Raw genomic sequence first — 106,554 nt, forward strand, 5'->3', positions numbered from 1 at the left:
GTATGGCCGCAAAGGATAAGCGAAGCGTTCTGATCCCCCACATATGCCTGCACTCTGGCGTGAGGAGATGCCCTGACGCCGGATGTTGTCACCTCTTCTAAAAGATAAATCCTGTCGTCACCGGGCACGCCATGAACCATCAGGATTTCATCATCAAGCATAAGCTCAGCAGGCAAACTGCGTAGCCAATCCCGGTGTTCCGGTCTCAGGTGCCTGTCAGCATGGCTGTCCGACAACCCCATCTTGTCGGGAGGGGTTTCAAGTAATTGCCGCTCATGGTTGCCTTTTATCGTGGGAAAATTGAGTGGTAACAGCCTTTCCGCTGTTTCTGCCGGGCAAAGTGCGCCGGAAACGATATCACCAAGATTGACAATCAAGTCGACACCCTGAGTGTTGATATCCTGCAACACGGCATCAAGAGCAAACACGTTCCCATGGATGTCCGCTATCGCGGCTAACTTCATCAGCTCACTCCTGATTTCATGAATAAGATGCTTAGATAACCGACTAATAAGCCAAATTTTATAACCGCAGTCAAAAAATGGTTGTCCGTTTTTCGGTTGTGAGGGGATCCTGGGATGCTCTAGATTCGCCCTGTACTTATTACAGGAGAGAGTTATGCACTTCACTGCGCTTCACCATCAAAAGAAACCGTTACTTATCGCTAATGTCTGGGACGCTGCCAGTGCAATCACGGCACATCAGGCGGGCTATCAGGCTCTTGGTACGTCCAGCGCCGCGATTGCCGCGATGTTAGGTTATGAAGACGGGCAGGCAATGTCTTTTGATGAATTGCTCTATATCGTCACCCGTATTAAAGCCGTCAGTAACCTGCCATTAACTGTTGATGTTGAGGCGGGATTTGGTGGCACAGCCGATGAAATAGCGCAGCATCTTACACGGCTCGCCCAGCTTGGCGTGGTAGGGATAAACCTCGAGGACAGCAACGTTATTAACGGGATCAGGCAACTTGAGGACGCGACCGTCTTTAGTCGCAGATTAGCCGATATTCGCCATGCGTTGAGCACCGAGAGGGTTCAACTCTTTCTCAATATCCGTACCGATACCTGGTTGCTTAACCATGCGCATGCGTTGCAGGAAACGTTGTCGCGCGCGCGACTTTATGCCGCTGCGGGCGCTGACGGGCTGTTCGTTCCCTGTCTGACGGCAGAAAAGGCTATCGAGACCTTGGTCAAAGAGATTACTCTGCCATTAAACGTCATGTGCATGCCTGGTCTTCCTGATTTCGCGTGGCTGGAAAAAACAGGTGTAAGTCGCATTTCTATGGGAAACTTCGTTCATTCAGCCATGCAAGCCAGGCTCAAGGATTTGATGATGATTATCCAGACACAACAGGGATTTGCAGGAATTTTCGTTGATGAAAGTTCTCGATGATGAGCAGTGTAATGTCTGGTATCAGGCATTACTTGCGCGTGCGCCGGAGTATACCGGTGTGTTTTATGTCGGTGTCAAAACCACAGGGATATTTTGTCTTGCGGTGTGCCGCGCACGAAAACCGAAACGTGAAAATGTCGAGTTTTACAGTGACATGCAATCGGCGCTGGCGGCCGGATTTCGTCCCTGTAAAGTGTGTCGACCCACTGAAAATGCGCACAGCGCGCCCTTATTAATCGAACAGGCACTTGAGTTGCTGCGCACCCATCCGAAAATGCGCATCAGCGATGCAGAGTTGCGTCAGCACGACATCAGCCCCGAGCGGGTGCGGCGCTGGTTTCTCCAGCATCACGGTATTACCTTCCAGGCATTTCAACGGATGCAGCGCGTGAATATCGCCCTACAGGAACTGAAAGGGGGGCGAGGGGCCACCGAGGTGGCGTTTGATAATGGCTATGAATCATTAAGCGGTTTTGGCTATACCTATAAACGGCTTACGGGCGTTGCACCTACTGAACAGAGCCAGGTGATTATCATTCACCGTTTCACTACGCCACTGGGTCCCATGTTGGTCTGTGCCACGGAGCGAGGCGTGTGCCTGCTGGAATTTATTGATCGTCCAATGCTGGAGACGGCATTGCGGGATCTCCAGCGCATGCTTCAAGCACGTATTATTGCAGGGGAAAATTGTCATACCCGACAAGCGGAAAAAGAGATCGGTGAGTATTTTGGCGGCACGCGTCAACAGTTTGATCTGATGCTTGATGCGCCAGGCGGTGATTTTCAACGTTCCGTTTGGCAGGGGCTTTGTGCCGTTCCCTATGGGCAAACATCTCATCATCAAGCGCTGGCAGTGCAGATTGGCAAACCTGATGCGGTACGTGCGGTCGCCGCAGCAAAAAGGGCTAACCGTATAGCCATCGTCATTCCATGTCATCGCATTATCGGTAAAGAGGGGACGATGACTGCCTACGGCGGCGGGCTGGCGCGCAAAAAATGGCTGATTGAACATGAGCGTAAACCGCGCTAAATAGACGGCTGTCCGACGATAAATCCGGTAATCACGTAATAAGGAGTTTCTATGCAGGTATCAGCACGTAATCAACTGATTGGCACGGTCAGCGCCGTTACCACTGGCGCGGTCAATGACGAAGTCGAATTGACACTCGCGGGTGGCGTCAAACTGGTGGCGATTGTCACCCACAGCAGCAAAGAAGCTTTAGGTCTGGCCGTGGGTAAAGAGGCCATCGCGCTCATTAAAGCGCCATGGGTCACCCTTGCCACGGAAGAGTGTGGTCTGAAGTTCTCCGCCCGTAACCAGTATGCCGGGAGCGTCACCCGCGTTACTGAAGGTGCCGTTAACGCGACAGTGCATATTGCCACTGACGCCGGGTTTGAAATCATTGCCGTCGTCACCAACGAAAGCCAGGAAGAGATGGAGCTGAATCAGGGCAGCCGCGTGTTGGCGCTTATCAAGGCATCCGCCATTCTGATTGCAACCCGTGCCTGACGCGCCAGGTCATCAGCGCTCTGCCGCAACTTGCGTTCATCAACATTAGCATGACGATGAACGCAAGTTGCTATCAACAGCCTTACCGGGCGTGATATCAGGGACCTATACCTATCGTCCTGCCAATCGTTACTGCCGCAGCGAACAGGCTAAGCGCGATAATACTGATGCAGGTGCCGCAGGTAATGAGCTTAGCAGAACGACCTGTGCCCAGATAATGTGTCTCCAGAACGATGATATTGGCTGCCGGAGGAAGGAGGCAAAACAGATAAAGTGTCGCAGGGTTTTCTGCTATCAGCCGGAAGTCGCAAGTTCTGGCGAGCATCAAAAGCAGCGAGATCAGGATAAACATCACACCCGATTTTATCAGATACGGGCGGATTTCCTGACGGAGATCCTGCCATGTCAGCGCAATTTTGGACAGCCATATTCCAAGTACCGCCATGCCGAGAAAACTCATCAGAAATTTTGCGACATCATAAAGACCTGAAAACCACAGAGTGATTTGCTGGTTGAAGGGAATGAGCACCGCCCCGAAGATCAGCGCCAGCACCGGCGGAGTCTGAACCAATTTAACCAGATTGAAACGATGCCCTGAAAGCATCCCCGCACCAACAGAGTTGCCTACAATTGAACTGCCGACATAGGCGGCAATGATGATGGTGGCGGCTTCATTGCCAAACATGGCAGTAGCCACAGGCAGCCCAAGCCAGCCAATATTAAGGTAACTGAAGCACAGGCTTTTAATGGGATCACGAATAATGTAGCGCGACGCCATCAGCATAAGCAGCATACAGATGGCGGTGGCAATAATGATGGTACTCATACTGCTAAAGCGCGTCGATATGTTAAAAATGATAACGATTGGAATGGTTACACGCGTTAATAGCCATGACGCCGCCGTTTTGACATCCCAGGCCGTTTTTCCCATCAGCCAGCCAGCAAAAAGATAAATCAGCGGAACAAAAATCGTCACAATGCTTCCTTAACCGCGTTTTCGTGAAACTCAACGGTCCATCTGTACATGATCAACCCTTCCCTTTAATCATTTGATGGGCTTATATAACCGTATGAAAGCAGAAAGGTAAAGAAAACTCATTAAATGTAAATTAAACTCGAGACTTACACTGTGTGGTAACGTAATTAAAAGGACATAGGGAATGACTGGCTCAGTAGAAGAGATAAGCCTTGAGGTCTGCGAACACTTCGATGCAGAAAAGTTGTTGCCTATTGAAGAGGGACTTAATCAATTCAATGATTTAATGACGGGAATGAGCGATCGTAAGCCACTGTCAGTATTCATAAAATCAACACAAACCGGAGAAGTGCTTGGCGGGATGCAAGGACGTTCCTCACTGGGCCTGCTGTTTATCGATCTCTTCTACCTTCCCCCCGAGTTGCGAAAAATGGGCCTCGGAACAGACATCCTTCGTCGTTTCGAAGAGGAAGGACGCAAAAGGGGCTGTACTGCGGCATTTTTGTATACCATCAGCTTTCAAGCCCCTGATTTTTACAAAAAGCACGGCTGGGAAGAGTTTGGGCGTATCGACTGTAAGCCGGAAGGCACCAGCCGAATTTTCATGAAGAAATCATTATAAAAGCCAGTTTACTCATGCAATCACCGCCAGGGAATGCGCGCTCGTCGACACATTTAGCGACCTGAATTCTGCGGCATGCCCCCGGTGAACAACATTCGGATGCCCAACCCTATCATCACCACACCGGTGAATCTTTCCTGCCATTTTAAGAAACCGCTATGGCGACTCAACCAGTTACCAAAAGTTCCGGACGCCAGTGCCACTGAACCCAGTGAGATGATTCCTGCCAGCTTTTGAATGCAGCCGAAAATAAGCAGTTGTAGCCAGATTGGCCCGACGGCAGGGTCCACAAACTGTGGTAGAAAGGCGAACATGAAAAGTAGCGATTTGGGGTTGGTCAGGCTATTTATCGCGCCTTCTCTAATGGCCCTCCGTCCTGATATTTTAACGGTTTTCTTGAGCCGGGTGTCCGTACCTGAGGTGGCAATCATTTTTATACCAAGCCAGACCAGATAAGCTGCGCCAGCCCATCTGAGCACATCCAGCGCCACCGGCCACGCATGAACGGCGGCCACCAGACCGAGCACCAAAAACGCGACCTGAATAAAACCTGCGACAAACACGTTTCCCAGCACCGTCAGCAGCGCAATGCGTCTTCCCTGGCCAATCCCGCGGGCAAGGGTCAGCATCATGTCCGGGCCTGGAGAAATTTCAAGCAGGGACAGGGCGATCAGGAACGTCAGAAATGTTTCAATGGTTGGCATATTGGATAGATGGATAACAGAAAAAACCAAATAAGAATGATATCATCCCGCCCGGATGATGCCAGTCGTGGCGGCATAGACTTTAACCCTGGGGATAACTGATGAACAACGACGTACCGCTAAAATTTTATGACATCGTGGATGAGTACGAGGCGGAAGCGGCAAAGCCGGTAAGCGAGTCGGAACGTGATGCGTTGGCGCGTTATTTTCAGCTATTGATCACGCGTTTAATGAATAACGAAGAGATCAGTGAGCAGGCACAGCAAGAGATGGCCAGTGAAGCGGGTATCGAGGCGTTGCGTATTGATGAGATCGCCACGTTTCTCAATCAATGGGGCAATGAATAGCCGTAAGCGTTGGGGCTGCCCCTAAAATGTTGAAGATGGTTTAGAAGCGAAGATGACAAAACTTACCTTACAAGAGCAAATGCTGAAAGCTGGATTAGTGACCAGCAAAAAAATGGCCAAAGTCCAAAAGACGGCTAAAAAATCCCGCGTTCAGGCTCGTGAGGCCAGAGAGGCGGTGGAAGAGAATAAAAAAGCGCAACTTGAGCGAGATAAGCAGCTAAGCGACCAACAAAAACAAGCGACGTTAGCAAAAGAATATAAAGCTCAGGTGAAGCAACTGATCGAGATGAACAGAATCGTCGTGGCCAAAGGCGATATTGCGTTTAATTTCACCGACAACAACTTAATTAAAAAAATCAGTGTTGATAAGTTGACGCAAACGCAACTGGTGAATGGGCGTCTTGCTATCGCCCGACTGGCGGTTGATAGCGATGGTAAGAGTGAATACGCAATTATCCCCGCCGTGGTCGCTGACAAAATTGCCCAGCGCGATGCGAGCAGTATTGTATTAAACAGCACCCTAAGTCAGGAACAGCAGGATGAAGATGATCCCTATGCTGATTTTAAAGTGCCTGATGATTTGATGTGGTAGCCCACGCAATGCCCGTTCAAAACGGGCTGTTGTGACGCGCATTGATTGACTCTCCGCTGATGGGATGCACAAAATTCAGCGCACTGGCGTGCAGCATCAGTCGAGGGGCTTTTTCACTGCCAGGTAGCAGGCGACCGCCATACAGGTCGCAGCCTAAAATAGGGTGGCCCAGCAGCTGACAATGAATGCGGAGTTGGTGGGTGCGCCCGGTCTCAGGAATGAGCTGTACCCGCGTTAACGGCAGTAACGTTCCCTCTTCCAACTCATGATTGAAACGTTCAACCACCTGATACCGGGAACGGGCGGGTTTACCGTGGGTGGCACAAATCGACATCAGCGGAAAGCGCGCTGGATCTTTGGCAATCGCCGCGTCTATCACCCCTTCATGGTTTTCCAGATGCCCGCACAGCAGTGCACTGTAAACCTTGGTCACGCTACGTTGACTGAATTGCTGGCACAGGGCAGCGTTGATCGCCTTGTTGCGCGCAATCACCATCAAGCCGGAAGTACCGAAATCAAGGCGATGTACCAAGGTACAGCCCGGAAAAATCTTTACCAGCCGGTGATGTACAGAATCGAGATTTTGCGGATTTTTGCCCGAGAGACTAAGCAGTCCGGCAGGTTTATTGATCAGCACCAGGTGTTCGTCCTGATAGAGCGTTTCTATCTGCTCATGGCACGGTGGGGCAATAAAGGTATCAAGAATAACAGCCATCAGGTCGCCAGGGGGGGAATGTGGGAGCGGATAATAACCAATTTTTAGTCAACAGGCGAACCGATTAAAGCGGCAGGACATAAGTTTAAAGATGTGCCGCGCACGGCCGATAACCATTTACTGCCTGTGAGTATGTTATGGCCCGGCTACGACAAGTAATTTAACGAAAAGTGAAGTCAGGAGGACTTTATGATTGCTCTGATTGTTTTTGTTATCTGTGTTGCTATTGCGGTGTTTTGTTATAAAAGGGTTGCTAAGCGCTGCCGTGACCAACAAAAAGGCAAATTGAAAACCGTATTGACGGCATCATTAGCGAGCGTTGTGGTTTTTATCGTCACGCTGGTGGTTGGTGTTGTCGCGTTCTTTCCATCCAATAAAGCCGATGGCAACACCAGCACGACAAAACAGGCGTCATCTGAACAGACCACGGCTGAAAAAACACGCGCCGAAAAATATACTTGTGATAAATTTCATTCGGTTATGCAGACGCAGCAAGGGACAAAAATCCGCGACGGCTATTATTCCGATGGTGATGTTAAAACCACGCTCACCTATACTATTACGGATGATCTGTTAGTTAATGCATTGTTTATTCCCAATATTACAGACAGCACGGATAGTGCGAAATTTAATAATATTGCTGCTGATGGTTCCCGTAAATATGGCAGTTCATCAACTAATTATTTCGTATCTAAAATGAATGACAGCACGATAAAAGTGGTTGCGGTTAATTTCGATTTCAATTCGACAATCACTCAAACCTGCACAAAATAAACAACGGAGTTCAATTTAATCTTCGGAGTTGGAACCTGTGCGCGATAAAAGGTTTGATAGCCAGTATGCCACGCACACCAAAACCTTAATGTGCCTGAAGTCAAACCCCAGGCATGGTAGGGTAGTGTCAGCGACTTATGCGTACCTCTATCATCACAGGAACCTGTATGCTGACCGGCCTGAATCATCTTACCCTTGCAGTCAGTGATCTGACGGTAAGTTTCTCCTTTTATCGCGACGTTCTGTCATTCACGCCGCGTGCCAGGTGGGACCGGGGAGCCTATCTCTCTTTAGGTGATCTCTGGTTATGTTTATCCCTGGATAAAGCCTCTCCTGCTCAGGACTATACCCACTTTGCTTTCACCCTTGCGGAAGCCGATAGGGTGAGTTTTAGAAACCGTCTGCAATGCGCTGGGGTGATCGAGTGGAAAGAAAACCGCAGCGAAGGAGAATCAATCTACTTCCTCGATCCGGACGGACATCAGTTAGAGGCCCACTGCGGTGATTTGGCAAGCCGGCTGCGGGCGTGCCGGGAAAAACCTTATCGCGGGATGGAATTCTTTTAATCGACGCTGAAACGGGCCAAAGGAAAGCGTGAAGAATGCAAAACAACAGTCTGCTTGCGGTATCGGATCTGGATTGTCGCACCATTGAAAACCTGGCGCGACGGGCGATCGCATTGTCTGAATTGTGGCAGAGCAGGGCAATGCCCCAGACCCTTGCCGGGGCCAGAATTGGCATGATTGAAGAACTCCCGGGGTGGCGTAACCCCGCGGCATTGGCATTAGGCGCGGCGGCAATGGGCGCGCAGGTTGTGACGGTGAATGCGAAGCTGGAGGGGCAGGAGTCTGTCGAAGATATTGCGGGCTATCTGGCTAACTGGTTTGACATCGTTGCCATTCGTACTCCTTGCTTTGCAAAGCTCGCAACCTTCGCTGCGGCAGCCGCTATCCCGGTGATGAATCTGCGCACCCACCGTAACCATCCGTGTGAAATCCTCGGCGACCTGGCTTATGTCCGGCAACAACGCGGTTCATGGGATGGCCTGCATGTCGCGGTTGTTGCTCCGTATGCAAATATCCTGCGTTCATGGATTGAGGCGGCCGCTGTGCTGCCCATCAGTATTACTCAGGTCGCACCCACGGAGCTGCTGGTTGAGACCGATCATGTGACGGCCAGCGACGATCCCCGATCCGTACAGGATGCTGACGTGATCATCACCGATTGCTGGCCCGGCACGGCGGATGCGGCACTCAAGCAAAAACTCGCCCGCTATCGTATCGATGGCGAGCGGCTGTCCCTTTGTCGGCCAGAGGCAATGTTTATTCCTTGCCCACCGGTAACGCGTGGCGAAGAAGTCGCGGCGGAGGCAATGTCAGATCCACGTTGTCAGGCTACGCAAGCCAAAGCCTTCCTGCTGCATCTGCAAAATGCGGTGTTGGAAATGATGTTTGCCAAAGCATAAGCCTCATCATCGTTAATTCCATGACCGTTAACAGCGAGCACGTTAGCGTGCTCCGATGCTTAATACCTCCACGCTTAACGCCTGGAGGAAAATATGGCTTATACCATTCGCGGTTTGGACAGCAGAGAGTTTACCCATTTGTTTGGTCAGGATGAGCGCTATCTGGCGTTGCATCTGGCGGTACGTAAGCGGGCCGATAAAAACGCCGGTTTTCCGGACCGCATTGCATTGCGTGATGTGCCGGAAGGGGAATATGCGATTCTGGTCAATCACGCCTACCAACCAGCGGCAACGCCTTATTCAGGCAGACATGCCATCTATATCCATGAGGGATGCACTACACAAGGCGTTTATCAGGATGAAGTCCCGGCGTATCTGACAACCCGGCTACTCTCGCTGCGCGCTTTTAATGCAGCACATATGATTATTACGGCGGAAGTCACGCCGGGCAGTGAAGCGGAGCCGTTAATTTTGCAGATGTTGCGTCAACCTGAAACGGCCTATATCCACGTGCATAGCGCACGGTTTGGCTGTTATCTGTGTGTCATTGAACGCAGTTGAGAGGAAGAAAAACCCCGCACCATCAGGTCCTAATGCTGGTCAGTTAAGCAATCGGTGATGACGCAGTCTGGTACTGCTCAGGTGCTGGCGGTCCTCGCGCCGCTGACGCGGTGCCTTCACGTCATTCGTCTGCCTGACGGACCGGCGGGGATGGCACATCCCTGTTCCACCCCGCCTTTCGCGCGCATCCATGCGCGCTCTCCTGGCAGACTCACTCTGTTCAGCGCTGCGGATTGCCTGCCCCTGAGCGGCCCCAGCCTGCTCCGAAGCGTCGGTGTGTGTTGTCAGAAAGGGCACAATCGTGAAGGCCATCGCCCCTCTGCTGCTGCAAAGGGCTATCCGCAGCGCTGAGGCTTTGACGTTGTGCCAGGAGACTCACGCAGGGATGCGTGAGTCAGTTCGGGGTGGACAGGGATGGACTTCCCCGAACGGTCCGTCGGCACGACGTTGAAGCCGAAGGCACCGCGTCAGCGGCGCGAGGACTGCCCGGCAGCAGCAGAGGGGCGATGGCCCACAGCAGAGTACGCATGAAAAAAGCTGCCATTCCTTAAAAAATGGCAGCCTTACCCGAATATGGCCTTAACTGACCAGCATTAGCACCATCAGGTCCGGGGTGTTTGAGGATTACAGCGCCATGTCGTGTTGTGGAGACGGTGCTGCTTTAGCCGGTGCGGCTGCCTGCGGTTGAGCGTCAGCGGCTGGCATATTGATCACCGGTGGTTTGGTGAGTTGCAGCGTCGCAGCGGTGTCATCCCACACCTGTTGCGCCAGTGCTGGATTGTCGTTCAGCTTCTGGCCGTAGGCCGGGACGATCTGATGAATCTTCTGCTGCCATTCCGGGCTGGCGAACTCGGTCGGGAACAGTTGCTTGATCACGTTGATAGCGATCGGTGCAGCGGTAGAGGCACCCGGTGACGCACCCAGCAGCGCAGCCACGGTTTTCTGCTGATCGGTCACGATTTCCGTACCCAGCTTCAGCACACCCCCTTTCTCGGCATCTTTCTTAATGATCTGCACACGCTGACCAGCCTGAATCAGTTTCCAGTCTTCTTTCTTCGCTTCCGGGAAGTACTCTTTCAGCGCAGCAAAGCGGGTTTCAATGGTTGGCATATTGGATAGATGGATAACAGAAAAAACCAAATAAGAATGATATCATCCCGCCCGGATGATGCCAGTCGTGGCGGCATAGACTTTAACCCTGGGGATAACTGATGAACAACGACGTACCCCTAAAATTTTATGACATCGTGGATGAGTACGAGGCGGAAGCGGCAAAGCCGGTAAGCGAGTCGGAACGTGATGCGCTGGCGCGTTATTTTCAGCTATTGATCACGCGTTTAATGAATAACGAAGAGATCAGTGAGCAGGCACAGCAAGAGATGGCCAGTGAAGCGGGTATCGAGGCGTTGCGTATTGATGAGATCGCCACGTTTCTCAATCAATGGGGCAATGAATAGCCGTAAGCGTTGGGGCTGCCCCTAAAATGTTGAAGATGGTTTAGAAGCGAAGATGACAAAACTTACCTTACAAGAGCAAATGCTGAAAGCTGGATTAGTGACCAGCAAAAAAATGGCCAAAGTCCAAAAGACGGCTAAAAAATCCCGCGTTCAGGCTCGTGAGGCCAGAGAGGCGGTGGAAGAGAATAAAAAAGCGCAACTTGAGCGAGATAAGCAGCTAAGCGACCAACAAAAACAAGCGACGTTAGCAAAAGAATATAAAGCTCAGGTGAAGCAACTGATCGAGATGAACAGAATCGTCGTGGCCAAAGGCGATATTGCGTTTAATTTCACCGACAACAACTTAATTAAAAAAATCAGTGTTGATAAGTTGACGCAAACGCAACTGGTGAATGGGCGTCTTGCTATCGCCCGACTGGCGGTTGATAGCGATGGTAAGAGTGAATACGCAATTATCCCCGCCGTGGTCGCTGACAAAATTGCCCAGCGCGATGCGAGCAGTATTGTATTAAACAGCACCCTAAGTCAGGAACAGCAGGATGAAGATGATCCCTATGCTGATTTTAAAGTGCCTGATGATTTGATGTGGTAACCCACGCAATGCCCGTTCAAAACGGGCTGTTGTGACGCGCATTGATTGACTCTCCGCTGATGGGATGCACAAAATTCAGCGCACTGGCGTGCAGCATCAGTCGAGGGGCTTTTTCACTGCCATGACGGTGAATGCGAGGCTGGAGGGGCAGGAGTCTGTCGAAGATATTGCGGGCTATCTGGCAAACTGGTTCGACATCGTTGCCATCCGTACTCCTTGCTTTGCTAAACTCGCAACCTTCGCTGCGGCCGCCGCTATCCCGGTGATGAATCTGCGTACCCACCGTAACCATCCGTGTGAAATCCTCGGCGACCTGGCTTATATCCGGCAACAACGCGGTTCATGGGATGGCCTGCATGTCGCGGTTGTTGCGCCGTATGCAAATATCCTGCGTTCATGGATTGAGGCGGCCGCTGTGCTACCCATCAGTATTACTCAGGTCGCACCCACGGAGCTGCTGGTTGAGACCGATCATGTGACGGCCAGCGACGATCCCCGATCCGTACAGGATGCTGACGTGATCATCACCGATTGCTGGCCGGGCACGGCGGATGCGGCACTCAAGCAAAAACTCGCCCGTTATCGTATCGATGGCGAGCGGCTGTCCCTTTGTCGGCCAGAGGCAATGTTTATTCCTTGCCCACCGGTAACGCGTGGCGAAGAAGTCGCGGCGGAGGCAATGTCAGATCCACGTTGTCAGGCTACGCAAGCCAAAGCCTTTCTGCTGCATGTGCAAAATGCGGTGTTGGAAATGATGTTTGCCAGCCGATAGATATCCGTCACAGAGGATACAATTTTTTATAGCATCATAATATTCATGATTTTTTACGGTACTCTGAATAATACTGCATCAATAATCTAATCCTTCAGGTTCTGGAATTCCTTGCATTTCAGGAAGTTTTCCTGGTTGATTCGTAAATGTTGCTCGATAGATTGTACGGGCAGCGCCGCTTATAAAAAGATCAAGTTCGCTAAATGCGGTGCGCAGATTGATATTTGTTGCCCATTCTTCCTGGTCAATAAGTCGTATTGTAAAATACACATTAGTTTCTCCCCGGTGTGTTGGCTCGATCTTTTGAATATTGTTAATTCGTACACGTCCGTAGCAAAGATCACCATAGCGGTCAAAGTTTTTTTGTCCCACCGTAGTAAGTTTGAAATAGCGCTTTTCCCCGTTGACGATAATCTCTACCAGTCCTGCATCAACCAAAGCCAGAAGTCTTGCATTCTCCCAAGTGGAATGGTGGATTGTTGCAGAAACAGGCCATTCATTTACACCGAGGCAGCATGGCGGCTCCAGTTGATAGAAGGCTTTTAGTTGCTTTGAATAAACTGATAAGTTTTCACTATCAGAGGCAGTAACCATCATGCTGATTAAGAAAAAAACGATTGGGAGAAAACGCGTTATTTTAATCATCCAATAATCCAACATCAATATCCTGATAGGCTTCAGTGGCGGATAAATATTCCTTTTTAGTCAAAGCTTTCTTATGTAATGTCCAGTCATAAAGAGGCACTCCAGGGTCATCACGGGATTCTGAAAATTTATAAATCTTTATTTCAATTTTTCCGGATTCAAATACATCATCCCCCACTTTCTGGACAGAGATAAGATAGAAACGATTTTTATATTGAAAAAGGCGATTGTCCTGCACAAGGAACTCAGCATCAGCTGACAATCTATAATCAAACCAGGTGAACAAATTGCTATTTGCTACAGGCATGATGCAATATCCTCCCCCAGTACAACGGATAAAAAAAGTCAGGCCTATGTTGGGATGAGAAGTGTTATTGTCAAACTGCGCCATAACAACCAAGTCTTTTGTACCATCATGGTTGAGATCCAGATAATTAGGTCCGGGTTTTAATGTGACAGGGGAAATAGCTGCTGTTCCACTTATTACCCATAATAATAAAAGGAAAAAAATGCTATAGTTCATGTATTCTCCGAACCAGTCTAAAGCCGGTATCTGATGTCAGGAAACCAGGTGTATGAACATCGCATGCAGCCAGAGTGGTTGTCCGATCAAGATAACTACCCCCACAGAAGTAGTACATTCTCTTTCCTTCTTGAATTTCTAGCGATTCATCCAGCCACTCAGAGACATTACCGCTCATATCGTAAAGGCCGGCGGCATTAGCCTTTAATGAACCCACTGGAGACGTTGAAAAAATTCGGGAATCTCTTTGAGGAAAAATTGCCACTTCACCGGAAGATAAGCTGCCAGAAAAAGGGTTACCATATGTACCATCAACTAATCCTCTAATACCACCTCGGGCAGCAATTTGCCATTCTGCCAAGTCAGGAAGTCTGTAACCTGTCGAAGCATAATTAACATGAATGTCAATATTTTCAATGCGTTCAGATAGGGTTCGCAATGGCTGCTGTGCAGCGGTTAAGTAAACTGGTTCGAGGTTATACATTTCGCTTAGGGCATTGGCGAAAATAATCGCGTCGAACCAGGTTACATTTGTGACAGGATGCATGCCTCCATCTTTTTCTGGTGGTAAGCACTCTTCATATTCAGCACCATTACACCCTTCACTCAAATTATAACCGTGTTTATTAGCCCACAATACAACTGATTGGTAGAAATGATAAGTCACTTCTGTTGACATTATTGCGAAGGTTTCACGGCGGGTATTTGCATGTGCTGTGTAGTTCTGCTGTCCAAAGACAGAACCGACATAATAGTACCCACCAGGGATCACTACTTCTTGTACATTATGGGGAGTGGGAGAAGCTGAAATTTCTGGTAATGGAATCAGCGTAGTAAGAAATATCGAAAGAATACTATATGGATGGGGTGAATAATTACTCATTCGTTTCAATTTCAATGTCTCCAAATGGTATGGTGCAGCATGGTAAAATGAACCCATTCTCTGTGTCCTTGCGAGAAATTCCGCCCGAATGTTCCATTTTAACCTTTCCCGATTTAAGTTTGACTTTGCAAAGGCCACAATAACCCATACTACATCGGTATGAGATAGCTACACCTGAAATCAGTGCTGATTCAAGAAGTGTTCTGTCAGAAAAGCAAGCGAATGCTTTGTTACGATTGACGATTTTACATTTAAAACTAGTCATTTCGCCTCCATAATAAACGATTACATAACTCTCTGAATAACAATTTGGATTCTTTCTTGAAGGTTTGTGTTGCAATGGCATTCTCTTCAATTCTGCGGAGAAGATAAGGCAATGATTTTTTTTGGGGTCCGTAGGGTAAGTATTTGCACACGCGGAACCCCATGGTTTTTATAGAATAAGTTAAGTGATCCCCTAAACCATAAAGTTGCCCAATCCAAACTCTTGCATCAGAGAGATTTTGATTAGAGATGATACGTTGGATGCTTTCATCATTATGTGTTGCAAAAAAAGGATGTATTCTTTCAAGCCTTTGCGAAACATAATCTATACACGCATTATAGCTATCATCAGTGTCTTTTTTGCACTCAAAGAATAGGTTCTCTCTATCTAGTTTTTTTTCCTCTTCAAGATAAGCACCTCGGACTACTTTAATGCCCAAGATGAAGTCGTTATTACATGCCAAATGGTAGTATTCTTTAAGTGTATTAAACTTTCCCTTAAGATAGAACTGCATGGTGAGAATAATGGCTGGGTAGTGATGGTTATATTTCTTCATCATAAGTAACATCAATTCATCCACTGCGGGTTGTACAGTAGTTTGTTCAGCATCAACCATCACGCTGACCCCGCGAGAAGATGCACAATCAAAAATTGTGTAAAATCTGTTTATTATCTTTTGCCAGTCTTCTTTTTCCTCATCGCTATTAATTAAATTTTTACTAACTTTTTCATACACGCCTGAACTACCCAAAGCAGTGGGCTTAACAACAACGAAAGGCATGTTTTCTGATCGATGAGCAAGATCGATTAATTGCAAGGTATGGTTGATAGCAGTTTCGAAATGAAATTCATCACTTTCACCTTCGACAGCATAATCAAGGATTCCGTAAACTCCTGTTCTTGCGAGATTTTCGCATGCCGTTGTTGCTTCGTGGATAGTTTCACCTGAGAAATATATATTATTAGTTGCACGGAAGACGCTCCCTTTTTTTTGAGAAAGGCATTTTTTTACCAAATATATTGATGGTATGCGAGTGAATTTGTTACTCAACAATGTGGTTGCCATAAGTTTGAATGATAACTCTTTTGTAGAGTAGCGTTTATATATGTTCAGTAAGTCATATTTCATTTTTCCCTTCTCCATGGATGCCGGGAGCTAGCCCGGCATTATTTTGGTTATACGCCCACGGTCTGACCTCGATATAAGCGGCGTACAATACGATCTTCATTAAATTCTTCACGTTCATGAATAACGCGTCGGTTATCCATTATGAGTAAATCACCATCCTCCCAGTAATGTTTGTAAAAATAACGTGGCTGCTTTATAAATTGAGAAAGCTCTTTGAAGAAATCTTGTGTTTCACGCGCAGTGAAACCTATAATTCGTGATTCCCAGCTAGCGGGTTGGTCCTTATCAAAAGGAAAATAAATCAACATTTTTCTTATCCAGCCAAGGTCTGTAAACACGGGTACTTTAAACCAACCGGCAGGGGAAACGTCTACATAATAGCCATGTTCTAAAACTCGAACTTCAAACGTTTCTTCTTCGAGTACACGAAGAAGATGCTGGGGCATTTCATCACATGCTAACTTATGGTCACATAGAGTTGTGGCACCACGAAATTTCAAATTTTTAATTTCTACAGCATAAAGAAAAACCAGGTCGACTTGAGAAAGTAATAGGCCGCCATCAGCATGTAATGGTAATTGACCTCTGCCAGTTACTATCTTACCTTTTTCACCTTCCAATTTTAGCGTGTCACGATATCCGAAGCCTACACTGATTTTTTCATCTGCATATTCAACAACATTGCCATAAGAAGAGTAAATGTCACGAAAATCGTTTGCATCAATATTGAGGTTTTTTATTATTGCGAAACCTTGCCTCATTAATATTTTTTTAATTGATTCTGGTGACGCAGTAATAAAATCCTCTTTAGCGATTTTTGCTCCAAAACCTGATGGCATTGCAGGTAAAAATTTCACACCTTTAATATGTTGCATAATTTATTCTCCTTGATACTTTACTTTAAGTACTTTACAGAAATGTTTCTGAGCATCTCTTGCCTGGAATGAGGCTGTATGTACTGATTTAGATGTCTCCTTTATGGCATCCAATAATTCAATGAAATTCCTGTTAATGGATGTCTTCGTGTTAATGAAAGCAGTTCTTGGGAATTTTGCCATGGCTCGAGCTTCCTGAATTGCTTCATGAAGCAAAGTATCTTTGTCGACAACTTTATTGACGAGATGATAATTAGAACAAGTTTGAGCATCCAGACTTTTACACTGATAAATAATTTCTTGCATCAGAGCGAAACCATGTGTAAATCTCAGAATGGCAGCACCCACAGAACAACCTATTCCATGTTGTAGTTCAGGCATTATTAAAGAGGCGTCTGCTGACATTAACCGTTGATCAAACATCATTGCAAACTGGAAGCCCATTCCAATTGCATAACCATCGATGGCTGCAACTGTAGGCTTTGTAACTTTCAGAACAGATTGATATAATTCTATGACACGATCAATCCAGTTCTCAATCTCGACTGTCCGAGAAAGAAATTTAACTTCATTAAAATCTCCTCCTGCAGAAAATGATCGCCCCTCACCTCCATATAAAATAACTGCACCAATCATGGGATCGGAATTTGCACGACTCAGCGCTTCCTTTATCTGCTCCTCAAGTTCAAAACTGAATGGATTGTGTTTGTTTTCTGCGTTAAGTGTTATAACTCTTATTTCATCATGATCTGTCTCTAGTATCATTTCAACCTCACTTCATCAATTTTAAAATTTGTGTTTTTGTCAAGTCTTCAATATTAGTATTTCCACCTATTAATGCTTTATAAATTCTGTATGTGAAACGTGATTTGAACTGATAGTTATCGATGTCCGTACCAACAATGTCAGCAAATACTCTATTAACTGAGGAACCTTCATGGATTCCAATTTTTTTCTCCAAATAATTTCAGGCGGCAGTAATGCTAATGAGTCAGTATATTCACGTAGAATATTTTTCACTTCGTTATTTTTAATTTTAAATTCAGGAGCGAGGCTCTTGCAAAGGGTAATAAGCTTCTGGTTCCAGAAAGGGTGTCTAACTTCAATGCCGAAATGTTTAGCGCCGTTAGTTGAAAACTCACCAGTCCATCTTGTTCGATAAATTTGCGAATCCAGTAGGCTATTAGGATTGTTATATTTCTCATCAGGATTAAGTATTCCGCCGAAAAGAAGATCTGAACCATAGCCTGTTATCATACTTTTCACTTTTCCACTGGAAAGTTTATAGATATTAAATAGTCCTGACTGGATTTCAGCTGAAAGTCCATCGAAAATTTCATTGTGAAATATTGCATTAACGATACCCTCAACAACCTCTGAGTCTGAAAGGATATGAACGTGATGGTTCGTATTCAGAGAATCGGAGACAATTTTTGAGAACTCAAATTCATTGCTAAACTCTGTTCCTATCGAGTAAGTGAAGATCTGATCAAAGTATCGGCTCGCGAGTGCAGTAATTAAACTTGAGTCCAAGCCGCCAGATAAAGGTATTCCAATGCTGGAATATTTTTGAGAGAGATCGTTTAAGGGAGTATTTAATTTCTTATCAATAATTTCAATGGCGTCTTGTTTTTTGAGGATTAATTCTTTGCTATTTGATATTACGTTTAGGGTGTTAATGTCGCTCTGAATATAATGCTCTCTATCCCTGGATAAGATAACATATGAACCGGGTTTGAACCGTGTGGCATTCGTTACAGGGCTATAATTATCTGGACGTAGTTCGCTTTGACAAACCAGAGATTCACATGCAAATTGTAGAGCATCTTCACCTTCTGCAAATGAAACAACTTTTAGAGTATTAGTAAGCCAGGTGAATTTCGATTCAACGAGATATGCTGTGGATAAGCCTTGAGAATCGGAAAATAAATGCAGTCTCTCATTTTTCTCCTCAATGATGAAGTTGAAATCCCCTTCGGCGAGCGTTAGAGCAGATTGGCCAAGCCGAGAATATAAAGTGATTAACAACTCAGAGTCATTAAATACGTAAGCATGAGACTCCCACATTGAGGCAATTTCAACTAAAAAGTTTCTGTTATAAATAGACCCAATTAAATACGCAGAGTGTTTTGAATCAGTTGATACCTGAAAATTAGCTTCTGTTGAAATATAGAGCTCGCCTAAACTTAAATTTATTATATGACCACCGGGAAAAGGATGGCGTTTAAACTTGTGATTTTTTTTAGATTTAAATAGAAAGCAGAATCCATTTTTGTTCATCATGTTATGTCCATATATGATTTCAGTTTTTACAACAGTGGGTGCCGTCGTCAGATGCGCGACTAAATCAGGCGATTGAAAACTTATTTCCTAAGAGCTTATGACGTCTTTGTCATATATTCAATAAAAAAGTAAAAATAATCACGCTCACTTAAAAACTCTTTATAATTAATATGTTGCTTCGCCTGGTTGCTTTGTTTTTCATTGTTTTTTATTTTAAATAAATAGGCATTACTATTGTTTTAATACTTTTCCATGTGCTTTTATCCTAAGATTTTCTCTTGTTGTAAATGTTGCTACGGCAGATTCATACCTAATATTGAGTATGTGAGGTAGATGGACTTCTCTAACCGGAAGGATGGCGGTATTGAGGATGGTTCAGAAGGTTTTATTGACAACGTGATGCATGAAAAATAACATGGTTGTTGTTTATGAGGCTAATTATACATAGATGGGTTTTATAATTTTTTCTTTTGAATTAAATGCTTTTTTGATATGTGTAATTATGATGTGTTAATGTAACCAGGTTAGGGGTGTGATAAATGGAAATTAAAGAGATGGAGTGTCTCTCACATGTACAAAATGGGAAGTATTATGATTTTCTTAAAATAATGATACCAATCTGGAATAGGTGTGATGAACCGTGGGGTGTTAAGGACGAAAGTTCAAGGTTTGTGTATGTAAATGACTCATTTCTAAAACTACTAAATCTCCCCCTCAACTACAAGATAGCAGGTATGCTACATGAAAATATGCCATCGGAAACCGCTAAATTTGCAAGGCAATTTCAAGAAAATGATAAATTAGTGGCAAGCACGTTGAAAAGAGTCACTTCTATCGAAACACACCCTTTTGGTGAAAGCCAAAAAATTTCAAGTTATCTTTTTGATAAAATACCATTATTTAATAAAGATAATGAATATATAGGGAATATGTTTCATGGCCGAAAATTTGAAATATTAGATATTAATTTGTTTTATACTAATAAACTATCAGGTGCAGTGACATTTTATTCACCATCCGCGTTACTTACGGATAGAGAATGGGATGTGGTTTTTTTAAAATTGAGGGGAGAAAATAATAAGGAGATTTCACGGATACTAAAAATATCACGGAGAACTGTTGAAAAAATAATCTCCTCAATTTATGACAAATGTGAAGTAAGTTCCTGGTCAGCATTAAGGGGTTTTTTGATTAGAAATGGATACGATAATTTTATTCCAGGTAAGTTTATAAAATCACCTCGGTCATTAACTTTGTAAATCATTCCCAATAGGCCGCTTGCATTATTATTTTATAGTCTTTTTTAAATTCAAATTTTTGTCAGTACATACTGCATTACGCATAAAACAACTTTTAAGTAAATACGTAATAAATACGTATTCCAATTATATACAGAGTCATTATTATTTTTTACTTTCAATTAACATGGAGGTTCATTGTATGAGAAAAGATAAAGATGATGACTATCGGGCAGTGGCATTGTTAGTAACTTTATCACCAGAAATGAATCGTGAGCTTTCAAAGGCGGCAGAACGAAGTGGTCGTTCCAAATCAGGCGAGGCGCGGTTGCGTTTGATGGATCATTTGACATTCTTTTCAGAGATAGCCTGTTCAGGTAAACGTTTCAGTCATAACGATAAATGAAATAAGAATTTTGTTTTTTGCCCAATCTAGTGCTTATTCGTGTGCTGCCGCATGGTAATTTAGAGGCTATACCAGTTCATCCGTCTAGGCACGAAATCATGCGGGCGTATTAATAGTTAAATTAATCATTGTGTTAACAAATAATGGATGACTGTGCCGAGGAGTCGCTATCTCTGATATGATTTTCCTTTTTTGAAATTTAAAAATCATGTGGTATTCATTAAAGGTTGTGTAATTCATACAATTACGCAGGTTGTATGGACGGATAATAGCCACAAGGCGTTGAGGATTGCCTAATCCGGCCACTACTGAGGAAGGGTATTGAACAAAGTCGAGTCAAAGAAAAACCCCGCACCATCAGGTCCGGGGTTTTTGAGGATTACAGCGCCATGTCGTGTTGTGGAGACGGTGCTGTTTTAGCCGGTGCGGCTGCCTGCGGTTGAGCGTCAGCGGCTGGCATATTGATCACCGGTGGTTTGGTGAGTTGCAGCGTCGCAGCGGTGTCATCCCACACCTGTTGCGCCAGTGCTGGATTGTCGTTCAGCTTCTGGCCGTAGGCCGGGACGATCTGATGAATCTTCTGCTGCCATTCCGGGCTGGCGAACTCGGTCGGGAACAGTTGTTTGATCACGTTGATAGCGATCGGTGCAGCGGTAGAGGCACCCGGTGAGGCACCCAGCAGCGCAGCCACGGTTTTCTGCTGATCGGTCACGATTTCCGTACCCAGCTTCAGCACACCCCCTTTCTCGGCATCTTTCTTAATGATCTGCACACGCTGACCAGCCTGAATCAGTTTCCAGTCTTCTTTCTTCGCTTCCGGGAAGTACTCTTTCAGCGCAGCAAAGCGGTCATCGTCATTCAACATCACCTGACCAATCAGGTATTTCACCAGGTCAAAGTTATCAATGCCCACGTGGGTCATCGGCATAAAGTTACTGGTGGTGGTGGTGCCCAACAGATCAAACAGCGAACCGTTTTTCAGGAACTTGGTAGAGAAAGTCGCGAACGGTCCAAACAGCACCACACGTTTGCCGTCGAGGAAACGCGCATCGAGGTGCGGTACCGACATCGGCGGTGCGCCGACAGAAGCCTGGCCGTAAACTTTTTCCAGATGACGACTGGTGATGGCCGGGTTTTCGGTCACGAGGAACGAACCACCCACCGGGAAGCCTGCGTAGTTTTCGCCTTCAGGAATACCGGTTTTCTGCAACAGCTTAAGCGCGCCACCACCGGCACCGATAAACACGTAACGTGCGTCGATGGTGCGGTTTGCGCCACTTTTCACATCTTTGATGGTGACGTGCCAGCTGTTATCGCTGTTACGTTTGAAATCGGTCACTTCTGACGAGGTTTCCAGCGAGAAGTTGTCGTTCTTCTTCAGGCTGCCAATCAGCTGACGGGTGATCTCACCGTAGTTCACGTCCGTACCAACCGGGGTCCAGGTTGCAGCAACTTTCTGCTGCGGATCGCGGCCTTCCATAATCAGCGGTGCCCACTGCTGAATTTGCGCGTGATCGGTAGAGAATTTCATGCCCTGGAACAGCACGGTTTTCTGCAACGCTTCATAACGCTTCGTCAGATACTCAACGTTTTTATCGCCCCAGACAAAACTCATGTGCGGCGTCGAGTTAATAAAGTTGTGCGGATTATTTAATACGCCGCGTTTAACCTGAGAGGTCCAGAACTGACGCGAAATCATAAAGGCTTCGTTAATTTCCAGCGCTTTGCTGACGTCAATACTGCCGTCCGGACGTTCTGGCGTGTAGTTCAGTTCCATATTGGCGGAGTGACCGGTACCGGCGTTGTTCCAGCCGTTGGAGGACTCCAGCGCTACGCCGTCCAGTTTTTCGACCATTACCTGTTTCCAGCTGGGTTGCAATTCTTCCAGCCAGGTCCCCAGAGAAGCACTCATGATGCCCCCGCCAATCAGCAGCACGTCAGTCTTTTCCGGCGTGTCAGCGGCATGGACAGCAGAGCTAACGAGTAATGCGGTGAGTGAAAGCGAGGTGATTAATTTAGTTGATTTTTTCATTGCGATAACAACGTTTCTTGGCGATGAGTAAAAAGTTCGCAACAAATTTAAAACATTGTTATTGAAATTTTAAAATTTATTTAGTTTAAAAACTATTAAAGTAACAGGGCGGATTTATTTGGTTACAAATGTATTTTGCTATTTCCGTGCAGAATGAGCGGTTATTTTGTGTTGCGACTCACTATTTATAACCGCTATTTCAGCGTGGTCAATGGCCGGTGGCAAAATTAATTTAGCTTAAGGAAGTGGTGCAGCGGCTGTATTTGTTGCCCTCCACTGTCCATATTTTCTTCGCCAAGCCAGCGTGTCATTGCCTGCTGGATGGCTGGCCATTCGCTATCAATAATCGATAGCCAGTCGGTGTCACGATTACGTTGTTTGCGCGTCATGGCCTGGCGAAAACGGCCCTCAAAGCTAAAGCCCAGACGCTCCGCAGCACGTCGCGAGGCGTGATTGGTCGAATCACAGCGCCACGCCACCCGACGATAGCCCAGCGCAAAGGCCTGACTCAGCAGTAGATAGATGGCTTCGCTGCCCAACACGTTGCGTTGCATCAGGGGTGACCAAGTGACATGACCAATCTCCAGGGCACCGTTTTGTTGATCAATATTGGCAAAGCACACCAGACCGACAGCCTGTTGGCTGGCATGGTTAACCACCGCATAAGAAACCAGCCCGACATCGGCCATTTTATCCCCGACCCAACGTGCCATCTCTGGCAGAGAACGGGGTTGATCTGCGCCCAGCCATGTCCAGTCACGATCGTCTTCTGCCTGTGAAAAGGCTGACAGCAGCGGTGCACAGTGCCCGGCCTGTAAAGGTTCCAGAGTACAAAAGCGGCCGGTTAAGGGGGCGATGGCTGGACGTGCAACGGGTTGCCAATGCGGCAGGGCAAAACCAACAGGTTGACCGTATTGATTGAACTGAGACACACAACTTTCCTTATGTGAATGACAGATAACAGCTGCGGGTGGTTAGCGTACCAGATAATCGTTCACGGCTGCGGCCATCAGTTTCCCCAACAGTTGTTGCGCGGCATCAGCGCTATTCTTCTGCAACAACGCAATGCCCATATTACCGACGGCGGGCAGCGGTGCGTGAATAACCTTCAATCCCGCGGGCAGGCCGATCTGGCTGCGTAGCGTCACTCCCAGCCCGGCATGGACTGCCGCCCAGATACCACTCAGACTATGGCTGGTAAATACCACGCGCCATGCCAGCCCGGCCTGCTCCAGTGCCGCGAGGGCACGGGTGCGCATCAGGCACGGGGCTTCGAACATCAACAGTGGTAACGGTTCACCGCGTGCCAGCAGAGCGGCCACATCGAGTTCGGGCGCGGCGATCCACGCCAGCGCGCATTGGCCGAGCAGTTGACTGGAGGCGGGCAGATTATCCCCCTGCCACAGCAAGGCCATATCCAGGCTATCCCCGGCTATCGCCTGTAACAACGGCTGGTTGCGGTCAACGCGTGCGCTAATCCGTACACCGGGATGCTGACGGCTGAAAGGACCGAGAATGCCCGGCATCAGTGACTCGCCAAAATCCTCCTGCATGCCAATGCGCACGTCACCCTGTAATAACTCACCGCGTACTGCCCGCCAGGCTTCATCGTTCAGGCTAAGCAGACGGCGCGCGTAACTCATCAGAATCTCACCGCCGGGTGTCAGCGCCAGATGGCGGCCACGCTTTTCGACCAGCGGCGTGCCGCACTGCTGCTCCAGTTTTTTTAACTGGGCGCTGACAGCGGAAGTCGAGCGGCAAAGTTGTTGCGCCGCCAGCGCGAAGCTGCCTGTCTCAATACCTAACACGAAGCTACGCAGTGCGTCACTGTCGAGCGCGATCGGAACCTTTGCCATACCATCCTTAAAATCAGGATCATGCGTCCTGAATAATATGATTTTCAGGATTGTAGCAGCGCGCGACACTCACTGCATATTCAATCAAGGAGAAAAGTGATGACGAAATCGCTCGATCGTGACTCGCTACAACGTGTCGCGCCCAAACTGGCCGAACTGACACAAGACGTGTTATTTGGCGATATCTGGCGACGGCCAGAACTCACTGCGCGCGAACGCAGTTTGATCACGCTGGCTACACTGACGGCGCTGGGACGGGTGCAACAGCTTCCCTGGCATCTACGATTTGCGGCGGAAAATGGCCTGACACGCGACGAAATAGCAGAACTCTTTACCCACCTGGCATTTTACGCAGGCTGGCCCGCCGCCGTGGCCGCCTTAACCTGTCTTAACGAGGAGAACATCTGATGCCTTTTACCCGAATTCTGGTACGCGAAGGTTGGCGTGATGACGATTTGCAAACCTTATCCGACACGTTGCATGAGGTGTTGGTGGCGGAATTCAGCGTACCGCCAACCGATCGTTTTCAACTTATTGAGAGCCTGCCAGCGGCACGATTTATCTATGATCGCCACTATCTGAGCGGCGGGCGCAGCGACCGCTACGTGTTGTTCAGTCTGGTCGCGGGTAAATCGCGTTCGACTGAACAGAAACGGTCCTTTTACCGTGTGTTAAGTGAACGTCTGCAACAGCGGCTGGACCTCGATCCCAATGATGTGATGGTGGTGATTCAGCAAACCAGCGCCGAGGAGTGGAGCTTTAGCGGTGGAGAGATGTTTGATTTATCAATGATACAATAATCTTCATGCACAGGGCGCGATGCATCGCGCCCGCCAAACCAAGGGTAAGGAAAGGAATCATCATGGCTGCCAATCTGCGCGAAACCGGGGTTAACAATGTCATCACCGGTGACAACGTCACTCTCTATCAACCGGTTAACCTTTACGGCTGTACCTTGCAGGACGATGTCTTTATTGGCCCGTTTGTCGAAATTCAGGCAAACACGGTTATTGGGCGCGGCAGTAAAGTGCAGTCGCACAGTTTTATCTGTGAATATGTGACTATCGGAGAGAACTGTTTTATCGGCCACGGCGTGATGTTTGCCAACGATATGTTTCGTGATGGCAAACCCGATCCGCAACGCGCCAATTGGGGGCGCATTACCCTCGGCAATGAGGTGTCGGTTGGCAGCGGTGCCACCATTCTGGCCGTCACCATCTGCGATGGCGCAGTGATTGGCGCGGGCAGTGTGGTGACGAAAGATATTACCCGCAAAGGGGTTTACGCCGGGAACCCGGCGCGATTGTTGCGTCTGCTGTAATGCATCACTCCATCACCCAATGTCCGGCGCTCACTTCGCGATAACGCCGCGTTTCCGGGACATAACCCAGCGGCCGCACCGGGCTTTTCAGCTCGCTGACCTCCATTTTTCGCTTCAGTTGCCGTCTGGCCGGATCGGGCACTGGCACCGATGCCAGCAGCTTACGGGTGTAGTCATGCTGCGGATTTTCAAAAATCGCCGCGCGCGGGCCAATTTCGACAATCTCGCCCAATAACATCACCGCGACGCGGTGACTGATGCGCTCTACCACCGCCATATCGTGGGAAATAAACAAATACGACAGTCCCAGGCTTTGTTGTAAATCCAGCAGCAGGTTGATGATTTGCGCTTTCACCGTCACATCCAGTGCGGAAACTGACTCGTCAGCAATGATCATCTTTGGATCAAGCATCAGCGCCCGGGCGATGCAAATGCGTTGCCGTTGGCCGCCGGAGAACTCATGCGGATAGCGCTTCATCATTGACGCCGCCAGTCCGACACGCTCCATCAAGGCTGCGGCCTTCTGCACTGCCTGCGCCTTGCTACCCAATTGATGCTGCAAATACGGTTCGGTCAACGCTTCCTGCACTGACATGCGCGGATTCAGGCTGGCAAACGGGTCCTGGAAGATCATCTGCATGGCGCAGCGTAGCTTACGTAACTCGCTGGCAGAGAGACTCAGCACATCGTAACCATCAAATTCAACCTGTCCGGAGGTTGCTGCGGTCAGGCGGGTGAGGGAGCGCCCGGTGGTTGATTTGCCACAGCCGGATTCGCCGACCAGCGACAACGTCTCTCCCGGCAACAACTCGAAGGAGATATTTTCTACCGCGTGCACCGCCCCGGTTTTACGGCTCAACAACCCCTCGTGAATATTAAAACGTGTGCTGAGATTTTTGACCGCCAGCAGCGGTTGGCTGCCAGGTGAAGGCAGGGTATAGGCGACGGTTGCCTCGTCAGCAAACTTACGCGGCCCGTCGAGACCACGCATCGCCCCAAGCTGCGGCACGGTAGCGATCAGGGTGCGGGTGTAGGCCTTTGCCGGGGCAGAAAAAATTTCGGCGGTGGTGCCGCTTTCCACCTTCTCCCCCTGATACATCACCAGTGTTCGGTCAGCCACCTCGGCCACCACCCCCATATCGTGGGTGATAAACAACACGGCGGTGCCTTCTTCTTCCTGCAAGGTTTTGATCAGGTCGAGAATTTGCCCCTGGATGGTGACATCCAACGCGGTGGTGGGTTCATCCGCAATCAACAGCCTGGGACGTAACGCCAGCGCCATGGCGATCATCACTCGCTGACGCATACCGCCGGAAAAATGGTGTGGGTAGTCATCAAAACGTTTAGCCGCGTTAGGGATACGCACCTTTTCCAGCAAACGGACGGTTTCTTCGCGTGCGGCGCGTTTCGAGATTTTACGATGGGTGATCAGCGCTTCAGCGATCTGGTGGCCGATGGTAAATGACGGATTCAGGCTGGTCATCGGCTCCTGAAAAATCATCGCGACGGCGTTGCCACGCACGTCGCGCATCGCGGCTTCGCTTAAACCGAGTAAGTCCACCCCATTGAGCAGCACTTTGCCGCTAATTCGTGTGTGGCGAGCATTTAACAGCCGCATGATCGCCATCGAGGTGACACTTTTCCCGGAACCCGATTCACCGACGATAGCCAGCGTTTCACCGGCCTGAATGTCAAAGGAGACGTCTTTAACCACTTCGCGCCACTGCTGGTCACTGCGGAACGCCACCGTCAGGTTCTCAACGCGCAACACGCTCATTGGTGGGTCTCGGGCACAAAACGGGCGGACAGGGTGCTCACCGGCAGGAAGTCGAAGTCGGTGTCGAACGGGTAAGCCGGTTGGGTTTTACGCTTGCGCACCAGTCGCTCCACATATTGATCCACCACGCCTTCCGACAGCGCCATCAGGTTAGGATTGGCCAGCGGTGCCAGCTCCGGTGACAGGTAACCGGATTTCACCACCACAATTTCAGCCGTTGCCGGGTCAAGCCCCAACAGGGCGAAATCCGCCAGGTTATGATAAGGGCGGCGTCTGTCGGCCACGACCAGGGTGATGCCGCCCGTTTGCAGCACCGCCTGTTTCGCAATCGAACGCGCATCGTCCACCAACCTGATGACCGTGAATTCGGCACTGGCTTTGCCGCCTGCGGGATCAAGCGTGGCACCTACCGTCAGCGACAATGTGGCTCCCTCACCGGCAATGAAGGCCGCGTCAGTGGCGGGTTTATCGGTAATCCCGGCGACAATCACCCCCTGCGCCTGTTGACGGATCAGTTCGGCCAGCATATCGGCGCGATCGCCAACGCCGCCGCCCGTCGGGTTGTCACCAGAATCGGCAAGGATCACCGGATGGGTGGGGCTGGCAATCGCCATACGCACACACTCTTCAGTGCTGCCGGTGACACATCCAAAGACAAATTCGTCCCGCGCCTGCCAGTATGCCAGGGCGAGTTTTGCCGCCTGTTCTGCCAGCACATCGGCATCGGTGCCGGTCATAATCGCTGCCGCAGTGGCGCGTGGTTCATCGGCCCAGACGTAACCCACCATCAGGGAAGCGTCCCAGACGGTGTCGAGGGCGTTAATGCCGGGCAGACGGGCATACAGGCTTTTCGCCGGTTCATCTTCGGTGCTGGTACGTTCACCCGGCAATACCACCGGAATCGGTGCCCACACCACACCCGGTCTGATCCCGCTGTGCAGGCTTTTCACCAACATCGATACCGAGCGGCGCATGGTTTCCTCTACGTCGATATGCGGCGCGGTGCGGTAGGTGGAGAACATATCAATGGCATCGATAATGCGTTGGGTGACGTTACCGTGCAGATCATAACTGACGGTGATCGGGCAGTCGTCGCCGACCAGCTCGCGGGTGGCGGTGATCCAGTCACCTTCGGCATCCTCCATCCCTTCAACATAGACCGCGCCGTGCATCGCCAGATACACGCCATCTACGGGCAACAGGGCTTTAATGCGGGTAAGGAAATCCTGCTTAAAATCGTCGTAAGTCACACGTGCGACCGGACCACCGGCAATGGCGCGAGCGTGGAACGTGGGGAGAAACGTGGCATCGTAATCAGCCAGAAAGGCAAAGTAGGGGCTGGCCGTCAATTCATCACCGCGCAGAATGCGGAAGTCATCAGCATAATTCAGCACCGGGTTATAAGTACTGCACTCCGTATGAATACCACCAAAAGCAATGCGCATAGCAGCCTCCGCTACTCGGGTAAATGAATGAGGAATCGATAAGCCGCCACGCTGGCAGCGGCTCTGGCCCAGCTTTCATCGTTCAGTACGATGGTCGAGATTGGGGTTTTGCCCATGATGGAGGGCAGGACATTGGCATCAATCGCCTGCATCACCACGGTTTTCAGCAGCCCATCAAACGCCCCCGGGTGATGGGCAATAACGATCAATTCCGGGTCGTTCATCTGCACGATATTGGCGATAGCGAGACCAAGGGCATTCCCCGCCTGATGCAGAATGGCAATGGCGGCGCTGCTACCTTTTATCGCCTGGGTTTCCAGCTCTGGCAGCGTTTGGGCGGCAATCGCTTTATCGCGCATGTGCTCGCGGATGGCAGTTAACGAGGCCAGCGTATCGAGGCAGCCGCGCTTGCCGCAACGACAGGGTCGGCCACCCGGTTCGATGGTGCAGTGGGCAATTTCACCGGCACCACCATGCGCGCCACGGTGCAGTTGTCCCTGAAAGAAATGCGCAGAACCGATGCCGTCGCTGTGCGAGATCAGGGTGAAGTTACGGACCTTTTTTGCCAGACCGAAAATTTTCTCGCTGACCGCCAGCGCTTTGGCGTCATTTTCCAACGACACCTCCAACCCGGTTTGGGCTTTCAGCATGTCGGCCAGCGGGACGTCTTTCCAGCCCAACAGCGCGGATTGCACACACACCGCCTGATGTTCATCGACGAAACCGGAGAGGGTGACGCCGAGACCGATCAACTGATCGGGTGAAATCCCCTGTTGCGTTACCAGTGAGGGGATGGCGTCAGCGATGGCGCGGGTCAGTTGGTGTGGATCGAGATTCAGTGGCAAAACACGGGTCGCCAGAGTCCGGCCATGCATATCAATCAGCACCAGAGTAATGGCTTCACCCAGTAACGAGGCACCGAGAAAATAGGCGCTGTCAGCGCGCATTTTTAATAACACCGAAGGTCGGCCCTGGCCGGTGGCTTCCGGGATACTTTCTTCCACTAAACCGGCATTCAGCATCTCTTTAATCAGGGTGCTGATTGCCGCCTTGCTCAGTTTCATTTTCTGCGCGATAGCGGTACGGCTCATGCCATGTGACGCGATAAGCAGACGGATAATTTGTTGCTGATGGGCATTGAGCATGCAGAACCTCAAAACACGGCAGTGGTGAACTGACAATAATAAGCGATGAGAACAAAGACAAGATTATTTAGTTAAATTTCTAAACCGAGATCGAGATATAAGTAAAATATATGAACTAACGTATTGGCTTTTGTTTATGAACTGTGCCTTATATAACGCGGTTAATTCACCGATCGTATCTGAGGGCCTTCATGGAAAGCACACTTAAGCGTTTCAGAGTCATTACTCTCGCGGGCTGCATGATGTCGTTATTTGCCAGCGCCTCCGCGTTTGCCAGCCAACTGGTTATTATGCAGAACGAACCTCCGCGCAGTATGGACCCGGGTAACCAGACCGCGACCTTTACCGGCACGGTGCTGGACCCAATGTACGAAGGCCTGACGCGTCTCGGTGATGACGGCAAGGCTATCCCGGCGCTGGCGTTGTCCTGGAGCACGGATGCCAGCGGTCTTAACTGGACGTTTAAGCTGCGGCCCAATGTGAAGTTCCACGATGGCACGCCGTTTAATGCCGATGCAGTGGTGGAAAACTTCCAGCGCCATCTCGATACCCAACGTGGCCTGGCGGCCAGCGGTAAAATTCGCACCTTTGTTCAGGATGTGAAAAAAATCGATGATCTGACGGTGGCCTTCCAGCTGAAGAAAATTAACCCGGCATTTTTAACTATTCTGGCATCAGGGCCGGGTTTAATGGTCAGTCCGCAAGCGGATAAAGCCGGCAGTATTAACAATCAGGCCGATGGCACAGGCCCGTATAAATTAGTGCAATACAAATCGGGCGAATTTGTGCTGGAGAAAAAGAATCCCGACTACTGGGGTAAATCCTCCGGCCCGGACGAAATAAAATGGACATGGAGCAGCGAACCGTCGGTGATGAATATGGCGCTGCAATCCGGCCAGGTCGATATTATTAACCCGGTGCCGCCACAGTTCGCGGGCATGTTAAAAAACAATCCGAACGTTAACCTGCAACAGTCGCCTGGTGCGGCGGTGTTCTGGGTGGATCTGAATACCCAAAGCAAAGCGCTGAGCGATGTACGTGTGCGTCAGGCGCTGAACTTTGCCACCGACCAACCAGCGCTGAGCAAAGCGGTGATGTTTGGTTACGCGCAACCTGCTAATTCGGCGCTGGCCCCGGTGGACGCCAACTACGATAAAGCGTTGCATGATTACCCGTATGACCTGCAAAAAGCCAAAGATCTGCTGAAAGCAGCGGGCTATGCCGACGGTTTTGCCATGTCGATTGCGGTGCAGGCACCGGATGCCCGCACCGCCCAGGTTTTGCAAGGTATGTGGGCTAAGGTGGGCGTGAAGCTCAACGTGCGCCAGATGGAAAGCGGCGTCTGGACCAAAGCCGCGTTTGCCGACAGTAAAGAGAAAGCCGCACAGGGCACCGATGCGGTGCTGGCGTCCTGGTCCTCCGGTCTCTACGGCTCCGATCTGCAATTACGTCCGTTGTATCACACCAGCAGCTTTGCACCTGGCGGTGCCAACTTAGGCTTCTTCACGGATAAGCAAACCGATGATCTGATCGATACTGCGGCTTCGACCATGGATGACGCTAAACGCAAAGCGTTGTACTTCGAGGCACAGAAGCGTATCAGCGGCCTGGCTCCGCAGGTATTGCTGTTTTATCAGGATGACCTTTATGCCGCACGTAAAAATATCAGTGGCGTCACCATGCAACCCGGCGGTCAGCTGGTGGTGCGCGATGCGGTAAAAAATTAATCCAGGGCAAGCCGTTATGAAAGCCTATGTCGCGAAAAAGGTGCTGTCACTGCCGCTGATTATTTTTGGCGTGTCGATCATCGTGTTTATCGCCATCCGCGCGCTGCCGGGCGATCCGGCGCGTCTGATGGCCGGACCGGAAGCGCCGCAGGAAGCGGTAGATAATATGCGTATCCGGCTCGGCCTCGACCAGCCGCTACCGCTGCAATATGTGAAGTTTGCCGCAGACGCGCTGCACGGCAATCTTGGCATGTCGTTGCAGTCGCAGCGTCCGGTGCTAACCGAGATCAGTGAAAGGTTGCCGTATACCCTGTCGCTGGCGGCGCTGGCCTATCTGCTGGCCATCGCCATTGGTGTGCCTGCCGGTATGACCGGGGCGATCTATCGGCAGCGCATTCCAGACCAGGTGGTGATGGTGCTGACCATTGCCGGTGCCTCGATTGCCAACTTCTGGCTGGCGTTGCTGGCGATGAACTATTTCGCGGTGCAGCTTGGCTGGTTGCCATTGCTCGGGGCGGATTCGTGGCGTAACTACATCATGCCGACGGTGACGCTGGCGATTTTGCCGATGGCGATGATCGCCCGTATGACGCGTTCCAGCATGCTGGATGTGCTCAGTCAGGACTATATCCGCACCGCCAAAGCCAAAGGATTGTCGGCGCGCAGCATTCACTGGAAGCATGCGCTACGCAACGCGCTGATCCCGATCGTCACCATTGTGGCTTTGAATTTTGGCAGCCTGATTGGCGGGGCGGTAGTCACGGAGTCGGTATTCAACTGGCCGGGTATTGGCCGCCTGCTGGTGGATTCGGTGCGCTATCGTGATTACCCAGTGATACAGGGCGTGACGCTGGTAGCGGTGACCGGTGTGGTACTGATGAACCTGGTGGGAGAGATCCTCATTGGTTTGCTGAATCCGAAAATAAGGTTCGACTGATGAACAGCCTCGAAACGACCTTGCAGCCGCGTCTCTCGCGGAGCCGAAAATTGCTGCACTTCCTGGCGACCTTCCCGTCGATCACTATCGGCGGTGGGCTGGTGTTGCTGGTGGTGTTTGCGGCGTTGCTCGCGCCCTGGATTACCCATTGGGATCCGGTGGAGCAGGATCTGCTGAACACCCTACAGGCACCCTCCGCCGCCCACTGGTTTGGCACGGATGATTATGGCCGGGATATCTTCTCGCGCGTGATTTATGGTGCGCGTATCTCGTTGTTTGAGGTATGCCTGAGCGTGGCGATTTCGATGGTGATCGGCATTCCGCTGGGCATTATCGCGGGTCTGGCCGGGCGTAAAATTGATGCGGCAATCATGTGGCTGATGGACATCATTTTTGCCTTTCCGGGTATCGTGCTGGCGATTCTGATCGTTAGCGTATTGGGTGAGGGATTAACCAATATGCTGATCGCCATCTCGTTGTTCTCCATCCCGGTGTATGCGCGTCTCAGCCGTAACCTGACGCTGGGGCTGAAAAATATGGAGTACATCGAGGCAGCCCATATGTTGGGGGTGCGCTATCCCCGCATTATTACCCATTATATTTTGCGTAACTCGATTGGTCCGCTGATTGTGCAGTCCACCCTGACAGCCGGTGCGGTGGTACTGTCTGCCGCCAGCCTGTCGTTTCTGGGATTGGGGGTGCAACCACCGATGCCGGAATGGGGCACCATGATGAGCGACGGTCGCAACTTTCTCGGTCTGAATATCTACGTGTCACTTTTCCCTGGTCTGGCGATTTTGATTACCGTACTCGGCTTTAACGTGTTGGGTGACGGTTTGCGCGATGTAATGGATAAGCGTTTATGAATACGGTGATTTGTTTCGATTTAGGTGGCTCATTTATCAAATTGGGGATGATGCAGGAAGGCGGAGAGCTGACCCTGTTGGGCCAGGAAAAAATGCCGACCCGCGCCTGGCCTGAATTTATCCGACTGATGCGCAGTATGATCGACCAGCATCGGCAGCATTTCACCGCCAGCAGCCCGGTGGCGATCTCCACGGCGGGCATTGTTGCGCCGGATAGCGGTGAAATCTTTGCCAGCAATATTCCGGCCTTTCATCAGCGTCAACTGGCACAAGAGCTAAGCGCGGAATTGCAACGTCAGGTGTGGGTACATAACGACGCGGATTGTTTTACCCTGGCGGAGGCGTTGGCCGGTGCGGGTATGGGGCATAAGGTGGTGTTTGGTGCCATCCTGGGTTCTGGCGTCGGGGGCGGCCTGGTGGCGGATGGGCGCATTGTCATCGGACAAAATGGTTTAACCGGGGAATGGGGGCATGGTCCCATCGCCCTGACTGAGGTGGAGATTGCGGGTGAGTGGCATCGCCTGCCACGTTTGTCCTGCCCTTGTGGACAAAAAGGGTGTCTGGATAGCTGGGGCGGTGCCCGCGGGATGGAGAATCTGCACCGTGTATTGCATGGCGCAACGGCGACCAGTATCGATATTATCGCGCGCTGGCAACAGCAGGAGACGCTGGCGGAGAAAACCCTCACCGCCTGGCTACAACTGGTGGGGCAGCCGCTGGCGTACTGTATCAATATGACGGGTGCTTCGGTGGTGGTCGTGGGTGGCGGGCTGGCGTCCGTGACGCCGTTGATTGCGGCACTGGATGATGTGGTGCAAGGCTACGTATTACGCCGCAGCACCCAGCCGCTGGTGGTGCCGGGGCATTTTGCCCATGATGGTGGCATGCGCGGTGCAGCGTTACTGGCGAAAAAAACACGGTAAAAAGCGGATACTACAAATGTCGCTTTGGATCCTGAAGTTGCCCCAACACAGCAGTAACAACAATACCATCGGCAAGCGCACGGTAAAAAATGATGTGTCGGCCGCAAGGGAAACTGCGGGCTCCGGCACGAATTTCATCGCGCTCAATACCCAATTGCGGAGATTTCTCCAGGGTCTTCATGGTCAGCTGCAATTGCAAAATATATTCAATGGCTTTTGCCTTGCCCCAGTTCTTAGCGGTATATCGACGAATGTCGTGAATATCTTCTTGCGCTTCCTGCGAGATTTTCAGTGTCATTCGTCATCAAACTCTTTCATTAGTTGGTTGAAGAATTGATCGCCATCCATAGAACGACCAGCGGCAATATCGGCTTCGGCGCGGGCCAGCTTATCACGCAGCATCTGTAATTTTAATGCCTCGATCTGGTCAAACTCTTCAGCAGACATCAGCACTGCGACACGCTTACCGTGTTTGCTTATCTCCACTGGTTCGCGCTGTGCCTTCATCAGCAGTTCGCCAAACTGGGTTTTCGCCACCTGTGCAGTTATGGTTTCCATAACGAACCTTTTAATCAAAATGGTCAGAATGATTAATATAGCGATGGGCTGCTGAAAATACCAGCAGGCAAAGAACAGTTATGCCAGCTTCTGCTGCAAAAATGCCATAAATACCCGGTTGACTTCGCTGCGCTGGCGATGCTGTGGATACAACGCATTCAGGCTCAGTGAGGAAGGGTGCCAGTCATCCAGCACCGTGACTAAATCCCCGCTGGCAAGGGCGGGGGCGACGATAAATTCGGGTAACAGAATCAGTCCTAACCCCGCCATCGCGGCATCGCGCAGCATTTCCCCGTTATTGCTGACCATCGGCCCCTGCACGTTGATCACCTCACGCTGCTCACCCCGAAACAACTCCCAGCCGGTTTGGCTCTCGCGGCCATAGCGCAGGCAGGCGTGATCGAGCAGATCTTCCGGTTTGCGTGGCGCGTCGGCCCCTTGCAGGTAGCGCGGACTGGCGCAGATCACCCGACGAAACTCGCCCAACTTTTTGGCGATCAGGGTTGAGTCGGGCAACGTTCCGATGCGAATCGCCATATCGAAGCCCTCACCAATCATATCGACATAGCGGTCCGCCAGCTCCACCTGAAATTGCAACGCGGGATGCAGGCTGAGAAATTCGGCGATATAGGGTGAAAGATGACTGATACCAAATGACATCGGCACACTCAGGCGGAAGCTACCCTGTAGCACCTGACGGCGTCCCGATACCGCCAGCTCCGCTTCCTGCACATCATCCAGAATGCGTTGTGCATGACGGGCAAACAGCTGGCCGTTATCCGTCACCGACAGCTTGCGGGTGTTGCGGTTAAGCAAGCGTGCACCCAGCGACTCCTCCAGCGCGGCAATACGGCGGCTGACATATTGCTTGGAGAGCATCAACTGCTCGGCGGCAGAGGTAAAATTACCGGCTTTGATCACAGCAACATAAATGCGCAGGTCGTCTATCTGCATATTGTCCACTTATTGGTGACAGTCATTGTCAGTGCAACGCATTGTTGGGCGTTTCAGTTTACGTATACTGAGTCTCATCAGGAAGCGAAATCGTCTTCCGCCAACAAATTTGAGGAGCAGACCATGATTGAACAAAGATTGTCAGCCCAACGCGGCCTTGGTGACCACGGCTGGTTGCATTCACACCACACGTTCTCTTTCGCCAACTACTGGGACCCGAAACAGACCGGTTTCTCAGATTTGCTGGTGATTAACGATGACCAGGTCGCCCCAGGTCGCGGTTTTGGTGCACATCCCCACAGCAACATGGAGATCATCTCTTATGTGCTGGAAGGCGCACTGGAGCATAAAGACTCCATGGGCACCGGTTCGGTGATTGTCCCCGGCGACGTGCAGCTGATGAGTGCCGGTAGTGGCGTGACGCACAGCGAGTTCAACCACTCGAAATCAGACAACGTCCACTTCCTGCAAATCTGGATTGTTCCGGCAGAACGTGGCACCCAGCCAGGCTACCAGCAGATTTCGGTGGCAGAAGGTGACAAACGTGGTCAGTTACGGCTGATTGTGTCACCGGAAGGTGATGCCGGTTCGCTCAGTATCCGTCAGGATATCCGTATCTATGCCGGATTGTTTGAGGGTGCCGAGCAGCAGACTTTTACGCTGGATGCCGACCGTTATGCTTACATCCATGTGGCGCGCGGCAGCATTGAAGTCAACGGTGTGGTGTTTAACGCAGGGGACGGTGCTCGTGTTCGCAACGAAACCGCACTGCATTTTGCTAACGGTAAAGACGCTGAAGTGCTGTTATTTGATCTGCGTCCGCTGGAAGTGAATCATCCGCAGCGTTAAGTCACCAAGGGAGGCCTCAGTGCCTCCCTGTTCGTGCGACTTACAACAGCGATGCCGGGGCCACGGGTTTGCCGGTTTTTAACGATTCCAGCGCCGCATCAGCCAGCAGCAAAGCCTGCAACCCATCATTCCCACCCGGGTATTCACCTTCACCCTGTGCCAGTGCGTTGATAAAGGCCGCCAGTTCGTTGCGATAGGCTTCGGCGTAGCGTTGCAGGAAAAAGTGTTGCGGTTTTTGTGCGACCACCCCCGATGCGACCGACTTCACCAACTGGCTTTCCAGTTGATTGGTCACCGCCAACATACCCTCGCTGCCATGCACCTCAATGCGTTGATCATAGCCATAACTGGCACGACGGCTGTTGGTGATCACCGCCATTTTGCCGCTGGCGCAGGTCAGGGTGACCACTGCGGTATCGACATCGCCCAACGCTTTAATGTGTGGATCAACCAGCGCGGCGGCAGAGGCAAACACCGACACCGGCTCTTCATCCAGTAACCAGCGCGCCATATCGAAATCATGAATCGTCATATCACGGAACAAACCACCGGAAACCTTTACGTATTCCGGCGGCGGTGCACCCGGATCGCGCGAGCTGATGGTCACCAGCTCGGTGCTGCCAATTTCCCCGGCGCGCAGGCTTGATTGCAGGTGCGCCATGCTGGGATCAAAACGCCGGTTAAAACCAATCATCAACGGCACACCCGCTTGCCGCACCGTAGCAAGGCAGCTCTGCACGCGAGTCAGGCTGAGATCGACCGGCTTTTCACAGAAGATGGCTTTGTTCGCGCGCGCTGCCGCTTCAATCAAATCGGCATGGGTGTTGGTCGCGCTACAAATCGCCACCAAATCGATACTGCTGTCTGCCAGGATGGTCGCGAGGTCAGCAACTGTCGCGCCATATTTCTCCGCCAGCGCCGTCGCTGCCGGGGCATAGACATCCATGACATACGCCAGCCGACATTGCGGGTGGGCGGCGATATTACCTGCGTGGATCTGGCCGATACGACCGGCTCCCAATAAAGCGACATTCAACATGGGTTGTTCCTCGGGGATAGAAAGGCAGTGGCGCTATTAATCGACACGGGTGCAGATCAAGTCAAAACAAAGCCCCGGCGGCATGATGAATTGATGAGGCAGATCACATGAATTTTTGAGGTGATAAACCTCAAAATCCGACAATGTGATTGATTTCATGTGGTTGATTGGTTTTGCTTTTTGCCCGGATGAACCGATACTGTTTGCCTGTGAGGTTAATGACATCAGGACAGGCCATGAAACAACATCACTGGAAATCGCCGTCGATCAAACACATCGCGCAGGAAGCCAGGGTCAGTCCCGCCACCGTTGATCGGGTACTGAACGGGCGCGAAGGTGTGCGAGACGTGACGCGCAAAAAAGTGGAAAGCGCAATGGCGCGGCTGGGGCTGAACGCAGTAACCGGCGGCACCGTTGCCAACCGAACGCGCATTGCCATTATTTGCGAGTCGGGTTCCAGCTTTCTTAGCCAACTGGAACGCCAGGCACGCGCCGCGATCGGTGATCATCCCCAGCTCCATTTCAGCCTCGATACCGTGCCAAATGTGCAATTCAACGCTGAGCGCTTCAGCCAGCTGATTACCCGCCGAGCTGCCGAATGCAGCGGCATCATTCTGGTCTGCCGCGACGAGGTAAAAATTAATCGTGCGGTCAAGGCGGCAATTGATGATGGCGTGCCGGTCATTTGCCTGACCAGCGACCTACCCAACTCGCGACGTACTGCCTATGTCGGGATCGATCAGGTCGCTGCCGGAGCGACGGCGGGCTGGTTTATGGGCCGGATGCTGCCCGCGCAGCAGCCAGGTCACATTCTGCTGATCTGTAGCTCGACCTATCGAACCCAGGAGGAGCGCGAGATTGGTTTTCGCCGTGTGCTGCGCGAGGCATTTCCCTGGTTGACGATTCGCGACCGGGTCAATATCAACGACGAAGCGGAAACCGCCTATCTCAGCGTGAAAAAGTGGCTGGAACGGGGCAATCCGCTGGCTGGCATTTACAACACCGCAGGCGGTAACGAAGGAGTGGCGCGGGCGCTGACTGATTTTGGCGTTAAGGATCAGGTGATGTTTATCGGCCATGAACTGAGTGAATCGAGCCGCTTGCTGCTGGAAAACGGCACCATGGATTTGGTGCTCGGCCATGATATTCGGCGTGAGATCGATCTTTGCCTCGCCATGTTGCAGCAACCGGGCAGAGGCCAGTTGTTCAATGATATCAAAATCCCGTTGCTCATCTGGCATCGCTATTCCTATTTTGCCTGACGCTTCAGGGGCAAAACACCACCCATAAAATAATCACGCCGAACACGCACACCAGAATGGCTGAAATGATTGAATCAGCACACATAATTTATCTGCCGGATTTCAGGATGAAGAGAGGAGATTACACGCAAATCGTGGAGAAAAATGGATGAACCTGAAACAGGGAATTTTTAAAGGTTAGGCTTTGTTGCCGGGCTTACACTTGACGTAGCCTGGCTGCTGCAATACAAATAGACGCGTCGGGGGAGTCTCGCCTAAGAGACTGAGAGGCTAAAAGCGCACTGCGCGGCTTAGCGACCCTTTGAACCTGACCCAGTTGATACTGGCGTAGGAAGACTGACAGCCTGCCATTCTGGCTGTCTGACATCGGGACGTTTTTCCGTTGCGCGTGTCATTTCCCTCCTCCTGTATCCCGGGTCTCAGTGCGAAAACTGAGAGGCCGATGTGAATTTTCCCTTTTATGTTACGGAATACCCGCTATGAGCCGCTGGTCTGTCCTCGGTGGCGGTGTTGCGGGCCTGTGCGTGGCGACCTTACTCGCTGAACGCGGTGAACAGCTTGAAGTGATCAGCGATGAGTCGCGCCCGCCCGCTTCTTGGTTTGCCGGTGGCATGTTGGCACCCTGGTGTGAAGCAGAGAGCGCACCACGCGCTGTTATCGACCTGGGCCAGCAGGCTGCCGCCTGGTGGCAGCAGCGCGTCAGCAGCGTTGAACATCAGGGCACGCTGGTGGTGGCTCCGCCACGCGATAGCCAGGAACTGAGTCGTTTTGCACGCATGACCGAGCAACATCAATGGATTGACCCGGCAGAGGTGGAACCGGCCCTTGCCGGGCGCTTTGCCCGTGGTCTGTTTTTTGCGCGCGAAGCCCATCTCGATCCTCGCCTGGCGCTGGTGGAAATGCGTGAGAAATTGCAGCAGCGTGGGGTGGCTTTCCACCACGGGAAACCAACCGGGCAGGTGATTGACTGCCGGGGAATTCATGCCGCAGCGGCATTGCCACGCTTGCGGGCGGTGCGGGGTGAAATGCTGATTTTGCACAGCGATGACGTGCGCTTCTCGCGACCGATCCGCCTGCTGCATCCGCGCTTTCCCTGTTACCTGGTACCGCGTCGCGCGGGGCATTTTATGCTCGGTGCCACCATGGTTGAGAGCCACGATGCCAGCCCGATCAGCGCCCGCGCGATGATGGAGCTGCTTAGCGCGGCTTATGCCATCCACCCGGCGTTGGCCGAAGCGCGCATCGTTGAAAGTGCCAGCGGTTTGCGTCCGGCTTACCCGGCGAATCTGCCGGAAATCCACTATCAAAACGGTACGTTTTACCTCAACGGTATGTATCGCCACGGCTTCCTGCTGGCCCCGCTGCTGGCGGAGCAACTGATGCTGCGTTTAACCTCGGAACCCCTTCATGAATATTCAGCTTAATGGCCGCCCGGTGCTGACGGCGGCCCGTACCCTGAGTGAGTTGCTGCGCGAACAGCAAATTGACGCGGCCTGCGTGGCAACGGCCTTCAACGGCCATTTTGTACCCAAAACCCAGTACGACAGCCAGCAACTGGAAGAAGGCTGTCAACTGGAAGTGCTATCACCGATGCAGGGGGGTTAACGATGTTTTATGGCTTTGAACCGCAATCACGCTTCCTGCTGGGCACCGCAGGTTATCCCTCTCCGGCGATTTTACAGCAGGCGATTGCGGCGGCTGGCAGCGAAATCATTACCGTCAGCCTGCGACGTGAAGGGGCTGCGGGTATGGCTTTCCGCGAACTGCTGACGCAGCTCGACTTACGCGTGTTGCCGAATACCGCCGGATGCCACACGGTGCAGGAAGCCGTGACCACGGCGCAGATGGCCCGCGAATTGTTTAACACCCCGTGGATCAAGCTGGAGGTGATTGGCCATGCTGATACGTTGCAACCTGATCCTTTCGCGCTGGTGGAAGCGGCCCGCATCTTGTGTGCTGATGGTTTTCAGGTGTTCCCCTATACCACCGAGGATCTGATTGTCGGTGAAAAATTGCTTGAGGCGGGTTGTGAAGTCCTGATGCCGTGGGGCGCGCCGATTGGTTCCGGGCAGGGGCTGCGTAACATTGAAGGCCTGCGGGCCATGCGCGCCTGGTTCAGCGATGTTCCGCTGATTATCGATGCCGGTATCGGTGCGCCATCGCAGGCGGCGCAGGCGATGGAGCTGGGCTTTGATGCCATTCTGCTCAATACCGCAGTGGCAAAAGCGGGCGATCCAGTGCGGATGGCCGGGGCATTCCGCCAGGCAATCGAAGCCGGCAACGCCGCGTACCACGGGGGGCTGATGGAGCGGCGCGATATGGCTGCCGCCTCCACGCCGATCTTTGGTCTGGCGACCTTTGGCGGGGGACAGTAACGATGGATCGCTATCAACGTCAGATGATGTTGCCGGAAATCGGCGAGCAGGGCCAGCAGCGACTGAGCCAGGCGCGCGTGTTAGTGGTGGGGGCGGGTGGGCTGGGTTCCACGCTGCTACCGCTGTTGGTCGGGGCGGGCGTCGGTTATATCCGGCTGTACGACGACGATGACGTGGCACTGCATAATCTGCACCGACAAACCTTGTTTGATATGCAGGACGTGGCACAGCCGAAAGTCACCAGCGCACAACGCGCGTTGCTGCGGCGTAACCCGCTGGTGCGCGTGGAGCCGCTGCCGCTGCCGTTGACCGCCAGCAATGTGCAGCAGGCACTGCATAACATTGATCTGGTGATCGACGCAGCAGATAACTTCGCCGTGACGTATCAACTGTCAGACGCTTGCCATCCGCTCGGTATCCCGCTGATCAGCGCATCGGTGCTGGGGCGACAGGGTTATGTCGGCGGATTTTGCGCATCGGCCCCCAGCTACCGTGCGGTGTTCCCGCGTTTACCTGGCAGTGCTGCCAATTGCAACACCGCAGGGGTGATGGGACCGGCTGTCGCCGCGTTGGGCGCGTTGCAGGCGCAGATGGCACTCAGCGTGCTGTTGGGATTGGCACCGTCGCCGCTGGGTTGTCTGGTCAACTGCGACTTTGTGCACTGGCATTTTCGCCAGTTCCGTTTTGATGGTGCAGGAGAGCCGGATCAACCCGGCGTGCCCTTTATTGATGCCCGGTTACTCACCGCCGAGGATTGTATTGTCGAATTGCGTAGCCGTGAAGAAGCACCGGTCAGCGTGGCAGCCTGGGCGCAACGTATTTTGCCGCAGCAACTTGATGCGTGGCAGCCACCGGTTAACCAGCGCATTGTGCTGGTGTGCGCCAGCGGTATTCGTGCTGCCCAGGCTGCCACCGCGCTGGCGCAGCGTGGCTGTACCCGACTGGCCATCCTCGCGGCCAACCGACCATGAGCCAGGACATTACGCTACAGGATCTCAGCTTTGGCTGGGGAGGGCATCCGCTCTGTCAGCACCTCAATCTGCGCTTCCGCGGCGGTAAAACCACGGTGCTCCTCGGGCGCAGCGGCATTGGCAAAAGCACGTTGCTGCGCTTAGTAGCCGGTTTGCTCCAGCCGCAGCAGGGGGCTATTCGTGGCATTAGCGACAGCGTGGCGTGGATGGGACAGCAGGACTTGCTCTATCCGTGGCTGTCGGTGCAGGACAACGTGATGCTGGTGGCGCGCTTGAACGGAGAGAAGCCGGATCGCGCACGGGCCATGCATCTGCTGGAACAGGTCAAACTGGCCAGCGTGGCTCAGGCCACACCCGATACGCTTTCCGGCGGTATGCGGCAACGCGTGGCGCTGGCGCGCACCCTGTACGCCGGGCGTGATGTGGTGCTGATGGATGAACCCTTCGCCACCCTGGATGTGATGACCAAACTCAGCCTGCAAACCCTGACGGCAACCCTGCTACAGGGAAAAACCGTGCTGCTGGTGACGCATGATCCGCTGGAAGCCTGCCGCATGGCGGATGACATTTTGCTGCTGAGCGGTCAGCCGTTGTGCATCGAAACCTGGCCGGTACCGGGTGGCGCGGCACCGCGCAGACTCGATGATCCCGGCCTGTTGCAGGCGCAAGGCCAACTGTTTACCCGATTGAATCAAGATGAAGAAAAATCTGTTTAGCGCCGTCTATTTACTCGCGGTGTTGTTAAGTGCCTGGCTGCTGGCGCGCCACAGTGGCGTACCGAACTTCCTGCTGCCCGCACCGCAGGCGGTGCTGGCGGCGCTATGGCTGCATCGCGCACTGTTATGGCATCACCTGTTGTTCACGCTGGCGGAAATTGTACTGGCGTTGCTGCTGGGGGTGGGTGCCGGCATCGTTCTTGCGGTGTTGATGGCGGGCAGCCCGACGGTGCGGCGCTTGCTGTTTCCACTGGTCACCGCCAGCCAGGCGATCCCGGTGTTTGCGCTGGCCCCGCTGCTGGTGCTGTGGCTGGGATTTGGCATCGCATCAAAAGTGGTGGTGGCGGCATTGATCCTGTTCTTCCCGCTGTGCCTCTCGTTGTTTGATGGCCTGTGCCGCACGCCCCCCGGTTGGATCGAGCTGGCGCAAACGCTCAACGCTTCCCGTTTGCGCCTGTTCTGGCAGGTACGCTGGCCCGCCGCGCTGCCGCAATTTTTCTCCGGCTTACAGATGGCGGTGGTGCTGGCACCGATTGGCGTAGTGATTGGCGAATGGGTCGGAGCCAGCGAAGGGCTGGGCTACCTGATGATGCAGTCCAACGCCCGGCTGGAAACCGCCACCAGCTTTGCCGCGTTGTTGTTGTTACTGATTCTGGCGCTGCTGTTATCTGGCAGCGTCGCTCTGCTACGTAAAAAAACTCTCTGGCACTCAACATAAGGATGCATTTTGAAAAAGCTCGGTACGGTGATGACCGCTCTGCTGTTGTTGGCGACCTCCAGCGTTGCCCAGGCGAACGAAAAAGTTCGCCTGCTGCTCGACTGGTTCGTGAACCCGAATCATGCGGCCATTTTTGCCGCGCAATATAGCGGCGCGTTTAAAAAAGAGGGGCTGGATGTGGAGATGATCGCCCCGGCTGACTCCGCCTCAGTGCCACTGCTGCTGGCGGCCGGTAAAGCGGATCTGGCGATCAGCTATCAACCGCAGCTCTATACGCTGGTGGACAAAGACGTCCCGGTCATCCGCGTGGGCACGCTGATCAATCAGCCGCTGAATACCTTGACCAGCGTCTCCGGTGATATCCATTCACTCAAGGACTTTGCCGGGAAATCACTCGGTTATGCGATTCCGGGCTTTGAGGATGTGGCTATTCGCAACATGCTGAAATCACAAGGTGTTGATCCGGATTCGGTTAAACTGATCAACCTGAATATGGATGCCGTGTCGGCGCTGCTGACGCACAAAATTGACGGCGCAATGACGGTGTACCGCAACTATGAGTTGCTGGACCTGAAAGACAAAGGGGCGAAGCCGGTGGTGTTTAAACCGGAAGATTTTGGCGTACCGGCCTATGACGAGTTGATCATCCTGGCGAATCAGAAAACGGCGGCGCAGGATAAGCGCATCCCGGCATTTCTGCGCGGTCTGGATGCGGGTGTCGCCTGGCTGCGTGCCCATCCTGACCAGGCGTGGCAGGCATTTATTAAACAATACCCGGAGCTGAATACACCTCTTAATCATCAGGGCTGGCTGGCAACGTTGCCGTATTTTGCCAGCCACAGTGCCACGCTGGATACCCAGCGTTATCAGGCATTTGCCGCATATATGAAGGCGAATGGATTGATTCAGCAGGTGGCACCGATGACGCGTTATTCGTTGTAGTCCGTACACCGGTTGACCCTCATCCGCAGGCGGGTGAGGGCAGTCCTGATTTATCTTGCACCGTCAGATTTTATTGATAATGATATCCATTCTCAATATAACAACATGGATTATCTGATGCGTTCTCTGGGCCTGATCGTTACCCTTCTGTTGATTTGTCTGCACAGCGCGCACGCCAACTGGCCGCGTACACTGCAAACCCCGCTCGGGCCGTTTACCCTACAGCATTTACCCAAACGCATTGTTTCTACCAGCGTGACGTTGACGGGGACGCTGTTAGCCATCGACGCACCTGTAGTGGGTTCCGGTGCCACCAGCCGCAACAGTACCGTGGCCGACGCGCAGGGTTTTTTCACCCAATGGGGAGCGGTGGCGCAGGCACGTCATGTTAAACCGCTGTATATCGGCCAGCCCGATGCGGAAACCATCGCAGCTCAAAACCCTGACTTGATCATCATCGCTGCGACCGGTGGCGATTCGGCATTGCGTTTGTATGACCAACTTTCCGCTATCGCGCCGGTGTTGGTAGTGGATTACGGTGATAAAAGCTGGCAGGCGCTGACGTTGCAACTGGGCAGCATAACCGGGCATGAGGAGGATGCGCGGCGGGTGATTGCGCAGTTTAATCAACGCGTGGCAACACTGCGCGCCACAATCAGTCTGCCGCCGCAACCCACCTCGGCACTGGTATATTACGAAGATGGGCGTGGTATGAACCTGTGGACTGCGGCATCGGCGCAGGGGGCGTTGTTGACCGAACTCGGTTTCACGCTGGCGCAACCACCGGCGGGCTTTCAGGGCAGCACCAGCATGGGAAAGCGTCATGATATCATTCAGTTGAACGGCGAAAACATGGCCGCAGGTGTCACCGGCAACAGCCTGCTACTGTTCGCGGCGGATGATGGCACGGTAGCACAGCTGATGAAGAATCCGTTTCTTGCCCACTTGACGGCGATACAGCAGCGTGCAGTGTTTGCCATGGGTAACGACACCTTTCGCCTCGACTTTTACAGCGCCAGCAATCTGCTAAACCACATCGAACGGCAATTCCGTACTGAGAAAGTCCGCCAGTAGCCAGCGGCAGCCATCGATCAAACCGCCGCGCCAGCACAGCGCATCGTGCCCGCCGTTGTAGCGCCGAAAATGCACGTGGTGCCCGGCCTGTTGCAGGGCGGGCAGCAGTTGCTGATTGACATACAACATGTCCGGCTCACGGTCACCCACCTCCTGAAAAATGGTTAATCTGCCCGTTGGCAAGGTTCCCTGTTGCAGTCGCTGCCAGAGCCACCCCGGGGGATGCTGATCTGCCTGTTCAGGTTTGAGGATGTAGTCCAGATTGGGCCACCAGAACGAACCGGATTGCGTCAGGATGCGGCCAAAGCGTTGCGGCCAGTGCAGCCCGGCATACAACGCTGCCAACCCGCCATAGCTCTGTCCTGCCACCAGCGTGCGATCGCCCTGATCGCTGAAGGCAACCTGTTGACGTGCCAACGGAATCAGTTCCCGGATGACCGCTTGCCAGAACCCTTCATTACAAGGCAGTTCAGCTTCGCGCTGCTGGCCATCAATGGCATCAATAAACAGCCAGCAGGCCGGGGGAAGCCGTCCGGCGCGGGTTTCTGCGTCGATCGCGCTAAAAATCGGCTGCCCGTGCACCCAGTTTTGTCCGTCAAGCAGGATAACCAGCGGCCGCTGCGTGGCTGGGTGACTCTCCCCGCTGGTGTACAGCCAGACGTTGCGGGTGATGCCCAACAAACGACTCTGCCAGTGCAGGCCATGCAAGGTGGGTGGTGTGTTATCGCTTTGTCCGTTATCAAACGCTTGCCAGGCTGACTGGTCAGGTGCGCTGGGCATGTGAGCGTTACTGAGCGCTACCCGGCGGCTACCGCGCAATGGCTGGTGCGGATTAAGCGGATCCGCCTGGGCCAGCGGCATCAGCGAGATCCACCAGGCGCGTTGTTGCTGGCGGCGCATCTCATCATCACCGCTGAATGCCGGTGGCAAGTGTGGCGTGGTGATGGGGATCAGGCTGTAGCTGCCACGCCAGTCAGTATCAATCCGTGTTGACCAGTGCCAAACATCACTGCTGCCCACCCGCGTCAGACTTTGCGGTGAGGTGCTGTGATGATCCGTGACGCCATTGATATCGATATACACCTGTCTGGTGTCAGCCTGCGTATCACGCCAGAAATAATGCATGCGAATCAGACCCTCTTCGGCGTTTTCCCGTATCGGGGTGCCGATTTGACGGATGCGCTGCCACCAGCTTTCCTCGCCGAAATCGGCCTGCGCCAGCAGGGATGACACACTGCCAGCGGCCAGACAGGCGTGCGCTTCATGAAACATTTCGCAATGACTCTCCATAAAGTCGTCATAGTCTTTACAATATAAAACGTAATGCAAATGCTATTGATAACAATTTACATTTGCAATATGATTTTTTCGTCCAATAAACCCGCTATTTTTCAGGTAATTATTCTATTACCTGTCTCAGGGCAGGGGATCAGGGCCATCAAATACTGATGATAATAATGTTTCAATCCGTTTCGGCCTTGGCTGTGAAGCGAAGGTTGAAGTGCGGGTTATTTCAATGACAAGGCAGTTTGAAATAAAGAGATGGCAACTATGTTTTTTAATGCAAGAAAACCGTCAATACCTGCTGTGGCCCTACCGTTCCGATTTTCCCCACTCTGGTTATCACTGGCCGCAACCTTACCGATGGCATCGGTTGCCTTCAGCGCAATGGCCGAAGAAACCTTAACCGTTAACGCCGATGTCCGCGAAGGTGTGGCAGCACCGCTGCCCGGCTACGTGGCGAAAGAGAGTGCCTCCGGCACCAAAACCGCTACCCCGCTGCGTAAAACTCCGCAATCGATTTCGGTGATCACCCGTGATCAGATGGATGATCAGGCGGCGGCCTCGGTTGCCGATGCGCTGAGCTACACCAGCGGCGTACTGACCAACTATCGCGGTAACTCCAACCGCAATGATGAAATCATCTCACGCGGCTTCCGCTATGCGCCGAAGTTCCTTGATGGCCTGAGCTACGGGCTGTCCGGTCAGGCTGGCGCGGCGGGGCAGATTGACCCCTGGTTGCTGGAGCGTGTGGAAATGGTGCACGGTCCGGCCTCGGTGCTTTATGGTCAGGTGAATCCCGGTGGGCTGATCAACATGACCAGCAAACGCCCGACAGCGGAAAGTATTCACAAGATCCAACTCAGCAGTGGCAACCAGCATTATGGCGAGGCGGCATTTGATTTTGGCGGCAAGCTGAACGATGACAATACCTTGTTCTATCGTCTCAACGGCCTCGCCAGCACCAAACATGAGTTTGTGCGTGATAACAAACAACAGCGTATCGCGATCGCGCCAGCACTGACCTGGCTGCCCAATGCTGATACCAGCTTTACCTTGCTGACCCTGTATCAGAACGAACCGAAGGCGGGGTATCGTAACTTCCTGCCCGCCAGCGGGACGGTGTTTAAGACCAGCGCCGGGTACATTCCTTATGATTTTAATGTCAGCGACCCGAGCTTTAACGAAGCGAAACGCGAGCAGACATCGGTCGGCTATATTTTTGAACATAATGTTAATGATGCCATCAGCTTCACGCAGAACCTGCGTTTCAGCGACATGGACGAGTCCTATAAATATCTGGTCTACACCTGGGATGCAGACAACGACCATTCGATTAACCGTCGTCCACAGCATGACAAAATCAAGTCCCAGGAGCTGGGGATTGATAACCAACTGAAAGCACAGTTTGATAGCGGCGAACTGGGTCATACCGTGCTGGCCGGGCTGGATTACAAATGGAGCGATGTTGACAGCAAACTGTGGCGTGACAGTGGCGACCAGTACATCCTCGACTGGGCAAACCCGACGCGTATCACCATTGATGAAAGCGATCTGGCGCTGGTGACCAGCACACGTAAGAAACTCGACCAGGTTGGGGTTTATGTGCAGGACCAACTGGAGTGGGACAACTGGAATCTGCTGCTATCCGGGCGTCATGACTGGAGTGAAGTACGCACGCAGGATCGAATCGAAGGCACGGATACCCAGCAAAATGACAGCAAGTTTACCGGTCGGGCGGGGCTGCTTTATGCCTTTGACAACGGTATCTCGCCTTATATCAGCTACAGCACCTCATTTGAGCCGAACCTCAACACGGGCGCGCCTGGCACGGATGCGTTTAAACCGACCACCGGTGAACAGACCGAAGTTGGCGTGAAGTATCAGCCTGTCGGGCTGGATGCGGTGTTCACCGTGTCGGCATTCGATATTACCCAGAAGAACATCTCCTCCTATAACAGCGAAATCGGTTATTACGAAGAGATCGGCAAGGTGCGTTCGAAAGGGATTGAGACCGAAGCCCATGCACAGATTACCCCGGAAATTAAACTGATTGCCGCATACACCTATACCGACGTGGTGACGAAAGCGAGCAACACCGCCGCACAGGTAGGGAAATCCCCGGCCAGCATTCCGCGCCATGCGGCGTCGGCCTGGGGCAGCTACAGCTTCCTGGACGGAGCCTTGCATGGCCTGACCCTGGGCAGTGGCGTGCGCTATACGGGCACCACCTGGGGTGACTCAGAAGGGGGCTTCAAAGTGCCGCATTACACCTTGTATGACGTGATGGCGAAGTATGAGCTGGGCGCAGCGGTGACGACGCTGCGTGGCACCACCCTACAGCTGAACGTCAACAACGTGGCGGATAAGCATTATGTCTCCTCGTGCAGCAATACCTCCGCCTGTTTTTATGGCAGTGGCCGTTCGATTGTGGCTTCCGTAAGTTATAGCTGGTAATGCGTTGACCCGGGTTCTGGGTCTCTCAGGCGGCGGGAAAACCGCCGCCTTTTGGCATTGCGTGCGCTGAAGCGTTGGGATCCTGTCTGAATTCGGAAAATACTGGAATTGTGTGACTGTCATCACTCCGCGTCACACGCTAAAATGAATCCTTCTCATTCAGAATAGGTTTTTCGTCACCATGCTTTCGCGTTTCACACTGGCCAGCCTGATGGCTGCAACATTACTGACAGGTTGCGCGCGCCACGCCACCAACGACACGGCTGCAACTCAGGCTCCTATCTCCAACAACGACATCGCATCGCCGTTCGAGCAAGGCCCGACGGTCATCAACGTTACCCATGAAGTGACGCGTACCGATGACGGCTCTGCGATTTATGTGACGGTAGATGGTCAGGATGCCGGTCTGCTGACAAAAGGCGAAGATAAACAGATCCACGTGTCTGCGGGTAAGCATAAAGTCGGTGGCTATGTGCAGACGCTGTTTGGATTTGGGCGTGTAACCATTCAGTCGGTCGATGTGACCACCGATCCGAAAGGCCCGAAAAACGTGGTGTACTCGGTGACCAAACAGAAACCGGCGTTTAGCGAAGTGGCAGATAACAAGCCAGGCAATTCCTGATAACCTTAGCGGCGCGAGTGATCGCGCCGTGATCATCCGTTAATTGCGGCTGAACACCAGTTTCAGCCCGGCAAGCGCAAAGCAGCAAGCCAACAAGGCGTCGAGACCGCGACGGATTTTACGGTAGAACGTCGCCATCGGTGCAGTGGAAAACAGCAGCGCATAGCCGCAAAACACCAGCACACAAATCCCGGCGCAGCCTGCAATGATGATCGGCAACGTGGCTGCCGCCGCTTCCGGTTTTAATGCCACCGACATGATCGCCACCCAGGTCAGAATGGCTTTGGGATTACCGACATGCATCAACAAACCCTGACGAAACATGCGACCATAGGGTGCGCGTACTTCGCTGCGCAGCGTCAACGCCATGGTATCCGGTTTACGCCACGCGGATCGCCCGGCTTTACTGGCCAGCCACAGCAGATAAAGCCCACCACCAATCTTTAGCACCAGCAGCAACTGTGCAAAGGTCGCGAGTACCGTGAGTACACCACAGGCCGCCAGCAGCGCCCATAGCAGTGAACCACCGATCACGCCGCCCGCCAATGCCAGGGCCGCACCCCGCCCCTGTTTCATCGCCGTACCCATAATCGCCATGTTGCTCGGACCCGGACTGGCGGTGGCAACAAAATAGGTGGTGTAGATCAACATCAGTTCGTGTGAAAGCGCCATAATTTCCTCTGTGGCTGATTAAGTCCCGATTTAGGGTTATATCGTTGAACGCGACATTTTTCTATGCCAGATCTGTTAATTAGGTGTTAATTCGCTATGCTGTGGCTCCACTTAACCGGGGTGTAACGCAGGAGAAGGGCTGTGAATCTGAGCCAGCGCGAACATATCGCCAATGTGGTTGCCAGCGTCGAGCAGGCGGCAGCCACGCAGGTGCTGAATCCGCAGGGAAGTGATGCCGTACAGGCATCCTGGTTACGTTGTGTCAATCATCACGGCCTCGATCCCAGTCGGTTGCAGGAGGCACGTATCTTGCCTGCACGCCAGTTGCGCGAGCACTGCCAACAGTTGGAAGCGCTACGGGTTGTCGCGCAACCTGGCCTCGAAAAGCTTTATCAGCAGATTGCCCCGGCTGGTTACATTTTGCTGCTGGCGGATGCGCAGGGCGTGGCGGTTGACTATCTCGGTAACGCGAACGCGGAAATCAGCCTGCGGCGCGCCGGATTGTTCCTCGGCGCACAATGGTCAGAAGCGCTTTCCGGCACTTGCGCGGTGGGAACGGCGCTGGCCACCAGGCAGGCCATCACCATCCACCAAACCGATCATTTTGATGCCACCCACATTCCCCTGACGTGCAGTGCCGTGCCGTTATTTGATTCGCAGGGCGACCTGCAGGCGGTGTTGGATATTTCGGCGTTGACGTCACCCCAGCCGCGTAGCAGTCAGCATTTGGTGTTGCAACTGGCGCAGCAGCAGGCACAGAAGATTGAAAATGCCTGGCTGTTACATCGCCATCGCCATGACTGGGTGTTGAAGCTCAGCCGTCATCCCGGCTGGCATGATATCGAACCGGAGTTTTTGCTGGCGTTTGACGCCAATGGTCGGCTGACTGGATTGAATCCGGCGGCACGGCACTGGCTGAGCGCACATCCGCAGCCGCTTGGTCTGCCGCTCTCCGCACTGTTTCCTGGTCCGCTGGAACAGCTGCTCTCTACCCCGCAGTTGGAAGATATCAGTGGGCAGCAGCGTTTTTATGCGCAAACAGTCCACCCGGCACGCCCGGCCTCCACAGCAGGCGTGACGTTGTCACCAAAGCTGGCCGCGCTAAGCGGTGGGGATCCGCAACTCGATCAGCAACTACGACGTGCCGGGCGTCTGCTCGACACCTCGCTGCATCTGTTGGTACAGGGCGAAACCGGTAGCGGCAAAGAGTATTTTGCGCGCGCCTTCCATCAGGCCAGTCAGCGGCGGAAAGGCCCTTTTATTGCGGTGAACTGTGCAGCCATTCCGGCCAGTCTGCTGGAGAGTGAATTGTTTGGGCATCTGCCAGGCAGCTTTTCCGGGGCAGGCAGCAAAGCACGACCGGGGCTGATCCAGGCCGCCGAGGGCGGTACGTTGTTTCTTGATGAAATCGGCGATATGCCGCTGGAGATGCAGACACGCCTGCTGCGCGTACTGGCAGAGCAGGAAGTGTTGCCGATTGGAGCGCGCCAGCCGCAAAAGGTCGATATCCGGGTGTTGTCAGCATCACATCATCCGCTGACGCAGCGTGTCGCTGCCGGATTATTCCGCGAAGATTTGCTCTATCGTCTGCAAGGGGCCTGCATCCAACTGCCGCCGCTGCGCGAGCGTCAGGACATCAACTGGCTGATTGATCAGATGCTGGCGGGACAGGCGCAACTCAGTCCACCGGCGCGTCACGCGCTGCTGAGTTATCGCTGGCCGGGGAACCTGCGCGAGCTGCACCATGCGTTACAGTATGCGTTGGCGATGTGTGAAAGCGGCATCATTGCGATGGACGACCTGCCCGATACCTTGCGCGTCACGGCACCGGCTCAACCCGTTGCCGTCAATGATGAGCAAGACGCGTTACTGCGTCAGTTGCGCGCCGCTCGCTGGAATATGAGTGAAACGGCGCGCCAGCTCGGCATCAGTCGCATGACGCTGTATCGTCGCCTGCAACGGTTAGGGATTCAACTGCCCGAGCGGCAGTAGAGACGGGCCAGCCTGGCTGGCCCGTGCGTGATCACTGTGGCGGACGTACCAGAATTTTGACCTGCTGTTTCTCTTTCACCAGCGCTTCAAAGCCCTGTTCAACCAGATCAGCCAGTTCAATACGTTTCGTCACCAGTTTGTCAGCCTGGAAGTAGCCCTGCGCCATCAGTTCCATCACTGCCGGGAAGATATGGCGATAGGCAATGATGCCCTTAACGCTGCGTTCGCTCAGTACCACTTTGTTGGGATGGAAGGAGGCTTCACCTTCCCAGATGGAGACGATGACGGTTTCGCCTTCATAGGTGGTACTGTCGATGCACTGCTTCAGCACAACCGGTACGCCGGTGACTTCATAAGCCACATCGACACCGCCGTTGCTGAGTTCGCGAATTTTCGCCACGGCATCTTCTTTGCTGGGGTCGATCACGACTTTGGCACCCAGTTCACGCGCTTTCTCGGCGCGTTGGGGTGACAGTTCTACCACATAGATTTCGGCAGCACCGGCGGCACGCAGTGCTTCGATCACCAGCAAGCCAATCGGGCCTGCACCAAACACCGCAGCTTTATCACCTGCTTTCAGCTTACTCATACGAACGGCATGCAGTGCGACCGCTGCCGGTTCCACCAGCGCGCCTTGCTCGTAAGAGAGGGCATCCGGCATCCGATGAACCATATGTTCTGCTACGGTGGTGTAGCTGGCAAAACCGCCGCCGCCGCCAGACAGGCCGTGGAAACCGAGATCGCCGCACAGGTTATATTTGCCTTCGCGGCAGGCCGGGCACTCACCACAGGAGAGAATCGGTTCGACCACCACGCGGTCGCCCGCTTTCACTTTGGTGACACCGGCACCCACTTCTACCACCTGGCCGGAGAACTCATGGCCGAGGACGATAGGGGCGATGTCGTGGCTGATTTTGTGCGGCTTTTCCACCGGGACAAAGATCGGACCCGCGATGTATTCATGCAAATCGCTACCGCAAATGCCGGTCCATGCGACTTTGATTTTAACTTTACCGGCAGTGACCTGGGGTTCTTCAATATCATCGACGCGAATATCGCGTGCTTTATACCAACGTGCCGCTTTCATATTGTTCTCCTTGAGGCTGGCATTATTTCTGTCCATTGCCACACAGGTGGCCGGTGCAGAAGCTCAGCGTGGCTATAGCGAGAACTGTGCCAACACGAACGGGGAATTATTTTATTTTAAATCAATATGTTGGCTGGATGGTGTTAAATGGCATGGTGTCACACTGTGACAGGTGTAACGCGGACATGTGTATCAAAAGTAACACCATGAATTCACTTGATTTAAATTCCCCTCCAAAACATCCCCAAAAAAATTCCCCAAAATGATTTTTGAAATCTGACTAACTGGCAGGGATAATCTGCTAAAGCGCGAGCTTTTTCCAATCAGCACCACGATCATCGTTGTACTTATCCGTCATTGCGATGGATTTATGTCCAAGTAGTAGCTGGGTGTTTATTCCCTGTGCTCGATAAAGCCGTTCAGACAAAGACCGTTGCTCATGAAATGATGGCGGCGTTTGGTCTTTGTCCGGATTCACACCAGCAGAAATTCTGGCCTCTGAAAAGTAGCGTGAAAGAGAATCCTCCCATATTGGGTCACCTGGCTTTTTACCTCTATTATTGCGGACATGATGAATCATGTAAGGGCTTAAAACCCTATCCCGGCAAATCGCTATGGCTTCCCCAAGTGACATGCCAAGCGCGTTGCAACGTAACGATAATGGCAGGGCTATTTTTGCTCCTGTCTTTGACTGCTCAATATGAAGATGGTCATCCCATACATCACTGAACTTCATTTTTGCTATGTCTGTTCGTCTCTGTCCTGTTATTAAAGCCAGCAACATTGAATTTGAGGCAGCTGGAGCTAGCGTATTCTTTGCTGCTTCATAAATCTTCTGCCATTCATCAAAAGACAATCTGGCTCGTTTAACTTTTGCGTGTACTTTCCTTGTTGCGAGAGCTGGATTGTAGCCTTGATCAACTTCACCTGAGTGTTGTGCTTCTTTAAACATGTCAATCCAATTAGCGCGAAGAAATTGCGCCATGCGATTTTTTCCTTCGCTTTTATATTCGTCGATTATTGAAGCCAGAGCCTTCGTGTCAATGTTTCTAAGTCTTACATTAGGTAATCGTTTTTCGAGAATCTTAGCGCTTTTAACTAAAGCCTTGCCTGTGGATTTTGCTATTTCGCCTGATTCAATTCTTTCATTGCAAATTTTTTCATATATCTCAATCCATGAAAATAACCGCATCCCTGTAGTAAGTTTTGCTTCTTTTTTTAAAGCCATATCTACGAGGATTGTTATTTGCTTTGTTTGCTGTTGGGATATAATTCTGTTTGCTTCAATTGCCGCTTCCTTTGCTGCATCTTCATCGGTTCCGAATCCGATAAACTGATTAGTAACAGGGTGACGGTATTGCCAATATACCTTACTGGTACGTTTATCCAATTTACAGTAAAGGTTTGGGATCGTAACGTTATGACGTCTGGGTCTGGCTGCCATTTATGACTTTCTCCAATAGCGCCCGAGCAGGACGCGACACATTAGTTGGGATGTCAGGCTTAGCCTGAACTCCTATAAACTTTGCATTTTCATCAACCACCCAACGCCTTCCTTGTTTGATTGGTTGGGGGTATATCTGGCCCGTTTTTGCATAAACACTTAATGTTACCGAATTAGGGGGATATTTAAATCCATTCGGACCATTCGCCCACTCACCTATTGGTATAAGTTGAGCCATAACGATTCTCCATACCTGACCTGCTGCAACAGGGATTTAATCACCGTGACATGTCACGACACTATTTTTAATTTCAGCTCATGCCAGCCACGATTGACCCAGCACGCCTCTTCAACATCACAAACACATTCCATTACCGGCAACTGATCACCACAGCGGCCACAGTTACGTTTATTCAGTTCCGCCACCTGGCGTTTAAGCTGGGCGTTGTCGATACGAATAAGCATGGTGATGTACTCATTCAGCTCATATGGTTCACGCCCGGGGCGACGACCAGCGCAATTATGCGCCAGCATTTCGAGTTCCTGATTATCGAGCACAAGCTCAAGTTTCTTACCACCGGCAGCGGCCTGACGTGCGCGCTGTTCCTTTTTGCGTTCTGCGGGTGACTTAGCCATGACCGAGCACCCACTGATTATTTACATGTACCGCAAGGGGATGAGAGGTATCCGGTAACACTAAATCCTCGACCACTTCCCCGGTTTCAACAAAATAGTAATGGCTGTCCGTGATGTTGTTGATGAAGTGGGCTTCCCGCTCTTTCTCCGGCATCGCATTAAGAATCCGCAATACTTTCTTGCCTACAGGCCGGTAATCGGGTTTAGCCCCAACGAGTTTCGCAGCAGCATAGTTGTGATGCCCGTCCATCAAGACGGTGTATTGCTTACCGCGCAACACAATTGGATATACAGCCACAATGAAGCGCTTAAACCGGGAGGCTTTGTCTAAAACCTTTGCCTTGTTGATGTACCGCTGGCAACTGATTAAATCCCCTTTAATCATGGCTTCCACCCTCCACGCGCTTAAACTCAATGACCCACACCCACGGGTTAGCCTGCCAGCTTTCCTCTCCGTAGATAGACGTCCATACCCTGGAAAACTCATCAATATCACCGAGCAAATGGCTGTCTTCATAAGCAAAGCCTTCGCTCCGTGCATCTTCACCACTCATGCTCTGTAACCTCTCCACACGAACGCCGGTAATCTCCAGCGTTATGCGGGAAGCCCAGCGCGGCATGTGGAGTGATGGCCGCTTACGCCACAAACGATTTGGGCTAGCCGCTGAGAACTTACCTCCACCCAATCCTTTCGGATAATCGGGATTAGGCTCGTTCGGAGGATTTCCATCAGCTGCAAAGAGAATGCGTCTTGAACCGGTCCATGCATATTCATCATCATCGGGGTAGCGCGCATAACCATACCCAGCCTGCCACCACGTCTCACGCACCCACAGGCGATCACCTACTGCACCGAACGGGCAAGAAAACATCTCTGAGCGGATGTGATGACCGGTGGCATTCGATTCAGACCAGTAGTATTTGCCGATATCACTGCGTTTAGTTGAAGCCCTGACGCGTGACAGCCCAAACTGGTTTGATTCAGGCTGCACCTTCATTATCCGGCGCGTCTGCGTCTTGCTGCCGTTCAGAACTGCCCGAACCATGTCGGCGTTGAAAATCATTCCGCGTTCACGCATGGCTGCCCTCCTGATTAACTGGCTCAGCCAACCGGAATCGTGATGGTGCCCAATCACACACCTCATCAGCCGGGGTATGTCCAAACATCATTGTGCAACGGCGGTAATGAACACAGTCGCTGCAAGTTTTACCTTCAGGCAGGTTCATTTTGTCGCTGTCGTTTTCAACACGGAGCATAGGTTCACGAATAGCCATCACTCACCATCCTTAGCTGGCTCTGGCTTGATAAATTCTGCATATGCCAACACGTCAAGATCAGACTTTTGGTAGAAGTAATCAAAGTCAGGGTGAGAGCAGAGGTCATGCCAGCCTTCAGGCCAGTACGGATCGCCATCTGGTGAAGTCATTTCAGCTTCACAGAATGCGTCTTCATCATCGGGTGCAGGGCAGTTGAAGTAGAAGAGATCAGCAACATGCAATGATCCATCTTTAAGCCGATGAGTTACCCAAAATCGTTCGCTACTGCCTTCAGTGACAGCAGGCGTACCGGAGCGCCAGACAACTGAAGCATCCAGCTTTTGTTGCAGGGCGGCGTAATCTTCAAACATCACAAAATGACCGTTTGCAGAGGGCACAGATTTGACACTACCCAGGCCGCTTAACGTGATAACCGCATAACGTTGAACGTCGCTCATGCTGCACTCCCGATATTTGCTTGCTTATCGCGTAACAGGTCCATCTCCAGTTGAGAGATGAGATTGAGGCAGTCCGATACGCCTGCCCGCTTGTGGTCTGCCAGGTGCTGGACATATTGACGTGTTTGCCCGACCGCCTGAGCGTGCAGCTCTTTAATCCACTGGTCGGAAGTAGGGGTGATCATCGCTTCATTAAGGTCAGCGATGAGGCTGTCATGATCACCGGCAGACTGGAGCGCTTTGATCACGCCGGGAATCAGAGCATTAAGACGCAGGACTTCACCGGCCATGACGTTAGCGCGAGTGTTAGCCACGTCGAGACGGGTAGACAGGTCTCTGAACGTTTGATTTATGTCGCTGACCAGTGTTTCAACGCTCAGTGACTTGGCGAACTCATGACCGACCTTCACCAGCTCTCTATTAGATTTAGCGTTGTTCATCCTGCTGGCCCTCAAGGTTGGTATTGCGGGTGTGAAGGCGTTCGGCAATGCGCTGTACGGTCAGTGGGTTTTTGATTACCCGACCACCACAATTCCAGCCGCGTAGCTGGTGGTTATATTCCAGGGTGACGTCACCAACGGTGATGTCGCTTGATGGCTCTTGCATATAAATCTCCATACCGTTTTTGGTTTGCACGAATCCCTTGCCGGTATTGGCAATAAAGCAAAAAGGGATTCATTCAAATTGGCTGGTGAGCACTGCAACACTCACCGCCGTTACTCCATACCTGAAAGGATGTGTGGTGCCGGGTGCCTCCCGGTGCCCTGTGTAAGCTGACAAAACACAGGGCGGTGACTGATAGTATGGACGCACCGGATACTAAGGTGATTGTCAGTTTTACCGCGAGCGCTTAGCCGCATTCACCACAACGGTAAGAGCACTGTCAGGGTGCTTCCGGCGCTATACCCGCCATCGGCCAATGCTCTTGCCTGTTGTGTGCCGCAATATTGCACGGCGACTTACCTTTGTTGAATAACTCGCCTTACGGCGAGTTAATTCAAAAACCGAAATTGCTGCTTAATTGATTTTTGTCGCCTGAATAGTGGCGCTACCCGCGTTATTGCTACAGGAGTCATCACTTACAAACGCCATAAATGCCGCAGTGGTAGGTGGTACGGTAATTGTTGTCGGGGAGCTGCTCACTGTTGCGCCCCAACGAGCATTACCCATGCCACCCTGTAAAAACACACGATCAATCGGGCAACCGGTACCGCCCTGGCAATACATGGTGTTGGAAGACAGGGTAAAAGTGTAAGTACCCTGACTTAAGTTAAAGAGAATAGGCGTTCCCTTCTGAACCTGAGTGTTACTTAACGGTGGATAAATGCAGTTGCTGATAGCACTGACATTAAACGTTTCAGCTTGGCTACCAAATGACAGCAAACCGAGGAGAAACAGGGCCTTTAATTTCATGAAAATTCCTCTTTGATTAATAAACGAACTCAATTACCACAAAAATCAAGGGCACTTACTCCACATCTCTAAAGCGTTCGAAAACACCCGTATTGCAAATGCCCTTGTCGTTGTGAAAAAAGGGGCGGTTAAACCAGAGCAATCACCAGAGAAACCGCCAAACAACTACTTGCTCAAAGCGCCTAACACTCCACCGTCACTACACACAGATCACCATCACAAATCAGCTCAGCCTCGGGGAACAGTCTCAGGAAGTTGAGCAAGGTGGCTAACCTGTAGTTCGCCATGTTCTTAACCATCTTCATCTGATGTTCCTTAGAAATCGCTTGATGGGTTGATTAAACTATATGTTTATAAGTGAGTCAACTATGTGTTGATAAATATTTTGTTTACTTCGGAGGGGTGATGAACAGACTTCAGGCATAAAAAAACCGGCACTAGGCCGGTTTATTCATTGAGACGGGATTATTCTTTGCCAACGTCATCGGCTGAAATAAAGCGCGTTGCTTTGATAATTCCCGAGACAAAGTGGATTTTGTCTACTTGGTTAACTGGTAAGGTGAAAGGCTTATGATCGTTGTTTATGCTAGTGAATTGGTAATCACCAGCGCGATTATAATTGAGAATCTTTATCATGTTATGACCATCAGAAGTTCTAATAAAGACTTCATCACCAGGGTGAACCTTTGTATTTGGTTCTATTACCACAAACTCGCCTGATTGGATGCGGGGCCACATGCTATCCCCTCGAACCCTTACACCATAAGCTTCACGGTCATCGCTATAAATTCTAAGCCAACCGGCGTGAAACTCCATCATATCAATAAGCCCATCCATGCCCAGAACAGCATCACCTTTAACGGGGATAACCCCATTCATGATGTTGCCAACTACTTCAACCTCGCTTGCAGGTTTCTGGTGTGGTGTTGAATACATCTGATCACTCTCACCAAGAACCCAGGATAAATCCAAACCAGTAGCCGCCGAAATTTTGATGGCCGAATCTTTACCAATTTCTCCGCGCTTAAACCAGTTATTAACCGCTTGAGGTGAAACCCCCGCAATCCTAGCAAGGTCCGCTTTACTCAAATTTGCAGCTTTCAGCAGCTCATCCAGCCTTGTCGTCGCCTTACTCATAAGTGGTATCGCACTGTTCATATTCATAACTCGATTGTAAACGTTATGTTTACACAATGGAATAAACACATAGTTGACTACAGTATAAACTTATTGTTTAATGTCCCTGTCAAATATAAACCGGAGATGAACAATGAAAGCTTTGAACAAAGCGATTAAAGCGGCTGGTTCCGCGCGCGCTTTGGCTCTGAAACTTGGTGTATCTCCAATGACTGTAAGTTACTGGCAGAGCCGCTCATCAGGGGTAGTACCTGCTGAGCGTGTCATCAGCATCTTCCAGATCACTGGTGTGACACCTCATGAACTTAGGCCCGATTTGTATCCAAGCCCATCTGATGGTGTGGCTGATGTTAAACAACTCTAACAAACCCAGTAACTACCAAAGGAAAACCGAAATGGTAGACACACTTAAAACAGCAATCCGCCTGATGAGCAAAGCTCACCCCGCTGGTCGTTTGGGCATGGCTTATGACTTAGGCATGACCATTGATCAGTTTCACAACCACCTTTACCGCAAGTGCCAGAGCCGTTTTTTCACGGTTGATGAGCTGATGAAGATGGAAGACCTGTCCGGCACTAACCACCTGGCTGAATACTTTGCCGCACGGCGTGGCCTGACGCTGGTGGACATCTCAGCAGTGCAGAACGTGGACAAGGTTGATCTCTTTGACATCGAACTGAAAACCAGTGCAGCCGCTGGTGAGCTTGCGACCGCCAAACTTGCAGCCGTGTCAGATGGTGTAATTGACAACCACGAACGCAAAACCCTTTCCGAGCTTTTTAACAAAAAAATCCGTCATCAGATTCACGGCTTTATGGGCTTTCTTGCGCTCTATGGCGTGGGTGTCTCGGATCATTCGGTGGATATGTTTGTAGCGAGCAATCGCAAAGCAGATATGGCGGGAATGCATTTTGAGTCGCCGGAGGCGTGATGAAAGTTTTGACAGCGTCAGAAAGGTTGACGCCCGAGGTTGCAGCCCCAGGCGTCGGTTTGCGAGTAAATCAACTGGTATGGAGAGTTAATCGCATGAACATTTTACGCAGAAATAAGCCATCAGTGCAATTTCGCTGCCGTTTGGTAGCTGGTGCGCTGGTGTTTGAACAGAGATTACCCGCTGCTGGTGGACCCGGCAACTACCAGGAAGTGAGCCTGATGGTAGTTCAGACCGAGTGGAATGATTTTTATCGTAAGCCGGAGACAGAGCATTGCGAATCCTCGACCGACGATTTACCGACAAGCGCGGTGTTCCCGTCAAAGTCATCCGCTGGGAGCCTGAATCAAACCGGGTTATCTACCTTCGCGAAAACTACGAACATGGCGAGTGCTTCAGCCCTCTTGACCAGTTCCAGCGTTATTTCAGGGAAATAGGGGTCAGGGATGAGCGTTAAATTATCTGCATACGTCTGGGACGGATGCGCCGCAGCGGGAATGAAGATCACCAGTGTAGCCATCATGGCGCGCCTGGCTGACTTCTCCAGCGATGAGGGGCTTTGCTGGCCTTCTATCGCCACTATTGCCCGTCAAATCGGCGCAGGCCCGAGCACTGTCCGTACCTCACTGAGAAAGCTGGAAAGCGAAGGCTGGTTGACTACTACGCCGCGACGCAAGGGCAACCGCAACAATTCCAACATGTACCAGTTGAACGTGAAGAAGCTGCGTGAGGCTGCTGCGCTTCACCTGTCAGAATCTGACGCATCAGAATCTGACACATCAAAATCTGACGCGTCAAAATCTGGTGCATCAGTTTCTGACGCATCAAAATCCGGTGCACCAGAATCCGACAAAAACACCGGTTTTCACCCGCCAGAATCTGGCGACGATCCGTCAGTAAATTCAACTACTGATCCATCAGATAAAAACACCTCTTGTCAGGTTGCCTCGCAACCCGACCGGGATGTTGTGATTACCGACCTTGCTAAACAGGTTTTAACCCACCTGAACCAAATCACTGGCTCAAAATTCCAGGTCAGTCGTTCATCACTGGAAAATATCCGCGCTCGACTTGCCGAGGGCTACGAACCCGATGAGCTGAAGCTGGTTGTTGATTACAAGAATGAGCACTGGCGAAACACTGAGCAGGAGCAGTACCTACGCCCGGCAACGCTGTTCATCCCGAAAAACTTTGCTGGCTATCTCCAGTCGGCAACGAAGTGGGACAAGTCAGGCAGACCGCCATGCGTGAATGGGAAATGGCAGCGTGATGTTAACCAAACGGCGAATGTTGATTACACCATTCCAGATGGCTGGCGGGGGGCATGATGAACACAGAAACGTTGATTCTGACTCACCTGATGGCCTTTCCCGGCCAGACTCCTGCGCAGATTGCCAATGCAATCGGACGCACCCGCAGCACTGTTGGCGCATCTCTGCCAGTGATGGTTGCTGTTGGTGATATCTGGAGTGATGCCGAAGCTCGCTACTACACCGCAGAACCAGCAGGCGAGGGTGATGAGAAATACATTGCGCTTTGTGACGAGGCATATCGCCTTCAGGAGCGGAATTTGTGGAACCCAGCCGCCCATGTCTGGCATCAGGCGCAAGAGGCCACACTGAAGCCAGGACTGCGGGAGAAGGCACGAATCAGGGCAATCATGTGTGTCGAGAAAGCCAGAGAGAAAGACCCAAGGCCCGGGCCTGATCCGTTCTGTCGCAGGGGTAACTTCCGATGAAAGCAGCCATACAGCGCCACTGGCGGCGCAATGAAGATTTCTACCGTGGAGCACGTCCTGCGGTCCTGATGATAACCGTTCTGATTTTCGCACTGGCATGGGAGCTGACAAACCAATGAGTAACTTACTCCAGGTTTATAAAAACAAAGACGACACCGAAACAAACATCACTGTCCGCAAAACTTACCTGCTGGGCGTGGACGAGCTCTACATCGAGCCGGGTTACAACGTTCGCGAGATTAACCAGACGCACGTTGAAGAATTCCGTGATGCGTTTATTGCAGGTGAGCATGTTCCGCCGCTGGCCGTTCAGGTGACAGAGCAGGGCGTTAAGATTATCGACGGCCATCACCGCTGGCATGGCGCGAAGCTGGCACAGGCAGCAGGCCATGAAATCCGTCTGGAGTGCAAAGACTTCGTAGGCAATGAAGCGGACCGTATCGCTTTCATGATCACAAGCAGCCAGGGCCAGGCATTGGAACCGCTGGAACGTGCCGCCGGGTATCAGCGCATGATCAATCAGGGCTTGGAACCGGCGGAAATCGCCAGGAAGGTGAAGCGCTCACCCGCTGATGTTGATCATCACCTCCAGCTCCTGACCGTGGGCGATGGCCTGCTTGCGATGGTTAAAACCGGCGAAGTTGCCGCGACGACCGCTGTAGCAATGGTGCGGGAGCATGGAGCCAAAGCCGAGACGGTAGCCAAAACCCAACTGGAGAAAGCCAAAGCCAGCGGCAAGAAGAAACTGACCCGTTCCGCCGCCATGCCCCAGTTCAGCGCAACCAAAGCACGCCGCCTTGTTGAGCTGCTGTGTGATGCCCGCTACATGGGTGTAGTTGATGGTGAAGCAGTGCTGTATCACGATGATAAATATACTGCTGAAATCCGGTCCATCCTCAACGAATACCGCGATGCCACTGAGCATAACGGGGAGGAAGCCTAATGAAATACCTTGCGTATTTAGCGTGGCTTTTGGGTAGCTCCCTGTTTGCTTTTGGCTTGGGGGCCAGCCAACAGGCTGAGATGGTTTCCGGTTCGATTTTGGCTGGCGCATCTCTCATTGCTCTTTCAATAGCGGGGGCCATGAAATGACTTACCAACTCGTCTACGCCGATCCTCCATGGCCCTATAACAACAACATCAGCAATGGTGCTGCTACCGATCACTATCAGACCATGTCTATGGCTGACCTTAAGCGCCTGCCCGTGTGGGCGCTGGGTGCTGAAAACTCAGTCTTGGCTATGTGGTACACCGGCACCCACAACCAGGAAGCGCGAGAGCTGGCTGAATCATGGGGATATCGCGTCCGCACCATGAAGGGCTTCACATGGGTGAAGTTGAATCAACTGGCAGAGAAGCGCTTTAACCGCGCCCTGGAAGAACATTCAATTCACGACTTTAACGACCTGCTGGACATGCTCAACGCTGAAACCCGCATGAACGGTGGCAACCACACCCGCAGCAATACCGAGGACGTTCTGATCGCCACACGCGGCACTGGCCTGCCACGCGCCAGCGCATCGGTTAAGCAGGTTGTGTATTCATGCCTGGGCGAACACAGCGCGAAGCCGTGGGAAGTGCGTAACCGCCTGGAGCAACTTTATGGTGACGTGTCACGCATTGAATTATTCGCGCGTACCGCCGCTGAGGGCTGGGATTGCTGGGGCAACCAGTGTGACAGCAGTGTTCAACTGATCGCCGGGAGGGTGGCATGACAAGCAAAGAGCAGCTCCAGAAACAGGGGAAGCCAAATAGCATCCAGGATATCTACATGAAAGCCGGTGCTGAAGTAGCGCTGAAAATGGCCGAGGTGTGCGCCAAAAAGATACAGGAGGCTGGATGAAATTAACCCTGCCATTCCCTCCAACAGTAAACACCTACTGGCGTAACACGCCAAAGGGAGTATTAATCAGCGCCTCCGGGCGCTCTTTCCGTTCCAGTGCGATCGCGAGTGTGCTGGAGCAGTTAAAGCGCCGACCCAAGCCGATCACCACTGATGTGCAGGTGAATGTGATCCTGTACCCGCCAACTCGATTAAGGCGCGACCTGGACAACTACCAGAAAGCGCTATTCGACAGCCTGACGCATGCCGGTGTATGGCTGGACGACAGCCAGATTAAGCGAATCATCATTGAGTGGGGGCCAGTCATCAAAGACGGCAAAGCTGAGGTGACGATCAGTGAATATCAGGCGGTGGACGCATGAGGGCATTGCTGACACCTGAGCTTGTTCCGCGCATTGGGGTTGTGCTGTTTAAACCTGGCAAAGATTTGCATTCGTTGTTCCGTGGCCGCGTCCTGATCAGCACCCCAACATCAGAAATGGCAGACCTGCCATCAGGCTTAATCAATGACAGCAGCCAGCCATTACTGGACGAAAAATCACTGGCTGTGTTCTTTCAAGATGGCCGGGTGATCAGAGCTGCTGGTGGCTGGGAAGCGCATGATGCGTGGGTGCAAAAAATTAACGCCTGCCAGCTTCAGAAAAAGGATTCGTATCATCATCCGCATTACACTACCTTGCGGACCGAATCGGGAACGGTTTGCCTGTGCTATCACGATGATAATTCTGCCCGTTTGAATGGCTTGCCGGCGCAACTCGAAGAGGTCGCAACCGGCAACATGGCCCGCTGGATTATTGAGTCGGCATGCGTCCATATGGGGTTAGGTTCGGATCATCGGATGACGTTGCCTGAGCTGTGCTGGTGGGCCTGCCTCAATGACGTAACGGACCTGATACCTGAAGCGCCAGCGCGCCGTGTGCTGCGTATGCCAGCGGAGAAACCGGCAACAGGCGAACTGAAGGAATCACGCATACAGCCGGAACGGGCCGCACGGGAAGTGATACAGGAAGCGGCGGAGGTGGTTAAAGCCGTCATCAACCTGGCTATCGACCCGGAATCACCGGAATCATTCATGAAGCGGCCAAAGCGCCGACGACTGGAAAACGAGAAGTACACGCGGTGGGTAAAAGCGCAGCCATGCGCCTGCTGTAATAAGCCAGCAGATGACCCGCACCATATCATCGGATACGGACAGGGAGGGATGGGAACCAAGGCACATGATTTGTTTGTGATACCGCTTTGCAGGGCGCATCACGACGAACTCCACCGCGACCCGGTGGCATTCGAAAACAAATACGGGAGCCAGATAGAACTGCTGTTCAGATTCCTTGATCACTCGATTGCAGTTGGTGTGATTGGGATAGCGAAAAAATAAAACGGTATGGAGAAATAATAATGCGTGACATGTCACGAGTATTAGAACGTTGGGCAGGCTGGGCGCGCTCGGAAAATAGCGGTGTGGATTATTCAGCGATAGCTGCCGGTTTCAAAGGACTACTTCCCCAAACATCAAAAATGACACTTTCTTGCAGTGATGATGATGGGTTGATGATTGAATCATGTTTAGCCCGCTTGAGAATTAAACGACCTGATGAACATCAACTTATTCTGCTGCATTACTTTTACAATGTCCCAAAACGTAAGCTGGCACAACGTGCTAAACGCGATGAGAAGCTGATCAGAATCCAGATTCAGATGGCTGAGGGCTTTATAGAAGGATGTCTGGCCTGGCTGGATGTTAAGCTGGATATGGATGCAGAAGTAGAGACAGAAAAAAATATTGAAAAAAAGCTAACGCGGTCCGCAATATCGTTGTTAGTGTGATAAGAGTCGTTACTACGCAGTACTACTTATCATCGAAACCTCGCCAACTGGCGGGGTTTTTTGCTTTATGGGGCGAGGAATGTCAAAGCCGAATGAACAGCAATTAACTTTCCGTCCGGCAAGCGAACTGCCTACCGCCGAACTGCGTGATCGTGAGGTACTGATATTAAATCCCTGTGATGGTTATCACATTGGATACATCAAAGCGTTTGAGGAAAATGGCGAGGTTTATGACGTTGGAATTTATACGTGGTTAGGTAAGGAATTTGAGCCACATGATTTTTATGTAGCTTGGGCGCTCCTCCCCAATATTGATGACCGCGATTCCATTATTAAGCTCTTTGAAGGAGCAAAAGGCTAACGCCTGAATTAAAAAAGATTATCCCTGCGGCTGACGAGCCAGGTAATTAATCGCCGACGTGCGTCAGGGTCTTAATAACACGCTACAGCAGCGGGGTAGCGCCCGCACCTTTTCAGATGCCAGCCATAGAGTTGGCTTTTTTATTTTCTGACTACAGACAGCACCGACCGTAACTACGGAGGTGAGAGACCATGAAGATGAACAATGACCCGCATTCATGGCCGGATGTTTACGAGCTACTTAATAGCTGGTGGCGCGGTGAAACGCCGGTTGGTGCAGTGCTGCTTGCATTTGTCATGGCAGGCTTACGAATTTATTACAGCGGCGGCGGCTGGAAAAAAGTGCTGCTTGAAGGTTTGCTGTGTGGCGCACTGACGCTCACTGTTGCATCCAGCCTGGAATATCTGTCGTTACCCAAGAGCCTCTCGATTGCCATCGGCGGCGGGATTGGTTTTGTTGGCGTGGAACAATTCAGAAAACTGCTTTTGAACGTTCTCAATATTCGTTTCGGCGGCAATCCAAAGGATTAATTATGACGCGTGACCAGATATTCGATGCAATCCTGGGTAAAGAGGGTGGTTACGTGAGCAACCCGGCTGATAAAGGCGGACCCACCCGCTGGGGAATAACCGAAGCGACAGCAAGAGCACATGGCTACAGTGGTGATATGCGGGTGCTTCCGCGAGAAACGGCGCTGGCTATTCTCACTGCTGATTACTGGACTGGCCCACGCTTTGACCAGGTTGCGGCGGTGTCTTCGGTTATCGCTGCTGAAATATGCGATACCGGCGTAAATATGGGGCCATCAGTCCCTGCGAAATGGCTACAGCGGTGGCTCACGGCTATGAACAGCGGCGGCACACTTTACCCTGACCTGACTCCTGACGGTCAGATTGGCCCGCGTACCATTGTTGCTTTAACAGCATTCCTTAAGGTCCGGGGGAAAGAAGGCGAATCAGTGTTGCTTAAAGCACTGAATTGCAGCCAGGGTGCTCGTTATCTCGAACTCGCCGAACAGCGTTCCGCCAATGAAACCTTCCTGTATGGATGGGTAAAGGAGCGCGTAGGCCTATGAAACTGGTCGATGACTGGAAACGCTGCTGGCGCTGGTTTTCCATCCATTGTCTGGCGCTTGCCGGTGCTATCCCTGCAACATGGGCGACTCTCCCCGATGACCTGAAATCACACATCCCGGCTGAATGCATGGGAACGGTAACGCTGGTTGTTGCTGTGTGCGGGGTTGTAGGTCGCCTCGTAGACCAGAGGAAGCGGCCATGACGGCAGAGATTAAAGCGGCGCTTGTTGTGCTGCTGCTTATCATTCTCCTTAGCCTGGTTGGTGGTGGTGCATATCTGGGTTACCAGTACAAAAGCAACAGTGCTCGCGCCGATGCTGCCGAGAAAACAGCGAACCAGTCCAGCATGGTTACAGCCAACGTTCTGAAGACGGTTTCTATCATCAACAGCATTGTCCAGGCGAATGCAGATGCAAAGCAGAAAACAGACCAGCAATCAGCGGAGCGTATCGTTGTTATTCAAAAGGCCGTTGCTGCTGATGAGTGCGCTAAGCGTCCTGTGCCTGCCGCTGCTGTTGAGCAGTTGCGGAACCACGCGAACCGAATACATGCAGGTGCCACCCGTACAAATACCGGCAAGCCTGCTGATTGACTGTGTGATACCTGAAATCCCTTACCAGATGACGTGGAGCGACAGCCTGACGCTTAACGAGCAACTGCTGGCCGTGATTGAGAAATGCAATCAGGACAAAGCAGACATCCGTACCATTGAACAATCCAGACAGGAACAAGCCAAATGACCTTTTATGAAACTATCATGCTGTGGTTCTCGACCATCGTTTCCGCGCTGTATCTCATCGCTGGTGGCTGGGTAAAAATTCGCGATTATTTCAAGGCTAAGTCGCAGGCGAAAGCAGACGCGATTGAGGCTGAAGTGCAGACGCGTCTGAAGGCAGCGCAGGCGGTTAGCAATGATGCTCCGGCAGCAACAGCAACATCCGTAGCTGGCTCAGTTAATGAATCAGAAGTGGCAGCATAGTTAATTATATGAATCGATTGTATATTTCGGTAGCAACTTTTATCAAAGCGGCGTAGTGAGTTGTGAATTACACTCATTTGGTTACAGCCATGAGGTAATTGAAATGAAAAGTAATGAATCAGCTTACATTGATGACACAGGTAAACTGGCCGTTATCGATATTTTTGACTCAGTCAGACACGTTCCGCTTGCGGAAGTTGATACACCTGAGCAACTGATTCAGCAACTCCAACTGTTGACCTCGCAAAGTAGTTTCAGTCATAAAGCATTGGATATGGCTTTTGAGATAATGGCTGAAAAAATCGGCCTTGGTGCCGGTTGCTGATTCGGTGGGTGAGTTTAATAAGTTTTCATCACAAGGCGCATTCTTGCGAGTGCGTCTGATGATGTAAAAAAAGCCCCCTGGACAGAAGGGGGCTAACCAATTGAGGGAAGGGATCGAAATTCCGTTTTATATTTACGGATAAATTATAGTACACAGGAACTCAGTTGATGGTGTCATCCGGGGTAAGTTGGACGACCATCTCAAGAGCTTGACGATAAACATCGAGCTTTATCACATCGTTTTCGGATTCAAGCTTTTCGAGTAAGGAATGGATGATGTCTTTGTTGCCAACAACCGCCTTACGAGATGATAAATCCTGATAAATCTCTACTAACACAGCTTTCTCGCTTACGAATTGTGAATCCATACTTTTTAAGTAAACGGAGAGCTGAGATTCCATCGGTGTTATCTGTTCCATCTTAAGCCTCAAATGAGTGGCTGCTTTATGAAGCATACCGGGCTGTGGGAATAGTAAGTTTAGCTGTGTATCTGTTAGTCGTTCAAAAAATAGCCTCTGAAGGTGAAAATCCGTAACACCTTCAGAGGCGATGCAAAGCACCATTCGTTCAAGGAACTTATTGACACCTAAAAACCTATGCAACAAATCTGATCTTGTACAATTTATTTTTGATCATTGTGTGTGGTCATATGAGTTGATAGCAAACTGATTCAGTGCATTAAGAAGAATCCACCGACAAGAGATAACGGTTAGCTATGCTGTGAAGCGTTTCGATGCTGTGAAGTTTATTCTCTTCACTCGGATTATTCCTGGCGTTAATGTATAGCCTCCACTTTGAAAAGGAGGCTTTCATGTCAGTCCAATTCCCAAAAGTTATTGATATTGATTTGGCTAAGTCAACATATGACGAACACCACGGAAACTTTTACTTTAAGTTGGATAAACAGGTAGAAGAACGCTGGAAACAGCATTTTAGAGATGCTTGCCAGCAAGAAGGCGCTGATTGTTTTTATACTAACCAACCTACAATTAATGAGAACGAGTGGGTAGTAGCTTATGCTGAGATAGAAGGCGAGAATGACCTTAAAACTGTCTTGTATCATATCAAGCATGCGGTTGCGGTTGCTAATCAGGAGCTAAGAGAGATTGTTGATGCTGAGAAGGCTGAAGAAGCAAAGAAGAAAGCGGCTCGCAATGAACTTGAACAAAAAGTGAAGAGAATTGCCGGTGGACTTGATTTTAATTAACTCGCTACGCTCTTAACAGACCGCCTTAGGGCGGTTTTTTATTTTGTGCTCAAAACTGCATTCACTGAGTCCACTTTTCAGCATAAACACAATGAATCATCGGCTGACGTTCTCACCATTGCCGATGATTTGTCACGTTCAGAGGTTTGATCATGCCAGCACTTATCCCCAGAGCCTGCCGAAAGCGCGGATGTGGTGGCACAACTACCGACCGCTCCGGCTATTGCGTGGCACATCGCAATGAAGGATGGCAACAGCATCAGCAGGGCAAGAGCCGCCATGAGCGTGGCTATGGGAGTCAGTGGGATATCAGACGCGCACGCATTCTGAAGCGTGATAATCACCTGTGTCAGAGCTGCCTGCGGAATGGCCGAGCTGTTGAAGCGAAGACCGTCGATCACATCTTAGCCAAAGCACATGGGGGAACCGATGATGATTCGAACCTCGAAAGCCTGTGCTGGCCCTGTCATCACGGCAAAACGTCACGCGAACGGCTCAAATGATATCGATTCTCAATTGTATCTGAGGTGGGGAGGGGCGGGTCAAATCTCTGGAGCCTTTCGCGCTCAGGACCGCCGCCTAGCCTTTATTCACACCGCCGCAGGTTAGAGAACTTTTTTTTGGGGTATCCCCACCAAGCATTAATAGGAGTTTTCGATTATGTCTGGACCTCCGAAAACCCCGACCCATCTACGTTTGGTGAGGGGTAACCCATCGAAGCGCCCGATTAACAAAAGCGAACCAAAACCAGTGAAAGGGGTTCCCCCTACACCAAAGCATTTTGATAAGCAGGGTAAGTACTGGTTCAAGCGAATGGCTGAAGAACTGGATGCTGTCGGCGTGATATCACAGCTTGATGCCCGTGCATTGGAAATGCTCGTTGAATCTTATGTTGAATACCGCCATCACTGCGACACATTGAGTCGCGAGGGCTACACCTACGCTGTTTACAGTGAAGAAGGGCCAGATGAAGGAAAAGAACGTGAGATTCGCATGATAAAGGCTCATCCGGCGGCAATCATGAAGGCTGACGCCTGGAAACGTCTCCGCGCGATGCTCTCAGAATTTGGCATGACGCCAGCAAGTCGATCAAAGGTCAATGCGCAAAGCCCTGATGAGGTTGATCCGCTGGCAGAATTTATGAGTGCGAGGGACTAATGGCAAAAGTAAACGAAGGTATACGCTACGCCGAGCGCGTTGTAGCGGGGGATATTATTGCCTGTGAGTATGTCCGGTTGGCCTGCCAGCGATTTCTGGACGATCTCAGGCATGGTGAAGAACGCGGCATTTTTTTTAGTGAACCCCGCGCCCAGCATATCCTGAATTTTTATAAATTCGTTCCTCATGTCAAAGGTGCACTGGCAGGCCAGCCCATCGAGCTGATGGACTGGCATATTTTCATCCTGATCAACATTTACGGATTCGTTATTCCGCTGGTCGATGAAAGCACAGGTGAAGTCGTACTCCGCAATGACGGGAGTGGTCGCCCGGTCATGGTGCGCCGGTTCCGTACAGCTTATAACGAAGTCGCACGTAAAAACGCCAAATCAACACTATCTTCAGGCGTTGGTTTGTACATGACTGGTGCAGATAGCGAGGGGGGCGCGGAGGTCTATTCTGCCGCCACCACCCGTGACCAGGCAAGGATCGTGTTTGAAGATGCAAAAAACATGGTCAAGCAGGCGAAACCAACGCTGGGCCGGTTATTTGAATTCAACAAACTTGCTATTTATCAGGAGCAAACCGCATCTAAGTTTGAGCCTCTGTCCTCTGATGCAAACAATCTGGACGGCCTGAACATTCACTGCGGCATCGTTGACGAACTACACGCACATAAAACCCGTGACGTGTGGGATGTTCTCGAAACGGCGACGGGTGCACGCCTTCAGTCATTATTGTTCGGGATCACCACGGCAGGCTTTAACAAGGAGGGCATCTGTTACGAGCTACGTGATTACGCCATAAAGGTGCTCCGTGGTTATAACAGCGAAGTCGAGGGTGCGGTTAAGGATGATACCTTCTTTGCCATCATATTCACGCTCGATAAAGATGATGACCCCTTTGATGAGACAGTTTGGCAAAAGGCCAACCCCGGATTAGGTATTTGTAAGCGCTGGGATGACCTGCGCCGCCTGGCGAAAAAAGCAAAAGAGCAGGTTTCAGCCAGGGTCAATTTCTTCACCAAACACATGAACATCTGGGTTACAGCCGAATCGGCCTGGATGGACATGATCAAATGGGAGAAATGCGAATATATCGCGCCACAGCATGAACTAAAAACCTACCCGATGTGGGTGGGCGTGGACCTTGCCCACAAGATTGATATCTGTGCCGCTGTGAAACTCTGGCAGGCAAATGATGGCCATGCGCACGCCGACTTCAAATTCTGGCTTCCGGAAGGGCGACTTGAGAAGTGTTCAGCGCAGATGGCGCAGATGTATCGCAAGTGGGCTGATCTTGGGAAGCTGGAACTGACCGATGGTGATGTTATCGATCACGCTCAAATTAAAAGCGACCTTCTGGAGTGGATTGGTGGCGAAAATCTGAGAGAGACCGGATTTGACCCGTGGAGTGCCACACAGTTCAGTCTGGCACTGGCAGAAGAGGGGGTGCCACTTGTTGAGGTCCCACAGACAGTCAGAAACTTTTCTGAATCCATGAAAGAGGTGGAATCCCTGGTCTATGGTGGGCGCTTCCATCACAGCAATCACCCGGTGATGAACTGGATGATGTCGAATGTCACCGTTAAACCTGACAAAAATGACAATATCTTCCCCAACAAATCCACACCTGAAGCGAAGATAGACGGCCCGGCAGCGCTTTTCACTGCAATGAGCCGAATGCTGGTGAATGGTGGGGAGCAAGAGGAAAGCCTGTCTGAACGTCTGGAAAGTTACGGCGTCCGATCATTATAAGAGGCAACTATGGTACTGATTATCCTTGCTCCGGTTATCGGACTGCTGGGGGCTGCTCTGATCGCATTCGGTGCCTGGCAGATATATGAACCGGCAGGGTTTATTACTGCTGGCGCGCTTTGTCTGTTCTGGTCATGGGCGGTATCGCAATACCTTTCAATACCGCGAAAAACGTCTGGTGGGGGTGATGATTAATGTTTTTCCCCGGCATGTTCAGAAAAAGCAGCGCCCCGGTCACAACACCCGCAGAGCTGGCCGAGGCGGTAGGGATGTCTTATGACACCTATACAGGCAAGCGGGTAAGCAGTCAGAAAGCCATGCGGCTGACTGCTGTTTTTGGCTGTGTCAGGGTGCTGGCGGAGTCGGTTGGTATGCTCCCCTGCAACCTTTACAAAATAACCGGCAATGCCAAGCAAAAAGCAGCATCAGAGCGCCTCTCTAAAGTGCTTTCGATGAAACCCAATGACTACATGACCCCACAGGAATTCTGGGAGCTGGTGATCGTCTGCCTCTGTCTGCGTGGAAATTTCTACGCATACAAGGTGAAAGCGCTCGGTGAGGTCGTAGAGCTTCTTCCAATCGACCCCGGATGTGTTGCACCGAAATTAAACAGCCAGTGGCAACCGGTTTATCAGGTGACTTTTCCTGATGGCTCTACAGATGTGTTGGGCCAGGACGATATCTGGCATGTCCGCACACTGACGCTCGACGGTCTTGTTGGGCTGAATCCCATAGCCTATGCGAGGGAGGCAATTTCACTGGGGCTGGCGACTGAAGAACATGGAGCACGGCTATTCAGCAATGGTGCGGTGACTTCCGGGGTATTGCGAACGGATCAGACACTGACAGATGCGGCTTACGGCAGGCTGAAGAAGGATTTTGAGGACCGGCATCTGGGGTTAAGCAACGCGCACAGGCCGATGATTCTGGAAATGGGCCTCGACTGGAAATCAATGGGGCTTGATAACGAAGACAGTCAGTTTCTTGAAACGCGAAAGTTTCAGCTTGAGGAAATCTGTCGTTTATTTCGCGTCCCGATGCACCTGGTGCAGAACACGGACAGAGCAACCTTTAGCAATATCGAAAGTCTCGGTATTGGCTTTATTAATTATTCTCTCGTCCCTTATCTCACGCGAATTGAGCAGCGAATTAACATCGGTCTGGTCAGAGAGAGTAAACAGGGAACCTTTTACGCCAAATTTAATGCCGGTGCGTTGTTGCGCGGGGACATGAAATCGCGTTTTGAAGCCTATTCCACCGGTATTAACTGGGGAATTTACTCGCCGAATGATTGCCGTGAGCTGGAAGATTTGAACCCACGACAGGGCGGTGATGTTTATCTCACCCCCATGAACATGACAACGAAACCATCTGATGGCGGTTCATCAGCAAAACAGGAGGAACCGGGCAATGGTGATGACTAAACAGCGGATGGATATCCCGTTGAAACTGAAATCTGTCAGTGATGGCGGAGAGTTTGAGGGATATGGCTCAGTTTTTGGCGTTAAAGACAGCTATGACGATGTCGTTGTACCTGGTGCTTTCGCCGCTTCCCTCCAGATGTGGAAGGAAAAAAATTCGATGCCCGCCATGCTCTGGCAACACCAGATGGATGAGCCAATCGGTATCTATACGGAAATGAAAGAGGACGAAGTTGGCCTGTATGTAAAAGGGCGACTTCTTATCGATGATGATCCTCTCGCCAAACGCGCACATGCACATATGAAGGCCGGTTCTTTAACCGGCCTTTCTATTGGCTACATGCTTAAAGACTGGGAATACGACCGGACCAAAGAGGTTTTTCTTCTTAAGGAAATTGACCTCTGGGAGGTCAGCCCGGTCACGTTCCCGTCAAATGATGAGGCGCGTATCAGTGATGTAAAAAGCGCTTTTGCGCGGGGTGAAACCCCGTCACAGAAGAGTATTGAAAGAGTCCTGCGCGATGTCGGACTTTCCCGCACCCAGGCCAAAGCATTCATGGCCGGGGGCTATGGCGCACTGTCTCAGCGTGATGCTGGTGGCGTGAATGCCGCACTGGATGCATTGAAAAATATTCATTTTTAATCAGGAGTGAACCATGTCAGTAGACATTAAAGACGTAGAGCAGGTCGCGCAGGAAATTCAGCAGAAATTCAACGATTTCAAAGAGAAAAACGATAAGCGTTTTGATGCTATCGAGCAGGAAAAGGGCAAGCTCGCCGGGGAAGTTGAAACGCTTAACGGCAAGCTGAGCGAACTGGATCAGCTGAAATCGGCCCTTGAAGAGGAGCTGAAACAGGTGAAACGCCCTGGCGGCGGTACGCAGAGTAAAGCAGCGGGTGAGCATAAAACCGCTTTCATCGACTTCATGCGCAAAGGTAAAGAAGACGGCCTGCGTGATCTTGAGCGCAAGGCGTTGCAGGTCGGTGTGGATGAAGATGGTGGTTATGCAGTCCCGGAAGAACTGGACCGCACCATCCTTGATCTGCTGAAAGATGAAGTTGTGATGCGTCAGGAGGCGACAACCATCACTGTGGGCGGTGCGAACTACAAGAAGCTGGTGAATCTCGGCGGCACGGCATCCGGCTGGGTGGGTGAAACCGACATACGTCCGGCAACCGCCGCGTCGAAGCTGGGGCAGATTGAGCCGTTTATGGGGGAAATCTACGGAAACCCGCAGGCAACGCAGACCATGCTGGATGATGCGTTCTTCAATGTTGAAGACTGGATTAACAGCGAGCTGGCGATCGAGTTTGCTGAACAGGAAGAAATCGCCTTCACCAGCGGTGACGGAACCAAAAAGCCGAAAGGGTTTCTGGCCTACGCCTCCAGCCTGGAAGATGACAAAGCCCGTGCGTTCGGCACGCTGCAACATATGCTGTCCGGCGCTGCCGGTGCAGTGACCGCTGACGCGATCATCAAACTGGTGTACACGCTGCGCAAAGTCCACCGTAACGGCGCGAAGTTTATGATGAACAATAACAGCCTGTTTGCCGTTCGTATCCTGAAGGATTCGGAGGGCAACTATCTGTGGCGTCCGGGGCTTGAGCTGGGCCAGCCGTCATCTCTGGCGGGTTATGGCGTGGCTGAGAATGAGCAGATGCCGGATATTGTAGCGGATGCGAAAGCCATCGCATTTGGCAACTTCAAGCGTGGTTATACGATTGTTGACCGTATCGGCACGCGTATTCTGCGTGACCCGTACACCAACAAACCGTTTGTAGGCTTCTACACCACCAAACGTACTGGCGGCATGCTGGCTGATTCTCAGGCCATCAAACTGATGCAAATCGGTGTCGACGCGGGCTAATCCTTTACGGGGCTTCGGCCCCTTTTTTCTGGAGTGAAAGATGCCAAAACTTCTTAAAACCCTGAAGTGGTCCCCGGATGGTTGTCAGGTAAAAGCTTTTAATGCTGGTGAATACGCAGATGGTGAATTGCCTGAACGTGCGCTGGAAGTGGCCGCGCAGTTGGGTTTGCTTGCGTCTGAAGAACAGAAACCGGATGCTGATGAGCAGCCAGAGCAGCCAGAGCAGCCAGAGCAGCCAGAGCAGCCAGAGCAGCCAGAGCAGCCAGAGCAGCCAGAGCAGCCAGAGCAGCCAGAGCAGCCGGAAGAAACTACGGATAAAAAAGCTAAAAAATAACCGTTCTGAGAGTTAATGCGGAGAAAGCAATGATCCCATCATTGGAAGAACTGCGTATTCAGTGCCGGATAGATAGTGACAATACCGACGAGGATGCTCTCCTTGAACTGTACGTCTCAGCGGCACGCGAAGAAGCCGAGCAGTTTCTGAATCGTCGGCTTTACGATGACCCGGTTCCTGATGATGACCCCACTGGGATTGTGATTAATTCATCAATAAAACTCCGGGTCATGCAACTGGTGAACTTCTGGTATGACAATCGTGAACAGCCTGAAGTGGTTCCCGATTTTTTCTTTAATGGCATCAGAAACTACCGGTTACAGCCAGGTACATAAAGGAGGGCGTAATGCAGGCGGGTCGATTACGTGATCGTGTCACCATCAGTAACTTTACATCTACTCGTTCTCCTTCAGGTCAGCCGATTGAGCAGTGGTATGATGGGAAAACGGTCTGGGCTGAGGTCAGAGGCATCAGTGGGCGTGAGTTAATGTCATCTGGCGCTGAATACGCAGAAGCAACAGTGCGCGTGTGGGTTCGCTATCGCAGTGATATTACAGCAGCATCCCGCCTGAATGTTCTTACCGGCCCATTTAAAGGAAAAGTGCTGGAGGTTAGCGGTACTCCAATCCCTGATGATCGAATGACGATTTTGGAAATTCTCTGTAAGCAGGGGGTGAAGACGTGATCGACACCAAACTGGATTTTTCCGGCCTGATGGATTTGAGCAATGATCTTATGGCGCTCAGTAAGGCTGAAAATCGTAAGGTGATGCGTGATGCAACCCGCGCGGCTGCCACCGTTTTTCAGGAAGAAGTTATCAAGCGTGCGCCAGTGAGAACGGGAAAGCTTAAGAAAAATATCGTTGTGATGACTCAGCGCGATCGCAGCGGAAATATTTCCTCCGGCGTTCACATTCGCGGAACCAACGCCCGCACCGGAAACAGCGATAACAAGCTGAAAACCAAAGATTCACGCAATGCGTTTTACTGGCGGTTTGTCGAGCTGGGTACATCAAACATGCCCGCCGTTCCGTTTGTCCGGCCTGCGTATGACGCAAGGCAGGAAGAAGCGGCAAAAGTCGCTTTTGCACGGGCGAACCAGGCCATTGATGAGGCGCTGTCAAAATGACTGAGTCCCAGATTTATTCGCTCATTGGCGATCTGGCTGGTGGTCAGGTTTATCCCTACGTAGTGCCTCTTAACGCCCAGGGAGAACCTTCAGTATCACCGCCGTGGGTTGTATTCACTGTAGTAAGTGAGGTTTTTGGAGACACGCTTTGCGGTCCGGCAGAGGAAAACAGCACTCTTCAGATCGATGTATATTCCCGGACAACGGATGAGGCGCGGAGCATCCGGGAGCAGGTCGCCACCGCACTTGAGTCACTGCAATTCACCCAACTGAACAAAACGAACGGCTACGAAACGGACACCGGGTTATACCGGGCCACGCTGGAAATACAGAGCCAGCAATAATTTACCCTCTCAATAACGACCGGCGAAAGCCGGTTTTTTTATGCCTGGAGAAAACATGACCAGCAAATATGAAAAAACGCAGGGGATGACCATTGGCGTGTCATCCGCGCCGGTAACGGTGGATGAGTTCAACGCCAGCACTTTTCCTGATGAGATCACCTTCCTGGAGGCACAGTGCGCCACGAAGGAAGTCACTTACACAGGTGGTCAGAAAAGTGACATTGACGTTACCACGCTTTGCTCTACCGAACAGGAGCAAACAAATGGACTGGCAGCACCGGCAGAGATGGCCCTTACCCGAAACTGGGTAGGAGATGAAGAAGCCCGCCAGGCATTACAGACGGCCTACGACAACGATGAGTTGCGGGTTCTGAAAGTCGTTTTCGCCTCCGGCAACGGCTATTACGCGCTGATTGAGGTACGTCAGAGTTCATGGTCGGCTGCCACGTCTTCAGTTGTCTCCGCCACCTACTCATTGCGCGTGCGTGGCAAACCGAAACCGATTGTTGTGTCAGGTTCGTAAGCGGCTTAGGCCGCTTTTCACCTCCTAAACCTATTCCATCCGAGATTCTGAAATGTCGAAAACTGCACAACCGAAAGTTTCGCTTCGCGCTCTGGCGCTGGCCCCATCATCAGGCTTTCGCTCGAAAGTGGTCACTGTTCCTGAATGGAATGGTGCAAAAGTTATGCTTCGCGAGCCATCCGGCGAAGTCTGGATGAAATTCCGCGAAATCACGAGGCCACCTGAACCGCCGGAAGGTCAGGAACCGAAGAAGCTCACGCTACAGGAAGAGTTTATCCGCAACAAAAAGGCAGATGTGGTGATGTTCCTTGGCATCCTGCTGGATGAAGAGGGTAACCGCGTATTCAGCGATGAAGACGAGGCCACCGTATCAGAAATTTATGGTCCGGTGCATTCCCGCCTGCTTTCTCAGGCGCTTGAACTCGGCCTTTCTCAGGAAGCCGCTGAGGCAAAGTAAAAGAGCCGCTGACCTTCTTCCTGATGTCGCTGGCGCTCCGTCTGGGGCGCACCCTCCATGAATTACGCGAAACCCTGACCGCCAGTGAGCTGAAAATGTGGCTGGCGTTTGATCGTATCAGCCCGATTGGTGACTGGCGCGGAGATATTCAGGCCGCTCAGGTGGTTACCGCTGTTCTGAATTCGCAGGGCGCTAAAGCCTCGATGTCAGAGATGGTTCTCAAGTGGGGCGTTACTGAAGAAGAGGAAGAGATCAGCGGCCTTGAAGAGTGGATGGGGGGATTATAGCGATTTGTAACATTTTTTATTTTCATGTTGTATCCTATGAAAGCATTGTCAGTCATAGGGAAATAAATATGTTCAAATTCGCATTAATAATTATTCCAATAATATTTTTATCAGGCTGCAAACCTAGTGATAAAGATATGGTCAAATTTGGTGAATCCTTAGTCAAGCAAACGCTTAAAGATCCAGAAAGTGCGAAATTCAACTCCTATTATCGTTCGTTTGGGGATGGGGTTGGATATGTGTGTGGGGATGTTAATGCTAAGAATGCATACGGCGGCTATGTAGGAAGTAGAAAATACTATGTTCACCTGACTGTTAGAGACAATAAAGTTGTTGATAATAGTACTGTCAAAATAATTGATGAAAACGATGATAAAGGTGATAGTAATTTCAGAAGCATATGCCAGTGAATAAGTTAAGCCCGCAAGGGCTTTTTTTATAGGTTAAATATGGCTACCCTGCGCGAAATGATTATCAAAATTTCCGCGAACTCCAGTTCATTTCAGACGGAAATTGCCCGCGCGTCGCGTATGGGCGCGGATTATTACAAAACGATGGATCAGGGCGGCAAAAAGGCCGCTGCCGCTGCACAGAATACCCGGCAGGCCATAGCAGAACTTAACTCGCAGTTGGCGACGGTGCAGTCAACGGTAACCGGGCTTGCCGGTGCGATGGCGGGCGCGTTTGCCACCCATCAGTTGATCGAGTACGCCGACACCTGGAATCAACTGAACGGCCGTCTGCGCCTGGCCTCAACTTCAGCGGATGACTATGTCACCTCGCAGCGCACACTGATGGAAATCAGCCAGCGCACCGGCACGTCACTGGAAGCTAACTCCAACCTCTATAGCCGAATCGCTCAGTCTCTGCGGTCGATGGGGTTTGCATCGTCTGACGTGGCGAAGGTGACAGAGACGGTTGCCACATCGCTAAAACTCTCCGGTGCCAGCACCGAGGAAGCCAGTTCTGTAATCACTCAGCTAAGTCAGGCGTTAGGTTCCGGCGTTCTTCGCGGTGAAGAATTTAACGCCATTATGGAGAATGGCGGACGTCTGGCGAAACTGCTGGCTGATGGCCTCGGCACTACCGTTGGCGGCCTGCGCAACATGGCGAATAACGGAGAGCTGACGACCGATAAAATTGTGCCTCTGCTGACGAATGTTCAGGTATTGCGCAAAGAGTTTGAAACCCTGCCTGCATCCATCAGTGGGTCTTCTCAGAAAGTGCAAAATGCTTTTCTGGCATGGGTTGGCGGGGCTAACGATGCGGTTGGCGCGTCTTCGACTCTGTCAGGCATTCTTGACGGTCTGGCGAAAAACATCGATACGGTAGCCAACACAGCCGGGTTGCTGGTGGGTATCGGGCTTACGCGCTATTTCGGCAATATGGTCGGCAATGTTGCGCAGTCAACGGCAGCGGTGATTTCTAACACCGCTGCTGAGGTGGCTCTCGCGCAGGCTCAGGTCCGAGGCGCTCAGATCAGTGTGGCCGCCGCACGGCAGACGCTTTATCGTGCGCAGCAGGCGAAAGCCGCAGCGGTTTCGATTGAGGCGCAGATTGTCGCCGAACGAAATCTGGCTGCGGCACAGTCCGGCCTAAGCAATGCGATCGCCGGGCGCACATCTGCTGTTACACAGTTAGCCAGTTCAGCTTCGGTGATGTCACGCCTTGGTGGTGGTGTATTACGTATCCTCGGCGGGTGGCCGGGGTTAATTATTGCGGCTGGCACTGCTCTTTACGGTGTATCCCAGCACATGGAGCAGGTGCACAATCAGGCGGTCGGATTTGCTAATAATCTGGATGAGATCAACAACAAGTTGCTGTCGATGTCAGTTCTGGGACTCAGAACAACATCTGATGATGCTCAGAACTCCTTGGCTGCGCAACTCAAGGATTTAACCGCGCTTGATAATCAGATTCAGGATGTTAAAGCCAGTCTGAATGCGATGCAATTGCTTGAGAAGCAATATGATGAGCATCCAATGCTGGCCCGAATTAATAACCTGATGTCTGTTGAAGAGCTTACACGCCGTCAGCAAGAGGCATCAAAAGAGTTGACGCGGCTGGAATACGCCCGCGAACAGGCAGCAGCAAAAGTTGAAGCAACCCAGAAGCTGGTCAACGATGCCAGCGATCTCGCAACGAAAAAGGCTGTTGAGCAGGCTGGAGCCGTTTCTATCCTGAAAGGGGCATATGATCTGCTTAATCGCTCAATGTCTGCGACTGCTGGCGCAACCCCACCTCAGTATCAGGGGCCGATGGTCTCGACATCGAATGCGACACCGCAACAGCAGACCGCTCTGGAAAAGGCCCGGCGCGACAACGAGCTGGCAAGCCTGGATGGTCTGGAGAAGCTCCACCGTCAGTACCAGTACGAAGCTGATGATTTGAAGCTGACCGGCGCACTGTATACAACCTACGTCTACAACAAGGACCAGGCGGCTAAAAAGGATGCTGCCGCCGCTCAGGCCAAAAAGGACGGCACGGCGGCGACAAATGCGCAGAACAAGGCAGAGCGGGAGGCGGCAACGATCGCCGAAAACTATGCCCGCAAGATGGCCGATCTCAGTGTTGCTATTGAGGTACAGAAGGTTCGCGCAACGGAGGGAGAAAAGGCCGCTGATCTTTACGCAGCTGCGCATCAGGCCGGTACAAAGTGGACTCAGGAGCAACTTAAAGCAATCCGGGAGTCATCATCCGAGCTTGCCACATGGACACAGCGCGCTGATGAGAATGTGAAAAAGCAGCGCGATCAGGTTGAAGCCCTCAAAGACCTGACAGACGCCGCCCGTAAATACCGTGATGAAGCCGTTCAGACCACTGACACGGCTGGCATGAGCGACCGTCAGCGCAGCCGGTATGATGAAACACAGCAGGTTGAGCGCGTTTTCGACAAAACCGACAAAGGTACTGCCGCCATTGCTGCGCGCCAACAGGCGCTGGATGCGCTGGAAAAGAAATATCAGGCAATTTCCGCGACGGAATCTGACTGGCTCAACGGTGTTTCGAAGGGCTATGAAAACTGGCTTGAGAGTGCCGGTAATATCTCCGGGACAGTGGCAAGCGGCATCACATCCACGATGGATAGCGCAATGGACAACATGGCCGCTATGCTGACGGGCAGTAAAGCCGACTGGAAAAGCTGGGGCTTGTCTGTCCTCCAGATGATCGCCAAAGTTGCGTTGCAGATGGCCGTGGTGAATGCCGTGTCCGGCATATTCGGGTCTGTCGCCGGAAGCCTGGGCGGTGCCGCTCTCGGCTCAGTTAGCGCGGGGGCTTCTTCGGCTGGCAGCGTGGGCGCGATGGGTATGTCTACCAGTTTCAGTGCCTATGATGACGGCGGATATACCGGCAATGGTGGTAAACATGAAGCCGCGGGTATTGTTCACAAGGGTGAATTTGTTTTCACCAAAGAGGCTACCTCGCGAATTGGTGTGGCAAATCTCTACGACATGATGCGCGGCTATGCTGATGGCGGCTATGTTGGCGGAACGGTGCCTTATTCATCCGGGGTCAACCGCGCATCTGGCAACGGAAATATTAATATTCAGGTGGATGCGCCGGTAAGTATCTCGCAGGGAACTGACAGCGGCAGCGTGAGCAATACAAACACGGCAGCCGCTTCTAAACAGCTGAAATCCATGATGCTGCAAACCATAACGGATTGGGCGAGACAGGCCATTTCTCCCGGTGGCGTCCTTTACCGCTCCTCTTAACTCATCAGACCCGCTACGGCGGGTTTTTCTTTGGGGTGAAAATGGCAACTGACACTTTCGGCTGGTGCGTGCGGATTGGGGCAACCGAGACTGTCACGATCGCAACGTTACAGGCTCAGTTTGGTGACGGATATAAGCAGATTGCTGGAGTAGGCATCAACCAGACGATGGAATCATGGGATTTGTCGTGCAATGGCAAAGTTACTGATATGGCCGCCGTCCGTGCCTTCCTGAAATCACACGTCACCACGTCGTTCTGGTGGCAAAACCCCTGGGGCGAAACGAAGCTCTACCGGGTGAAATATGACTCTATCAAACCCAGCTTTCAGAACGGCCTGATAGCCGACATCTCCTTTACCTTTGAGCAGGCCTTCACATCGTGACATGTCACGGCGTGCAGTTTCGCGCATTCCGTTTATCAGGTGAATTATGAGCTTTACGCAGGACCTACAGCAGCTTGAACCGGGTAGCCTCGTTCAGTTGATCGAGATTGACGGGACCAGCTTTGGCATGACCGATATATTGCGATTCCACGCGCATAATATCGCCGAAACGGACTGGAAAGCCTTCGCATCTGACAATCTCCCGGCCATCATCTGGCAGGGTAATCAGTACGACCCCTATCCATACGAATTGCAGGGCGTGGAGCTGTCCAGCACCGGATCACAACCAACGCCAACACTGTCAGTCGGCAATGTGGGCAACTACGTTACATCGCTTTGCCTTCAGTATGACGATCTGGTCAAGGCAAAAGTCAAAATCCACACCACGCTGGCTAAATATCTTGATGCGGCAAACTGGACAGGCGGTAACACGAACGCCAGCCCGACAGATGAAAGGGTGCAAGTCTTCTATGTCAATTCGAAGAAAAGTGAAACCCGCGCCCAGGTAGATTTTGAGCTGTGTTCACCCTTCGATGTCCAGAGCCTGCAATTACCTTCCCGGCAGATCACGCCGGTCTGCACCTGGTGCATGCGCGGCTTGTATCGCTCCGGCACTGGCTGCGATTACAACGGCACAAACTATTTTCTGAAAGACGGGACGCCAACCGCCGATCCTTCACTCGACGTATGCGGGGGCAGGCTCAGTGATTGCCAGTTGCGCTTTGGATCTGAAAACCCGATGCCGTTCGGCGGCTTCCCGGCTGCAAATCTCCAGGGCAAATAATCATGCGTGAAAAAATCATGGACGCCATACGTGAACACGTAGCGGCGGAATATCCTAATGAGGCATGCGGGGTGATTGTGCAGGTAGGGCAGTCGCAGGAATACATCCGCTGCCGGAATATTTCCGATACGCCGACAACGGATTTCACTTTGTCTCCTGATGACTTCTCTGAAGCTGAAAGCCAGGGTGAAGTGTTGATGATTATTCACTCTCACCCTGACGTGGTGCAGCTGATACCTTCCGAACTGGACCGCATTCAGTGCGATCACTCCGGCATTGAGTGGGGGATCATGTCATGGCCTGACGGAGACTTTTGCACAATCTCCCCACGAGGTGATCGCGAGCTGGCCGGGCGGCGCTGGGTGCTGGGGCATGCCGACTGCTGGACACTGGTCCGGGACTATTTCCGGCAGGAGCACAGCATCAGCCTCAACAACTGGTCAGTCGATTACGAATGGTGGGTAGACGGAAAAGAAAACCGCTATGACGATAACTGGCAGGCTGAAGGCTTCACAGAGGTTGATGCGACAGCCATGAAGCCGGGTGATGTGATCATGATGCGGGTTCAGGCTCCAGTCACCAATCATGCCGCCGTGTATCTCGGCAATAACATCATGCTGCATCACGCTTTCGGCAATCTCTCCACGCGTGTTCCTTACGGTAAATATTATCGCGACCGGACCGTGCGGATTGTCAGACATAAGGAGCTGCTGAATGCTTAAGAAAATGATCCTGTCGGGCAGTCTGGCGAAAAAGTTCGGCAAGGTGCATCAGTTCCACGTAGCCGACCTGAAAGAAATGTTGCGGGCGATGTGTTCTCAGGTTCCGGGCTTCAAAAAATACCTCTCGAATGCGCATCTGAATAAGGTGCGTTTTGCTTTTTACAGCGGCGGGAAGAACATCGCGCTGGAAGAATTCGACATGTCCTCCGGCGCTACTGAATTTCGCATGAGCCAGGTGATCGAAGGCAGCAAGCAGGCTGGCGTATTGCAGATCGTGGTCGGCGCTGTGGCGCTGGTGGCCGCTTTCTTTACTGCTGGTAGCACATTAGCTCTTTGGGGGGCGTATTTAGGTACAACAACGGCGACCGGGCTAACTGTCACCATGCTCACCGGAATGGGCATCAGCATGATGCTGGGTGGCGTAGTCAGTATGCTGACGCCACAGCCCAGCTATAACATCGGTTCAGCATCCAGCACTGACAACCAGCCAAACTATGCCTTTGGCTCCCCGGTTAACACGGTTGCGATGGGTTATCCGGTCCCGATTCTGTATGGCAGGCGTGAAATAGGCGGTGCCATTATCAGCGCGGGTATCTTCTCCAGCGACCAGCAGTAAAAAAACGAATAAACCAGCAAGCCACCTTCGGGTGGCTTTTTTTATGGGTGCGATATGCGACTTCTTGACGGTGCGTTAATCCAGGGCAGCAAAGGCGGCGGCAGTAGCGCACATACGCCGGTCGAAGAACCGGATGATCTGTTATCGGTTGCCAAACTGAAAATGCTGCTGGCGATTTCTGAGGGTGAGATTCAGGGTGGACTGACTGCACAGCAAATTTACCTGAATGATACCCAACTGGCGAACGAAGACGGGACATACAATTTTACCGGCGTTGTGTGGGATTACCGCAACGGAACGCAGGACCAGACCTATATTCAGGGCATGCCGGAGATCGATAACGAGTCTTCCGTTGGCGTTGAAGTAACAACGTCATCACCCTGGACCCGGCAGTTTACCGATCTGACGCTGGATGCTGTGCGCGTAAAACTGAGCCTGCCGGTGCAGTATCTGTATAAAGACAACGGCGACATGGTCGGGACCGTCACGCAATATGCGATAGACCTGTCCACTGATGGCGCAGCCTGGGTGAACGTGGTCAGCGGCAGCTTTGACGGTAAAACCACATCTGAATATCAGCGCGATCACCGTATTAATCTGCCTGCGGCCACAACCGGCTGGTCTGTACGCGTGCGGCGCATCACTGCTGATTCAACCTCCACCAAACTGATCAACGCCTTCAAGGTGTATTCCTTTGCTGAAGTTATCGACAGCAAATTACGCTACCCAAACACTGCATTACTTTACATCGAGCTGGACTCCAGCCAGTTCAACGGCAGCGCCCCGAAAATCACCTGTAAGCCGGATGGGAAGCTGATTCGCGTGCCGACGACTTACGACCCGGTTACGCGCACATACAGCGGAACATGGGCGGGTGATTTTAAGCTGGCCTGGACGAATAACCCGGCCTGGATTTTTTACGACCTGGTGCTTGATGAGATTTACGGCATGGGCAACCGTGTCGATGCCACCATGATCGACAAGTGGCAGCTTTACACCATTGCGCAGTATTGCGATGAGATGGTGTCAGACGGTGCAGGCGGCACAGAGCCGCGCTTTACCTGTAACGTCTACATCCAGAGCCAGCAGGACGCTTACACCGTTCTGAAAGATATTGCGGCGGTTTTTCGCGGTATTACGTTCTGGGGCAACGACCAGATTTATGTAAAAGCTGACGTGCCGCAGGATGATGTGGATTTCGTCTATCACTCATCAAACGTCATTGATGGCCTGTTTACGTATGCGGGTGGCTCCTACAAAAACCGCTACACCTCCTGTCAGGTGTCATGGTCAGACCCGCAGAACCATTACACTGACACGGTTGAAGGGGTATATGAGGCCGATCTCGTTCAACGCTACGGCGTCAATGAAACGCAGATCACCGCCATCGGCTGCACCTCACAGAGTGAAGCACATCGCCGTGGCCGCTGGGCCATTCTGTCAAACGCAAAAGACGGAACTATCTCTTTTGGTGTCGGCCTGGACGGTTATATCCCGCTGCCGGCTGAAATTATTGGCGTTGCTGATCCGTTCCGGGCAGGTAAGCAGAACGGCGGGCGCATCAGTTCTGTCAACGGTCTGAATATCGGTCTGGACCGTGAGGCGGATTACGCAGCAGGCGATCGGCTGGTGGTTAACCTGCCGGATGGCACCGCGCAGACGCGAAACATTGCGTCAGTCAGCACGGATAAACGGACGGTGACGGTAAACACGGCATTCAGTCAGACGCCAGTGGCAGGTGCGGTATGGGCCATCGACAGCGATAACCTCGCCATTCAGTATTTCCGCGTAACGTCGATTGCCTCTAACGATGATGGCACGTTTACCATTGCCGGGGTGCAGCACGACCCGAACAAATACCGTTATATCGATGACGGCGTGAAGATCGACCCGGCACCCATTACCGTGACGCCACCGAGTGTTATGGATGTGCCGAAAAACGTGACCATCACTCAGGTGGATTACGTAGAACAGGGGCTTAACGTTGCCTGCATGCAGGTCACATGGGATGCCGTGGCGAACGCCATCAGCTACACCGCACAGTGGCGCAAGGATAACGGCGACTGGGTGAATGTGGGGCAGCAGAGCGCGAAGGGCTTCACCATTTCCGGGATTTATGCGGGAGTGTATGACGTTCGCGTGCGCGCCGTGAATGCGGTCGATGTGTCGTCACCTTGGGGCTATGCGCAGTCAACCACGCTCACCGGGAAAGTGGGCAAGCCCGGAACGCCGGTCAGCCTTCTGGCCTCCACCGATGTTGTGTGGGCTATCGATATTCAGTGGGGCTTTCCTGCTGGTTCCGGCGATACGGCTTACACCGAGCTGGAGGTTGCCACCACGGCAGATGGACAAAATCCGCTGTTTCTGGCCTATGTACCTTATCCCGGCGTCAGCTATAAGCATGGCCCTATGCCTGCCGGTGTGCGCCGCTGGTATCGTGCAAGGCTGGTGGACAAGATCGGTAACGTGGGCGACTGGACGGCGTTTGTTGCCGGTGCGAGCAATACCAGCGCTGATGACCTGATCGGAAACGTTGTAGAGGATTTCCTGCAATCGGAGGACGGCAAAGCATTACTTGACCCTCTGACGACTGACCCTGAAGCGCTGGCACAAAACATCCTGGCAACGTATGGGGCAGCTAATCAGGAATGGGCAAACTTCGGTAATAATCGGGCCGGAATCATTCAGGCACAAAAAGTCGCGGCTGATGCGCAAAGTTCTGTGGCTCAACTGGAAACAGATGTTGTTGCACAGTTTACGGATCAGCAGGCAGCTATCCAGGAGAAAATGACCGCCTATGCCGATGCCTCTGGCGGTTCGGCAATCTACACAATGAAGGCTGGTGTCAAATATGGCGGGGTTAATTATGATGCCGGGTTATCAATTGCCGTAACCATAAATGGCACAGCGGTGACGACCCGCGTCGCGATTAACGCAAACCAGTTCGTCATTATGAGTGGCAGCGGCGATACCGTTTATTCGCCATTTGTGGTTTATAACGGACAGGTACTTATCAACCAGGCGTTTATCGGTGAGGGTTGGATCGAAAACGCAATGATCGGTAGTTATATCCAGTCCAATGGTTATGTTGCCGGGTCCACAGGGTGGCGAATGGATAAAACCGGGACACTGGAAATTAACGGCACCGTTTCCGGTCAGGGACGTGTCATTATTGATAACAAAGGGGTTGCCTGGTATAACGCCAGTGGCCAGCTTGTCTGTTCAATGGGAGCCTCACGCTAATGCCAGCCGGGTTTACAGCATATATCGATGGAACGACATATGATGCCATCAACTCAATGTCTTTTAACTTTGTTGTCGACATTCTGACAGTATCCGGGGCAGGTAGCAAAACTTACAGCCTGCCAGGCTTCTCCCTGACTGCGGCAATTTTGGGTGGTCGTACAACCTATGGCAGTAGCCAGATAACTTTTGGCACATCGGTGTCAGGGCAGGTTGTAAGCTGGTCAGGTGTCGACACAGTATCAAAAGTTGTAGTAGTGGCTACGGCCACTACTACCGGTAATTACGCGGGATTCGTTCTGAATGATTACAGTGTGAATCCGCCTGTATTCAAGATCGCACCGCCATTTACCCCGTTCAGCCTGGCGCAGGTTATTGACCTGACACCAACTGGTGGGCAAATCCTGCAAACCAACGTACCGGCGTCGATGCCTTTCATCGCGTTCCATCGTTCCACTCTCGCATCAGGGTTCAACAATGTGTGGTGGACCGAAATAACGCAGAACGGCTATTGGGCACTTCAGTTCAGGGGTAATTTTGGTTCTGCAATGTCTGCCACTCGTATTTATGTTTTCTCAAAGATGATGGTGAATACTCCGGCTGCTGGATTTTTTATGTATGACAACGGGCAGATTGTCTGGCACCAGAACTGCCTTCCCCTGAAACTGACAGTGGGTTCAACCACGACCTCTGACGTACCTGTAGCAATAACGAGTGGTGTGTCAGTAGTCGTGGCGATACCTGTTACTGGCAATTCAGGATATGTAAGGTACAACTGTTATAGCGCCGGGTTTAATATATCCGGGACAAGCAAGTATGAGGCACAAGGGGGCAATACATATAACCAGGTTTCCTATGATAATCAGCAGGCACCTTATCAGTATTCATGCAGCCCTCCTGCTTATATTGAGACAAATATTTATGACACTTATTATCATCAGGCGCTAGGGGTTTAGCCGGTCACACTGAGTAGTGTCAGTAAACTGAGATTTATCCGTCCAAGTATAAAATGGATAACCGGCGAGGTATCGTCCATTTTCTTTTTTAAACACCTGAATGTCGTAAGTATGGTTTGATATCTTTGCCTTGTTGCTACATATCGGCGGTGTTGATGACGCACAACCTGATAACATAATTGCAGCAAGAATGATTATTTTCTTCATCGATTTTTCCTCTGAGACTCAGTGGTGATAATCAAAACATGTGTCGATTCCTTAATTAAGTGAATAAAAGAGATCTTTAAGATCGATTTATTTAATTAACATCGTAAATATATTAATCAACCCGACCACCGTGTCGGGTTTTTTATTGCCCGGAGAAAACCATGCCAGCAGGCACCATCGCACTAAGTAACGGCTCAACGACTGTTAACGGAACCGGAACCAGCTTTACCACTGAACTGAAAGTGGGTGATTTTGTTGGGGTAATTGTTGGCGGCGCACCTTATACAATTATTGCGGGGTCAATTACATCGAATACCCAATTAACACTCAATGTTGCCTACAATGGCCCAACCGCATCAGGCCTTGCCTGGTATGCGATTCCGGCATCGTTGCAGATCGCTATCACACAAAAAACCATGAATGACATCGCCACAATGGTGCGCGGTATGCTTCTGGAAAAGGCGAACTGGCAACAGATTTACACCGGCACCGGAACTATCACTGTTACCCTACCTGATGGCTCTACCTTCACAGGACCGGCCTGGAATGGAATCACCACCACGCTGGGTACGAAACTGGACAAAACGGGGGGGAATTTATCGGGAAGTATCGCTGTTACCGATGGAACCAATTACTCATCTTTCAGTATGGGTAACATGGAGCTGGTGGCAGCATCACCATTCATTGATTTTCACTATGCAAACAACGCCGTAGATTACGTGGCGAGGATTATCAATGATGGTAGCCTTACGCTCACAGTAAATTTTCACTCAACCCTTTCTACAGGCGGGGGGCTTTTCAGGGTTCAGAATGGCGGCTATTGCTGCAAGGCTGGCACTACAGGGGCATTCTCATCTTATGGCTATAACCTGAACTGGAACAACCCCGGCACAGGGTCTGTAATGACGCTGTATGTCGGAACGACTTCAGTTGGTAATATCACCCTGGCGTCAACATCTGACAAAATGCTCAAAACTGAACCTGTGTATATGACGGATGAAGATGTGTCTTCTTCTCTTGCTGAAGTTATGCAATGGAAGACAGCGAGATTCAGATATAAAGCCCGTGGCATCATTGAAGAATCTATCGAAAAGCTGGGTTTTATCGCTAACGATTTAGTTGAAGTGTCGCCCCAGGCTGTTATAGGTGAAGGTCTGCCGGATGACTATGATATTGAGGCTAACCCGAACGGAATAGATGACGCCTACACCCTGGACCCGATTGCTTTGATAGCTAAGCTCACGATGGCTTTTCAGGCTCAACAGCAGCTTATTGTGGATTTACAAAATAAGGTCGGTGTAAGTGAAGATGTTGGATCATAAAAGCCAGGCTTCTGGCTTTTATGGGGTGAGATGGATTAAGCATGATACCGAGATGAGGGATTCTCCCGGCCAGCCTCAATAGCATCTACATCTTCCTGCAAGTGTGCTATCAGAGCCTTTGCCATCTTAAGCGTTAAAGTCATTGTAACATCGGGAAAATCCTTTGCATCGAAACCGAAATCAGCAAGCGTGTCGCGGTATTGAGTTCGCAGGATAATCTGCTTTGCTCTGACACTGAAGGTTGAACCGAAGTCCACCAACTCAGGCATGCGGCTAACATTTGATTTTTCTTCAGGCATACGTCCTCACCATCATCAGATTAAATTTCCTTTCCCAACAATCCCTTTTCCGAAAGCTCTAACAATTCACTTGATCAATCCTGACGATCGAGAATACTGTATTTATATACAGTAATCAATCGGAGTTAATCGTATGCCTCGCTATCGCGATATACAGCATGCTTTTCGCATGAGCATTAAGTTGGACCCGAGAGGCCAGAAGACTGTGAGGACAGATGATTTCGTTGCCGAGCTGGAGCGGCATAACTGGCACTGGAGCCAGAAAGAGGCCAATAACTGGATAGAGAATCAGATCAGCTATTTCATCGACATCACGCCTGACTTCAGCGAGAACCGGACGTTTAAGCTGAACAGCCAGAACGGACCGTACTGATATGGGTTTTCCATCACCTGCAAAGGACTATCTTGATAATCGTCTCGACTGGAACGAGCTAATGGTTCCGCGCCCGGCTGCAACAATGGTTGTGCCGACAGCTGACGGGTTTGCACTGGTAGATAAATCTATTCGGCCAAAAGAGGGCGATACGGTTTACTTTGAGGCATTCGGCCTTTACCAGCTTGGATTATTCGGAAGCCACTACATCATCTGCCAGGACGGTGATGCACTTGAGGGTGAAACACTGGAGGAGGTGACGATTGTCGGTGTGCAGACGTGGGGAGTTGTATCGGTGCATGACGATAACAGGCCGACAATCTGAACCAGAAAACAGGCGAGTTTTACCATAATTTTGCCATCGTTTTACCATTGCGAAATTCAGGCAACAAAAAAGCAGCCGTAAATGACTGCTTTCTCAGGGAATCTTGGTCGGCACGAGAAGATTTGAACCTCCACCCCTGACCGCTTACTTCAAGAAGGATAAATTTTTCTTATCAGTAAACAATGTAAAAGATGTTTTCATTTGTTCTTGCCTGTTTCATAATCTCAAGAATTTTCCGATTGAAATGGACTTATGTATGATTGGCAAACCTCAAATGAATAATTCAGCTAGTACAGTAGTGTCATCCCAACACTCACTAGACTACTTATTAGTTGCATTAGAACAAACTGACTCCTACTCTTACTTAAGTCAAATTTCTAAGGTTTATGGCTTTCCTGCCATCAGGAACGGCTTTGACTCTGGTATGGATAGCATCAAAGAAACTATCAACAACCCAAGTGCGAATTTTCCAAATGCTAATTTAACCTCTTTAGTGAAAATGATTGATAGAATAATTATTTCTGGGAGTCATTATTATGCCATTGATACATATACAACTAAAGATATTGTAAAGGACATTGGTTTAAACTTAAGCTCATTTAAGCTTGATAAGGAATTTGCCCAGTTATATCCACAAAAAAAATATGATGGGAATTCCACAGGTGCGCTAGTTAGTGGTATCTATTTGACTGAAATAATTGATGTGGGGGATGGGACGGCTTTCATCTTTTCTTACCTTTACAATCAGAAGGTCAAAGGTACAAGGGGCATGGGTTCTACAAACATTCCTCAACAATCTTTTACTACTGCATTTATCCCAAACAAAGGGGAACGAATCGAGTTTCGTGCTTCTAGAAGTCTTGGGAAAAGAGAGTCCTCAAAAGCAATTGGTTACACCCGTGATAAATTTCTCAATTTACTAGATGAGGTTGGCATAAAGCCGGATGTTAAGACTGTGAACTTCATAAAAGCAATTCAGAGTATCCTTAACGACGTCGCTTTCGGACGAGCTGTACAATTGATCTATAACGGAAAAAACACTGGTTATGATGTTGGAATTCATTGTCGTTCTGATGAAAACGATGAAGGACGTGAAATAGAAATAAAGAATACTAAGAAAAAAGATACATTTGTGATAAGATCAATAGCGGTAAGATTCAAGAACCAAAACAATTCTTTTACCGAGTTAGGGCTAGATCCTAACAAAAAGATGTGGGTAGACCATAAGGTTTGTGGGGAGTTTTATGTGGACTTTCCTGACGATACTTTAAATTTAAATAGGTTAATTGAGAATGTCATCGCAAGAGCATGAGTTAAGCTCAAAGATAGTTGACATGGTGGATTGGCAAAAAAACCTCCTCAAGAGTCTTGAGGAAGTTTTGCCGCATAAAGCATATATAAACTATGTTAATTTATTGGATTATGTTTGCGAGAATAAGTTCAAGACATATTACCCAATAGTCACTCTAAGGGAGGCTTCTCAATGTGAGAACGATAAAGAACTCTTAGAGCTTGTTTTGTTTTTTTGTGGTTCTACATCTAATTTTTTCCGCATAACATATTGCTATTACAATGAAGATGATACTGAGGAGCCAATTTCTGCCGAGGGCTACTTTAATGCATTAATTAAAGATGAAGTACCGAGGGGGTTAAATTCAGGTAGGCATATTGAAGGTTTCGATAAGTCTTACATTTCATTTTATTGTAATTTGAACCTAAAATGCAAAACTCAAACTCTCTAAATGTCTCTATTGAAGAGATGGCAAAGATTGTATCTACTCTTGACCCTTTCAATGAAGAACTATTTGTCAGTGAGCTATATGATGTTGTTTTAGAGGCAATAAGAGAGATTGAAAATACATCTGATAAATATTTTTGTGAAGATGAGGATAAAATAACCAACCTCATTGCCATGTATCTTAGAGCCAAAGGATATGATGCTACTGAACAAACAAAATCAAATGGGTCTGTTGATTTAACTGTTAGAGATAGAAATAACAGGTTTAGATGGTTAGCTGAAGCTAAAAGAGGAAATTCCTATAGTGGGGTTTTCGAAGGAATGCTTCAGTTGATGACTAGATATGTAACTAATGATAAAAATGCTGGGTTTTTCATTTACTACCAGAAAAGCAACCCGCAAAGGTTTTTGAATAACTGGTACAACTATCTTAATTTAGGTGAATATTCGGATTATAAAAAAATTGAAAACTGTATGGATGAAGTTGATAAGTATTTTGTTAAGAACCCTTTGGCTAGTGCTTTATCAGAAACTATCAATTATTTTGACTATGTAGGAAGAACCAAGTACGGGAATGAAGTTAAAGTAAGAAATTTCATAGCCAACCTTCACTTTAACCCAGTAGATAAAAGCGGAAGAGGGAATGCATCGATATTGAGAGGTCAGTCGAAAAACAAAATAGTCGAATCTTGCGAAACTTGGTGTTATGACGGAAATCCTCCATCTGACATCAATGAATTTTTGAAGCATTTAATGGTTATTCATCCAGAGTATTTTGAGTGACTGCGTACAAAACATGCATTCAATTGATATTTTTTATATTTAAATCATAATTTTATGTTTTTTATTCCATTTAGCTAAAGAAACGTCGGCATGTAGTCTAGCACTGCAGTCAGTGCGAATTTAATTGTACCGCCTCCATTTTCTCAATATCGAAAGATTTCTCATATTCTCCGCTGTTTTGTTCTGCACGTATTTTGTCGTACTTATCTCTCGGCGTATTGACCATAATTTAGTTCTGGGAAACTTGCGGGCACCAGCAGGGCAGAAGCTAATGCCTAAGTTTGGCTAACTTCATAAACCGTTTCTTCGAAGTTGTTTTTTAACCGTTTAGAATCGGTGCTTCTGGACGATCTTAGTTAATTTTTTAACTCATAAAATCATATTGAAGTTATGAACTTGTATTACTTTGTAACCAACTGATATGTTGGAGCACTCTTAGTGTTTGGATTTATGAATATACTAAACAACACTATGGTTTTCCTCGTATACCCGCTGATTTAAAATCCATTCTCTTCTGATACTTCTTTGAGATTTGCAGTTCGTGTTCTGAAAGGTAAGTACTTTACTGGCACACCGGAGAAGATGTGTCAGTAAAGATAAAGTCATGTACGGAAAGCGGAAGGAAGTGCGAGTCTGTAGGGCTACTCTTCCCCAAAAATCGCGCTAACTTATTGATAATACGAGGCACTTGGATGCACTCAAAAACTTCAAAAAAAGTCACAAGATTAATAATAATTAATTGATTTATAATGTTTTATTTGATTTTTTGACATCTGCAACGCGGGCGACTGTCACAGTGAGACAGATGAGAGATAATCAGAAACCACCGCGCAGGGCTATAGGGTCAACTCAACATGTCGGCCATCGGGCATTTTAACCCCCAACAACAACTCGCCGCCCAATGCCTCAATGTAGCGCTTTAGGGTGGAAATTTTTAACTCAACCCCCCGTGACTCAATCGCTGCCACTGATGATTGCGCGATGGCCATGGCGTCCGCTTGCTGACGCTGAGTTCGGTGTAAACCTTCACGCAGCTGGTACAATTGATTTTCAAGTCGCATTTGTGCATGGCGTGCGGTGACTTGCTGCAATTGTTCGGGTGTTAATGTTGCCAACATTTCATCTAATGTTTTCATTGCATTTCTTCTCTATTAAGTTCAAATGCTTATGATATTGCTGTGCGGTGATGTGCAGCATTTTTTTGTAGAAGCGTTTCTGATCTTTGCCTTGTTTATTCCCGGCACACAAGATAATGGCGTGGCGTAATGGGTCAAAGACAAAGAAAGCGCGAATTGGACGCCCCTTACTCTGTACCCTTAGCTCCTTCATATTGGGCAAAACACTGAAAGCCAGCGTATCGACAAAAGGGCGGCCCAAAAGTGGCCCTTCCTCAGCCAGCAACCGCAACGCAGCCAACATATCTAATCGCAACGGTTCATCCTGCCCTTGCAGCCAATCCCAAAACAGATCGGTTGCTTCAACTTTCCATATCATGATCATCCTTGATAGATTGTAGTCTATTAAATAGATTGCAGTCTATCAAGGCCTGACGAGTCGAAGAAGCGAACAATGTGCTGGGTTATGGAACTTGTGCGCCTGATTCCAGATCATGTCGACTGAGTTGTGCGGTTAGCGCCCGCAGATGGCTGCGCAGCACCTGATGCAATGCGCGAATTGCCGGAGAGAACTGTTTGCGGTGCGGGCAGATCAGATGCAGTGGAGTGCTTTCGCCAGGTTGTTGCGGCAGAACCACTTCCAGCCGACCGGCCTGCACATCGTCACACACATCAATCCAGGATTTATACGCGATCCCCATGCCAGCCACCGCCCAGCGGCGAGCGATGTCGGCATCATCACACAATAAGCGGCTTTTCACCGTAATCTGACGACGCATACCTTCCTGCGGGAAGGTCCATTTGTCATAGACGTGGCCGTTCATCACAAATAACAGGCAATGATGGTGGGCGATATCCTCCAGTTTTTCGGGACGGCCATGCTGATCAAGCCAGGCGGGGGCGGCCACCAACACGCGGCGATTATCTTCCGCCAGTGGCAGTGCCACGTAGCTGCTGTCGTCAAGTTTGCCGTAGCGGATGGCGATATCCACCGGATCACGGAAGACATCGCTGATCTGATCGGAAAGTGACAGGCGCACTGACAGAGAGGGGTGTGCGCGGCAGAAGTCAGTTATTAACGGCAGCAGGATATTGCGGCCAATATCGGAGGGCAGCGCGATTTTCAGCTCGCCAGATAAGGCATCTTCGTGGCTTTGCAAACTGTCAGCACCGGCCTGCATCAGTGCCAGCATCTCCTGGGCGTAGGGCAGATATTTCTCCCCCTCTGCCGTCAGACGCAGGCTGCGGGTTGAGCGCGCAAACAGTCGTTTATCCAGTTCGCGTTCCAGGCGTTGCATGGCAGCGCTAACCTGGCCAGGCAACAGATCGGCTTCGCGCGCGGCACGGGAAAAGCTACCCAGCGCGGCAGAACGTACAAACAAGGTTACATCTTCCAGTCGAATCATGTTATTTCCCCAGCGACAGAGGATTTTCACTCTAAAAGTGAAAGTGTTGCTCTGCAAGAGGCGTTTTTAACTGCGCAATGGCGGCGTAGGCTACGCGTTATTCGCTAAAACCCTTGATGAATAAGGAACCACAGCATGAAAGCCATTGTTTACAGTCAAAACGGTTTACCGATTTCTGATGAAAATGCCCTCTACGACCTGAATGTCGCACAACCGCAGCCGGGAGCGCGTGATCTGCTGGTCAAAATCAATGCTATCGCCGTGAATCCGGTGGATACCAAAGTGCGTGCCGGTGCACCCACTGATAAACCCCGTATTCTTGGCTGGGATGCGGTCGGGGTGGTGGAAGCGGTGGGCGAGGCCGTAACCTTATTTAAACCCGGTGATGCGGTGTTTTATGCCGGTGATATCACCCGTCCCGGTAGTTACGCCGAGTATGGCCTGGTCGATGAACGTATTGCCGGGCATAAACCGCAATCGCTGAACGATGCCGATGCCGCCGCGCTGCCGCTGACCGCATTAACCGCCTGGGAGCTGTTGTTTGACCGGCTGGAAGTGCAACCAGCAGATGATGCGACGCTGTTGATTATTGGCGCAGGCGGCGGTGTTGGCTCGATGCTGACGCAACTGGCGGCGAAGCTGACCGGGCTGACAGTAATTGGCACGGCTTCACGTCCTGCAACCGCAGAATGGGTGCGCTCGCTGGGTGCACATCATGTTATTGATCACAGTAAACCTTTGGCTGAGCAGTTGACGGCGCTGGGAATTAGCCAGGTTCGCTATGTTGCCAGCCTGACCCACACCGACAGCTACTATCCGCAACTGATTGATGTGTTAGCTCCGCAGGGTAAGCTGGCGTTGATTGACGATCCTGAATCACTGGATGTGGTGCCGCTGAAGCGTAAAGCGATCTCACTGCATTGGGAGTTGATGTTTACCCGCTCGCTGTTTCACACCGCCGATATGCAACGTCAGCATGACATTTTGCAGCAGGTCAGCAGCCTGATTGATGACGGGCGATTGCAGACCACCGCCGGGGAACATCACGGCACCATTAATGCCGCCAATCTGCGTAAGGCGCATGCGTTAATTGAGAGCGGTCGTGCACGCGGTAAAATCGTACTGAGTGGCTTTTAACGTATTGAAACACAAAACGTTAACCGCCGGGTTAGCGAAGCGGATAGGGTAGTGCCATCTACACTGTGACTGTTGGGGGAAAAAATATGACGCTGAATGATGCTGTGGCCCGTCGCCACACGGTAAAAGCCTTTGCTGCGGGTAAAAGCCTGCCGGATGCGGAGATCCAAACGCTACTGAACGTGCTGCGCAACAGCCCGTCATCGGTCAATTCACAGCCGTGGCATTTTGTTGTGGCTGCCACGGCGGAAGGCCGTGAGCAAATCGCTCAGTCAACGCAGGGGGCGTTCGTGTATAACGGGCCAAAAGTGCTGAATGCTTCGCACGTTATCGCGCTGTGTATGCGTACCGATCTTGATGAAGCACATCTGCAAAATGTGCTGGCGCAGGAAGAGAAAGACGGTCGTTTCCTGAAGCCAGAAGCCAAGGCAGGCCAGGATAAGAGCCGTCGCGGTTATGTCGATATCCATCGTTATGAGCAACGTGATATTCCGCAATGGATGGAAAAACAGGTCTATCTCGCCCTGGGCGGCCTGCTGCTGGGTGCGGCAATGCTGGGGATTGATGCGACACCGATGGAAGGTTTTGACCAGCGAGCGTTGGATCAGGCGCTTGGCTTGCGTGAAAAAGGCTTGACCAGCGTGGTGCTGGTGTCGCTGGGGTATCGTAGTGACGAAGACTTCAACGCGGCGCTGCCGAAATCCCGCCTGCCGCAAGACGAGATTTTCACCTTTATCTGATGCAGGACGCCATCCGGCATCGCCGGATGGCTGCAGTGAACATTATAATGGGTAGTGCATTTTTACTATCTCCGCTATTTTGCTGCCAGCCGCAATATCAGGAATATATTCACGCATTATATCGGCCAGAATCCCCGTGCAGGGAAACGCGTCTGTTTGGTTGGGAAACAGGCGATTCCGCCAGTCCTGTGCTGTTACCGTGTCTATAAAGCCGGGCCAAACCGTGGCAAGATCATCAAGGAATTCCTTTGCCAGCTGGCGGAAGGGCTGTGGAGAGTCACGTGCATTACCGCAATAGTCTGCAGAAGAAAGGTCTACCATCATCTTCATTAAGATGAAGAGTGACGTCACCTTTTGCTCTTCGGGCGAGAGGGAGACATTCTTCTTTTGCAGTTGCTGCTCTACCAGTTCAACCAGATATTCCCGCTGTCTTATCCGCGTTTTATTGTCATCAGCGTCCTTCGCGTCCTCCGAACAATATTTTTTTACGACTTCCCCTAACCACAACTGATCCTGATAACCCGTCAAGTCCATGGCTCTGGTTGTCTTCCGATGAAGGCACAAAATCAGTAAGTGTGTAATTTCTTGAATGCGCTCAAACTTATTTTTATTACCTGAGCGGATGTCTAAGAGTTTTGTAATAACAGGTGCCAGGTTGATTGTCGAAAGCGTCCAAAGCAAGTGCAGCGTAGGAAAGTAATTTAAGATTCTGCCAAGTTCTTTGTTTTTATTGTCGATAAACCTGACACTGTCTTGCCTATGTGGCTTGTATTTAAGCAATGCAAACGCCGTGGGTATGTGTTTGCACGCCAGCATTGCGTTGAAGTCTTCTTCTGCAATGTACAAGGCAGTTTCTGAGTCTTGGTGATAGAAAATGTGATAGAGGTTTTCTGTTTTAGGGGTAAAAAATCGTGCAACATGGTTTTTTATTTCGCTTAGTGGTTGCTGGCGATAATAAGCATGACGTAAATTTTCATGATCGCCCATTAACTGATTTACGGCAAGTTGATAATCAATTAAATGATTTTCATCAAGTGAATCCAGAAAGTGATAAGCCTCTTTATGCAGAGGCTGTGGCAAGAATGCATCTTTACATATAGCCACTAATTGACTGCTAAAAAAATCGTGTATTAATGTCGAGTGATGTAAGCGGGGAGAGCATAACCAATTAATCAAGGAGTAGCGGATCGTCGTTGAATGAGAAAAAGCGTGCGTCAGCGAGGGTTTTGTCGTGATCATGTCCACAATTTGTTCAGCAAAGAGAGTCAGTATCGCCGGGTCTTCGCAGGTATTTAACGTATTAAGTAACCTGGCATTGCCATCCATATTTTGACTCGGGAAAAGATTCAGAACTATCTGTTCTGTCGTGTTTTTCTCGATATTTTTTTCAGTCAAGTCGGTATGATCTTTCAATGGATTTAACGTGATGACGTTGCTTTTACTATCAACGGGTGCCTTAATTTGGTCAAGGTTCAGGATGATATTTTCTTGGTTACTCACCATATCAGCATCGAGAGTGATTCTCCCTTGCTGCAGCTCACCGAAATTGACACCCTTAAGGTTATTTTTCCGCTTAAAGTTAAACCCTTTGATCGTTACATTGGTCATGTTTACGTTATGGGTACAATTTACAGAATCCCACGTAAAGTTTTTCGCCCGCATGCCAGAGAAATTAACCTCACGCATCATCATTTGACTTCCTTCACTACCAGAAATAGTCACGTTTTCAATGGTGGAGTTCGTTAAATCAGCAAGGCTGATCAAATCTTTATCACTATCGGTAATGTGTAAGTTCTTTAATGTTCCACCAGACATTTTTATGTTGGAGAAATTAACGCATGTGAATTTTGATACCATGCCATAATAATCACCATCAATACTTGTACCTTCCCAGTTAAAACTATCCATGGAGAATTTTAGCCAACTCAAACAGCGCTTGCTGGTGCTTATTTTACTGTTGGTGAGGATGTTGTCGGTTGATAAGTGAATGCACCAACTAAAATTCAAGTCTTTGAAATCATCATTGTTGAATCTCATCTTCTTATTGTACTGGCCGGGTTGGTCTTTTTTATGGTTTGAAAATGATATACCGATAAAGTATCTTACCTCGTCATCTTTATTTTTATCTTTATAGGCATATTTTTCGAAACCCTCTTTTCGGAGGGTTTCCTGATCAATAATTAACGTTGTTGAGGTAGGTTTATTGCTGTTGCTTGAGAGGGTTGCGGATGAAGAGCTAATGTCTATTACAGGAAGCGGAACCTCGGGGGTGTTTTGTGACGTTGATGGCATACTACCGGATGGAATATTAATGGGTGGTATCATGTTTTTCTTCCCTAAAAGTCTATCGTCCATTTACTGGTGATGTACAACCCGATTAGCGTGGCGGTTGACCTGCACAAAATATCACAGAGATCATTGATAAATTGCTTGATACAGCACAGAAAACGACGATGCTAAAAAAAATTTAAGTGGGTATAAAGATTCTCTAAACACCTGACAACTATAAGATTTTACTCTGAGTAAATGCAGGTAATTCGCTGGTGGGAATAACAGCGCCATGTTATTTAATTTGCATGTCGTGCTGAAAACCACCTGCATTTCGGAGCTTACAATGAAAAAGAGCCTGTCCATTGCCTTGCTGCTTTCCCTCTCGGCGTTCACCCATTTTGCTCAGGCGCAACAAACCCTGCGGCTGGGGGTTGATCCCACGTTTCCCCCCTTTGAATCAAAGGCGGCTGATGGTTCTCTTGAGGGGTTTGATATCGACCTTGGCAACGCGATTTGCGCGCAGGCGAAGGTTAAGTGCCAATGGGTAGAGATGGGGTTTGACAGCAGTATCCCGGCGCTACAGGCGAAGAAATTTGATGCCATTCTGTCCGCCATGTCGATGACCGAAAAACGCCGTCAACAGGTGGCGTTTACCGATATGCTTTACAACACCCCGAGCGCGTTGTTGGCCCCCGCCGCCAGTAAACTGACCACCGATGTGGCCACCTTGCGCGGTAAAACAATCGGCGTGGCGCAGGGCACCATCCAGGAAACCTATGCCAAAACCAAATGGGCACCGGAAGGGGTCAATGTGGTGTCTTATCCTAACCAGATGGAGGTCTACCCGGATCTGATTGCCGGACGTCTCGATGGCAGCCTGAGCAATGCCGTCTCGGCTGAGCAGGGTTTCCTGACCAAACCGGAGGGCAAGGATTACGCGATTAAAGGGACGCTGACCGACAAAAAGATCTTTGGCGATGGCGTCGGTATTGCGTTACGCAAAGGCGATGAGGCGAACCTGAAGATGATCAACGCGGCGCTGGCAGAAATACATAAAAACGGCACTTATGAAGTGCTGACCAGGAAATACTTCAAATTTAACGTTTATCCCTAATCCCTCACGGCGCGGCTTTGCGCGCCGTGACCTTTTCCTGGAATCTGAACGCTATGTCACTACCGCACTACCTCCCCCAGCGTAGCCGCTTTTTGGTTGCTGCCGAACGCAAAGGCGCAGTTATCACATCCTATGCCCATCCGTTGCCTGGCCCGCAGGGAGAAGCGCTCTACACCGATGTCGCGTTAATCGGTTCGCCCTCCGCTTCACGTCTGATGTTGGTGGTGTCAGGCACCCATGGCGTTGAGGGCTATTACGGATCGGATTGCCAAATTGCCTGGCTGGAGGCGCTGGACGTTAATGCCTTGCCCGATGAAAGCGCCGTACTGCTGATCCACTTGCTCAATCCGTGGGGGGCCGCGCATTTGCGTCGGGTCAATGAAGACAATCTTGATTTGAACCGCAACTTTGTTGACTTCAACCAACCACTGCCCGCCAACCCGGATTATGCGCAGTGGCACGGAATCTACCACGGCGATCGTGCCAGCGCCGATCAGCAGCTGGCGGCAGCACTGCATCATGATGGCTGGCACGCGGTAAAACGCGTCGTGGAAGCGGGGCAATATGTTGCCGCCGACGGCTTCTTTTTTGGCGGTTATCAGCCAAGTTGGTCGTACCGCACCATGCAAACCATCATTGCGGCACATCTGTCGCGGGCTAACACCATCCTCAGTTTTGATCTGCATACCGGCGCGGGGGCGTGGGGGCATCCCATGTTGCTGTCGATTGCCGAACAACGTTATCCGGCTCACGACTGGGGCAAGGAGATTTACGCTGAGTGGCTGACACTGCTGTTCACCGGTGCCGGACGTGATAGTGCTACCGGCGTGACTGCCACGGCGACCGGTTATCTGTCGCAGTTTCTGCTGACCGCATTGCCCGCGACAACCCTGTTGCCGCTGGTGGTGGAGTGCGGCACCTATGCCGGAGAAGAGATGCACGGGCGGGTGCGGGATGATCATTGGCTGCATTTATATGGCGATCCTGGCAGCGTTGCGGGGCAGGCAATCAAGCAGGCGCTGGTGGAAGGCTTCTGGCCTACGGATGCAGACTGGCGCGCGCTGGTGGCGTTCCGTACTCAGCAGATTTTTCAGCGGGGTTGGCGTGCCCTGAATGACACGCCGGTTGTTTATAGCCGCCCGTAAAAGGTCATGCGTGCGGTTTCTGATAAGGCAATCCCCGGAGCGGTGTTATACGCCAGCACCGCCAGCATCCGCGTAACTTCGCCCTCGGTCGGGGTGACGCGATGTAATGAGTTGCGACCACGAAACAGCACCAGGTCGCCTGCATCAATCGCCAGCGCATCCACCGGCTGGCGTTCATCCAGCACGGCGGCGACACCGTCATAGTTCATCTCACCGCCATCGGCATCGCGCAGATCCTTCACGTACTGGAACACACCGCCCGCCAGCGGTTTCTGCACCAGCAGGGTGATAGCAAATGATGAATTATCGAAATGCCAACCCAGCTCCTGGCCGTGTGGGGCGTAATGCAGGTTGATGGAAGACAGCGGATCGGCATACGGATAGAGCGCCGCTTCGCCTAACACCTCGCACAGAAAGGACTGAAATACCGCATCATTATAGAGTCGACGCAGCGGGGAATCCGCCCTGATGGCGTCATCGGTAATACAGCCTTTGGTACTGATCACCTCACGATTGCGTGGATGATCGGCACTTAAGGCGTCATCCGGTTTCATCAGATAGACGTTATGTTTGCTGACGGTGTGATAAGCCAGATGGCGTTGCGCGTTACCTTCCTCGATGATGGCTTGCAAGGCGGCGGGTGATAAAAACTGGCGTAACACCAGCGCGCCATGTTGGTTTAGTTGTGCACGGCAGTGCTGACGCCAGTCGTGATCGGCCAGCGGGTGCAGGTCCAGACGTACCAGAGACTCAGGCATAACAACAATTCTCATGATTAGCAGGTGTGATGTTACTCTAACTGCGGCCAGCGTGGCCGTGTAACGATAAATACTTAATACCCTGATAAGGAAGCCTTAATGCCTGCCCAAGCGCCGCGTCTGCCAAAAATCAGTGTCATCCAGTCATTCAAGGTGGCGGCCGAGTTAGGCAGCCTGGCGAAAGCGGCGGCACAACTGGCGCTCACCCCGGCAGCGGTCAGTCAACAGATTCGCCAACTGGAAGAACAATTGGGTAGCGCGCTGTTTTTGCGCACGCAAAGCGGCGTCATGCTGACCGATACCGGCAAGGAGTATTTACGCTATGTCACTGAAGCATTTGATATTCTGCATCTCGGCCAGCAAAATATTCGCCATGCAGCGGTGACACCCAAACTGACGGTGTACGCATTGCCCGCGTTGGCGTCGAAATGGTTATTACCGCAACTGGCCGCCTGGCGTGCTCATTGCCCGGATATCGACCTCTCGCTGCACGGCACGCACGCGCAAGTGGATTTCACCGCTATGCCTGCTGATTTTGTCATTTGTTTTGGCGAAGATCGCTATCCGCAACTGGATAAGCAATGGTTGTTTCATGACGAAGTACTGCCGGTTGCCAGCCCGGCGCTATTGCAGCGCTACGCCAGTGCCGACGTCTTCAACCATGCCCCGTTAATTCACCTGGACTGGGGCAATGAGGGGCGATTTTTGCCCGACTGGCGCAGCTGGTTTCAGGCGAAAGGCCGGATGGAACCGGCACCGCAACCGGCGTTTAGCTTTAACCTGACTTCACTGGCGATTGATGCGGCGGTAGCCGGTGCCGGGCTGCTGCTGGGGCAGCGACGTTTGATTGCGGCAGAGTTGGCGCGTGGGGACCTGGTGGTGGTTGATGAACTGAGCCTGCCACTTAGCAAACCTTATTTTCTTGCCTGGCCACAGCGTACCCTGAGCCAGCCAGGCTGTGAGGCGATGATTAACTGGCTCCGTGCATTGGGCGCGGCGGGCGGTTAGTGATCGCTGGCGCAAAAATTTCTGCCAGCATGCAGCGAGCGCCACCGCCACCATGTTGCTCGATTACCGCGATCGGGGCGCGCACGATGCGGGCGTAAGCGCTCAGCATCTGTTGTTGTTCCGGGGTAAAGGCGTCCCAGGCCTGCTCAGACATGGCGATC

The 106,554-nt window shown here is 51.1% G+C and carries 135 protein-coding genes, 2 pseudogenes and 1 riboswitch (2 of these 138 only partly in view); of the genes and pseudogenes, 90 read left to right on the forward strand and 47 right to left on the reverse strand.

Annotated features, from left to right (window positions below; translation table 11 throughout):
• Positions 1–464 carry the 5' portion of a metallophosphoesterase gene (locus PAT9B_RS20995; protein ID WP_013511282.1) on the reverse strand. It extends 274 nt beyond the left edge of the window, so 464 of the gene's 738 nt are visible here — the first part of the coding sequence; it begins with the start codon at positions 462–464; its stop codon lies beyond the left edge, outside the window.
• Between the two features lie 154 nt (positions 465–618).
• Between PAT9B_RS20995 and PAT9B_RS21000 the strand changes: the two genes are divergently transcribed.
• From PAT9B_RS21000 to PAT9B_RS21010, 3 genes are read left to right on the forward strand one after another with little or no spacing between them, the layout of a single operon-like run.
• The gene (locus tag PAT9B_RS21000; RefSeq protein WP_013511283.1) at positions 619–1,395 is read left to right on the forward strand and encodes an isocitrate lyase/phosphoenolpyruvate mutase family protein; all 777 of its coding nucleotides are present in this window, start codon (positions 619–621) and stop codon (positions 1,393–1,395) included.
• Positions 1,379–2,425: a bifunctional transcriptional activator/DNA repair enzyme AdaA gene (locus tag PAT9B_RS21005; RefSeq protein WP_013511284.1), complete on the forward strand. Its 1,047-nt coding sequence runs from the start codon at positions 1,379–1,381 to the stop codon at positions 2,423–2,425. Before PAT9B_RS21000 ends, PAT9B_RS21005 begins: the two co-directional genes overlap by 17 nt.
• Positions 2,426–2,476: 51 nt before the next feature.
• Positions 2,477–2,905 (forward strand): molybdopterin-binding protein, encoded by a 429-nt coding sequence (locus PAT9B_RS21010; protein WP_013511285.1) that lies wholly within the window; start codon positions 2,477–2,479, stop codon positions 2,903–2,905.
• Positions 2,906–3,002: 97 nt separating this feature from the next.
• Here the strand turns inward: PAT9B_RS21010 and PAT9B_RS21015 are convergent, their stop codons facing one another.
• Entirely contained in the window at positions 3,003–3,881 is an 879-nt protein-coding gene (locus PAT9B_RS21015; protein WP_013511286.1) for an AEC family transporter, read from the reverse strand.
• Positions 3,882–4,065: 184 nt separating this feature from the next.
• Between PAT9B_RS21015 and PAT9B_RS21020 the strand changes: the two genes are divergently transcribed.
• Positions 4,066–4,503 carry an N-acetyltransferase gene (locus PAT9B_RS21020; RefSeq protein ID WP_013511287.1) on the forward strand — a complete coding sequence of 146 codons (438 nt, stop codon included), beginning with the start codon at positions 4,066–4,068 and terminating at the stop codon, positions 4,501–4,503.
• Between the two features lie 53 nt (positions 4,504–4,556).
• On the opposite strand, the gene PAT9B_RS21025 is transcribed toward PAT9B_RS21020, so the two are convergent.
• Positions 4,557–5,207: a LysE family translocator gene (locus tag PAT9B_RS21025; RefSeq protein ID WP_013511288.1), complete on the reverse strand. Its 651-nt coding sequence runs from the start codon at positions 5,205–5,207 to the stop codon at positions 4,557–4,559.
• A gap of 101 nt (positions 5,208–5,308) precedes the next feature.
• Between PAT9B_RS21025 and PAT9B_RS21030 the strand changes: the two genes are divergently transcribed.
• Together PAT9B_RS21030 and PAT9B_RS21035 are read left to right on the forward strand one after the other, a co-directional pair.
• Positions 5,309–5,554 (forward strand): YmjA family protein, encoded by a 246-nt coding sequence (locus tag PAT9B_RS21030; RefSeq protein WP_013511289.1) that lies wholly within the window; start codon positions 5,309–5,311, stop codon positions 5,552–5,554.
• Positions 5,555–5,606: 52 nt separating this feature from the next.
• On the forward strand, positions 5,607–6,146 hold the full coding sequence (locus PAT9B_RS21035) for a DUF2058 domain-containing protein (RefSeq protein ID WP_013511290.1): 540 nt from the start codon (positions 5,607–5,609) through the stop codon (positions 6,144–6,146).
• A 16-nt stretch (positions 6,147–6,162) separates the two neighbouring features.
• Here PAT9B_RS21035 and PAT9B_RS21040 read toward each other — a convergent pair whose 3' ends face one another.
• The gene (locus PAT9B_RS21040; protein WP_013511291.1) at positions 6,163–6,861 is read right to left on the reverse strand and encodes an RluA family pseudouridine synthase; all 699 of its coding nucleotides are present in this window, start codon (positions 6,859–6,861) and stop codon (positions 6,163–6,165) included.
• A gap of 189 nt (positions 6,862–7,050) precedes the next feature.
• Between PAT9B_RS21040 and PAT9B_RS21045 the strand changes: the two genes are divergently transcribed.
• The 4 genes from PAT9B_RS21045 (at position 7,051) to PAT9B_RS21060 (ending at position 9,661) form a co-directional block, all read left to right on the forward strand.
• Positions 7,051–7,635 carry a hypothetical protein gene (locus PAT9B_RS21045; RefSeq protein ID WP_013511292.1) on the forward strand — a complete coding sequence of 195 codons (585 nt, stop codon included), beginning with the start codon at positions 7,051–7,053 and terminating at the stop codon, positions 7,633–7,635.
• Between the two features lie 167 nt (positions 7,636–7,802).
• Positions 7,803–8,201: a fosfomycin resistance glutathione transferase gene (gene fos, locus PAT9B_RS21050; RefSeq protein ID WP_013511293.1), complete on the forward strand. Its 399-nt coding sequence runs from the start codon at positions 7,803–7,805 to the stop codon at positions 8,199–8,201.
• 35 nt (positions 8,202–8,236) lie between these two features.
• Positions 8,237–9,100: an ornithine carbamoyltransferase gene (locus tag PAT9B_RS21055; RefSeq protein ID WP_013511294.1), complete on the forward strand. Its 864-nt coding sequence runs from the start codon at positions 8,237–8,239 to the stop codon at positions 9,098–9,100.
• 93 nt (positions 9,101–9,193) lie between these two features.
• Positions 9,194–9,661, forward strand: a complete 468-nt coding sequence (locus PAT9B_RS21060; protein ID WP_013511295.1) for a DUF1203 domain-containing protein — start codon at positions 9,194–9,196, stop codon at positions 9,659–9,661.
• A gap of 624 nt (positions 9,662–10,285) precedes the next feature.
• Here the strand turns inward: PAT9B_RS21060 and PAT9B_RS21070 are convergent.
• Positions 10,286–10,804, reverse strand: a pseudogene (locus tag PAT9B_RS21070) (malate:quinone oxidoreductase); the annotation flags it as partial.
• A gap of 68 nt (positions 10,805–10,872) precedes the next feature.
• Between PAT9B_RS21070 and PAT9B_RS21075 the strand changes: the two are divergent.
• Together PAT9B_RS21075 and PAT9B_RS21080 are read left to right on the forward strand one after the other, a co-directional pair.
• Entirely contained in the window at positions 10,873–11,118 is a 246-nt protein-coding gene (locus PAT9B_RS21075; protein WP_013511289.1) for a YmjA family protein, read from the forward strand.
• A 52-nt stretch (positions 11,119–11,170) separates the two neighbouring features.
• Positions 11,171–11,710, forward strand: coding sequence for a DUF2058 domain-containing protein (locus tag PAT9B_RS21080; protein ID WP_013511290.1), 540 nt, complete (start codon positions 11,171–11,173; stop codon positions 11,708–11,710).
• Positions 11,711–11,726: 16 nt separating this feature from the next.
• Here PAT9B_RS21080 and PAT9B_RS31165 read toward each other — a convergent pair.
• Positions 11,727–11,831: pseudogene (locus tag PAT9B_RS31165) on the reverse strand (RluA family pseudouridine synthase); the annotation flags it as partial.
• Between PAT9B_RS31165 and PAT9B_RS21085 the strand changes: the two are divergent.
• Positions 11,832–12,482 carry a hypothetical protein gene (locus PAT9B_RS21085; protein ID WP_049792212.1) on the forward strand — a complete coding sequence of 217 codons (651 nt, stop codon included), beginning with the start codon at positions 11,832–11,834 and terminating at the stop codon, positions 12,480–12,482.
• A 78-nt stretch (positions 12,483–12,560) separates the two neighbouring features.
• Here the strand turns inward: PAT9B_RS21085 and PAT9B_RS21090 are convergent, their stop codons facing one another.
• From PAT9B_RS21090 to PAT9B_RS21115, 8 genes are all read right to left on the reverse strand, one after another.
• Positions 12,561–13,142, reverse strand: a complete 582-nt coding sequence (locus PAT9B_RS21090) for a hypothetical protein (RefSeq protein ID WP_013511297.1) — start codon at positions 13,140–13,142, stop codon at positions 12,561–12,563.
• Positions 13,120–13,650, reverse strand: a complete 531-nt coding sequence (locus PAT9B_RS21095) for a hypothetical protein (RefSeq protein ID WP_013511298.1) — start codon at positions 13,648–13,650, stop codon at positions 13,120–13,122. Before PAT9B_RS21095 ends, PAT9B_RS21090 begins: the two co-directional genes overlap by 23 nt.
• A complete protein-coding gene (locus tag PAT9B_RS29855) occupies positions 13,640–14,590 on the reverse strand; it encodes an SUMF1/EgtB/PvdO family nonheme iron enzyme (protein ID WP_013511299.1) in 951 nt (316 codons plus the stop codon). The genes PAT9B_RS21095 and PAT9B_RS29855 overlap by 11 nt, the downstream gene beginning before the upstream one ends.
• Positions 14,526–14,879 carry a 2Fe-2S iron-sulfur cluster-binding protein gene (locus PAT9B_RS29860; RefSeq protein WP_369700788.1) on the reverse strand — a complete coding sequence of 118 codons (354 nt, stop codon included), beginning with the start codon at positions 14,877–14,879 and terminating at the stop codon, positions 14,526–14,528. The genes PAT9B_RS29855 and PAT9B_RS29860 overlap by 65 nt, the downstream gene beginning before the upstream one ends.
• On the reverse strand, positions 14,791–15,927 hold the full coding sequence (locus PAT9B_RS21100) for a proline dehydrogenase family protein (RefSeq protein ID WP_013511300.1): 1,137 nt from the start codon (positions 15,925–15,927) through the stop codon (positions 14,791–14,793). Before PAT9B_RS21100 ends, PAT9B_RS29860 begins: the two co-directional genes overlap by 89 nt.
• Before the next feature lie 47 nt (positions 15,928–15,974).
• On the reverse strand, positions 15,975–16,802 hold the full coding sequence (locus tag PAT9B_RS21105) for a TauD/TfdA family dioxygenase (RefSeq protein ID WP_013511301.1): 828 nt from the start codon (positions 16,800–16,802) through the stop codon (positions 15,975–15,977).
• Positions 16,803–16,805: 3 nt separating this feature from the next.
• Positions 16,806–17,567, reverse strand: a complete 762-nt coding sequence (locus PAT9B_RS21110) for an enoyl-CoA hydratase/isomerase family protein (RefSeq protein ID WP_013511302.1) — start codon at positions 17,565–17,567, stop codon at positions 16,806–16,808.
• A gap of 69 nt (positions 17,568–17,636) precedes the next feature.
• Complete coding sequence (locus PAT9B_RS21115; protein WP_150105834.1) at positions 17,637–19,085, reverse strand: asparagine synthetase B family protein; 1,449 nt, start codon at positions 19,083–19,085, stop codon at positions 17,637–17,639.
• 539 nt (positions 19,086–19,624) lie between these two features.
• Here PAT9B_RS21115 and PAT9B_RS21120 point away from each other — a divergent pair.
• Together PAT9B_RS21120 and PAT9B_RS29865 are read left to right on the forward strand one after the other, a co-directional pair.
• The gene (locus PAT9B_RS21120) at positions 19,625–20,344 is read left to right on the forward strand and encodes a PAS and helix-turn-helix domain-containing protein (protein WP_013511304.1); all 720 of its coding nucleotides are present in this window, start codon (positions 19,625–19,627) and stop codon (positions 20,342–20,344) included.
• Between the two features lie 181 nt (positions 20,345–20,525).
• Entirely contained in the window at positions 20,526–20,729 is a 204-nt protein-coding gene (locus PAT9B_RS29865) for a TraY domain-containing protein (protein ID WP_013511305.1), read from the forward strand.
• A 379-nt stretch (positions 20,730–21,108) separates the two neighbouring features.
• Here the strand turns inward: PAT9B_RS29865 and mqo are convergent, their stop codons facing one another.
• The 3 genes from mqo to PAT9B_RS21135 all read right to left on the reverse strand — a co-directional run bounded on the left by mqo (position 21,109) and on the right by PAT9B_RS21135 (position 24,617).
• Positions 21,109–22,761 (reverse strand): malate dehydrogenase (quinone), encoded by a 1,653-nt coding sequence (gene mqo, locus PAT9B_RS21125; protein ID WP_013511306.1) that lies wholly within the window; start codon positions 22,759–22,761, stop codon positions 21,109–21,111.
• Between the two features lie 227 nt (positions 22,762–22,988).
• Positions 22,989–23,693, reverse strand: coding sequence for a GNAT family N-acetyltransferase (locus PAT9B_RS21130; RefSeq protein ID WP_013511307.1), 705 nt, complete (start codon positions 23,691–23,693; stop codon positions 22,989–22,991).
• A 42-nt stretch (positions 23,694–23,735) separates the two neighbouring features.
• A complete protein-coding gene (locus PAT9B_RS21135; protein ID WP_013511308.1) occupies positions 23,736–24,617 on the reverse strand; it encodes a LysR substrate-binding domain-containing protein in 882 nt (293 codons plus the stop codon).
• 99 nt (positions 24,618–24,716) lie between these two features.
• Here PAT9B_RS21135 and PAT9B_RS21140 point away from each other — a divergent pair, with 99 nt between their 5' ends.
• The 3 genes from PAT9B_RS21140 to PAT9B_RS21150 all read left to right on the forward strand — a co-directional run bounded on the left by PAT9B_RS21140 (position 24,717) and on the right by PAT9B_RS21150 (position 25,938).
• Entirely contained in the window at positions 24,717–25,025 is a 309-nt protein-coding gene (locus tag PAT9B_RS21140; protein ID WP_013511309.1) for a carboxymuconolactone decarboxylase family protein, read from the forward strand.
• Positions 25,025–25,417 (forward strand): tautomerase family protein, encoded by a 393-nt coding sequence (locus PAT9B_RS21145; RefSeq protein ID WP_013511310.1) that lies wholly within the window; start codon positions 25,025–25,027, stop codon positions 25,415–25,417. The genes PAT9B_RS21140 and PAT9B_RS21145 overlap by 1 nt, the downstream gene beginning before the upstream one ends.
• A gap of 62 nt (positions 25,418–25,479) precedes the next feature.
• Positions 25,480–25,938, forward strand: a complete 459-nt coding sequence (locus PAT9B_RS21150) for an acyltransferase (protein WP_013511311.1) — start codon at positions 25,480–25,482, stop codon at positions 25,936–25,938.
• Positions 25,939–25,942: 4 nt separating this feature from the next.
• Here the strand turns inward: PAT9B_RS21150 and PAT9B_RS21155 are convergent, their stop codons facing one another.
• Genes PAT9B_RS21155 through PAT9B_RS21165 form a run of 3 tightly spaced genes read right to left on the reverse strand, consistent with a single transcriptional unit; the run spans position 25,943 to position 30,305 of the window.
• Positions 25,943–27,715 carry an ABC transporter ATP-binding protein gene (locus tag PAT9B_RS21155; protein ID WP_013511312.1) on the reverse strand — a complete coding sequence of 591 codons (1,773 nt, stop codon included), beginning with the start codon at positions 27,713–27,715 and terminating at the stop codon, positions 25,943–25,945.
• Entirely contained in the window at positions 27,712–29,160 is a 1,449-nt protein-coding gene (locus PAT9B_RS21160; protein ID WP_013511313.1) for a M81 family metallopeptidase, read from the reverse strand. The genes PAT9B_RS21155 and PAT9B_RS21160 overlap by 4 nt, the downstream gene beginning before the upstream one ends.
• Positions 29,161–29,171: 11 nt before the next feature.
• Positions 29,172–30,305 carry an ROK family transcriptional regulator gene (locus PAT9B_RS21165; protein ID WP_013511314.1) on the reverse strand — a complete coding sequence of 378 codons (1,134 nt, stop codon included), beginning with the start codon at positions 30,303–30,305 and terminating at the stop codon, positions 29,172–29,174.
• A 191-nt stretch (positions 30,306–30,496) separates the two neighbouring features.
• Between PAT9B_RS21165 and PAT9B_RS21170 the strand changes: the two genes are divergently transcribed.
• The 4 genes from PAT9B_RS21170 to PAT9B_RS21185 are packed head-to-tail and all read left to right on the forward strand — an operon-like array spanning position 30,497 to position 34,758.
• On the forward strand, positions 30,497–32,032 hold the full coding sequence (locus PAT9B_RS21170) for an ABC transporter substrate-binding protein (protein WP_013511315.1): 1,536 nt from the start codon (positions 30,497–30,499) through the stop codon (positions 32,030–32,032).
• 16 nt (positions 32,033–32,048) lie between these two features.
• Positions 32,049–32,969 carry an ABC transporter permease gene (locus tag PAT9B_RS21175; RefSeq protein WP_013511316.1) on the forward strand — a complete coding sequence of 307 codons (921 nt, stop codon included), beginning with the start codon at positions 32,049–32,051 and terminating at the stop codon, positions 32,967–32,969.
• Positions 32,969–33,835 (forward strand): ABC transporter permease, encoded by an 867-nt coding sequence (locus PAT9B_RS21180; protein ID WP_013511317.1) that lies wholly within the window; start codon positions 32,969–32,971, stop codon positions 33,833–33,835. Before PAT9B_RS21175 ends, PAT9B_RS21180 begins: the two co-directional genes overlap by 1 nt.
• Entirely contained in the window at positions 33,832–34,758 is a 927-nt protein-coding gene (locus PAT9B_RS21185) for an ROK family protein (protein WP_013511318.1), read from the forward strand. Before PAT9B_RS21180 ends, PAT9B_RS21185 begins: the two co-directional genes overlap by 4 nt.
• Positions 34,759–34,768: 10 nt before the next feature.
• Here the strand turns inward: PAT9B_RS21185 and PAT9B_RS21190 are convergent, their stop codons facing one another.
• The 3 genes from PAT9B_RS21190 to PAT9B_RS21200 form a co-directional block, all read right to left on the reverse strand.
• Positions 34,769–35,056: a type II toxin-antitoxin system RelE/ParE family toxin gene (locus PAT9B_RS21190; RefSeq protein ID WP_013511319.1), complete on the reverse strand. Its 288-nt coding sequence runs from the start codon at positions 35,054–35,056 to the stop codon at positions 34,769–34,771.
• Positions 35,053–35,316 (reverse strand): type II toxin-antitoxin system Phd/YefM family antitoxin, encoded by a 264-nt coding sequence (locus PAT9B_RS21195; RefSeq protein ID WP_013511320.1) that lies wholly within the window; start codon positions 35,314–35,316, stop codon positions 35,053–35,055. The genes PAT9B_RS21190 and PAT9B_RS21195 overlap by 4 nt, the downstream gene beginning before the upstream one ends.
• 78 nt (positions 35,317–35,394) lie before the next feature.
• Positions 35,395–36,270 (reverse strand): LysR family transcriptional regulator, encoded by an 876-nt coding sequence (locus tag PAT9B_RS21200; RefSeq protein WP_013511321.1) that lies wholly within the window; start codon positions 36,268–36,270, stop codon positions 35,395–35,397.
• 123 nt (positions 36,271–36,393) lie between these two features.
• On the opposite strand from PAT9B_RS21200, the gene PAT9B_RS21205 reads away from it, so the two are divergent.
• Entirely contained in the window at positions 36,394–37,119 is a 726-nt protein-coding gene (locus PAT9B_RS21205; RefSeq protein ID WP_013511322.1) for a pirin family protein, read from the forward strand.
• Between the two features lie 40 nt (positions 37,120–37,159).
• On the opposite strand, the gene iolG is transcribed toward PAT9B_RS21205, so the two are convergent.
• Complete coding sequence (iolG, locus tag PAT9B_RS21210; RefSeq protein ID WP_013511323.1) at positions 37,160–38,158, reverse strand: inositol 2-dehydrogenase; 999 nt, start codon at positions 38,156–38,158, stop codon at positions 37,160–37,162.
• Positions 38,159–38,394: 236 nt separating this feature from the next.
• Between iolG and PAT9B_RS21215 the strand changes: the two genes are divergently transcribed.
• The 9 genes from PAT9B_RS21215 to fepB all read left to right on the forward strand — a co-directional run bounded on the left by PAT9B_RS21215 (position 38,395) and on the right by fepB (position 46,216).
• A complete protein-coding gene (locus PAT9B_RS21215) occupies positions 38,395–39,420 on the forward strand; it encodes a LacI family DNA-binding transcriptional regulator (RefSeq protein ID WP_013511324.1) in 1,026 nt (341 codons plus the stop codon).
• A gap of 231 nt (positions 39,421–39,651) precedes the next feature.
• Positions 39,652–39,771, forward strand: a riboswitch (TPP riboswitch).
• 128 nt (positions 39,772–39,899) lie between these two features.
• On the forward strand, positions 39,900–40,844 hold the full coding sequence (locus tag PAT9B_RS21220; RefSeq protein ID WP_013511325.1) for an FAD-dependent oxidoreductase: 945 nt from the start codon (positions 39,900–39,902) through the stop codon (positions 40,842–40,844).
• A complete protein-coding gene (gene thiS, locus PAT9B_RS21225) occupies positions 40,828–41,025 on the forward strand; it encodes a sulfur carrier protein ThiS (protein WP_013511326.1) in 198 nt (65 codons plus the stop codon). Before PAT9B_RS21220 ends, thiS begins: the two co-directional genes overlap by 17 nt.
• 2 nt (positions 41,026–41,027) lie before the next feature.
• Complete coding sequence (locus PAT9B_RS21230; protein ID WP_013511327.1) at positions 41,028–41,795, forward strand: thiazole synthase; 768 nt, start codon at positions 41,028–41,030, stop codon at positions 41,793–41,795.
• A gap of 2 nt (positions 41,796–41,797) precedes the next feature.
• A complete protein-coding gene (locus PAT9B_RS21235; RefSeq protein WP_013511328.1) occupies positions 41,798–42,766 on the forward strand; it encodes a HesA/MoeB/ThiF family protein in 969 nt (322 codons plus the stop codon).
• Positions 42,763–43,482: an ABC transporter ATP-binding protein gene (locus PAT9B_RS21240; protein ID WP_013511329.1), complete on the forward strand. Its 720-nt coding sequence runs from the start codon at positions 42,763–42,765 to the stop codon at positions 43,480–43,482. The genes PAT9B_RS21235 and PAT9B_RS21240 overlap by 4 nt, the downstream gene beginning before the upstream one ends.
• Entirely contained in the window at positions 43,463–44,200 is a 738-nt protein-coding gene (locus PAT9B_RS21245) for an ABC transporter permease (RefSeq protein ID WP_013511330.1), read from the forward strand. The genes PAT9B_RS21240 and PAT9B_RS21245 overlap by 20 nt, the downstream gene beginning before the upstream one ends.
• A 9-nt stretch (positions 44,201–44,209) precedes the next feature.
• Positions 44,210–45,142, forward strand: a complete 933-nt coding sequence (locus PAT9B_RS21250; RefSeq protein ID WP_013511331.1) for an ABC transporter substrate-binding protein — start codon at positions 44,210–44,212, stop codon at positions 45,140–45,142.
• A gap of 117 nt (positions 45,143–45,259) precedes the next feature.
• Entirely contained in the window at positions 45,260–46,216 is a 957-nt protein-coding gene (gene fepB / locus PAT9B_RS21255; RefSeq protein ID WP_013511332.1) for a Fe2+-enterobactin ABC transporter substrate-binding protein, read from the forward strand.
• On the opposite strand, the gene fes is transcribed toward fepB, so the two are convergent.
• The gene (fes, locus tag PAT9B_RS21260) at positions 46,169–47,488 is read right to left on the reverse strand and encodes an enterochelin esterase (RefSeq protein WP_013511333.1); all 1,320 of its coding nucleotides are present in this window, start codon (positions 47,486–47,488) and stop codon (positions 46,169–46,171) included. The two genes, fepB and fes, sit on opposite strands and share 48 nt — an antisense overlap.
• Before the next feature lie 372 nt (positions 47,489–47,860).
• Between fes and PAT9B_RS21265 the strand changes: the two genes are divergently transcribed.
• Both PAT9B_RS21265 and PAT9B_RS21270 read left to right on the forward strand, forming a co-directional pair.
• Positions 47,861–49,954, forward strand: a complete 2,094-nt coding sequence (locus PAT9B_RS21265; protein ID WP_223300496.1) for a TonB-dependent siderophore receptor — start codon at positions 47,861–47,863, stop codon at positions 49,952–49,954.
• A gap of 181 nt (positions 49,955–50,135) precedes the next feature.
• Positions 50,136–50,576: a hypothetical protein gene (locus PAT9B_RS21270; protein ID WP_013511335.1), complete on the forward strand. Its 441-nt coding sequence runs from the start codon at positions 50,136–50,138 to the stop codon at positions 50,574–50,576.
• A gap of 39 nt (positions 50,577–50,615) precedes the next feature.
• Here PAT9B_RS21270 and PAT9B_RS21275 read toward each other — a convergent pair whose 3' ends face one another.
• Positions 50,616–51,248, reverse strand: a complete 633-nt coding sequence (locus PAT9B_RS21275) for a LysE family translocator (protein WP_013511336.1) — start codon at positions 51,246–51,248, stop codon at positions 50,616–50,618.
• A 141-nt stretch (positions 51,249–51,389) separates the two neighbouring features.
• Here PAT9B_RS21275 and PAT9B_RS21280 point away from each other — a divergent pair, with 141 nt between their 5' ends.
• The gene (locus PAT9B_RS21280; RefSeq protein ID WP_013511337.1) at positions 51,390–53,240 is read left to right on the forward strand and encodes a sigma-54-dependent Fis family transcriptional regulator; all 1,851 of its coding nucleotides are present in this window, start codon (positions 51,390–51,392) and stop codon (positions 53,238–53,240) included.
• Between the two features lie 31 nt (positions 53,241–53,271).
• Here PAT9B_RS21280 and PAT9B_RS21285 read toward each other — a convergent pair whose 3' ends face one another.
• From PAT9B_RS21285 to PAT9B_RS21335, 13 genes are all read right to left on the reverse strand, one after another.
• A complete protein-coding gene (locus tag PAT9B_RS21285; protein ID WP_013511338.1) occupies positions 53,272–54,327 on the reverse strand; it encodes a 2,3-butanediol dehydrogenase in 1,056 nt (351 codons plus the stop codon).
• 301 nt (positions 54,328–54,628) lie between these two features.
• Positions 54,629–55,771, reverse strand: coding sequence for a phage integrase Arm DNA-binding domain-containing protein (locus tag PAT9B_RS21290; protein WP_013511339.1), 1,143 nt, complete (start codon positions 55,769–55,771; stop codon positions 54,629–54,631).
• Entirely contained in the window at positions 55,746–56,009 is a 264-nt protein-coding gene (locus tag PAT9B_RS29870) for an excisionase (RefSeq protein WP_013511340.1), read from the reverse strand. The genes PAT9B_RS21290 and PAT9B_RS29870 overlap by 26 nt, the downstream gene beginning before the upstream one ends.
• Before the next feature lie 53 nt (positions 56,010–56,062).
• Positions 56,063–56,407, reverse strand: a complete 345-nt coding sequence (locus tag PAT9B_RS21295; protein ID WP_013511341.1) for a hypothetical protein — start codon at positions 56,405–56,407, stop codon at positions 56,063–56,065.
• On the reverse strand, positions 56,400–56,792 hold the full coding sequence (locus PAT9B_RS21300) for a hypothetical protein (protein WP_013511342.1): 393 nt from the start codon (positions 56,790–56,792) through the stop codon (positions 56,400–56,402). The genes PAT9B_RS21295 and PAT9B_RS21300 overlap by 8 nt, the downstream gene beginning before the upstream one ends.
• Entirely contained in the window at positions 56,785–57,486 is a 702-nt protein-coding gene (locus PAT9B_RS21305; RefSeq protein WP_013511343.1) for a hypothetical protein, read from the reverse strand. Before PAT9B_RS21305 ends, PAT9B_RS21300 begins: the two co-directional genes overlap by 8 nt.
• Positions 57,479–57,682 (reverse strand): hypothetical protein, encoded by a 204-nt coding sequence (locus PAT9B_RS21310; RefSeq protein ID WP_013511344.1) that lies wholly within the window; start codon positions 57,680–57,682, stop codon positions 57,479–57,481. The genes PAT9B_RS21305 and PAT9B_RS21310 overlap by 8 nt, the downstream gene beginning before the upstream one ends.
• Positions 57,682–58,122 (reverse strand): hypothetical protein, encoded by a 441-nt coding sequence (locus tag PAT9B_RS21315; RefSeq protein WP_013511345.1) that lies wholly within the window; start codon positions 58,120–58,122, stop codon positions 57,682–57,684. Before PAT9B_RS21315 ends, PAT9B_RS21310 begins: the two co-directional genes overlap by 1 nt.
• Positions 58,119–58,562: a hypothetical protein gene (locus tag PAT9B_RS21320; RefSeq protein WP_013511346.1), complete on the reverse strand. Its 444-nt coding sequence runs from the start codon at positions 58,560–58,562 to the stop codon at positions 58,119–58,121. Before PAT9B_RS21320 ends, PAT9B_RS21315 begins: the two co-directional genes overlap by 4 nt.
• A complete protein-coding gene (locus PAT9B_RS21325; protein ID WP_013511347.1) occupies positions 58,549–58,728 on the reverse strand; it encodes a DUF1317 family protein in 180 nt (59 codons plus the stop codon). Before PAT9B_RS21325 ends, PAT9B_RS21320 begins: the two co-directional genes overlap by 14 nt.
• 411 nt (positions 58,729–59,139) lie before the next feature.
• The gene (locus PAT9B_RS21330) at positions 59,140–59,535 is read right to left on the reverse strand and encodes a hypothetical protein (protein WP_013511348.1); all 396 of its coding nucleotides are present in this window, start codon (positions 59,533–59,535) and stop codon (positions 59,140–59,142) included.
• 182 nt (positions 59,536–59,717) lie between these two features.
• Complete coding sequence (locus tag PAT9B_RS31365) at positions 59,718–59,840, reverse strand: hypothetical protein (RefSeq protein ID WP_013511349.1); 123 nt, start codon at positions 59,838–59,840, stop codon at positions 59,718–59,720.
• A gap of 160 nt (positions 59,841–60,000) precedes the next feature.
• Positions 60,001–60,672 (reverse strand): S24 family peptidase, encoded by a 672-nt coding sequence (locus tag PAT9B_RS21335; RefSeq protein ID WP_190274679.1) that lies wholly within the window; start codon positions 60,670–60,672, stop codon positions 60,001–60,003.
• A gap of 133 nt (positions 60,673–60,805) precedes the next feature.
• On the opposite strand from PAT9B_RS21335, the gene PAT9B_RS29875 reads away from it, so the two are divergent.
• The 20 genes from PAT9B_RS29875 (at position 60,806) to PAT9B_RS21420 (ending at position 69,749) form a co-directional block, all read left to right on the forward strand.
• Positions 60,806–61,036 (forward strand): YdaS family helix-turn-helix protein, encoded by a 231-nt coding sequence (locus PAT9B_RS29875; protein WP_013511351.1) that lies wholly within the window; start codon positions 60,806–60,808, stop codon positions 61,034–61,036.
• Between the two features lie 31 nt (positions 61,037–61,067).
• Complete coding sequence (locus PAT9B_RS21340) at positions 61,068–61,604, forward strand: YmfL family putative regulatory protein (protein WP_013511352.1); 537 nt, start codon at positions 61,068–61,070, stop codon at positions 61,602–61,604.
• A gap of 274 nt (positions 61,605–61,878) precedes the next feature.
• Positions 61,879–62,061 (forward strand): DUF4222 domain-containing protein, encoded by a 183-nt coding sequence (locus PAT9B_RS29880; RefSeq protein WP_071783557.1) that lies wholly within the window; start codon positions 61,879–61,881, stop codon positions 62,059–62,061.
• Positions 62,051–62,932, forward strand: a complete 882-nt coding sequence (locus PAT9B_RS21350) for a conserved phage C-terminal domain-containing protein (protein WP_013511354.1) — start codon at positions 62,051–62,053, stop codon at positions 62,930–62,932. Before PAT9B_RS29880 ends, PAT9B_RS21350 begins: the two co-directional genes overlap by 11 nt.
• Positions 62,929–63,342 carry a MarR family transcriptional regulator gene (locus tag PAT9B_RS21355; RefSeq protein ID WP_013511355.1) on the forward strand — a complete coding sequence of 138 codons (414 nt, stop codon included), beginning with the start codon at positions 62,929–62,931 and terminating at the stop codon, positions 63,340–63,342. Before PAT9B_RS21350 ends, PAT9B_RS21355 begins: the two co-directional genes overlap by 4 nt.
• 115 nt (positions 63,343–63,457) lie before the next feature.
• Positions 63,458–64,285 carry a ParB N-terminal domain-containing protein gene (locus PAT9B_RS21360; protein ID WP_013511356.1) on the forward strand — a complete coding sequence of 276 codons (828 nt, stop codon included), beginning with the start codon at positions 63,458–63,460 and terminating at the stop codon, positions 64,283–64,285.
• Entirely contained in the window at positions 64,285–64,434 is a 150-nt protein-coding gene (locus PAT9B_RS30985; protein ID WP_013511357.1) for a hypothetical protein, read from the forward strand. The genes PAT9B_RS21360 and PAT9B_RS30985 overlap by 1 nt, the downstream gene beginning before the upstream one ends.
• A complete protein-coding gene (locus PAT9B_RS21365; RefSeq protein WP_013511358.1) occupies positions 64,431–65,057 on the forward strand; it encodes an MT-A70 family methyltransferase in 627 nt (208 codons plus the stop codon). The genes PAT9B_RS30985 and PAT9B_RS21365 overlap by 4 nt, the downstream gene beginning before the upstream one ends.
• Complete coding sequence (locus PAT9B_RS31370) at positions 65,054–65,185, forward strand: hypothetical protein (protein ID WP_013511359.1); 132 nt, start codon at positions 65,054–65,056, stop codon at positions 65,183–65,185. Before PAT9B_RS21365 ends, PAT9B_RS31370 begins: the two co-directional genes overlap by 4 nt.
• Positions 65,182–65,547, forward strand: coding sequence for a RusA family crossover junction endodeoxyribonuclease (locus PAT9B_RS21370; protein WP_013511360.1), 366 nt, complete (start codon positions 65,182–65,184; stop codon positions 65,545–65,547). The genes PAT9B_RS31370 and PAT9B_RS21370 overlap by 4 nt, the downstream gene beginning before the upstream one ends.
• Positions 65,544–66,560 (forward strand): DUF968 domain-containing protein, encoded by a 1,017-nt coding sequence (locus tag PAT9B_RS21375; protein ID WP_013511361.1) that lies wholly within the window; start codon positions 65,544–65,546, stop codon positions 66,558–66,560. Before PAT9B_RS21370 ends, PAT9B_RS21375 begins: the two co-directional genes overlap by 4 nt.
• Before the next feature lie 20 nt (positions 66,561–66,580).
• Positions 66,581–67,009 (forward strand): antiterminator Q family protein, encoded by a 429-nt coding sequence (locus PAT9B_RS29415; RefSeq protein WP_013511362.1) that lies wholly within the window; start codon positions 66,581–66,583, stop codon positions 67,007–67,009.
• A gap of 79 nt (positions 67,010–67,088) precedes the next feature.
• The gene (locus tag PAT9B_RS21385; protein ID WP_049792213.1) at positions 67,089–67,370 is read left to right on the forward strand and encodes a hypothetical protein; all 282 of its coding nucleotides are present in this window, start codon (positions 67,089–67,091) and stop codon (positions 67,368–67,370) included.
• 191 nt (positions 67,371–67,561) lie between these two features.
• On the forward strand, positions 67,562–67,900 hold the full coding sequence (locus PAT9B_RS21390; RefSeq protein WP_013511364.1) for a phage holin, lambda family: 339 nt from the start codon (positions 67,562–67,564) through the stop codon (positions 67,898–67,900).
• 2 nt (positions 67,901–67,902) lie between these two features.
• Positions 67,903–68,445, forward strand: coding sequence for a glycoside hydrolase family 108 protein (locus tag PAT9B_RS21395; RefSeq protein WP_013511365.1), 543 nt, complete (start codon positions 67,903–67,905; stop codon positions 68,443–68,445).
• Entirely contained in the window at positions 68,442–68,648 is a 207-nt protein-coding gene (locus PAT9B_RS21400) for a hypothetical protein (RefSeq protein WP_013511366.1), read from the forward strand. The genes PAT9B_RS21395 and PAT9B_RS21400 overlap by 4 nt, the downstream gene beginning before the upstream one ends.
• Complete coding sequence (locus PAT9B_RS31170; protein ID WP_049792214.1) at positions 68,645–69,037, forward strand: hypothetical protein; 393 nt, start codon at positions 68,645–68,647, stop codon at positions 69,035–69,037. The genes PAT9B_RS21400 and PAT9B_RS31170 overlap by 4 nt, the downstream gene beginning before the upstream one ends.
• Before the next feature lie 4 nt (positions 69,038–69,041).
• The gene (locus PAT9B_RS31465; protein ID WP_369700789.1) at positions 69,042–69,185 is read left to right on the forward strand and encodes a hypothetical protein; all 144 of its coding nucleotides are present in this window, start codon (positions 69,042–69,044) and stop codon (positions 69,183–69,185) included.
• Complete coding sequence (locus PAT9B_RS21415; RefSeq protein ID WP_013511368.1) at positions 69,182–69,424, forward strand: DUF1378 family protein; 243 nt, start codon at positions 69,182–69,184, stop codon at positions 69,422–69,424. Before PAT9B_RS31465 ends, PAT9B_RS21415 begins: the two co-directional genes overlap by 4 nt.
• A 103-nt stretch (positions 69,425–69,527) precedes the next feature.
• Positions 69,528–69,749, forward strand: coding sequence for a hypothetical protein (locus PAT9B_RS21420; protein WP_013511369.1), 222 nt, complete (start codon positions 69,528–69,530; stop codon positions 69,747–69,749).
• A gap of 160 nt (positions 69,750–69,909) precedes the next feature.
• Here PAT9B_RS21420 and PAT9B_RS21425 read toward each other — a convergent pair whose 3' ends face one another.
• A complete protein-coding gene (locus PAT9B_RS21425; RefSeq protein WP_013511370.1) occupies positions 69,910–70,167 on the reverse strand; it encodes a biofilm development regulator YmgB/AriR family protein in 258 nt (85 codons plus the stop codon).
• A gap of 392 nt (positions 70,168–70,559) precedes the next feature.
• On the opposite strand from PAT9B_RS21425, the gene PAT9B_RS21430 reads away from it, so the two are divergent.
• The 25 genes from PAT9B_RS21430 to PAT9B_RS29420 all read left to right on the forward strand — a co-directional run bounded on the left by PAT9B_RS21430 (position 70,560) and on the right by PAT9B_RS29420 (position 92,181).
• Positions 70,560–70,955, forward strand: coding sequence for a hypothetical protein (locus tag PAT9B_RS21430; RefSeq protein WP_013511371.1), 396 nt, complete (start codon positions 70,560–70,562; stop codon positions 70,953–70,955).
• 152 nt (positions 70,956–71,107) lie between these two features.
• Positions 71,108–71,458, forward strand: a complete 351-nt coding sequence (locus tag PAT9B_RS21435; RefSeq protein ID WP_013511372.1) for an HNH endonuclease — start codon at positions 71,108–71,110, stop codon at positions 71,456–71,458.
• Between the two features lie 157 nt (positions 71,459–71,615).
• A complete protein-coding gene (locus PAT9B_RS21440; protein ID WP_013511373.1) occupies positions 71,616–72,113 on the forward strand; it encodes a phage terminase small subunit P27 family in 498 nt (165 codons plus the stop codon).
• Positions 72,113–73,870, forward strand: coding sequence for a terminase large subunit (locus PAT9B_RS21445; RefSeq protein ID WP_013511374.1), 1,758 nt, complete (start codon positions 72,113–72,115; stop codon positions 73,868–73,870). Before PAT9B_RS21440 ends, PAT9B_RS21445 begins: the two co-directional genes overlap by 1 nt.
• A 9-nt stretch (positions 73,871–73,879) precedes the next feature.
• Entirely contained in the window at positions 73,880–74,065 is a 186-nt protein-coding gene (locus PAT9B_RS31175; protein WP_013511375.1) for a hypothetical protein, read from the forward strand.
• Positions 74,065–75,294, forward strand: a complete 1,230-nt coding sequence (locus tag PAT9B_RS21455; RefSeq protein ID WP_013511376.1) for a phage portal protein — start codon at positions 74,065–74,067, stop codon at positions 75,292–75,294. Before PAT9B_RS31175 ends, PAT9B_RS21455 begins: the two co-directional genes overlap by 1 nt.
• The gene (locus PAT9B_RS21460) at positions 75,284–75,934 is read left to right on the forward strand and encodes an HK97 family phage prohead protease (protein WP_190274685.1); all 651 of its coding nucleotides are present in this window, start codon (positions 75,284–75,286) and stop codon (positions 75,932–75,934) included. The genes PAT9B_RS21455 and PAT9B_RS21460 overlap by 11 nt, the downstream gene beginning before the upstream one ends.
• 13 nt (positions 75,935–75,947) lie before the next feature.
• Positions 75,948–77,159 (forward strand): phage major capsid protein, encoded by a 1,212-nt coding sequence (locus PAT9B_RS21465; RefSeq protein WP_013511378.1) that lies wholly within the window; start codon positions 75,948–75,950, stop codon positions 77,157–77,159.
• A 40-nt stretch (positions 77,160–77,199) separates the two neighbouring features.
• A complete protein-coding gene (locus PAT9B_RS29890; RefSeq protein WP_013511379.1) occupies positions 77,200–77,493 on the forward strand; it encodes a hypothetical protein in 294 nt (97 codons plus the stop codon).
• 29 nt (positions 77,494–77,522) lie between these two features.
• Positions 77,523–77,828, forward strand: coding sequence for a head-tail connector protein (locus PAT9B_RS21480; protein ID WP_013511380.1), 306 nt, complete (start codon positions 77,523–77,525; stop codon positions 77,826–77,828).
• Between the two features lie 11 nt (positions 77,829–77,839).
• Positions 77,840–78,178, forward strand: a complete 339-nt coding sequence (locus PAT9B_RS21485; protein WP_013511381.1) for a phage head closure protein — start codon at positions 77,840–77,842, stop codon at positions 78,176–78,178.
• Positions 78,175–78,621 carry an HK97-gp10 family putative phage morphogenesis protein gene (locus tag PAT9B_RS21490; protein WP_013511382.1) on the forward strand — a complete coding sequence of 149 codons (447 nt, stop codon included), beginning with the start codon at positions 78,175–78,177 and terminating at the stop codon, positions 78,619–78,621. Before PAT9B_RS21485 ends, PAT9B_RS21490 begins: the two co-directional genes overlap by 4 nt.
• Positions 78,618–78,965 carry a DUF3168 domain-containing protein gene (locus tag PAT9B_RS21495; protein ID WP_013511383.1) on the forward strand — a complete coding sequence of 116 codons (348 nt, stop codon included), beginning with the start codon at positions 78,618–78,620 and terminating at the stop codon, positions 78,963–78,965. Before PAT9B_RS21490 ends, PAT9B_RS21495 begins: the two co-directional genes overlap by 4 nt.
• A 55-nt stretch (positions 78,966–79,020) precedes the next feature.
• A complete protein-coding gene (locus PAT9B_RS21500) occupies positions 79,021–79,488 on the forward strand; it encodes a hypothetical protein (RefSeq protein WP_013511384.1) in 468 nt (155 codons plus the stop codon).
• 52 nt (positions 79,489–79,540) lie between these two features.
• The gene (locus PAT9B_RS21505) at positions 79,541–79,945 is read left to right on the forward strand and encodes a phage tail assembly chaperone (RefSeq protein WP_013511385.1); all 405 of its coding nucleotides are present in this window, start codon (positions 79,541–79,543) and stop codon (positions 79,943–79,945) included.
• Between the two features lie 23 nt (positions 79,946–79,968).
• Positions 79,969–80,232 (forward strand): DUF4035 domain-containing protein, encoded by a 264-nt coding sequence (locus tag PAT9B_RS21510; protein WP_013511386.1) that lies wholly within the window; start codon positions 79,969–79,971, stop codon positions 80,230–80,232.
• Positions 80,233–80,300: 68 nt separating this feature from the next.
• Entirely contained in the window at positions 80,301–80,642 is a 342-nt protein-coding gene (locus PAT9B_RS21515) for a hypothetical protein (protein ID WP_013511387.1), read from the forward strand.
• A 39-nt stretch (positions 80,643–80,681) separates the two neighbouring features.
• Positions 80,682–83,948: a phage tail tape measure protein gene (locus tag PAT9B_RS21520; protein ID WP_013511388.1), complete on the forward strand. Its 3,267-nt coding sequence runs from the start codon at positions 80,682–80,684 to the stop codon at positions 83,946–83,948.
• Between the two features lie 41 nt (positions 83,949–83,989).
• On the forward strand, positions 83,990–84,331 hold the full coding sequence (locus tag PAT9B_RS21525; protein ID WP_013511389.1) for a phage tail protein: 342 nt from the start codon (positions 83,990–83,992) through the stop codon (positions 84,329–84,331).
• 46 nt (positions 84,332–84,377) lie between these two features.
• The gene (locus tag PAT9B_RS21530) at positions 84,378–85,115 is read left to right on the forward strand and encodes a phage minor tail protein L (protein WP_013511390.1); all 738 of its coding nucleotides are present in this window, start codon (positions 84,378–84,380) and stop codon (positions 85,113–85,115) included.
• 2 nt (positions 85,116–85,117) lie between these two features.
• Positions 85,118–85,837 carry a C40 family peptidase gene (locus tag PAT9B_RS21535; RefSeq protein ID WP_013511391.1) on the forward strand — a complete coding sequence of 240 codons (720 nt, stop codon included), beginning with the start codon at positions 85,118–85,120 and terminating at the stop codon, positions 85,835–85,837.
• Positions 85,830–86,453 (forward strand): tail assembly protein, encoded by a 624-nt coding sequence (locus PAT9B_RS21540; protein ID WP_013511392.1) that lies wholly within the window; start codon positions 85,830–85,832, stop codon positions 86,451–86,453. Before PAT9B_RS21535 ends, PAT9B_RS21540 begins: the two co-directional genes overlap by 8 nt.
• 54 nt (positions 86,454–86,507) lie before the next feature.
• Entirely contained in the window at positions 86,508–89,696 is a 3,189-nt protein-coding gene (locus tag PAT9B_RS21545) for a host specificity protein J (protein WP_013511393.1), read from the forward strand.
• Entirely contained in the window at positions 89,696–90,652 is a 957-nt protein-coding gene (locus PAT9B_RS21550; RefSeq protein WP_013511394.1) for a hypothetical protein, read from the forward strand. The genes PAT9B_RS21545 and PAT9B_RS21550 overlap by 1 nt, the downstream gene beginning before the upstream one ends.
• Positions 90,653–91,020: 368 nt before the next feature.
• The gene (locus tag PAT9B_RS29420) at positions 91,021–92,181 is read left to right on the forward strand and encodes a tail fiber domain-containing protein (RefSeq protein WP_013511396.1); all 1,161 of its coding nucleotides are present in this window, start codon (positions 91,021–91,023) and stop codon (positions 92,179–92,181) included.
• Between the two features lie 35 nt (positions 92,182–92,216).
• On the opposite strand, the gene PAT9B_RS21560 is transcribed toward PAT9B_RS29420, so the two are convergent.
• On the reverse strand, positions 92,217–92,480 hold the full coding sequence (locus tag PAT9B_RS21560; protein ID WP_013511397.1) for a hypothetical protein: 264 nt from the start codon (positions 92,478–92,480) through the stop codon (positions 92,217–92,219).
• 205 nt (positions 92,481–92,685) lie between these two features.
• Between PAT9B_RS21560 and PAT9B_RS21565 the strand changes: the two genes are divergently transcribed.
• The 5 genes from PAT9B_RS21565 (at position 92,686) to PAT9B_RS29425 (ending at position 95,699) form a co-directional block, all read left to right on the forward strand.
• Positions 92,686–92,853, forward strand: a complete 168-nt coding sequence (locus tag PAT9B_RS21565) for a hypothetical protein (RefSeq protein WP_223300497.1) — start codon at positions 92,686–92,688, stop codon at positions 92,851–92,853.
• Between the two features lies 1 nt (position 92,854).
• Positions 92,855–93,178: a hypothetical protein gene (locus PAT9B_RS21570; RefSeq protein WP_013511399.1), complete on the forward strand. Its 324-nt coding sequence runs from the start codon at positions 92,855–92,857 to the stop codon at positions 93,176–93,178.
• A 256-nt stretch (positions 93,179–93,434) separates the two neighbouring features.
• Positions 93,435–94,490, forward strand: coding sequence for a hypothetical protein (locus PAT9B_RS21575; protein WP_013511400.1), 1,056 nt, complete (start codon positions 93,435–93,437; stop codon positions 94,488–94,490).
• Positions 94,471–94,920: a hypothetical protein gene (locus tag PAT9B_RS21580; protein WP_013511401.1), complete on the forward strand. Its 450-nt coding sequence runs from the start codon at positions 94,471–94,473 to the stop codon at positions 94,918–94,920. The genes PAT9B_RS21575 and PAT9B_RS21580 overlap by 20 nt, the downstream gene beginning before the upstream one ends.
• Positions 94,899–95,699 (forward strand): hypothetical protein, encoded by an 801-nt coding sequence (locus PAT9B_RS29425; RefSeq protein WP_013511402.1) that lies wholly within the window; start codon positions 94,899–94,901, stop codon positions 95,697–95,699. The genes PAT9B_RS21580 and PAT9B_RS29425 overlap by 22 nt, the downstream gene beginning before the upstream one ends.
• An 836-nt stretch (positions 95,700–96,535) precedes the next feature.
• Here the strand turns inward: PAT9B_RS29425 and PAT9B_RS21590 are convergent.
• From PAT9B_RS21590 to PAT9B_RS21600, 3 genes are all read right to left on the reverse strand, one after another.
• Positions 96,536–96,835, reverse strand: a complete 300-nt coding sequence (locus PAT9B_RS21590; protein ID WP_013511403.1) for a helix-turn-helix domain-containing protein — start codon at positions 96,833–96,835, stop codon at positions 96,536–96,538.
• A complete protein-coding gene (locus PAT9B_RS21595) occupies positions 96,819–97,193 on the reverse strand; it encodes a type II toxin-antitoxin system RelE/ParE family toxin (protein ID WP_013511404.1) in 375 nt (124 codons plus the stop codon). Before PAT9B_RS21595 ends, PAT9B_RS21590 begins: the two co-directional genes overlap by 17 nt.
• An 85-nt stretch (positions 97,194–97,278) precedes the next feature.
• Positions 97,279–98,220 (reverse strand): LysR family transcriptional regulator, encoded by a 942-nt coding sequence (locus tag PAT9B_RS21600; protein ID WP_013511405.1) that lies wholly within the window; start codon positions 98,218–98,220, stop codon positions 97,279–97,281.
• Between the two features lie 135 nt (positions 98,221–98,355).
• On the opposite strand from PAT9B_RS21600, the gene PAT9B_RS21605 reads away from it, so the two are divergent.
• Both PAT9B_RS21605 and PAT9B_RS21610 read left to right on the forward strand, forming a co-directional pair.
• Positions 98,356–99,357 carry a zinc-binding alcohol dehydrogenase family protein gene (locus PAT9B_RS21605; RefSeq protein WP_013511406.1) on the forward strand — a complete coding sequence of 334 codons (1,002 nt, stop codon included), beginning with the start codon at positions 98,356–98,358 and terminating at the stop codon, positions 99,355–99,357.
• A gap of 86 nt (positions 99,358–99,443) precedes the next feature.
• Complete coding sequence (locus PAT9B_RS21610) at positions 99,444–100,097, forward strand: oxygen-insensitive NAD(P)H-dependent nitroreductase NfsB (protein ID WP_013511407.1); 654 nt, start codon at positions 99,444–99,446, stop codon at positions 100,095–100,097.
• Positions 100,098–100,139: 42 nt separating this feature from the next.
• Here the strand turns inward: PAT9B_RS21610 and PAT9B_RS21615 are convergent, their stop codons facing one another.
• Positions 100,140–102,422 (reverse strand): hypothetical protein, encoded by a 2,283-nt coding sequence (locus tag PAT9B_RS21615; RefSeq protein ID WP_013511408.1) that lies wholly within the window; start codon positions 102,420–102,422, stop codon positions 100,140–100,142.
• 289 nt (positions 102,423–102,711) lie between these two features.
• Here PAT9B_RS21615 and PAT9B_RS21620 point away from each other — a divergent pair, with 289 nt between their 5' ends.
• The gene (locus tag PAT9B_RS21620) at positions 102,712–103,482 is read left to right on the forward strand and encodes an ABC transporter substrate-binding protein (protein ID WP_013511409.1); all 771 of its coding nucleotides are present in this window, start codon (positions 102,712–102,714) and stop codon (positions 103,480–103,482) included.
• Positions 103,483–103,535: 53 nt separating this feature from the next.
• Positions 103,536–104,627 carry a DUF2817 domain-containing protein gene (locus PAT9B_RS21625; protein ID WP_013511410.1) on the forward strand — a complete coding sequence of 364 codons (1,092 nt, stop codon included), beginning with the start codon at positions 103,536–103,538 and terminating at the stop codon, positions 104,625–104,627.
• Here the strand turns inward: PAT9B_RS21625 and PAT9B_RS21630 are convergent.
• Positions 104,612–105,385, reverse strand: coding sequence for a 2OG-Fe(II) oxygenase (locus PAT9B_RS21630; RefSeq protein ID WP_013511411.1), 774 nt, complete (start codon positions 105,383–105,385; stop codon positions 104,612–104,614). The genes PAT9B_RS21625 and PAT9B_RS21630 overlap by 16 nt on opposite strands.
• 99 nt (positions 105,386–105,484) lie before the next feature.
• Here PAT9B_RS21630 and PAT9B_RS21635 point away from each other — a divergent pair, with 99 nt between their 5' ends.
• Positions 105,485–106,393: a LysR substrate-binding domain-containing protein gene (locus tag PAT9B_RS21635; protein WP_013511412.1), complete on the forward strand. Its 909-nt coding sequence runs from the start codon at positions 105,485–105,487 to the stop codon at positions 106,391–106,393.
• On the opposite strand, the gene ctlX is transcribed toward PAT9B_RS21635, so the two are convergent.
• Positions 106,356–106,554, reverse strand: partial view of a citrulline utilization hydrolase CtlX gene (gene ctlX / locus PAT9B_RS21640; RefSeq protein WP_013511413.1) — the 3' portion only. It continues 758 nt past the right edge of the window; 199 of the gene's 957 nt are visible here — the last part of the coding sequence; the start codon falls outside the window, past its right edge — the gene reads right to left on this strand; its stop codon occupies positions 106,356–106,358. The genes PAT9B_RS21635 and ctlX overlap by 38 nt on opposite strands.

Source organism: Pantoea sp. At-9b, assembly GCF_000175935.2.
Classification (GTDB): Bacteria; Pseudomonadota; Gammaproteobacteria; order Enterobacterales; family Enterobacteriaceae; genus Pantoea.

Excerpts from the sequence above, each read along its gene's own strand:
- PAT9B_RS21000 (WP_013511283.1), top strand. The coding sequence starts at position 619 with ATGCACTTCACTGCGCTTCACCATCAAAAGAAACCGTTACTTATCGCT.
- PAT9B_RS21005 (WP_013511284.1), top strand. The coding sequence starts at position 1,379 with ATGAAAGTTCTCGATGATGAGCAGTGTAATGTCTGGTATCAGGCATTA.
- PAT9B_RS21010 (WP_013511285.1), top strand. The coding sequence starts at position 2,477 with ATGCAGGTATCAGCACGTAATCAACTGATTGGCACGGTCAGCGCCGTT.
- PAT9B_RS21020 (WP_013511287.1), top strand. The coding sequence starts at position 4,066 with ATGACTGGCTCAGTAGAAGAGATAAGCCTTGAGGTCTGCGAACACTTC.
- PAT9B_RS21025 (WP_013511288.1), bottom strand. The coding sequence starts at position 5,207 with ATGCCAACCATTGAAACATTTCTGACGTTCCTGATCGCCCTGTCCCTG.
- PAT9B_RS21030 (WP_013511289.1), top strand. The coding sequence starts at position 5,309 with ATGAACAACGACGTACCGCTAAAATTTTATGACATCGTGGATGAGTAC.
- PAT9B_RS21035 (WP_013511290.1), top strand. The coding sequence starts at position 5,607 with ATGACAAAACTTACCTTACAAGAGCAAATGCTGAAAGCTGGATTAGTG.
- PAT9B_RS21040 (WP_013511291.1), bottom strand. The coding sequence starts at position 6,861 with ATGGCTGTTATTCTTGATACCTTTATTGCCCCACCGTGCCATGAGCAG.
- PAT9B_RS21045 (WP_013511292.1), top strand. The coding sequence starts at position 7,051 with ATGATTGCTCTGATTGTTTTTGTTATCTGTGTTGCTATTGCGGTGTTT.
- fos (WP_013511293.1), top strand. The coding sequence starts at position 7,803 with ATGCTGACCGGCCTGAATCATCTTACCCTTGCAGTCAGTGATCTGACG.
- PAT9B_RS21055 (WP_013511294.1), top strand. The coding sequence starts at position 8,237 with ATGCAAAACAACAGTCTGCTTGCGGTATCGGATCTGGATTGTCGCACC.
- PAT9B_RS21060 (WP_013511295.1), top strand. The coding sequence starts at position 9,194 with ATGGCTTATACCATTCGCGGTTTGGACAGCAGAGAGTTTACCCATTTG.
- PAT9B_RS21075 (WP_013511289.1), top strand. The coding sequence starts at position 10,873 with ATGAACAACGACGTACCCCTAAAATTTTATGACATCGTGGATGAGTAC.
- PAT9B_RS21080 (WP_013511290.1), top strand. The coding sequence starts at position 11,171 with ATGACAAAACTTACCTTACAAGAGCAAATGCTGAAAGCTGGATTAGTG.
- PAT9B_RS21085 (WP_049792212.1), top strand. The coding sequence starts at position 11,832 with ATGACGGTGAATGCGAGGCTGGAGGGGCAGGAGTCTGTCGAAGATATT.
- PAT9B_RS21090 (WP_013511297.1), bottom strand. The coding sequence starts at position 13,142 with ATGTTGGATTATTGGATGATTAAAATAACGCGTTTTCTCCCAATCGTT.
- PAT9B_RS21095 (WP_013511298.1), bottom strand. The coding sequence starts at position 13,650 with ATGAACTATAGCATTTTTTTCCTTTTATTATTATGGGTAATAAGTGGA.
- PAT9B_RS29855 (WP_013511299.1), bottom strand. The coding sequence starts at position 14,590 with ATGGGTTCATTTTACCATGCTGCACCATACCATTTGGAGACATTGAAA.
- PAT9B_RS29860 (WP_369700788.1), bottom strand. The coding sequence starts at position 14,879 with ATGCCATTGCAACACAAACCTTCAAGAAAGAATCCAAATTGTTATTCA.
- PAT9B_RS21100 (WP_013511300.1), bottom strand. The coding sequence starts at position 15,927 with ATGAAATATGACTTACTGAACATATATAAACGCTACTCTACAAAAGAG.
- PAT9B_RS21105 (WP_013511301.1), bottom strand. The coding sequence starts at position 16,802 with ATGCAACATATTAAAGGTGTGAAATTTTTACCTGCAATGCCATCAGGT.
- PAT9B_RS21110 (WP_013511302.1), bottom strand. The coding sequence starts at position 17,567 with ATGATACTAGAGACAGATCATGATGAAATAAGAGTTATAACACTTAAC.
- PAT9B_RS21115 (WP_150105834.1), bottom strand. The coding sequence starts at position 19,085 with ATGATGAACAAAAATGGATTCTGCTTTCTATTTAAATCTAAAAAAAAT.
- PAT9B_RS21120 (WP_013511304.1), top strand. The coding sequence starts at position 19,625 with ATGGAAATTAAAGAGATGGAGTGTCTCTCACATGTACAAAATGGGAAG.
- PAT9B_RS29865 (WP_013511305.1), top strand. The coding sequence starts at position 20,526 with ATGAGAAAAGATAAAGATGATGACTATCGGGCAGTGGCATTGTTAGTA.
- mqo (WP_013511306.1), bottom strand. The coding sequence starts at position 22,761 with ATGAAAAAATCAACTAAATTAATCACCTCGCTTTCACTCACCGCATTA.
- PAT9B_RS21135 (WP_013511308.1), bottom strand. The coding sequence starts at position 24,617 with ATGGCAAAGGTTCCGATCGCGCTCGACAGTGACGCACTGCGTAGCTTC.
- PAT9B_RS21140 (WP_013511309.1), top strand. The coding sequence starts at position 24,717 with ATGACGAAATCGCTCGATCGTGACTCGCTACAACGTGTCGCGCCCAAA.
- PAT9B_RS21145 (WP_013511310.1), top strand. The coding sequence starts at position 25,025 with ATGCCTTTTACCCGAATTCTGGTACGCGAAGGTTGGCGTGATGACGAT.
- PAT9B_RS21150 (WP_013511311.1), top strand. The coding sequence starts at position 25,480 with ATGGCTGCCAATCTGCGCGAAACCGGGGTTAACAATGTCATCACCGGT.
- PAT9B_RS21155 (WP_013511312.1), bottom strand. The coding sequence starts at position 27,715 with ATGAGCGTGTTGCGCGTTGAGAACCTGACGGTGGCGTTCCGCAGTGAC.
- PAT9B_RS21160 (WP_013511313.1), bottom strand. The coding sequence starts at position 29,160 with ATGCGCATTGCTTTTGGTGGTATTCATACGGAGTGCAGTACTTATAAC.
- PAT9B_RS21165 (WP_013511314.1), bottom strand. The coding sequence starts at position 30,305 with ATGCTCAATGCCCATCAGCAACAAATTATCCGTCTGCTTATCGCGTCA.
- PAT9B_RS21170 (WP_013511315.1), top strand. The coding sequence starts at position 30,497 with ATGGAAAGCACACTTAAGCGTTTCAGAGTCATTACTCTCGCGGGCTGC.
- PAT9B_RS21175 (WP_013511316.1), top strand. The coding sequence starts at position 32,049 with ATGAAAGCCTATGTCGCGAAAAAGGTGCTGTCACTGCCGCTGATTATT.
- PAT9B_RS21180 (WP_013511317.1), top strand. The coding sequence starts at position 32,969 with ATGAACAGCCTCGAAACGACCTTGCAGCCGCGTCTCTCGCGGAGCCGA.
- PAT9B_RS21185 (WP_013511318.1), top strand. The coding sequence starts at position 33,832 with ATGAATACGGTGATTTGTTTCGATTTAGGTGGCTCATTTATCAAATTG.
- PAT9B_RS21190 (WP_013511319.1), bottom strand. The coding sequence starts at position 35,056 with ATGACACTGAAAATCTCGCAGGAAGCGCAAGAAGATATTCACGACATT.
- PAT9B_RS21195 (WP_013511320.1), bottom strand. The coding sequence starts at position 35,316 with ATGGAAACCATAACTGCACAGGTGGCGAAAACCCAGTTTGGCGAACTG.
- PAT9B_RS21200 (WP_013511321.1), bottom strand. The coding sequence starts at position 36,270 with ATGCAGATAGACGACCTGCGCATTTATGTTGCTGTGATCAAAGCCGGT.
- PAT9B_RS21205 (WP_013511322.1), top strand. The coding sequence starts at position 36,394 with ATGATTGAACAAAGATTGTCAGCCCAACGCGGCCTTGGTGACCACGGC.
- iolG (WP_013511323.1), bottom strand. The coding sequence starts at position 38,158 with ATGTTGAATGTCGCTTTATTGGGAGCCGGTCGTATCGGCCAGATCCAC.
- PAT9B_RS21215 (WP_013511324.1), top strand. The coding sequence starts at position 38,395 with ATGAAACAACATCACTGGAAATCGCCGTCGATCAAACACATCGCGCAG.
- PAT9B_RS21220 (WP_013511325.1), top strand. The coding sequence starts at position 39,900 with ATGAGCCGCTGGTCTGTCCTCGGTGGCGGTGTTGCGGGCCTGTGCGTG.
- thiS (WP_013511326.1), top strand. The coding sequence starts at position 40,828 with ATGAATATTCAGCTTAATGGCCGCCCGGTGCTGACGGCGGCCCGTACC.
- PAT9B_RS21230 (WP_013511327.1), top strand. The coding sequence starts at position 41,028 with ATGTTTTATGGCTTTGAACCGCAATCACGCTTCCTGCTGGGCACCGCA.
- PAT9B_RS21235 (WP_013511328.1), top strand. The coding sequence starts at position 41,798 with ATGGATCGCTATCAACGTCAGATGATGTTGCCGGAAATCGGCGAGCAG.
- PAT9B_RS21240 (WP_013511329.1), top strand. The coding sequence starts at position 42,763 with ATGAGCCAGGACATTACGCTACAGGATCTCAGCTTTGGCTGGGGAGGG.
- PAT9B_RS21245 (WP_013511330.1), top strand. The coding sequence starts at position 43,463 with ATGAAGAAAAATCTGTTTAGCGCCGTCTATTTACTCGCGGTGTTGTTA.
- fepB (WP_013511332.1), top strand. The coding sequence starts at position 45,260 with ATGCGTTCTCTGGGCCTGATCGTTACCCTTCTGTTGATTTGTCTGCAC.
- fes (WP_013511333.1), bottom strand. The coding sequence starts at position 47,488 with ATGTTTCATGAAGCGCACGCCTGTCTGGCCGCTGGCAGTGTGTCATCC.
- PAT9B_RS21265 (WP_223300496.1), top strand. The coding sequence starts at position 47,861 with ATGGCATCGGTTGCCTTCAGCGCAATGGCCGAAGAAACCTTAACCGTT.
- PAT9B_RS21270 (WP_013511335.1), top strand. The coding sequence starts at position 50,136 with ATGCTTTCGCGTTTCACACTGGCCAGCCTGATGGCTGCAACATTACTG.
- PAT9B_RS21275 (WP_013511336.1), bottom strand. The coding sequence starts at position 51,248 with ATGGCGCTTTCACACGAACTGATGTTGATCTACACCACCTATTTTGTT.
- PAT9B_RS21285 (WP_013511338.1), bottom strand. The coding sequence starts at position 54,327 with ATGAAAGCGGCACGTTGGTATAAAGCACGCGATATTCGCGTCGATGAT.
- PAT9B_RS21290 (WP_013511339.1), bottom strand. The coding sequence starts at position 55,771 with ATGGCAGCCAGACCCAGACGTCATAACGTTACGATCCCAAACCTTTAC.
- PAT9B_RS29870 (WP_013511340.1), bottom strand. The coding sequence starts at position 56,009 with ATGGCTCAACTTATACCAATAGGTGAGTGGGCGAATGGTCCGAATGGA.
- PAT9B_RS21295 (WP_013511341.1), bottom strand. The coding sequence starts at position 56,407 with ATGGCTAAGTCACCCGCAGAACGCAAAAAGGAACAGCGCGCACGTCAG.
- PAT9B_RS21300 (WP_013511342.1), bottom strand. The coding sequence starts at position 56,792 with ATGATTAAAGGGGATTTAATCAGTTGCCAGCGGTACATCAACAAGGCA.
- PAT9B_RS21305 (WP_013511343.1), bottom strand. The coding sequence starts at position 57,486 with ATGCGTGAACGCGGAATGATTTTCAACGCCGACATGGTTCGGGCAGTT.
- PAT9B_RS21310 (WP_013511344.1), bottom strand. The coding sequence starts at position 57,682 with ATGGCTATTCGTGAACCTATGCTCCGTGTTGAAAACGACAGCGACAAA.
- PAT9B_RS21315 (WP_013511345.1), bottom strand. The coding sequence starts at position 58,122 with ATGAGCGACGTTCAACGTTATGCGGTTATCACGTTAAGCGGCCTGGGT.
- PAT9B_RS21320 (WP_013511346.1), bottom strand. The coding sequence starts at position 58,562 with ATGAACAACGCTAAATCTAATAGAGAGCTGGTGAAGGTCGGTCATGAG.
- PAT9B_RS21325 (WP_013511347.1), bottom strand. The coding sequence starts at position 58,728 with ATGCAAGAGCCATCAAGCGACATCACCGTTGGTGACGTCACCCTGGAA.
- PAT9B_RS21330 (WP_013511348.1), bottom strand. The coding sequence starts at position 59,535 with ATGAAATTAAAGGCCCTGTTTCTCCTCGGTTTGCTGTCATTTGGTAGC.
- PAT9B_RS31365 (WP_013511349.1), bottom strand. The coding sequence starts at position 59,840 with ATGAAGATGGTTAAGAACATGGCGAACTACAGGTTAGCCACCTTGCTC.
- PAT9B_RS21335 (WP_190274679.1), bottom strand. The coding sequence starts at position 60,672 with ATGAGTAAGGCGACGACAAGGCTGGATGAGCTGCTGAAAGCTGCAAAT.
- PAT9B_RS29875 (WP_013511351.1), top strand. The coding sequence starts at position 60,806 with ATGAAAGCTTTGAACAAAGCGATTAAAGCGGCTGGTTCCGCGCGCGCT.
- PAT9B_RS21340 (WP_013511352.1), top strand. The coding sequence starts at position 61,068 with ATGGTAGACACACTTAAAACAGCAATCCGCCTGATGAGCAAAGCTCAC.
- PAT9B_RS21350 (WP_013511354.1), top strand. The coding sequence starts at position 62,051 with ATGAGCGTTAAATTATCTGCATACGTCTGGGACGGATGCGCCGCAGCG.
- PAT9B_RS21355 (WP_013511355.1), top strand. The coding sequence starts at position 62,929 with ATGATGAACACAGAAACGTTGATTCTGACTCACCTGATGGCCTTTCCC.
- PAT9B_RS21360 (WP_013511356.1), top strand. The coding sequence starts at position 63,458 with ATGAGTAACTTACTCCAGGTTTATAAAAACAAAGACGACACCGAAACA.
- PAT9B_RS30985 (WP_013511357.1), top strand. The coding sequence starts at position 64,285 with ATGAAATACCTTGCGTATTTAGCGTGGCTTTTGGGTAGCTCCCTGTTT.
- PAT9B_RS21365 (WP_013511358.1), top strand. The coding sequence starts at position 64,431 with ATGACTTACCAACTCGTCTACGCCGATCCTCCATGGCCCTATAACAAC.
- PAT9B_RS31370 (WP_013511359.1), top strand. The coding sequence starts at position 65,054 with ATGACAAGCAAAGAGCAGCTCCAGAAACAGGGGAAGCCAAATAGCATC.
- PAT9B_RS21370 (WP_013511360.1), top strand. The coding sequence starts at position 65,182 with ATGAAATTAACCCTGCCATTCCCTCCAACAGTAAACACCTACTGGCGT.
- PAT9B_RS21375 (WP_013511361.1), top strand. The coding sequence starts at position 65,544 with ATGAGGGCATTGCTGACACCTGAGCTTGTTCCGCGCATTGGGGTTGTG.
- PAT9B_RS29415 (WP_013511362.1), top strand. The coding sequence starts at position 66,581 with ATGCGTGACATGTCACGAGTATTAGAACGTTGGGCAGGCTGGGCGCGC.
- PAT9B_RS21385 (WP_049792213.1), top strand. The coding sequence starts at position 67,089 with ATGTCAAAGCCGAATGAACAGCAATTAACTTTCCGTCCGGCAAGCGAA.
- PAT9B_RS21390 (WP_013511364.1), top strand. The coding sequence starts at position 67,562 with ATGAAGATGAACAATGACCCGCATTCATGGCCGGATGTTTACGAGCTA.
- PAT9B_RS21395 (WP_013511365.1), top strand. The coding sequence starts at position 67,903 with ATGACGCGTGACCAGATATTCGATGCAATCCTGGGTAAAGAGGGTGGT.
- PAT9B_RS21400 (WP_013511366.1), top strand. The coding sequence starts at position 68,442 with ATGAAACTGGTCGATGACTGGAAACGCTGCTGGCGCTGGTTTTCCATC.
- PAT9B_RS31170 (WP_049792214.1), top strand. The coding sequence starts at position 68,645 with ATGACGGCAGAGATTAAAGCGGCGCTTGTTGTGCTGCTGCTTATCATT.
- PAT9B_RS21415 (WP_013511368.1), top strand. The coding sequence starts at position 69,182 with ATGACCTTTTATGAAACTATCATGCTGTGGTTCTCGACCATCGTTTCC.
- PAT9B_RS21420 (WP_013511369.1), top strand. The coding sequence starts at position 69,528 with ATGAAAAGTAATGAATCAGCTTACATTGATGACACAGGTAAACTGGCC.
- PAT9B_RS21425 (WP_013511370.1), bottom strand. The coding sequence starts at position 70,167 with ATGGAACAGATAACACCGATGGAATCTCAGCTCTCCGTTTACTTAAAA.
- PAT9B_RS21430 (WP_013511371.1), top strand. The coding sequence starts at position 70,560 with ATGTCAGTCCAATTCCCAAAAGTTATTGATATTGATTTGGCTAAGTCA.
- PAT9B_RS21435 (WP_013511372.1), top strand. The coding sequence starts at position 71,108 with ATGCCAGCACTTATCCCCAGAGCCTGCCGAAAGCGCGGATGTGGTGGC.
- PAT9B_RS21440 (WP_013511373.1), top strand. The coding sequence starts at position 71,616 with ATGTCTGGACCTCCGAAAACCCCGACCCATCTACGTTTGGTGAGGGGT.
- PAT9B_RS21445 (WP_013511374.1), top strand. The coding sequence starts at position 72,113 with ATGGCAAAAGTAAACGAAGGTATACGCTACGCCGAGCGCGTTGTAGCG.
- PAT9B_RS31175 (WP_013511375.1), top strand. The coding sequence starts at position 73,880 with ATGGTACTGATTATCCTTGCTCCGGTTATCGGACTGCTGGGGGCTGCT.
- PAT9B_RS21455 (WP_013511376.1), top strand. The coding sequence starts at position 74,065 with ATGTTTTTCCCCGGCATGTTCAGAAAAAGCAGCGCCCCGGTCACAACA.
- PAT9B_RS21465 (WP_013511378.1), top strand. The coding sequence starts at position 75,948 with ATGTCAGTAGACATTAAAGACGTAGAGCAGGTCGCGCAGGAAATTCAG.
- PAT9B_RS29890 (WP_013511379.1), top strand. The coding sequence starts at position 77,200 with ATGCCAAAACTTCTTAAAACCCTGAAGTGGTCCCCGGATGGTTGTCAG.
- PAT9B_RS21480 (WP_013511380.1), top strand. The coding sequence starts at position 77,523 with ATGATCCCATCATTGGAAGAACTGCGTATTCAGTGCCGGATAGATAGT.
- PAT9B_RS21485 (WP_013511381.1), top strand. The coding sequence starts at position 77,840 with ATGCAGGCGGGTCGATTACGTGATCGTGTCACCATCAGTAACTTTACA.
- PAT9B_RS21495 (WP_013511383.1), top strand. The coding sequence starts at position 78,618 with ATGACTGAGTCCCAGATTTATTCGCTCATTGGCGATCTGGCTGGTGGT.
- PAT9B_RS21500 (WP_013511384.1), top strand. The coding sequence starts at position 79,021 with ATGACCAGCAAATATGAAAAAACGCAGGGGATGACCATTGGCGTGTCA.
- PAT9B_RS21505 (WP_013511385.1), top strand. The coding sequence starts at position 79,541 with ATGTCGAAAACTGCACAACCGAAAGTTTCGCTTCGCGCTCTGGCGCTG.
- PAT9B_RS21510 (WP_013511386.1), top strand. The coding sequence starts at position 79,969 with ATGTCGCTGGCGCTCCGTCTGGGGCGCACCCTCCATGAATTACGCGAA.
- PAT9B_RS21515 (WP_013511387.1), top strand. The coding sequence starts at position 80,301 with ATGTTCAAATTCGCATTAATAATTATTCCAATAATATTTTTATCAGGC.
- PAT9B_RS21520 (WP_013511388.1), top strand. The coding sequence starts at position 80,682 with ATGGCTACCCTGCGCGAAATGATTATCAAAATTTCCGCGAACTCCAGT.
- PAT9B_RS21525 (WP_013511389.1), top strand. The coding sequence starts at position 83,990 with ATGGCAACTGACACTTTCGGCTGGTGCGTGCGGATTGGGGCAACCGAG.
- PAT9B_RS21530 (WP_013511390.1), top strand. The coding sequence starts at position 84,378 with ATGAGCTTTACGCAGGACCTACAGCAGCTTGAACCGGGTAGCCTCGTT.
- PAT9B_RS21535 (WP_013511391.1), top strand. The coding sequence starts at position 85,118 with ATGCGTGAAAAAATCATGGACGCCATACGTGAACACGTAGCGGCGGAA.
- PAT9B_RS21540 (WP_013511392.1), top strand. The coding sequence starts at position 85,830 with ATGCTTAAGAAAATGATCCTGTCGGGCAGTCTGGCGAAAAAGTTCGGC.
- PAT9B_RS21545 (WP_013511393.1), top strand. The coding sequence starts at position 86,508 with ATGCGACTTCTTGACGGTGCGTTAATCCAGGGCAGCAAAGGCGGCGGC.
- PAT9B_RS21550 (WP_013511394.1), top strand. The coding sequence starts at position 89,696 with ATGCCAGCCGGGTTTACAGCATATATCGATGGAACGACATATGATGCC.
- PAT9B_RS29420 (WP_013511396.1), top strand. The coding sequence starts at position 91,021 with ATGCCAGCAGGCACCATCGCACTAAGTAACGGCTCAACGACTGTTAAC.
- PAT9B_RS21560 (WP_013511397.1), bottom strand. The coding sequence starts at position 92,480 with ATGCCTGAAGAAAAATCAAATGTTAGCCGCATGCCTGAGTTGGTGGAC.
- PAT9B_RS21570 (WP_013511399.1), top strand. The coding sequence starts at position 92,855 with ATGGGTTTTCCATCACCTGCAAAGGACTATCTTGATAATCGTCTCGAC.
- PAT9B_RS21575 (WP_013511400.1), top strand. The coding sequence starts at position 93,435 with ATGATTGGCAAACCTCAAATGAATAATTCAGCTAGTACAGTAGTGTCA.
- PAT9B_RS21580 (WP_013511401.1), top strand. The coding sequence starts at position 94,471 with ATGTCATCGCAAGAGCATGAGTTAAGCTCAAAGATAGTTGACATGGTG.
- PAT9B_RS29425 (WP_013511402.1), top strand. The coding sequence starts at position 94,899 with ATGCAAAACTCAAACTCTCTAAATGTCTCTATTGAAGAGATGGCAAAG.
- PAT9B_RS21590 (WP_013511403.1), bottom strand. The coding sequence starts at position 96,835 with ATGAAAACATTAGATGAAATGTTGGCAACATTAACACCCGAACAATTG.
- PAT9B_RS21595 (WP_013511404.1), bottom strand. The coding sequence starts at position 97,193 with ATGATATGGAAAGTTGAAGCAACCGATCTGTTTTGGGATTGGCTGCAA.
- PAT9B_RS21600 (WP_013511405.1), bottom strand. The coding sequence starts at position 98,220 with ATGATTCGACTGGAAGATGTAACCTTGTTTGTACGTTCTGCCGCGCTG.
- PAT9B_RS21605 (WP_013511406.1), top strand. The coding sequence starts at position 98,356 with ATGAAAGCCATTGTTTACAGTCAAAACGGTTTACCGATTTCTGATGAA.
- PAT9B_RS21610 (WP_013511407.1), top strand. The coding sequence starts at position 99,444 with ATGACGCTGAATGATGCTGTGGCCCGTCGCCACACGGTAAAAGCCTTT.
- PAT9B_RS21615 (WP_013511408.1), bottom strand. The coding sequence starts at position 102,422 with ATGATACCACCCATTAATATTCCATCCGGTAGTATGCCATCAACGTCA.
- PAT9B_RS21620 (WP_013511409.1), top strand. The coding sequence starts at position 102,712 with ATGAAAAAGAGCCTGTCCATTGCCTTGCTGCTTTCCCTCTCGGCGTTC.
- PAT9B_RS21625 (WP_013511410.1), top strand. The coding sequence starts at position 103,536 with ATGTCACTACCGCACTACCTCCCCCAGCGTAGCCGCTTTTTGGTTGCT.
- PAT9B_RS21630 (WP_013511411.1), bottom strand. The coding sequence starts at position 105,385 with ATGCCTGAGTCTCTGGTACGTCTGGACCTGCACCCGCTGGCCGATCAC.
- PAT9B_RS21635 (WP_013511412.1), top strand. The coding sequence starts at position 105,485 with ATGCCTGCCCAAGCGCCGCGTCTGCCAAAAATCAGTGTCATCCAGTCA.